General features: G+C 73.1%; 99 protein-coding genes, 2 tRNA genes, 1 pseudogene and 1 riboswitch (1 of these 103 only partly in view). Of the genes and pseudogenes, 43 read left to right on the forward strand and 59 right to left on the reverse strand.

Translation table 11 applies throughout. The annotated features are described in order from the left end of the window. The first annotated feature begins 93 nt into the window (after positions 1-93). From ACZ7HQ_RS31425 to ACZ7HQ_RS31435, 3 genes are all read left to right on the forward strand, one after another. The gene (locus ACZ7HQ_RS31425; RefSeq protein WP_470997155.1) at positions 94-390 is read left to right on the forward strand and encodes a hypothetical protein; all 297 of its coding nucleotides are present in this window, start codon (positions 94-96) and stop codon (positions 388-390) included. A gap of 90 nt (positions 391-480) precedes the next feature. Then, positions 481-1,488: a radical SAM protein gene (locus tag ACZ7HQ_RS31430; RefSeq protein WP_470997158.1), complete on the forward strand. Its 1,008-nt coding sequence runs from the start codon at positions 481-483 to the stop codon at positions 1,486-1,488. Between the two features lie 4 nt (positions 1,489-1,492). Then, complete coding sequence (locus tag ACZ7HQ_RS31435; protein ID WP_470997161.1) at positions 1,493-1,702, forward strand: radical SAM-modified peptide, FtsH ternary system-associated; 210 nt, start codon at positions 1,493-1,495, stop codon at positions 1,700-1,702. Positions 1,703-1,722: 20 nt separating this feature from the next. Here the strand turns inward: ACZ7HQ_RS31435 and ACZ7HQ_RS31440 are convergent, their stop codons facing one another. From ACZ7HQ_RS31440 to ACZ7HQ_RS31500, 13 genes are all read right to left on the reverse strand, one after another. Further along, positions 1,723-4,890 (reverse strand): hypothetical protein, encoded by a 3,168-nt coding sequence (locus ACZ7HQ_RS31440; protein ID WP_470997164.1) that lies wholly within the window; start codon positions 4,888-4,890, stop codon positions 1,723-1,725. Further along, positions 4,887-6,506 (reverse strand): hypothetical protein, encoded by a 1,620-nt coding sequence (locus ACZ7HQ_RS31445; protein ID WP_470997167.1) that lies wholly within the window; start codon positions 6,504-6,506, stop codon positions 4,887-4,889. The genes ACZ7HQ_RS31440 and ACZ7HQ_RS31445 overlap by 4 nt, the downstream gene beginning before the upstream one ends. Positions 6,507-6,543: 37 nt before the next feature. Next, on the reverse strand, positions 6,544-7,218 hold the full coding sequence (locus ACZ7HQ_RS31450) for a hypothetical protein (protein WP_470997169.1): 675 nt from the start codon (positions 7,216-7,218) through the stop codon (positions 6,544-6,546). Beyond that, complete coding sequence (locus tag ACZ7HQ_RS31455) at positions 7,215-7,487, reverse strand: hypothetical protein (RefSeq protein ID WP_470997172.1); 273 nt, start codon at positions 7,485-7,487, stop codon at positions 7,215-7,217. Before ACZ7HQ_RS31455 ends, ACZ7HQ_RS31450 begins: the two co-directional genes overlap by 4 nt. Before the next feature lie 3 nt (positions 7,488-7,490). Then, complete coding sequence (locus ACZ7HQ_RS31460; RefSeq protein ID WP_470997175.1) at positions 7,491-8,285, reverse strand: hypothetical protein; 795 nt, start codon at positions 8,283-8,285, stop codon at positions 7,491-7,493. Between the two features lie 30 nt (positions 8,286-8,315). Further along, entirely contained in the window at positions 8,316-9,521 is a 1,206-nt protein-coding gene (locus ACZ7HQ_RS31465; protein ID WP_470997178.1) for an AAA family ATPase, read from the reverse strand. 39 nt (positions 9,522-9,560) lie between these two features. Continuing rightward, positions 9,561-11,483, reverse strand: a complete 1,923-nt coding sequence (locus tag ACZ7HQ_RS31470) for an ATP-binding protein (protein WP_470997181.1) — start codon at positions 11,481-11,483, stop codon at positions 9,561-9,563. A gap of 97 nt (positions 11,484-11,580) precedes the next feature. Beyond that, positions 11,581-12,453 carry a hypothetical protein gene (locus ACZ7HQ_RS31475; protein ID WP_470997184.1) on the reverse strand — a complete coding sequence of 291 codons (873 nt, stop codon included), beginning with the start codon at positions 12,451-12,453 and terminating at the stop codon, positions 11,581-11,583. Continuing rightward, positions 12,401-13,492 (reverse strand): JAB N-terminal domain-containing protein, encoded by a 1,092-nt coding sequence (locus ACZ7HQ_RS31480; protein ID WP_470997187.1) that lies wholly within the window; start codon positions 13,490-13,492, stop codon positions 12,401-12,403. The genes ACZ7HQ_RS31475 and ACZ7HQ_RS31480 overlap by 53 nt, the downstream gene beginning before the upstream one ends. Then, the gene (locus ACZ7HQ_RS31485; protein WP_470997190.1) at positions 13,485-14,984 is read right to left on the reverse strand and encodes an effector-associated domain EAD1-containing protein; all 1,500 of its coding nucleotides are present in this window, start codon (positions 14,982-14,984) and stop codon (positions 13,485-13,487) included. The genes ACZ7HQ_RS31480 and ACZ7HQ_RS31485 overlap by 8 nt, the downstream gene beginning before the upstream one ends. After that, positions 14,981-15,994 carry a HesA/MoeB/ThiF family protein gene (locus ACZ7HQ_RS31490; protein ID WP_470997193.1) on the reverse strand — a complete coding sequence of 338 codons (1,014 nt, stop codon included), beginning with the start codon at positions 15,992-15,994 and terminating at the stop codon, positions 14,981-14,983. The genes ACZ7HQ_RS31485 and ACZ7HQ_RS31490 overlap by 4 nt, the downstream gene beginning before the upstream one ends. 1 nt (position 15,995) lies before the next feature. After that, positions 15,996-16,634 carry a hypothetical protein gene (locus ACZ7HQ_RS31495; RefSeq protein WP_470997196.1) on the reverse strand — a complete coding sequence of 213 codons (639 nt, stop codon included), beginning with the start codon at positions 16,632-16,634 and terminating at the stop codon, positions 15,996-15,998. Continuing rightward, the gene (locus tag ACZ7HQ_RS31500) at positions 16,631-17,482 is read right to left on the reverse strand and encodes a CHAT domain-containing protein (protein WP_470997199.1); all 852 of its coding nucleotides are present in this window, start codon (positions 17,480-17,482) and stop codon (positions 16,631-16,633) included. Before ACZ7HQ_RS31500 ends, ACZ7HQ_RS31495 begins: the two co-directional genes overlap by 4 nt. A gap of 117 nt (positions 17,483-17,599) precedes the next feature. Here ACZ7HQ_RS31500 and ACZ7HQ_RS31505 point away from each other — a divergent pair, with 117 nt between their 5' ends. From ACZ7HQ_RS31505 to ACZ7HQ_RS31525, 5 genes are all read left to right on the forward strand, one after another. Continuing rightward, on the forward strand, positions 17,600-18,676 hold the full coding sequence (locus tag ACZ7HQ_RS31505; RefSeq protein WP_470997201.1) for a protein kinase domain-containing protein: 1,077 nt from the start codon (positions 17,600-17,602) through the stop codon (positions 18,674-18,676). A gap of 13 nt (positions 18,677-18,689) precedes the next feature. Next, positions 18,690-19,766, forward strand: coding sequence for a hypothetical protein (locus ACZ7HQ_RS31510; RefSeq protein WP_470997204.1), 1,077 nt, complete (start codon positions 18,690-18,692; stop codon positions 19,764-19,766). Further along, entirely contained in the window at positions 19,763-21,841 is a 2,079-nt protein-coding gene (locus ACZ7HQ_RS31515; protein ID WP_470997206.1) for a hypothetical protein, read from the forward strand. Before ACZ7HQ_RS31510 ends, ACZ7HQ_RS31515 begins: the two co-directional genes overlap by 4 nt. Before the next feature lie 73 nt (positions 21,842-21,914). Then, complete coding sequence (locus ACZ7HQ_RS31520) at positions 21,915-23,087, forward strand: hypothetical protein (RefSeq protein WP_470997208.1); 1,173 nt, start codon at positions 21,915-21,917, stop codon at positions 23,085-23,087. Then, a complete protein-coding gene (locus tag ACZ7HQ_RS31525; protein ID WP_470997210.1) occupies positions 23,084-23,617 on the forward strand; it encodes a hypothetical protein in 534 nt (177 codons plus the stop codon). The genes ACZ7HQ_RS31520 and ACZ7HQ_RS31525 overlap by 4 nt, the downstream gene beginning before the upstream one ends. A gap of 9 nt (positions 23,618-23,626) precedes the next feature. Here the strand turns inward: ACZ7HQ_RS31525 and ACZ7HQ_RS31530 are convergent, their stop codons facing one another. From ACZ7HQ_RS31530 to ACZ7HQ_RS31605, 16 genes are all read right to left on the reverse strand, one after another. Continuing rightward, positions 23,627-24,805 carry a sensor histidine kinase gene (locus tag ACZ7HQ_RS31530; protein ID WP_470997563.1) on the reverse strand — a complete coding sequence of 393 codons (1,179 nt, stop codon included), beginning with the start codon at positions 24,803-24,805 and terminating at the stop codon, positions 23,627-23,629. A gap of 64 nt (positions 24,806-24,869) precedes the next feature. Next, complete coding sequence (locus tag ACZ7HQ_RS31535; RefSeq protein WP_470997212.1) at positions 24,870-26,606, reverse strand: sodium/solute symporter; 1,737 nt, start codon at positions 26,604-26,606, stop codon at positions 24,870-24,872. A gap of 31 nt (positions 26,607-26,637) precedes the next feature. Then, positions 26,638-26,886: a hypothetical protein gene (locus ACZ7HQ_RS31540; RefSeq protein ID WP_470997215.1), complete on the reverse strand. Its 249-nt coding sequence runs from the start codon at positions 26,884-26,886 to the stop codon at positions 26,638-26,640. 251 nt (positions 26,887-27,137) lie between these two features. After that, entirely contained in the window at positions 27,138-27,950 is an 813-nt protein-coding gene (locus tag ACZ7HQ_RS31545) for a LytR/AlgR family response regulator transcription factor (RefSeq protein WP_470997217.1), read from the reverse strand. Positions 27,951-28,002: 52 nt separating this feature from the next. Continuing rightward, positions 28,003-28,872: a carbohydrate ABC transporter permease gene (locus ACZ7HQ_RS31550; protein ID WP_470997220.1), complete on the reverse strand. Its 870-nt coding sequence runs from the start codon at positions 28,870-28,872 to the stop codon at positions 28,003-28,005. A 32-nt stretch (positions 28,873-28,904) separates the two neighbouring features. Beyond that, positions 28,905-29,864 carry a carbohydrate ABC transporter permease gene (locus ACZ7HQ_RS31555; protein ID WP_470997223.1) on the reverse strand — a complete coding sequence of 320 codons (960 nt, stop codon included), beginning with the start codon at positions 29,862-29,864 and terminating at the stop codon, positions 28,905-28,907. Then, the gene (locus ACZ7HQ_RS31560) at positions 29,858-31,198 is read right to left on the reverse strand and encodes an ABC transporter substrate-binding protein (RefSeq protein WP_470997226.1); all 1,341 of its coding nucleotides are present in this window, start codon (positions 31,196-31,198) and stop codon (positions 29,858-29,860) included. Before ACZ7HQ_RS31560 ends, ACZ7HQ_RS31555 begins: the two co-directional genes overlap by 7 nt. Then, positions 31,195-32,184 (reverse strand): GNAT family N-acetyltransferase, encoded by a 990-nt coding sequence (locus tag ACZ7HQ_RS31565; RefSeq protein WP_470997228.1) that lies wholly within the window; start codon positions 32,182-32,184, stop codon positions 31,195-31,197. The genes ACZ7HQ_RS31560 and ACZ7HQ_RS31565 overlap by 4 nt, the downstream gene beginning before the upstream one ends. Before the next feature lie 33 nt (positions 32,185-32,217). Next, positions 32,218-33,414 carry an exo-beta-N-acetylmuramidase NamZ family protein gene (locus ACZ7HQ_RS31570; RefSeq protein ID WP_470997230.1) on the reverse strand — a complete coding sequence of 399 codons (1,197 nt, stop codon included), beginning with the start codon at positions 33,412-33,414 and terminating at the stop codon, positions 32,218-32,220. A 101-nt stretch (positions 33,415-33,515) separates the two neighbouring features. Next, positions 33,516-35,885 (reverse strand): glycoside hydrolase family 65 protein, encoded by a 2,370-nt coding sequence (locus tag ACZ7HQ_RS31575; RefSeq protein ID WP_470997232.1) that lies wholly within the window; start codon positions 35,883-35,885, stop codon positions 33,516-33,518. A gap of 2 nt (positions 35,886-35,887) precedes the next feature. Continuing rightward, positions 35,888-38,128, reverse strand: coding sequence for a xanthine dehydrogenase family protein molybdopterin-binding subunit (locus ACZ7HQ_RS31580; protein WP_470997234.1), 2,241 nt, complete (start codon positions 38,126-38,128; stop codon positions 35,888-35,890). A 37-nt stretch (positions 38,129-38,165) separates the two neighbouring features. After that, on the reverse strand, positions 38,166-39,161 hold the full coding sequence (locus ACZ7HQ_RS31585) for an FAD binding domain-containing protein (protein ID WP_470997237.1): 996 nt from the start codon (positions 39,159-39,161) through the stop codon (positions 38,166-38,168). Then, the gene (locus ACZ7HQ_RS31590) at positions 39,158-39,697 is read right to left on the reverse strand and encodes a (2Fe-2S)-binding protein (protein ID WP_470997240.1); all 540 of its coding nucleotides are present in this window, start codon (positions 39,695-39,697) and stop codon (positions 39,158-39,160) included. The genes ACZ7HQ_RS31585 and ACZ7HQ_RS31590 overlap by 4 nt, the downstream gene beginning before the upstream one ends. A 91-nt stretch (positions 39,698-39,788) precedes the next feature. Further along, positions 39,789-41,975, reverse strand: coding sequence for an RICIN domain-containing protein (locus tag ACZ7HQ_RS31595; protein WP_470997243.1), 2,187 nt, complete (start codon positions 41,973-41,975; stop codon positions 39,789-39,791). Positions 41,976-42,001: 26 nt separating this feature from the next. Next, positions 42,002-43,357, reverse strand: coding sequence for a lectin (locus ACZ7HQ_RS31600; RefSeq protein ID WP_470997246.1), 1,356 nt, complete (start codon positions 43,355-43,357; stop codon positions 42,002-42,004). Positions 43,358-43,569: 212 nt separating this feature from the next. Next, on the reverse strand, positions 43,570-45,435 hold the full coding sequence (locus ACZ7HQ_RS31605) for an ABC transporter ATP-binding protein (RefSeq protein WP_470997566.1): 1,866 nt from the start codon (positions 45,433-45,435) through the stop codon (positions 43,570-43,572). A gap of 153 nt (positions 45,436-45,588) precedes the next feature. Here ACZ7HQ_RS31605 and ACZ7HQ_RS31610 point away from each other — a divergent pair, with 153 nt between their 5' ends. From ACZ7HQ_RS31610 to ACZ7HQ_RS31620, 3 genes are all read left to right on the forward strand, one after another. Next, entirely contained in the window at positions 45,589-46,506 is a 918-nt protein-coding gene (locus ACZ7HQ_RS31610; RefSeq protein ID WP_470997249.1) for a lysylphosphatidylglycerol synthase transmembrane domain-containing protein, read from the forward strand. Positions 46,507-46,546: 40 nt separating this feature from the next. Further along, positions 46,547-47,311 carry a crotonase/enoyl-CoA hydratase family protein gene (locus tag ACZ7HQ_RS31615; protein WP_470997251.1) on the forward strand — a complete coding sequence of 255 codons (765 nt, stop codon included), beginning with the start codon at positions 46,547-46,549 and terminating at the stop codon, positions 47,309-47,311. 173 nt (positions 47,312-47,484) lie between these two features. Then, a complete protein-coding gene (locus tag ACZ7HQ_RS31620) occupies positions 47,485-49,188 on the forward strand; it encodes an alpha-keto acid decarboxylase family protein (protein WP_470997254.1) in 1,704 nt (567 codons plus the stop codon). A gap of 72 nt (positions 49,189-49,260) precedes the next feature. Here ACZ7HQ_RS31620 and ACZ7HQ_RS31625 read toward each other — a convergent pair whose 3' ends face one another. The 3 genes from ACZ7HQ_RS31625 to ACZ7HQ_RS31635 are packed head-to-tail and all read right to left on the reverse strand — an operon-like array spanning position 49,261 to position 53,474. Beyond that, on the reverse strand, positions 49,261-50,562 hold the full coding sequence (locus tag ACZ7HQ_RS31625; RefSeq protein ID WP_470997257.1) for an FAD-dependent oxidoreductase: 1,302 nt from the start codon (positions 50,560-50,562) through the stop codon (positions 49,261-49,263). Beyond that, entirely contained in the window at positions 50,559-52,037 is a 1,479-nt protein-coding gene (locus ACZ7HQ_RS31630; protein ID WP_470997260.1) for an FAD-dependent oxidoreductase, read from the reverse strand. The genes ACZ7HQ_RS31625 and ACZ7HQ_RS31630 overlap by 4 nt, the downstream gene beginning before the upstream one ends. Positions 52,038-52,043: 6 nt before the next feature. Further along, positions 52,044-53,474 (reverse strand): FGGY family carbohydrate kinase, encoded by a 1,431-nt coding sequence (locus ACZ7HQ_RS31635; protein WP_470997263.1) that lies wholly within the window; start codon positions 53,472-53,474, stop codon positions 52,044-52,046. Between the two features lie 226 nt (positions 53,475-53,700). On the opposite strand from ACZ7HQ_RS31635, the gene ACZ7HQ_RS31640 reads away from it, so the two are divergent. The 4 genes from ACZ7HQ_RS31640 (at position 53,701) to ACZ7HQ_RS31655 (ending at position 57,976) form a co-directional block, all read left to right on the forward strand. Further along, positions 53,701-54,687, forward strand: coding sequence for a hypothetical protein (locus ACZ7HQ_RS31640; protein WP_470997266.1), 987 nt, complete (start codon positions 53,701-53,703; stop codon positions 54,685-54,687). Between the two features lie 52 nt (positions 54,688-54,739). Beyond that, the gene (locus ACZ7HQ_RS31645; protein ID WP_470997269.1) at positions 54,740-56,272 is read left to right on the forward strand and encodes an amino acid permease; all 1,533 of its coding nucleotides are present in this window, start codon (positions 54,740-54,742) and stop codon (positions 56,270-56,272) included. A gap of 182 nt (positions 56,273-56,454) precedes the next feature. After that, complete coding sequence (locus tag ACZ7HQ_RS31650) at positions 56,455-57,540, forward strand: mechanosensitive ion channel family protein (RefSeq protein ID WP_470997272.1); 1,086 nt, start codon at positions 56,455-56,457, stop codon at positions 57,538-57,540. 31 nt (positions 57,541-57,571) lie between these two features. Then, on the forward strand, positions 57,572-57,976 hold the full coding sequence (locus tag ACZ7HQ_RS31655; RefSeq protein ID WP_470997275.1) for a DUF4186 domain-containing protein: 405 nt from the start codon (positions 57,572-57,574) through the stop codon (positions 57,974-57,976). Position 57,977: 1 nt separating this feature from the next. On the opposite strand, the pseudogene ACZ7HQ_RS31660 reads toward ACZ7HQ_RS31655, so the two are convergent. Beyond that, a pseudogene (locus tag ACZ7HQ_RS31660) lies at positions 57,978-58,158 on the reverse strand (M1 family peptidase); the annotation flags it as partial. Between the two features lie 205 nt (positions 58,159-58,363). Here ACZ7HQ_RS31660 and ACZ7HQ_RS31665 point away from each other — a divergent pair. The 3 genes from ACZ7HQ_RS31665 (at position 58,364) to ACZ7HQ_RS31675 (ending at position 62,805) form a co-directional block, all read left to right on the forward strand. Further along, positions 58,364-60,583: an NADP-dependent isocitrate dehydrogenase gene (locus tag ACZ7HQ_RS31665; RefSeq protein ID WP_470997278.1), complete on the forward strand. Its 2,220-nt coding sequence runs from the start codon at positions 58,364-58,366 to the stop codon at positions 60,581-60,583. A gap of 124 nt (positions 60,584-60,707) precedes the next feature. Continuing rightward, positions 60,708-61,499 (forward strand): N-formylglutamate amidohydrolase, encoded by a 792-nt coding sequence (locus tag ACZ7HQ_RS31670; RefSeq protein WP_470997282.1) that lies wholly within the window; start codon positions 60,708-60,710, stop codon positions 61,497-61,499. A 73-nt stretch (positions 61,500-61,572) separates the two neighbouring features. Continuing rightward, positions 61,573-62,805, forward strand: coding sequence for a cytochrome P450 (locus ACZ7HQ_RS31675; RefSeq protein WP_470997286.1), 1,233 nt, complete (start codon positions 61,573-61,575; stop codon positions 62,803-62,805). A gap of 5 nt (positions 62,806-62,810) precedes the next feature. Here the strand turns inward: ACZ7HQ_RS31675 and ACZ7HQ_RS31680 are convergent, their stop codons facing one another. The 3 genes from ACZ7HQ_RS31680 to ACZ7HQ_RS31690 form a co-directional block, all read right to left on the reverse strand. Further along, on the reverse strand, positions 62,811-63,242 hold the full coding sequence (locus ACZ7HQ_RS31680) for a hypothetical protein (protein WP_470997569.1): 432 nt from the start codon (positions 63,240-63,242) through the stop codon (positions 62,811-62,813). A 74-nt stretch (positions 63,243-63,316) separates the two neighbouring features. Then, positions 63,317-63,955 carry an RNA polymerase sigma factor gene (locus ACZ7HQ_RS31685; RefSeq protein ID WP_470997289.1) on the reverse strand — a complete coding sequence of 213 codons (639 nt, stop codon included), beginning with the start codon at positions 63,953-63,955 and terminating at the stop codon, positions 63,317-63,319. Next, complete coding sequence (locus tag ACZ7HQ_RS31690) at positions 63,952-65,376, reverse strand: S8/S53 family peptidase (RefSeq protein WP_470997292.1); 1,425 nt, start codon at positions 65,374-65,376, stop codon at positions 63,952-63,954. Before ACZ7HQ_RS31690 ends, ACZ7HQ_RS31685 begins: the two co-directional genes overlap by 4 nt. Positions 65,377-65,452: 76 nt before the next feature. On the opposite strand from ACZ7HQ_RS31690, the gene ACZ7HQ_RS31695 reads away from it, so the two are divergent. After that, a complete protein-coding gene (locus ACZ7HQ_RS31695) occupies positions 65,453-68,068 on the forward strand; it encodes a CHAT domain-containing protein (protein ID WP_470997294.1) in 2,616 nt (871 codons plus the stop codon). Positions 68,069-68,113: 45 nt separating this feature from the next. On the opposite strand, the gene ACZ7HQ_RS31700 is transcribed toward ACZ7HQ_RS31695, so the two are convergent. After that, entirely contained in the window at positions 68,114-69,823 is a 1,710-nt protein-coding gene (locus tag ACZ7HQ_RS31700) for a LuxR family transcriptional regulator AbsR2 (RefSeq protein ID WP_470997297.1), read from the reverse strand. Between the two features lie 94 nt (positions 69,824-69,917). Here ACZ7HQ_RS31700 and absR1 point away from each other — a divergent pair, with 94 nt between their 5' ends. Next, positions 69,918-71,000, forward strand: a complete 1,083-nt coding sequence (gene absR1, locus ACZ7HQ_RS31705; protein ID WP_470997302.1) for a beta-glucuronidase AbsR1 — start codon at positions 69,918-69,920, stop codon at positions 70,998-71,000. A gap of 200 nt (positions 71,001-71,200) precedes the next feature. Here the strand turns inward: absR1 and ACZ7HQ_RS31710 are convergent, their stop codons facing one another. From ACZ7HQ_RS31710 to ACZ7HQ_RS31735, 6 genes are all read right to left on the reverse strand, one after another. Beyond that, on the reverse strand, positions 71,201-72,580 hold the full coding sequence (locus tag ACZ7HQ_RS31710) for an NtaA/DmoA family FMN-dependent monooxygenase (protein WP_470997306.1): 1,380 nt from the start codon (positions 72,578-72,580) through the stop codon (positions 71,201-71,203). Between the two features lie 24 nt (positions 72,581-72,604). After that, positions 72,605-73,807 (reverse strand): LLM class flavin-dependent oxidoreductase, encoded by a 1,203-nt coding sequence (locus ACZ7HQ_RS31715; protein WP_470997309.1) that lies wholly within the window; start codon positions 73,805-73,807, stop codon positions 72,605-72,607. A gap of 108 nt (positions 73,808-73,915) precedes the next feature. Further along, positions 73,916-74,317, reverse strand: coding sequence for a putative leader peptide (locus tag ACZ7HQ_RS31720; protein ID WP_470997312.1), 402 nt, complete (start codon positions 74,315-74,317; stop codon positions 73,916-73,918). A 166-nt stretch (positions 74,318-74,483) separates the two neighbouring features. Beyond that, positions 74,484-74,633 carry a hypothetical protein gene (locus tag ACZ7HQ_RS31725; protein WP_470997315.1) on the reverse strand — a complete coding sequence of 50 codons (150 nt, stop codon included), beginning with the start codon at positions 74,631-74,633 and terminating at the stop codon, positions 74,484-74,486. Between the two features lie 33 nt (positions 74,634-74,666). Then, a riboswitch (SAM riboswitch) is annotated at positions 74,667-74,778 on the reverse strand. A 77-nt stretch (positions 74,779-74,855) separates the two neighbouring features. After that, complete coding sequence (locus ACZ7HQ_RS31730; RefSeq protein WP_470997318.1) at positions 74,856-75,743, reverse strand: glutathione S-transferase C-terminal domain-containing protein; 888 nt, start codon at positions 75,741-75,743, stop codon at positions 74,856-74,858. A 76-nt stretch (positions 75,744-75,819) separates the two neighbouring features. Continuing rightward, positions 75,820-75,942, reverse strand: coding sequence for a putative leader peptide (locus tag ACZ7HQ_RS31735; RefSeq protein ID WP_470997322.1), 123 nt, complete (start codon positions 75,940-75,942; stop codon positions 75,820-75,822). A 153-nt stretch (positions 75,943-76,095) separates the two neighbouring features. Between ACZ7HQ_RS31735 and ACZ7HQ_RS31740 the strand changes: the two genes are divergently transcribed. The 7 genes from ACZ7HQ_RS31740 (at position 76,096) to ACZ7HQ_RS31770 (ending at position 83,285) form a co-directional block, all read left to right on the forward strand. Next, the gene (locus tag ACZ7HQ_RS31740; RefSeq protein ID WP_470997324.1) at positions 76,096-77,265 is read left to right on the forward strand and encodes an NAD(P)/FAD-dependent oxidoreductase; all 1,170 of its coding nucleotides are present in this window, start codon (positions 76,096-76,098) and stop codon (positions 77,263-77,265) included. Further along, positions 77,262-77,564: a (2Fe-2S)-binding protein gene (locus ACZ7HQ_RS31745; RefSeq protein WP_470997326.1), complete on the forward strand. Its 303-nt coding sequence runs from the start codon at positions 77,262-77,264 to the stop codon at positions 77,562-77,564. The genes ACZ7HQ_RS31740 and ACZ7HQ_RS31745 overlap by 4 nt, the downstream gene beginning before the upstream one ends. Next, positions 77,557-78,945, forward strand: coding sequence for an FAD/NAD(P)-dependent oxidoreductase (locus ACZ7HQ_RS31750; RefSeq protein ID WP_470997329.1), 1,389 nt, complete (start codon positions 77,557-77,559; stop codon positions 78,943-78,945). Before ACZ7HQ_RS31745 ends, ACZ7HQ_RS31750 begins: the two co-directional genes overlap by 8 nt. A gap of 93 nt (positions 78,946-79,038) precedes the next feature. Then, complete coding sequence (locus ACZ7HQ_RS31755) at positions 79,039-79,944, forward strand: dihydrodipicolinate synthase family protein (RefSeq protein WP_470997332.1); 906 nt, start codon at positions 79,039-79,041, stop codon at positions 79,942-79,944. A gap of 2 nt (positions 79,945-79,946) precedes the next feature. Continuing rightward, positions 79,947-80,948 carry a proline racemase family protein gene (locus ACZ7HQ_RS31760; protein ID WP_470997334.1) on the forward strand — a complete coding sequence of 334 codons (1,002 nt, stop codon included), beginning with the start codon at positions 79,947-79,949 and terminating at the stop codon, positions 80,946-80,948. 25 nt (positions 80,949-80,973) lie between these two features. Continuing rightward, positions 80,974-81,672, forward strand: a complete 699-nt coding sequence (locus ACZ7HQ_RS31765; protein WP_470997337.1) for a GntR family transcriptional regulator — start codon at positions 80,974-80,976, stop codon at positions 81,670-81,672. A gap of 182 nt (positions 81,673-81,854) precedes the next feature. Beyond that, positions 81,855-83,285 (forward strand): amino acid permease, encoded by a 1,431-nt coding sequence (locus ACZ7HQ_RS31770; protein WP_470997340.1) that lies wholly within the window; start codon positions 81,855-81,857, stop codon positions 83,283-83,285. 63 nt (positions 83,286-83,348) lie between these two features. Here ACZ7HQ_RS31770 and ACZ7HQ_RS31775 read toward each other — a convergent pair whose 3' ends face one another. Continuing rightward, entirely contained in the window at positions 83,349-84,263 is a 915-nt protein-coding gene (locus tag ACZ7HQ_RS31775; protein ID WP_470997344.1) for a hypothetical protein, read from the reverse strand. Positions 84,264-84,516: 253 nt separating this feature from the next. On the opposite strand from ACZ7HQ_RS31775, the gene ACZ7HQ_RS31780 reads away from it, so the two are divergent. The 3 genes from ACZ7HQ_RS31780 to ACZ7HQ_RS31790 all read left to right on the forward strand — a co-directional run bounded on the left by ACZ7HQ_RS31780 (position 84,517) and on the right by ACZ7HQ_RS31790 (position 86,591). Further along, positions 84,517-85,158, forward strand: coding sequence for a papain-like cysteine protease family protein (locus tag ACZ7HQ_RS31780; RefSeq protein ID WP_470997347.1), 642 nt, complete (start codon positions 84,517-84,519; stop codon positions 85,156-85,158). 4 nt (positions 85,159-85,162) lie between these two features. Next, positions 85,163-86,038, forward strand: a complete 876-nt coding sequence (locus ACZ7HQ_RS31785) for a hypothetical protein (RefSeq protein WP_470997350.1) — start codon at positions 85,163-85,165, stop codon at positions 86,036-86,038. A gap of 319 nt (positions 86,039-86,357) precedes the next feature. Beyond that, complete coding sequence (locus tag ACZ7HQ_RS31790) at positions 86,358-86,591, forward strand: hypothetical protein (protein WP_470997353.1); 234 nt, start codon at positions 86,358-86,360, stop codon at positions 86,589-86,591. Here the strand turns inward: ACZ7HQ_RS31790 and ACZ7HQ_RS31795 are convergent. Further along, on the reverse strand, positions 86,576-87,043 hold the full coding sequence (locus ACZ7HQ_RS31795) for a YbhB/YbcL family Raf kinase inhibitor-like protein (RefSeq protein ID WP_470997355.1): 468 nt from the start codon (positions 87,041-87,043) through the stop codon (positions 86,576-86,578). The two genes, ACZ7HQ_RS31790 and ACZ7HQ_RS31795, sit on opposite strands and share 16 nt — an antisense overlap. A gap of 111 nt (positions 87,044-87,154) precedes the next feature. Here ACZ7HQ_RS31795 and ACZ7HQ_RS31800 point away from each other — a divergent pair, with 111 nt between their 5' ends. After that, the gene (locus tag ACZ7HQ_RS31800) at positions 87,155-87,715 is read left to right on the forward strand and encodes a nucleoside-triphosphatase (protein ID WP_470997358.1); all 561 of its coding nucleotides are present in this window, start codon (positions 87,155-87,157) and stop codon (positions 87,713-87,715) included. A 31-nt stretch (positions 87,716-87,746) separates the two neighbouring features. Here the strand turns inward: ACZ7HQ_RS31800 and ACZ7HQ_RS31805 are convergent. Beyond that, positions 87,747-87,820: transfer RNA gene (locus ACZ7HQ_RS31805), tRNA-Pro, on the reverse strand. Between the two features lie 45 nt (positions 87,821-87,865). Further along, the gene (locus ACZ7HQ_RS31810) at positions 87,866-89,293 is read right to left on the reverse strand and encodes an MFS transporter (protein ID WP_470997361.1); all 1,428 of its coding nucleotides are present in this window, start codon (positions 89,291-89,293) and stop codon (positions 87,866-87,868) included. Positions 89,294-89,485: 192 nt separating this feature from the next. Between ACZ7HQ_RS31810 and ACZ7HQ_RS31815 the strand changes: the two genes are divergently transcribed. Then, positions 89,486-90,064, forward strand: a complete 579-nt coding sequence (locus ACZ7HQ_RS31815) for a TetR/AcrR family transcriptional regulator (RefSeq protein WP_470997364.1) — start codon at positions 89,486-89,488, stop codon at positions 90,062-90,064. Positions 90,065-90,086: 22 nt separating this feature from the next. Here the strand turns inward: ACZ7HQ_RS31815 and ACZ7HQ_RS31820 are convergent, their stop codons facing one another. Next, positions 90,087-90,602 (reverse strand): hypothetical protein, encoded by a 516-nt coding sequence (locus tag ACZ7HQ_RS31820; RefSeq protein WP_470997366.1) that lies wholly within the window; start codon positions 90,600-90,602, stop codon positions 90,087-90,089. A gap of 130 nt (positions 90,603-90,732) precedes the next feature. Between ACZ7HQ_RS31820 and ACZ7HQ_RS31825 the strand changes: the two genes are divergently transcribed. After that, positions 90,733-91,077 carry a cupin domain-containing protein gene (locus ACZ7HQ_RS31825; RefSeq protein ID WP_470997369.1) on the forward strand — a complete coding sequence of 115 codons (345 nt, stop codon included), beginning with the start codon at positions 90,733-90,735 and terminating at the stop codon, positions 91,075-91,077. On the opposite strand, the gene ACZ7HQ_RS31830 is transcribed toward ACZ7HQ_RS31825, so the two are convergent. Then, on the reverse strand, positions 91,067-92,074 hold the full coding sequence (locus tag ACZ7HQ_RS31830; protein ID WP_470997371.1) for a LacI family DNA-binding transcriptional regulator: 1,008 nt from the start codon (positions 92,072-92,074) through the stop codon (positions 91,067-91,069). The two genes, ACZ7HQ_RS31825 and ACZ7HQ_RS31830, sit on opposite strands and share 11 nt — an antisense overlap. Before the next feature lie 131 nt (positions 92,075-92,205). Between ACZ7HQ_RS31830 and ACZ7HQ_RS31835 the strand changes: the two genes are divergently transcribed. Then, positions 92,206-93,366, forward strand: a complete 1,161-nt coding sequence (locus ACZ7HQ_RS31835) for a Gfo/Idh/MocA family protein (protein ID WP_470997374.1) — start codon at positions 92,206-92,208, stop codon at positions 93,364-93,366. A 65-nt stretch (positions 93,367-93,431) separates the two neighbouring features. On the opposite strand, the gene ACZ7HQ_RS31840 is transcribed toward ACZ7HQ_RS31835, so the two are convergent. Both ACZ7HQ_RS31840 and ACZ7HQ_RS31845 read right to left on the reverse strand, forming a co-directional pair. After that, entirely contained in the window at positions 93,432-94,022 is a 591-nt protein-coding gene (locus ACZ7HQ_RS31840; RefSeq protein WP_470997377.1) for a poly-gamma-glutamate hydrolase family protein, read from the reverse strand. A 9-nt stretch (positions 94,023-94,031) separates the two neighbouring features. Beyond that, positions 94,032-95,063, reverse strand: coding sequence for a LacI family DNA-binding transcriptional regulator (locus tag ACZ7HQ_RS31845; RefSeq protein ID WP_470997380.1), 1,032 nt, complete (start codon positions 95,061-95,063; stop codon positions 94,032-94,034). A 142-nt stretch (positions 95,064-95,205) separates the two neighbouring features. Between ACZ7HQ_RS31845 and ACZ7HQ_RS31850 the strand changes: the two genes are divergently transcribed. Next, complete coding sequence (locus tag ACZ7HQ_RS31850; RefSeq protein ID WP_470997382.1) at positions 95,206-96,210, forward strand: Gfo/Idh/MocA family protein; 1,005 nt, start codon at positions 95,206-95,208, stop codon at positions 96,208-96,210. A 48-nt stretch (positions 96,211-96,258) separates the two neighbouring features. Here the strand turns inward: ACZ7HQ_RS31850 and ACZ7HQ_RS31855 are convergent, their stop codons facing one another. The 5 genes from ACZ7HQ_RS31855 to ACZ7HQ_RS31875 form a co-directional block, all read right to left on the reverse strand. Further along, positions 96,259-96,453, reverse strand: a complete 195-nt coding sequence (locus ACZ7HQ_RS31855; protein ID WP_470997385.1) for a hypothetical protein — start codon at positions 96,451-96,453, stop codon at positions 96,259-96,261. A gap of 92 nt (positions 96,454-96,545) precedes the next feature. Continuing rightward, positions 96,546-97,454 (reverse strand): sugar phosphate isomerase/epimerase family protein, encoded by a 909-nt coding sequence (locus ACZ7HQ_RS31860; protein WP_470997388.1) that lies wholly within the window; start codon positions 97,452-97,454, stop codon positions 96,546-96,548. Between the two features lie 2 nt (positions 97,455-97,456). After that, positions 97,457-98,362, reverse strand: a complete 906-nt coding sequence (locus tag ACZ7HQ_RS31865; RefSeq protein ID WP_470997391.1) for an ATP-binding cassette domain-containing protein — start codon at positions 98,360-98,362, stop codon at positions 97,457-97,459. 6 nt (positions 98,363-98,368) lie between these two features. Continuing rightward, positions 98,369-99,445 carry an ABC transporter permease gene (locus ACZ7HQ_RS31870; RefSeq protein WP_470997394.1) on the reverse strand — a complete coding sequence of 359 codons (1,077 nt, stop codon included), beginning with the start codon at positions 99,443-99,445 and terminating at the stop codon, positions 98,369-98,371. After that, entirely contained in the window at positions 99,445-100,464 is a 1,020-nt protein-coding gene (locus ACZ7HQ_RS31875) for a substrate-binding domain-containing protein (protein WP_470997397.1), read from the reverse strand. Before ACZ7HQ_RS31875 ends, ACZ7HQ_RS31870 begins: the two co-directional genes overlap by 1 nt. A 179-nt stretch (positions 100,465-100,643) precedes the next feature. Here ACZ7HQ_RS31875 and ACZ7HQ_RS31880 point away from each other — a divergent pair, with 179 nt between their 5' ends. The 6 genes from ACZ7HQ_RS31880 to ACZ7HQ_RS31905 all read left to right on the forward strand — a co-directional run bounded on the left by ACZ7HQ_RS31880 (position 100,644) and on the right by ACZ7HQ_RS31905 (position 107,553). Continuing rightward, positions 100,644-101,378: a GntR family transcriptional regulator gene (locus tag ACZ7HQ_RS31880; RefSeq protein WP_470997400.1), complete on the forward strand. Its 735-nt coding sequence runs from the start codon at positions 100,644-100,646 to the stop codon at positions 101,376-101,378. 224 nt (positions 101,379-101,602) lie between these two features. Next, entirely contained in the window at positions 101,603-102,916 is a 1,314-nt protein-coding gene (locus ACZ7HQ_RS31885) for an ABC transporter substrate-binding protein (RefSeq protein ID WP_470997403.1), read from the forward strand. 8 nt (positions 102,917-102,924) lie between these two features. Beyond that, the gene (locus tag ACZ7HQ_RS31890) at positions 102,925-103,905 is read left to right on the forward strand and encodes a carbohydrate ABC transporter permease (protein WP_470997406.1); all 981 of its coding nucleotides are present in this window, start codon (positions 102,925-102,927) and stop codon (positions 103,903-103,905) included. Continuing rightward, positions 103,902-104,789, forward strand: coding sequence for a carbohydrate ABC transporter permease (locus tag ACZ7HQ_RS31895; protein ID WP_470997409.1), 888 nt, complete (start codon positions 103,902-103,904; stop codon positions 104,787-104,789). The genes ACZ7HQ_RS31890 and ACZ7HQ_RS31895 overlap by 4 nt, the downstream gene beginning before the upstream one ends. Before the next feature lie 258 nt (positions 104,790-105,047). Next, positions 105,048-106,379 (forward strand): PP2C family protein-serine/threonine phosphatase, encoded by a 1,332-nt coding sequence (locus tag ACZ7HQ_RS31900; RefSeq protein WP_470997411.1) that lies wholly within the window; start codon positions 105,048-105,050, stop codon positions 106,377-106,379. An 88-nt stretch (positions 106,380-106,467) separates the two neighbouring features. Continuing rightward, complete coding sequence (locus ACZ7HQ_RS31905; RefSeq protein ID WP_470997414.1) at positions 106,468-107,553, forward strand: MASE1 domain-containing protein; 1,086 nt, start codon at positions 106,468-106,470, stop codon at positions 107,551-107,553. 77 nt (positions 107,554-107,630) lie between these two features. On the opposite strand, the gene lysA is transcribed toward ACZ7HQ_RS31905, so the two are convergent. Both lysA and ACZ7HQ_RS31915 read right to left on the reverse strand, forming a co-directional pair. Then, on the reverse strand, positions 107,631-108,965 hold the full coding sequence (gene lysA / locus ACZ7HQ_RS31910; RefSeq protein ID WP_470997416.1) for a diaminopimelate decarboxylase: 1,335 nt from the start codon (positions 108,963-108,965) through the stop codon (positions 107,631-107,633). A gap of 13 nt (positions 108,966-108,978) precedes the next feature. Further along, the gene (locus ACZ7HQ_RS31915) at positions 108,979-109,326 is read right to left on the reverse strand and encodes an SAV_915 family protein (protein WP_470997419.1); all 348 of its coding nucleotides are present in this window, start codon (positions 109,324-109,326) and stop codon (positions 108,979-108,981) included. A 152-nt stretch (positions 109,327-109,478) separates the two neighbouring features. Between ACZ7HQ_RS31915 and ACZ7HQ_RS31920 the strand changes: the two genes are divergently transcribed. Together ACZ7HQ_RS31920 and ACZ7HQ_RS31925 are read left to right on the forward strand one after the other, a co-directional pair. Further along, the gene (locus ACZ7HQ_RS31920) at positions 109,479-109,904 is read left to right on the forward strand and encodes a hypothetical protein (protein ID WP_470997422.1); all 426 of its coding nucleotides are present in this window, start codon (positions 109,479-109,481) and stop codon (positions 109,902-109,904) included. Positions 109,905-109,976: 72 nt separating this feature from the next. Continuing rightward, positions 109,977-111,551 (forward strand): Na+/H+ antiporter, encoded by a 1,575-nt coding sequence (locus ACZ7HQ_RS31925; protein ID WP_470997424.1) that lies wholly within the window; start codon positions 109,977-109,979, stop codon positions 111,549-111,551. 142 nt (positions 111,552-111,693) lie between these two features. Here the strand turns inward: ACZ7HQ_RS31925 and ACZ7HQ_RS31930 are convergent. Then, a tRNA-Pro gene (locus ACZ7HQ_RS31930) sits at positions 111,694-111,711 on the reverse strand; it runs 56 nt beyond the window's last position.

Below are 111,711 nucleotides of genomic sequence, written 5' to 3' on the forward strand. Positions count from 1 at the left end.
CCCCCCCCCCCACCATCCCCCCCCCCCCCCCCCCCCCCCCCCCCCCCCCCCCCCCCCCCCCCCCCTCCCCCCCCCCCCCCCCCCCCCGGTGACGTGTCCGAGGGAGCGCGGCGGCTGCTGGCGGGCGGCCCGTCCCGGTGCGCCTCGGCGGCCGGGGTGCTGGCCGCGGCCGCCCTCGCCTTCCGCTGCGATCCGTCCGCGTACGACCGGCAGGCCGTCGGTGAGCGGGCCCTGACCGAGGTGCTGCGCCTGCGGTCCGCCGGCACGCGGGCCGGATGGTCCGCGGACTCCTCGGCCGGGGACGGCCGTGCCGCGCACACGGAGGCCGGGCGCACGGTGCTGGCCGCGCTCGACGCCACGCCCGATCCGGGCCGAGCGGTCTTCGGGTGAGCACCAAGTCACCCGGTTTCCGGATGAGTTGAGCGGGCCGGGGCTACGCTGGCCCCAGCGCACCGACCGGACGGGGGACGGTACATGGGCATGCAGTGGACGCCGGCGGTCCTCCACCGGCCGCGGCGCGGCCTGGTGCAGTGCGTGCTGTGCCCCTTCCGCTGTGCGCTGGAGGACGGCGAGACGGGTCTGTGCGGGGTGCGCCGCCGGTCCGGGGACCGGCTGGAGACCGCGACCTTCGCGTCGTCGGTACGGCACTGGGACACCGTCGAGCGCAAGCCGCTGTACCACTACCGGCCCGGCACCCCCTGTCTGACCCTCGCCGCGCCCGGCTGCACCTTCGCCTGTGACTACTGCATCAACCACCGCATGTCCCAGTACGGCCGGGTGGAGTCCGTACGCTGGGACGCCGAGCCGGTGGATCCGGCGGAGGTGGCCGGACAGGCCGCGGGACGCTCGGGCTGCGTCGCGATCTCCTACACCGAGCCCTCGCTGGCGATCGAACTCACCGCCGCGCTGGCCGAGTCGGGCCGTCCGCTCGGTGTGGACGTGGTCTGGAAGAGCAACGGCTTCCTCACCACCGAGGCCGTCGACCTCGCGGCACGCCATGTCGCCGCCGTCAACGTCGACGTGAAGACCCTCGACGAACGCGACCACCGCGAACTCACCGGCGCCCGGCCCGGGCCGGTGCTCGACGCGCTCTCCGGGCTGCGGGAACGCGGTGTCTGGGTGGAGGTGTCGACCCCGCTGATCCCCGGACTGACCGCCGGCCCCGGCACCCTGCGCCCGATCGCCCGGGCGCTGTCCGCGCTGGACCCCGCGATCCCCTGGCACCTGGTCCGGGCCACGCCCGCCCACCGCCGCACCGGCCACGCGCCCACGCCGGTGGCCGACCTCGAGGCCGGGGTGCGGATCGGGCACGAGGAGGGGCTGCGGCATGTGTACGTCGAGCGGGCCCTGGGTGACGAGGGGCGGGCCACCCGGTGCCCCGGGTGCCGTACCACCGTGGTGGCACGGGACATCTGGGCCCTCGGCGGGAACGCTCTCGAAGACGGCAGGTGCCCGCGGTGCGGCACCGCGGTGGAAGGACGATGGTGACCTCATGGCCGACTACCGGATGGTCGAGCACGTTCCCGACCTGATCCAGCCCGAGGAGTACGAGCAGCATCCCGAGGGGCGCCTCGTACGGATCAGCATCCGCGTCGACGGCGGGGGCGTCCAGGTGCTCGGCGACGCCTTCCGGCCCGAGGTGCTGGAGCGGCTGCTGGAGACGCTGGGACCGGACGCGATCGAGCAGATGCTCTGCGGCTGACCGCGCGGCGACCCGGTGTCTCACTCGTCCGTCAGCAGCGCCGTCAGGGCCGCCCGCAGTTCCTCGGGTGACGGCTCCGGCGGCAGTACCTGGCGGTGCCGGGCCGGTTCCCGCCAGGGGATGTGCGGGTAGTGCACGCGCAGTTCACGCAGTCCCGGCCGGGGTACGGGCCGTAGGTAGGGGTGCGACAGCAGCACCATCCGGGGCGGCCCGGACATGTCGGCGGTGAGCCGGGCGGCCACCACCTCGGCCTCCCGGAACGCCGTGGCCACGTCACCCGCCGTCAGCGGGCCGGCGGCCCACACGTGGACCAGGTCCTCCGGGCCCTGCAGGGTCCGCGACCGCCACGGCTCGCCGAGCGGCACCAGGGCGCAGGGGCGCCCCAGTGCGATCACGGTGGCGGCCATCAGATGGGCCGCGAGCCGCAGCACGGAACCCACCTTGCCGTGCGTGGCGGGCGTGTCGTCCAGCAGCAGCACCAGGCCGTGCGGATCGCGCGGCAGCCGGCCGCTGCTCGTGCGGTACAGCAGCTCGTCCCGCGCGTGCCGGGCCCTGAGCAGGTCGGTGGGCAGGGCGAGTTGGGTGGGCAGCAGCCGGTCGGCGGGGCCGTGCCGGGCCAGCCCGGAGCGGCCGGTGCCGCCCGCGCCGCCCATGGCGAGGCCGGTGTCGCCGTCCAGCAGTCTGAGGCCCAGCAGGGCGCGCTGCGCGGGTCCGGGCGGGGTGAGGGACAGCGGAAGCCGGCGCATCCGGGCCGGCAGCGTGGGGTCGGCGGCCACCGCCTCGGGGCCGAGGATGCGCAGCAGCGCGACCAGCCGGTCGTCCACCGTGCCCAGCGCCGCGGTCAGTTCGGTGAGCAGGGGTGCGGACCTGCGGGCGGGGATGGAGGAGCCGGTCAGCGCCCGGCCCAGGGCCTGGGCGAGATCGGCCGGGGTGACCTCGGGCGGGGCCAGGTACGCCGGGTCCGCGGGCAGGTCCGCGACCAGCAGCAGTGCCAGACCCGCCAAGGCCGGCCCGGGCCAGCCCAGTTCACGCAGCGCGTGCAGTCCGCGGTGGTCGGCCAGGGCCCGCAGCCGGGCCGGGGTGGTGCCGTGCAGCAGCGCCAGCACGTCCGCCAGCAGGTCCAGCGGCACCCCGAACCCGTGGACGGCCGCGAGCACGGCGAGCCGTACCAGTTCCTCCTGGCCGCTCGGCGGGACCGGCGCGGCGGCGGTGCGCGGACCGCCGGTGAACAGCTCCCACAGGACCGCGGCGCCGGAGTTGTAGGTGGCCGCGAGCTGGTCACCGACCGGTGACCAGCGCAGCGTCCACAGATGCCCGCCGACTCCGTCCGGCGGCACGAGCACCCGGATCCGGCGCGCCTCCTGGGCGTCCCAGACCTCCGCCACGGAGTCCTGGTCGGCGGACGCGAACGCCAGCAGCCGGGAGTCGGCGCACCACGACAGCGCGGGCGCCCAGTCCCGGCCGCCGGCCTCGCCGAACGTCTGGCGTCGCTGCCAGGTGGCGGTGTCCCAGACCACGACCGGGCCGCCGGCGCTGCCCGGCGTGGCGGCCAGCCGGCTGCCGTCCGGGGACCAGGCCAGATGGCACACCATGGCCTGCGGGTCGGGCCAGTCCAGCACCCGCACCCGCCGGCACCGGCCGGCGGGTCCGGTGTTCCAGACGATCACCCGGCCGCGGGTGCCGGCCGCGAGCAGCCGGCCGTCCGGGGACCAGGCGGGCCGGCGCACCCCGTCCTCCACGGGCAGCCGCTGCGGACCGCCGGCGTCCTGGGCGAGGTCGTGCACCAGCAACTGCCGGGGGGCGGCGCCGGGCTCGGGCGCCGCCCAGCGCAGCGGGCGCACCGGGTCGGCGGTGACCGCCTGGCCCGCCGCGCGTTCGGCGAGCACCGCACCGTCGACGGGGTCCACGAGCCGGTTGACGCCCTGTTCGTAGTGGGCCGCCAGCACCAGGACCGGGCGGTCGCCGGCCAGGCAGGCGGCGTCGTACCAGCCGTGCGGAAAGCTGCGCACCGGTGCCTCGCCGCGCGGGCGGGTCGCGTCGGCGGCGTACTCGAGGACGCGGCCCGGCCCGGACTCGCACCAGTGCCGTGCGCCGTCGGGTGACCAGACGAAGGCCGGGGCGACACAGCCCAGTCCGGCCTCCGGCAGGCGCAGCGCGCGCAGCACCCCCGGGGGCCGTTCCCCGGTGCGGGTGTGGACCTTTCCGACGGTGACGCCCATCGCATTGGCCCAGCGGCGCTGCGCGGCCGGGTCCCGGCGCCGGTGCGGGCGCGGCACCGCGCCGGACGGCTCCCACACGGCGAGGGTGTCCGTGTCGAGCCGGGCGGCGAACAGCCCGCTCGCCGACAGGCTCAGGTCGCCGGGTCCGGTGATGTGGCCGGGCAGCTGCCCGAGGGCGTCGAGGCGCGGTCCGAGGACACGCAGCCCCTCCAGCTCGGAACCGGCGATCAGCAGGGAGCCGTCGTGGCTGAACGTCAGCGCATTCATGCGGTACGGCACGAACTCGCGGCGCAGTTCCCGGCCGGAGCCCGGGTCCAGGAGCCGCAGCCCCGCGTAGTCCTCGACGGCGATCGCCCGGCCCTCCGGGGAGCAGGCCACGCGGCGCAGGCCCTCGAAGAGCCCGCCGAGCGTGCCCGTCATGGTGCCGCCGTGCGGTTCCCACAGTTGCGCGGACGTCGCCGTGGCCACGCACAGGGTGTCCTGCCGGCCGGGTATCCAGCACACGTCGACCACCGGGTCGACCCCCCGCAACCGGATCACCGTGCCTTCGGCGCGGTACAGCAGCAGGACGTCGCCGGTCCGCAGCCCCGCCGCCAGCAGCCGGGCGTCGGGCGACAGGGCCAGGGCGGTGATCTCGCCCTCGGTGTGGAGCTGGTCGGGCAGTTCCACGGGCTCCCCGGTGTCGGCGTCGAGGAGGACCAGATGGCCCGCGCCGAGCAGGAACAGCCGGTCGCCGTCGGGGGTCCACACCGCCGCGTCGGTGCCGGGGCGCGGGTGCGCACCGGGCGGGGGGCCGGGCCAGGACAGCCGCCACACGACCCGCCCCTCGTCGTCGTACCGCACGACCGCTCCGCCGTGCGCCACAACCAGTCCGGTGCCGTCCGGTGACAGGCACAGGCCGCCGGCGCCGGCCGCCGGCACGGTGAGGATGTGCTGGGCGCTCCAGGCGCCGGCCGGCGGTGTGCTCACAGGCCCTCGCCCAGCTCGGCGGCGGCCCGCTCGTACATCTGGGCGGCGCGCTGGAAGTGGCCCGCCTGCTCCAGCAGTTCCGCGGCCTTGCGGTACTCGCCGCGCAGGGAGTGTTCCATGGCGACCTGGTTCAGCCGCCGCCGTTCGGCCTCCGGGGTGCGCACCGCGGCCGGTGCGGCCGGCTCCGCTTCCGGCATCACCCCGGCCAGCCGGTCCAGCAGCTCCCGCGCGGGCTCGGACAGTCCGGCGGCGAAGGCGGGCGGCGCGGGCACCCACAGCTGCCAGGCGGGCCGTACGTCGGCCAGGCGCAGCCGCCAGGCGCCGTCGCGGCACAGCACCGTGATGACGTCCGGGCCGAGCCCGAGGACCTCGTCGCGTGCGGTGTCCGGCAGCGGCGGGTTGAGCACACAGCCGCTCTCCAGGTACAGGGCGCCCGGACCGGCCTGGTGGACGGGGGTGCCGAAGGGCAGGGCCTGGCACAGTCCGGGCGGTTCGGTCACCAGGTGGCGGCCGGGTCCGAAGGCCACCACCGCGGTCTCGTGCAGTGGCCGGGTGCGCAGGAAGCGGCGCAGCGCGTCGAGTTCGCCGTCCGCGATCAGCACGGCGTCGACCCGGTGCGGGGCCCGTGCGCTGGTCACCAGGCGGACCGGCAGCGGCGGCCCGAGGGCGGGCACCGGCACCGGGATGCGGACGGGGGCGGCGGTGCCCAGCACCGGGCGTGCGTCGAGGAGTTCACCCGCGGCCGCCTCGCCGAGCGGCCGCCACTGCCAGGGCGGTCCGGACACGGCCCGTTCCACGACGAGGTGCTCCGCGGGCGGGACCTCTTCCAGCAGTACGGCGTCGTCCAGCAAAAGCCGCAGCCGCACGTCGATCAGCAGCCGGCAGTCCGGGTCGGCCGCCCGGCAGGCCACGGTTCCCGGCAGCCTGCCGCACGCCTCGACCAGTCCGGCGGGTACGGAGCCGTCCGCGGCACGCAGTCGCAGCAGCAGCCAGCCCTGGTCCGCCCGGCCGTCCGGACCGAGCCGCTCGACGGGTGTGAAGGTGGTCGCCACGCCCGTGGCCAGGCAGCGGCGCAGCAGCCAGCGGCCCAGCGCGCCGGGCGCGAGGACGGCGACCTCCCTCAGGCCGGGCGGCGGGTCGGCCACCGGGCTGTGGGCGGCGAGTTCGGCGAGGGGCACCGGCTCCCATCCGGCGACGGTGGACAGCTCGCCGATGGCCCGCGGGACGCCCGCGGCGGGCCGGTCGGGCCACAGCAGGCCGTCGGCGTCGGCCTCACAGACCACGCCGCCGTACCCGGCCGCCAGCGGCAGGCCCGGCTGGTGGCCGGGGGTGAGCAGCGCCCACACGGAGGGGTCGTAGGGCGATCTGCGCAGGCCGGGCGGGCCGAGTTCCGCCGTCGCCGCGACATGGCCGAGGGCGGCGCGCGGGGACGGGAACCGGACGACGGCCGACCAGTCGGCCGGCTCGCCGCGCTCCCCCGGGTCGGTGGCCGGGGGTTCGTCCGGGGGCGCGGGCGGCATGCTGTGGTTCTGCGGGGTCACGGGGTGCGCCTGGAAGCGTCCGGCCGGGCGGACCGGCGGGAGCGTCCGCTTCTTGCGCGGTCTCAGATAGCTCATGGATCCCCCGAGGTGTGGATGTGCCGATGCCGCTCGCCTACGCCCGTGCCGGGCCCGGCGGCGCGGGTCCGGCGGGCACGCCGGTGGTGTCGCCGAGGGTGCGGGCGGCCCACTGCTGCCAGCGGTCGGCGCAGCCGCTGACACCGGCCCGGTAGGAGGCGGCGAAGACCAGGGCGCCGAGGTCCGGGCGGCGGATGTGGTCCGCCGCGGTGACCGCCCAGGTCTCGACCTCGGCCCGCTCCCGCGCCGGGGTGAGCGAGCCGATCCGTTCCGGCACGCCCGTCAGGGTGCGCAGCAGGGCCTCGTGCGCGCCGTACGCCCGGGCCGCGGCCAGTTGCCGGCCCAGCCGGCGCCTGAGCCGCTCGCCCGCCGTCCGCGGCTGCGCGACGGCGAACAGGTGCTCGGCGGTGGCGTAGGACCGGGTGAGGGTGACCAGGGTCCAGCCGGCGCCGAGCAGGTCGCCGCCCTGCTCGAAGCACTCGGCCGCCTCCTCGAACCGGCGCGCGGACATCAGGCACGCGGCGGCCCGGCTCGGCCGGCGGGCACGCAGCCAGCGGTCGGCGGCGCGCACCGGGTCGCCCGCCTGTTCCCACAGCTCGGCCGCCTTCAGCGGATGGCCGGCCTCGTCGTGGCAGCGGGCGGCCTGGGCGTAGTCGCCCGTCTGCTCGTAGCAGTGGGCGGCGCGCACCAGGAGGTCGGGCGGTCTCGTCATTCGTGGGCGCGCCTCGGTTCGTGGTGCTGTTCCCCGTCGGCCGGGTCGGTCTGCGCGGGCAGCTGCCCGAGGTGCGGTTCGCGTTCCCGGCCGGGTACCGCCTCCGCCACGCCGGGCCTGCGGTCCAGCACCCGGCCGATCGCGTACGCGATCTCGTCGTGGGTGGCGTCGTGGTCCTCGACCCGGGTGGTGCGGCCGATGTCGTCCACCTGGAACAGCTCGACCTCGCCGGTCTCGGCGTTGTACCGGAACTCGACCCTGACCCGCATCGCTCAGGCCTCCATCTCGAACTGGATGTTGAGCGTGCCGTCCGTCTCGTCGACCTGGATGTCCTGCACGCCGTGCTCGCGCGCGTACGCCACGATGGCGTCGCGGTAGGCCACGGCCAGCACCTCGTGCACCGGGCGCAGGAAGCCGGTCCGCGTGTCGCGCAGCTGGGCCTCGGCGTCCCGCTCCAGTTCCTCGCGGCGCCGCTCCGCCTCGGCGGCGGCCCGGCGTTCGGCCTCGGTACGGGCCTCGGCGTCGATCTCGTCGCGCTGTCCGGCCAGTCTGCGCTGTCCGGCGAGCCGCTCCCGCTCCTCCTGCCGGGCGGCCTGCTCCGCGGCCTCACGGTCGGCGCGCTCCTGGGCCTGCGCGCGGGCGGTGCGCTCGGCCACCGACCTGCTCAGGCCCGCCCAGCTGTCGTCGTAGTACTTCGCGGTGTGCTCGGCGGTGGTGTTCACCTCCACCGTGCCCTGCAGGGTGCGGGTCACCTCGGCCTCGGCGGTCACGACGTCGCTGAGCCGGGCGGTCATCTCGATCTCACCGGTGTCGAGGTGGTAGACGACCGTGCCGCCGTCCGTCTCGAGGCGGTAGGCGCCGTCCTGCCAGGTCCACCGGGTGTCGGCGCCGAGCGCGTCCTCGAACGCCCGGCGCGCCGGGGCGCCGAGCAGGGTCCCGAACTCCTCCCGCAGTGTGGCCTCGCCGGCCACCTCGGCGCTGGCCCGGCCGGTGCGGCGCAGCTCCTCCTGCCACATGCGGGTGAGCCGGCTGGAGGCCCGGACACGGACCCGTCGGGGATTGCACATGCTGGGGTACCCCCTCGTGTGTTCCCGCCCTCACTCGAACTGGTCGAGCAGGGCGTTCACTTCGGCAATGATACGAGACAGCTCTGCCTCGGTCTGGGTGTTCACGGGTGGATGCTCCCTCAACTCCCGTGACAGATCGGCGAGTTTGTGGAGTCCCTCGACGACGCTCCATTCGCTGGGCCGCCGGCCGGCGGTCAGCGGTGCGCCGATCTCCCGGGCGTCGAGCAGGATCTCGTGGTCGGGGCGGCGCCGTCCGGCCGGTTCCCCGCCGTGCTTCTCCACCACGGCCTGGACGGCCTCCTCCACCGTGGTGCGGTCGGCCGGGTCGGTCCAGATGTGGGCGAGCGGCCACAGGTCGACGGGCTCGGCGGTGCGCGACTCGCGCAGCAGCGCGGCCCCGGCGACCAGTTTCAGGCTGCGCACCAGCCGGCGGTCCGAGAGCCGGACCCCCTGGATCAGCAACTGCCGTACCAGTTCCCGGTGTTCGCCGAGCACCGGATCCAGTTCGACGTCCCTGAGCCGCAGGGTGAGCCGGCCGAGCCGTTCGACGGTCACCGTGCCCGAGGTGCGGTGTGCGCCGGTCCGGGCGGAGGTGTCCGTGCCCCGCGCCTGTTCGGCGGCCTGGACGGCGGCGGTGAACCGGCGGGCCTCGTGCTCCCAGCCCACCTGGAGCAGCCGCTCGAGATCGGTGCCGCCCACCGGCTCCACCTGCAGCCGGATCAGGAAGCGGTCCGAGAACGCGGTCAGGCCGGGGTCGTCGGGAATCTCGTTGGTGGCGCCCAGCAGACTGATCAGCGGGGCGTTCTCTGCTCGTGCGCCGTTGTGGTAGCGACGTTCGTTGAGCAGGGTCAGCAAGGTGTTGAGGATGGCGCTGCTGCCCTGGAACACCTCGTCCAGGAAGACGAGTTCGGCGGTCGGCAGCATGCCCTCGGTGCGTACCTGGTAGGTGCCCTGCCGGAACTGCTCGAAGTCCAGCGCGCCGAAGATCTCCGACGGCTCGGTGAACCGGGTGAGCAGATAGCTGAAGTGGCGGGCCTCGATGTGCCGGGCGAGCGCCGAGATGAGCTCGCTCTTGGCGGTGCCGGTGGGTCCGAGCAGCAGCGCGTGTTCCCGGCAGACCACGGCGAGCTGCAGCAGCCGTACGGCGCGGTCCCGGCCGACGAACTCGTCGCCGAGCCGCCGTCGTACGTACTCCAGGTCCCTGATGGTGTCGACGGTGTCCTGGCCCCAGCTCACCGTGCCTCCTTCCTCGTGCCGCTCGTGGCCGCCACGGTGTCAGCGCCTGCCCGAGCGGCGCTGCTCGCGCCGTTTCCGCTGCAACTGGCCCACGATCTGGCCCAGTTGCTCGGGTGTGGGCGGAACCGGCGGGTCCTGGAAGTGGGCGGCGACGAAGGCGTCCCGGAAGACCGAGTGGATGTCGTCGCCGTTGCGTCCGCGCAGCGCCGACGCGATGAGTTCGTCCACGCCGCCGCCGACGTCGATGCCGAACTTCGCCGCGTGCAGGTTGATCATCTTCAGCCGGGCCTCGTCGTTGGGCAGGTCGATGGCGATGGACTCGAAGCGGCTGGGCCGCAGCAGGGCCTCGTCGATCAGGTTGAGCCGGTTGGTCGTGCCGATCACCAGGGTCGGCACCTCCGGCCGGAAGCCGTCCATCTCGGTGAGGATCTGGGCGACCACGGCGTTGCCGGCGCGGGTGCCGCCGTCGGAGTGCTCCGAGCGGCGCGAGGCGATGGAGTCGAACTCGTCGAAGACCACCACCGAGGGGGCGTTGCGGCGTGCCTCGGCGAAGATCTCCCGGACGTTGCGCTCGCTCTCACCGACGTAGGTGCCCATGACCTCCGGGCCGGAGACCACCAGGATGGTGGCGTTCATCCGGTTGGCGATCGCCTTCGCGAACAGGGTCTTACCGGTGCCGGGCGGGCCGTGGAAGATGAAGCCGCGCGGGATCAGCTTGGTGCGCAGGTGGTCGTACTGCGCTGGCAGCCGGTGGTGGCCCATCACGATGTCGATGGCCCGCTGGATGTGGGCCTTGACCTCGTCGTATCCGGCGATGTCGGGGAAACCGACGTCCGGCACCTCGAAGTTGCTGGACATCTGGGCCTTGAACGCCCGGATCGTGGAGTACAGGTCGCGGGCGGCCGGCGCCGGGTGGTCCTTGTGGACGCTCACGGCGTACCGCATGGCCTGGCGCAGCAGTACGGGGTTCATGCCGGCGACGTGCTTGTAGAACTCGATGGGGTCGTACCGGTCGAACCGTTCGGCCTCGTCCACCGTCACCAGGGCCCGGCCCAGCGGCTGTTCCTCCTGATCGTCGCGGAACCAGACGGTGCGGGGGACGCCGGTGATCGTGACGCGGGTGCTGAACCGCTCGGCCAGTACCTCGGGCACCGAGAGCGAGGGCGCGGCGAACGCGAGCATCACCCGCTCGGGCGCCCCGTGCAGCAGCTCGGTCACCTCCCTGGCCTCCGGCGAGAGCTGTCCGTCGGCGCCGCCCGCGAGCAGGTCGAGGTGCTGTACGACGAGTACGGTGTCGTCGTTGAGGGCGCGCACCAGCTCGCGCAGCCGGGCCAGCAGGCGCTGGCGCGGGTTCTGCTGCACCGGGATGAGCTGTTCGCCGGGCGGCAGCTGCTCCTGCGGGTCGCCGTCCTCGCCCTCGGGGGGCTCCTCCAGCACCTCGGCCCGCAGTCCGGCCCGCGAGGCCATCTCCCGCCACAGGTGCGGCACCACCGGCTTCTCCGCCACCACCAGCACGGACAGCCGGGCCCTCAGCAGCGAGGCGACCTGGGCGATGTCCCGGCCGTAGGCGAGGACGGTGGCCTGGTCCTCGTGGAGTTCCTTCGGCTGCGGGTGCCGGTACACCGGTTCCTCGGGCGCGGCCTGTTCGCGGGGCGGCTCGGCGGTGCCGGCCGGGCCGGGAGGCTTGGTCAGGTCGGGCGGGGTGGCCGTGGCGGGTGCGGCCGGCGCGTACGACGGCGGATAGAGCGGGGTGCCGTGCGGCAGCTCCGACTGGAGCAGCAGCTCGGGCGAGACGGTCTCCCAGCGCAGCACGTCCCAGCCCGGCGGGAGCGGCAGCAGCAGCATGTACGGCCCCGAGGCCAGGGCCTGTTCGACGGTGATGTGCGGCGGCTGCCGGCGCAGCGCCGCCAGGGACGCCTCGTCCCGGGCGACGACGGAGATACGGCGCACGGACGTGGTCATGCGGGACTCCCCCCACTCGCTTCCAGCAGTTCCCTCTGCCGATACGCAGGCACTCCCGAGGGGCGGCCCCGCACCCGCCGCCGGCGCACCGTCACCGTCATGTGAGACTCCCCCCACCCGCATCCAGCCGCTCCACCTGCCCGAACAGGCGCACGCCCGCCAGGTACGCGGTGCCGATGCCCGAGCGGGCCCGTAACAGGCGCCGGTGTGAGCGCTCGAGCCGGGCGAGGGCGGCCCACCACTGGGCGACGGGGCGGGCGGCGGTCAGGTCGGGTGGCACGGCCAGGGCGGCGCGGGCCCGGCGTATCAGCGACAGGTGTGCCTCCGTGTGGCGCAGCAGGGCCGCCTCGTACACGTCGATCACCAGCTCCCGTTCGCTCATCCGGAGCTGGTCGAGCAGCCGGCCCCGCCACAGGGCCTGGGCCGGGGAGGCGGGGGCCTCGCAGTAGACGGTGGTGATCAGGCGGCGGCCCTGCGGATGGGTCAGCAGTACGTCCTCCAGGAGGAGTTCGGCGTCGGTCTCGCCGACCGGGTCGGGGCGGTCGAGCAGGGCGGTGAGCGGTGAGGCGGCCCGCAGCCGGCCGGCCAGCGCCGGGTCGGCGATGTGCGGGAGCGCGGGCGCGACCACCGCGTGATGGGCGAGCACGTCCCACAGCGAGCGGGCGGGCGGCACGGCGCGGACCGCCCCGGCCGCCAGGTGGGCCTGGGCCCGTGCGCCGACGGCGGCGGCCAGCAGCAGGGCGCCGGCCCCGACCGGCCGCCGCTCGCGGGCCGCGAGGGCCTCCAGCCGCAGCCGGGCCGCCGACTGCGCCGCCAGCCGGATGACGGCGGCGGTGACGTCGGGCGGCGGCGCGGCCAGCTCCTGCGGAGCCGTCAGCTCGCCCTCGGGTGGTGCCGGACGCGGGGCCGCGCCGCCGTCAGCGGTCGTCGCCCACAGCAGCACGCGCAAGGCGGTATCGACCGCGGTCATCTTTCACCCACTGTTCGCATTCGCGCACCGAGTCGCCGGAGCGTGCGTAGAAACGCAGGAGCCGCTCCTCGCCGGTGAGATTGATCAGTCCGGCCACCTGCCAGGGCTGGCGGAACGTGCCGAGGTGCAGATCGACGTCGATGCTCGACAGACCCGACTCGTTCCCCGAGAACAGGTGCGTGTGGTACCAGCCCATCAGCTGCCGGTCCTGTCCGGAGGTGGTGATGCGCTGGTTCACGTCGCGGAAGGAGTCCCCGGTGAAGGTGAAGTGCAGCGCTCCGGCGCCCGAGTGCTCGGCCGGTGTGACCTCGTTGATCTCCACCAGATAGCGGTCGGCCGGCGCCTCGCCGTCGTCGCTCGCCCGTTCCGCGCGCTCCGGGCCGAGGACGCGCAGGACCCTGCCGAGCAGGAAGCCGCCCTCCTCCAGCCGGCGGGAGAGTTTCATCTGGTGCAGATGGCCGTGGATGTCGCCGGACAGCAGGACGGTCACCTGGCCGAGCCCGGCCGCGTCGATGCCCAGGTCCGCCGGGTCCACGCCGGGCACGGGCGGCTCGGCCACCTTGCGCACGGTGAAACTGCGCCTGCTCTCCCGCAGGTTGAGGTCCATGGTGCCCTCGACCTCGGGGGTCGAGCGGCCGAGTGCCAGACCGCTCAGGGAGGGATGGTCGATGCAGAAGCCCCACACCTGTTCGTCGGGGTCGAGCTGCTGCACCACGTGCTGCAGGACCGGGCCGAGCAGTTCCCGCACCGGGTACTCGCGGTCGATGACGGTCTCACCGCCCTGCGAGACGATCACCCCGAGGCGGCCGATCTGGCTGCGCAGGTTGTGGATCGTGCGCGGGCCGTCCACCAGCCGGGGGTCCGGCCTGCGCACGTACCGCAGATGCATGATGAGCGGCTCGTCGGGCTCGCCGTCGGGCAGGTCCCGGCGCAGTCCCTCGACCATCAGCGAGGACAGGGTCATCTTGCCGACCAGGTCGAAGGACGTGCCCTTGTAGAGCAGCACCATGGCCGCGCCGGCGCGGTTCTCCTCACTCATCCGCGCTCGCCTTCCCGCGCCGGACCGCCAGGAACCGGGAGCGGTCGGCCCGCTCGGTCAGACCCGCCCGGGCCAGCCAGGTGGTGCCGCCGATCTCCTTGATGCGCTCCTGGCCCTCCCAGGAGAACGCCCAGGCGGCGGCGTCCCCGTCGAGGTATCCGCCGCGTTCGATGATGTCCTGCACGAGGCTGTCGAAGTCCATGGCCATCCGGTAGTCGTGGGGCAGGATCTCGTAGTTGCGGTAGCGGGCCATGTCGATGAGCATCAGGCACAGCTTGTACATGCTCAGGTCCGGTGTGTAGTCGGTCATCAGCGGGCCGAGGCACACCGCTCCCCTGCGGTCCTCGTCGCGGGCGATGTTCGGGTGGAACACGTCGGACCGCCAGCGCACGCGCGGGGCCTGGATGGGGAACTCCGAGGGCATCCAGATGATCAGCTCGTGCTGGTCGATGCGGCGGGGTTCGAGCGGCCAGGACTCCAGGTCGTCGGGCGGAGCGAAGCCGGGGACGTGCAGCTCCACCTTGTACTCCATGGGCAGCCGGTCGTCGTCCATGAAGACCAGCGTGAACTCGTCGTGCTCGGCGGCGAAGTCGACGAGATCGTCACGGGCCCGGGTCAGCGCCTCCTGGCGCAGCCAGGGATCCACGCCGGCCGTCGACTCGGCCGACATCTGCAACTGGCCGCCGTCGCGGACGCCCTGGTTGTAGAGGGGCTGCTCCGGGTCGAGGCGGCGGGCCTCGCCGCTCTCGTCGCGGAAGTCGACGACGGCGCGCAGCAGATGCCCGTTGGCGTCCTGGGCGACCTCCGGTCGGTACTGCGCCCAGACGGCCGGGACGAGTTCGCTCGGCAGGGTCGTGTTGGGCACGTACGGGATCTCGAACTGCTGGCCGTCGGGGCCCATGACCTCCAGGCGGGTGTACAGGGTCGGGCGGAAGTCGTACTCGCCGTAGAGCACTTCGACGTCGGGTGCGATGCGCGCGGCCCGCTCACGCAGCTGGTCCAGGCGGTCCGGGAGCATCGCGGCGACCCGGAAGGCGGCCTGCCGGTGGCCGGCGTACAGCTGGACGGCATCGGCGTCGACCAGCTCGCGTACCAGCCTGAGCAGTTCGGGGTAGGCCTCGCTGCCCACGAACTCCACCGTGCGGTACAGCGTGTCGGCGTTCAGGGCGGTGCCGCCGTGCTCCCGGTCCTCCTCGTCGAGGAAGGCGCGGATCTTCTGCAGGACGTGGTTGCCCGGCCAGCGGCGCAGCACCGTGTCCAGCAACTGGCGTACGCCGTCCCGCTGTACGGCGCCCAGCTCCAGCGCACGCACCACCTGCCGCCAGTAGGCGACGACCTCCTGGCCCGCGTCCCAGCGCGGCCGGGCCTGCGGCGGGAAGTCCATGTCCTCGAGGACTTCCTCGGCCTGGTTCTGGGTGCGGTACAGATCGGCCAGCAGGTCGACCAGCTCACGTTTGATCTCGGGGGGCAGCTTGCCCGCTTCATAGGTCATCGGGGTGTTCCCTTCCCGTCGGCCTCGGCCAGTTCCAGGTAGCGGATTGCGCGGGTTCGGCCGGTGCTGAGGACCGGCAGGATCTCGCGCGGCGCCACGCCGAGGTCGGCGAGCCGCGAACCCGGGGGCGCGTCGGCGAGCCGGGTGGACTCGCGCGTGGGCGGGGAGCCGGGCAGCGGCGCCCAGGTCATCACGGTCTCCTCGGGGGCCAGATGGTCGGTCAGATCGGCCGGGGTGGACCGCACCGTGTCCGGGACGGGAGCCACCAGGTCGGCGGGGATCCTGCGATGCAGGGGGCAGTCGGGGTCACGGGGCACGGTGACCGGGGTCGCCGTACCGCCGGCGGCGTCCACGCGGATCACGCCGGGGCTGGTGGGGGCACCGCACAGCAGCCGTACCGCGGTCACCGCCAGCCACGATCCGATCAGCGCGGAGACGGGTGCCGAGGCGCCGGCCTCGGGTGCGACGGCGTCGGCGCAGGCCCACGGGTCGTCCTGGGCGGCGCGGTCGCGGGGGGTGAGGCCGCAGCCGAAGCAGGGCCCGGACGGCTCGTACAGCCGGATCTCACCGCCCCAGGCGCTGGTGCCCGCGTCCAGCAGGGCCGTGCCCACCAGTTGGCAGCGGCCGGCGAGCTGGAGCCGGGCCGCCAGGCTGTCCAGGCAGCTGACGACCAGTGAGGCGTCCCGCAGTTCCGCCAGCCCCACCCCGCTGACCAGGGGCGCGGTGCGGGCCTCGGCCCGGGTCACCGGGGACAGTTCGGTGAGCCGGCGGGCCGCGGTGGGGGCCTTGGGCCGGCCGATGTCGTCGGCGCGGAACAGCGGGGCGCGGCTGAGGTTCGACTCCGAGACGGCGTCGGGGTCGCACAGCACCAGGCGGCCGACGCCGGCCAGGGCGAGCGCCTGCGCGCACTGGCTGCCCAGGGCGCCCACCCCGCAGACGACGACGGTGGCCCGGGCGAGCCGTTGCTGGTCCCAGCCGGTGATGAGGGCGTGCCGGTCGAAGCGTCCCATGTCAGGTCCGCCTCAGCGTGCGGAAGTTCATCGGGCACTGCTGGACGGTCAGTTCGCTGCGCCACTGCTCGAAGCAGCCGAGGCCGCGCGCCGGGTCCTGGTGCACGGCCTTGCGGCAGCCGGGTTCCTCGGGCGAGCAGGGGCAGACGACCACCGTCTCGAACAGCCGGAAGGTGTGGGTGCACACGAAGCAGGCGTTGCGCTGCCGCGGGTGCCCGAGCACCGGGTCGCCGGGCATCAGCCGTACGGTGTGCAGGGTGTCCGGCCGGGGGTCGGTGGTGTCGACGCCGTGGAAGAAGGCGGCCTGCGCCCCCGGGTCGGGCGGGTCGGCGGGTGGGGCCTCCCCGCTGCAGGGCAGGTTGCGCAGGTGGTGGGTGACGTCGGTGAGTCTGCCGTCGTCGGTGTGGCGCAGATAGACGGTGTCGTCCAGCCGGAAGGTGTGGCCGCACACCCGGCAGGGGGCGCGGCGCGGGGAGCCGGGCCGGCGCCAGGTGCCGAGCCAGCGGGAGTCCAGGGTGGTGGAGGCCGGGCCGTCGGCACCGGCCACCTGCGGATTGTCGCCGCGCTGCAGCCCACGCTCGAAGGCGCTGGCGACACCTGCGGGTGCGGAGGTGGCGGCGGGTGTGTCGGGCGTCGTCATGCCGCGCGGCCCCTTCCCGAGCAGCGGTGCATCTCGTCCGGTCCGTGGCCGCTCAGTACGAGGGCGGCGCGGGCGGCCTCGCAGGCCCGGTCGACGGTGCCCGAGTGGGCCAGGGACTCGTAGAAGCCCCTGGCGAAGGCGAGGGCGGCGGCGTCGGGGAGTTCGCCGCTGGTGCCCACGACGGTGCCGGCGCAGTCGAGCAGGCCGTCCGCGTACGCCGCCGACCAGCAGGAGTTGAGGACGACGCAGTCGAGCGGCGCGTGCAGTGCGAGGGCCGCGGCGAGGGATCCGACCGGGAGCGGGGCGGAGGTGCCGCTCTCGTCCTCGAAGAGCAGCCGGCCGTCGTCCGTGCCGTGTCCTGCGAAGTGCACGATGTGCGGTCGGACCGTCTGGAGCTGGGGCAGGATGTCGGACACCCGGGCCGCCGGGTGGGCCTCCACCGTCAGCCGGCCGGCGGAGCGGGCCGCGGCCTCGCGGATGAGGCGCTGCTCGGCGCCGAGGCGCAGCCGGGCCTCGTCGAGCGGCGCGGACATCAGGCACAGCACCCGCAGTGGTGTCGCGGTGCCCCGGCCGGCCAGCGCGGCGAGGCCCTCGTGCCCGGGGTACAGGGCTGCCGCCGCGGTGACGAGGTCGCCGAGCGTGACGTCCTCGAAGCGGCCCTGGCCAACGGTCCGGCAGACCGTGCGCCACCAGGAGGCGGCGGGCAGCTGGGCGAACGGCGGCAGCAGGGCGGGGCTGATTCCGAGGTCCTCCAGAAAGGCGTGACCGCTGGCCGCGTCCGGAAATAATTCGCCCAGTGTTTCGAATGCGCCGGCATCGCGCAGGTGTGTCCATGTCGGATTGGCCATCTGTTCGTCCCCCGAGCCAACTGCCGTCCCATGTCGGGCCGTTGGTGAGAAGGGTACGCGCAGTGACGCTTCGCGGGTGTAGTTTCGGATTCCGCAGCACACTTATCGGGGGCGGGCTTGATCGAGCGTCTGGAAATGATCACCTGTGGTGGCCGCGATGCGGGAAAATCGATCTTCGAGATCGATTTCGATCGCCAGGGAGAGAGGTCCCGGGACGGATTCCGGGAGCGTCCGGGTCTGCTGGTGCACAGCGGCGGCGAGCGCGTCGTACAGCGCATCGCCCACACCGACGCGGCGCGCCGGGAGCTGGAACGGACCGTGCGGACGGCCGACGTACTGGTGCGCCGGCTCGGCGTCACGCGGTACCCGCCCGAACTCAGCCGTGTCATCGGCTATCGCCCGGACGGCCGGGCACCCTTCCTGGTCGCCACCCGCCGCGGCCGCCCCCTGTCCGAGGCGGTCGACCAGTTACCCCTGGAGGCGGGCCAGTTGTGGGCCGTCGTGGACGGCGTCCTCACGGTGCTGCGGCAACTGAACGACCTGCGTCTGGTGCACCGGGACATCCGGCCCGAGACCCTGTGGTGGGACGGGACCTCCGTGCAGCTGGCCGACTTCGGTCTCAGCCTCGACGAGGGCGAACCACGCGGCGCGGCGGCCGGCACCGACCCGTGGCGGTCCCCGGAACAGGCCAAGGGCCAGGGCCGGGCCGACTGCCGGGACGACGTCTACTCCGCCGGCGCCGTCATCTTCCACCTCGCCACCGGCGAGGAGGCCACCACGGCCGCGGACATGCGCGACCGGGTGCGCTGGCTCGACTCCAGCCAGCGCAACCTGCTGGAGGGGGTCTTCACCAACGAGGCACGCCAGCGCGTCAGCGGATACACGCTCCGGCTGCGGCGTGACACCCAGGCGGGCCGCAGCACCGGCCCCGGCCCGGGCACGGGCCCCGGCACGTCCGGGCCGCCCCGGCTCGCCGAGCTCGAACAGCAGGCCCGCCAGCACTTCCACGAGCTGCGTGCCCGGCAGTACGCCTTCAACCAGCGGCAGCACGGACCGGCGTACCCCCAGCCGCCCGCCGCTCCCCCGGGCACGCGCCCCGGCATGCTCGTGCTGCGCCGGCGGGCCGTCGTCCTGTCCGCCGCGCTGGCCGTCACGCTCCTCGGCGTGCTGATCGCCGTCCTGGCGCTGGTCTGAGGGGAGCAGTGACATGTCAGCAAAGGTGAGGTGCCCCATCTGCCTCAGCATGGTCGACTGGGCGACGGCCGAGACCGTCACCCTCACGGCCGACGGCCGGCCCGAACCGCTCGCCGCTCTCGAGGGCGAGGACGACGTGCTCGGGAACCACCGCCGCCTCGACGCCTACCGGCTGTGCACGGGCGGCGGTGAGCCGCACGTCCTGCCCGGACGCTACGGCGACTTCGGCGAGCCCCTGGTCATCGGCGTGGTGGGTGAGTCCGCGGCCGGCAAGAGCCATCTGCTCGCGGCCATGCTCGGCATGCTCTCCGACGTCGACCGGATGGCCCGCCTCGGTCTGGTCGTCGGCGGGCTCGACCTCAAGCTGCACCAGCGCTACCTGAAGGACGTCGTGCGGCCCTTCCTGGACCAGGGGCAGGGCCTGGCCGGAACCCCGGCCCAGCCACCCGAGTTCACCGACGCCCTGTGGATCCACAACAGCAGAACCGGACGCAACGTCGCCGTCGCCTTCTTCGACGTCTCCGGCGAGTGGCTCGCCGACCACGACGCCGAGGTGCCGTTCCTGGGCGCGGTCAGCGCGCTGGTCTTCGTGGTCGACCCGACCCGTATCCGCGGGCTGACCGCCGCCGGCGGCAGCGTCACCGGCGACCCGTCCTTCGGTGTCGTCCTCGACAAGATCGGGCGGCTGCACGGGGTGGACGGCTCCCAGTTCCTGCCGCTGCCGGCCGCCGTCGTGGTCGGCAAGTGCGATCTGCTGCGGCACCACGAGCCGCTCGTCGACCGCTGGTTCCAGAACGCCTCCCCGGACGAGGAGCTGCAGCTCGCCACCGTCGAGCAGGAGAGCGAGGACGCCTACGCCTTCCTCAGCTCCCGCGGCGCCGCCGGCTGGCTCGCCCCCTTCGTGCGCTGCGCCCGCTCCACGCTGCACTTCACCACCGCGACCGGCCACAAGGCGGTCGAGGCGGACGGCGTCCAGCGCTCCCCGCACGGGAGTTTCGCGCCGCGCCGGACCCTCAAACCCATGCTCGCCCTCTTCGCCATGTGCGGGGTCCTCGACCCCGACGACCTCGGCCCGGGAGCTGTCCGATGACGACGGTCGACCAGATCCTCTTCGGCTGGGCCGAACGGGACCACGAAGGCAACGCCGGAGTCCGCCCCGTCGCGCACTCCGGGCTGCGCACCCTCGACCGCTGGGCCAAGCGGCTCCAGTACGTCTGGGCCACCCAGGACGGCCAGGGCGACCAGCCGGAACTGACGGCCAGCCTCGTCCACCTGGTGTTCGAGGACGAGGCGGCCGTCCTGCGCAAGCTGCCCTCACGCAACCCGCACGGCCGGGGCGGCGCCACCCTGACCCACGTCCTGGTCGGCGACCCGCGCACGATCGACGCACAGCTCGCCCTGGGACTGCACGACTGGCCGGGCTGGCTGGACCGCGAACCGGACGGCACCGGCGCGGACCTCGCCGCACTCGGCCTCGACGACCTCAGGGAGGCGGCGCGGCCCGGGCTGGCCGCGCTGCGCGACCGAGTCGCCGAGGTCCCGGCCGAGCAGCTCACCGCGCTCGTCGCCCGGGTACTCGCCGAGCCCGCCGAGGACTTCAGCGTCATCACCCGTCCGCACCTCGCCCTGCCGACGATGACGGCCCTGCTGGACATCGCCGGACCGGTGTCCGGCCGGCCGTGGACCTTCGCGAGCCGGGAGTCCACCGACAAGGGCGCCCATCAGCCCCGGGTGGTGTTCCTCGCCGCCCGCCCGCCCCAGTCGATGTACATCAACCAGCGCCGGCGCGTCGACGTGACCGAGCCCCCGCCCGACACGGACACCGGCCGGTTCGCCACCCAGCTGGTGGAGCTGTACCGGGAGGCCGGACACGCGGCACTGGAGCGGATCCGCCCGCGGCACCCGCTGCACGGCGCGGACGACGTGGACGCCTGGCGGCGGACGGTTCGCGTGGTGGACGGGCGGATCTCCGATCCGCGGGTACGGCTGGACGTGTTCCTCGACGACGCCCTGCTGGAGCGTGCCGTCGCCCGCGGCGCGCTCGCCCATGAACGAGCGCACATGACCGGCGAGTTGAGGAAGCAGCCCGCGGAGTGGCTCATCGAGGCGCTGCGCCGCTGGCACCGCCTGGAGAAGCGGGCCGCACGCCATCCCGAGCTGCGGGACCTGCTGACGAGCGAGGCCGTGGAGGCCTGCCTCGCCGGACAGGGGACCGACGCACTGGTGGAGGCGACGCGGGACGCGGAACCGAAGCCGTCGTCGGTGACCGACGTCTTCCACCGGCAGGTGCCGCACGAGGGCCTGGACCTGAGCAGGAGCGGACACCGGCGGCTGGTGATCGCGGCCCTGGACCTCGCGATGCCCGCCGACGCACTGGACCACACCGGTCTCTTCGCCGCCAGCCCGGCGGACGAACTGCTGGACCTCGTCGTGCGCTACACCCGCTACTTCCCGGACGCCATGCACCTGGTGCTGCACCACCTCGCCGGCGCCGGTCACAGCCCGGCCGCCGCACAGGTGTGGTACGAGCAGGACCTGCTGCTCGAAGCGGTGGACCGCATCGCGCGCGGCGACCGCGCGAAGGAGGTCGACTGCTTCCGCCAGCTGCTCCTCGCCGCGCACGGCCCACGCCTGGACGGCGCGGCGGCCGCCACCCTGGTGGAACGCGCCGGGGTGCAGGCGCCGTTGGGTCTGTACGCCGCCGCGCTGGAACTGGCCGCGGACGACGGGGCCGAGCAGCGGATCCGGTACGAGATCTCGGAGCAGTTCCTCCGCGACAACGGCTACCTCGCCCGCGGGGGGCGCCCCGCCCACGGGCCGCGTCCGGGCGGGGCGGTGCCGGGCAGGACGACCGCGCCGGCCGGGGCCGGTACCCAGCCCTGGTACGGCTCCACCGGGCCGGCCCCGTCCCAGCCCTACGGTGCCGCCGCGAGCCCGGGGGCGGAGCACCGCGCCCGGTGGGACCCCCTGACCCCGCCGCAGGAGCCGGGCCGGCGTCCGGCCGACCCGCCCGCCGGTGGCGGTCCGCAGGCGCCGGCGGACGACCGCAGGCGCGGGCTCGGAGGCCTCGGCCAGCTCGACGGCCTGGCCGTGGTCTTCGTGTCGGCGCTCCTGTTCGTGCTGCTCTGCACGCTCGGCTACATCCTGCTGACCTCGATGCCCTGACCTCGATGCCCTGACCTCGGCCCACCCGCCGCGCCTGCCCACACCGACCGCCGGACGACACGATTGACGCCGCATGACATCGACTGAAGAGGCAACACCGCCGAACCCCGGGTCGGTGCCCGCGCAACGCACCGGCACCGACGGGGAACTCGACCGCATCGCCGGGCGGATCCGCGCCCTGGCGAACCGTGCCCGCACCGACGGCTCCGACACCCGGGTGCTCGACCATGTCGTCGCCGACCTCGAACGGGGCGGTGCCACGCTCGCCGGCACCGATCTGGTCGCCGCCTACCCCCCGGAGGTGCTGCTCCCGGACGCGCCCTCGAAGGACCGCGGCGCCCTGGAGGGCTGGCTCGGAGTCGCCCGCGACGTGCTGGTGTTCGCGCCCATCGCACTCACCTGGTGGCGGCTGCGCGGCGCCCTGGACGCCTATGACGCGACCCGCAGCCAGGACCCCTTCCTGCTCGGCTGGGCCCGTGGATTCCCGCAGGGCAGCCCGCCCGAGGCGACCACCGTGACCCTGGGCACGTCCGCGCTCCACGTCACGCTGCTCATCCTGGTCGTCGTCGCGCTGACCCTGGTGCTGCACGCCCTGCAGCGCAGCCGGGAGCGGCGGCTGTCGCGGGAGGAGGAGCGCGGGCAGCTCGCCACCGAGCTGGCCCTGGCGACGTTCCTGCTCGCCACGCCCGCGCGGCCGGCCGGCAAGCCGCTGGACAGCCGGAGCGCGGAGAAGCTCGCCTCCCAGCTCAACGCCGGTACGGAGGCACTGCAACTGGCGTTGCACCGGACCGCCCAGGAGATCACGGCCGCGCTGGAGACCGGGCCCGGCAGCAGGATCCAGAGCGCCCTGGACGGCTGGACGAAGACGGTCGACGAACTGACCCGGCTGATCCGGGGACTCACCCCGCCCAGCCAACTCGCGCAGGACCTGATCCGGATCCGGGAGCAGAGCGCCGAGGACGAGGCGAGGCTGCGCGCCGCCATCGAGACGCTCGCCGGCGATCTGCGGCGCGCCCAGGAGACGACCGGGCAGGAGATCCACCGGCACGACCTCGCGGTCGCCTCGGTGCGTGAACTGGCCCGCAGCCTCGGGGAGACGCTGCTGGTCTTCACCGAGCGGGCGGAGAACCTGGTGGACTCAACCCGGAGCATCTGGCAGCTCGTCGACCGCCTCGACAGCCGCGCCGGGCATCTTCCGTCCGGCGGCCTGGACAACGCCGACCCGCCGTACCGGGGCCGGCCGTGAGCGGCCGGCCGCCGCAGCGGGCAGCCGCCGGGCGCACCGTGCTGCTCGCCGGGTGGCTCTTCGCCGACCTGCTTCTGCTGCTGCTGGTGATCGCACTGGGCTCGCTGCCGCGCGAGCAGCGCACGGGCGCGACGCCGAAGCCCAGCACGCCGTCCAGCCCGCCACCGAGCACCCAGCCGGCGGAGCGCGGGCTGGTCCTCAAACCGTGCAGCTTCACCGTGCGGACGGGCAGCGCCGGGTCCGTACGCAAGCAGTTCGGCGCGCAGCTGCGCGGGGCCGGGGTGGCGGACCGTACGGCGGGTTTCGTGCTCTCCTTCGGTACGGCGCCGGACCCCGGGCCCGGCCAGGAGGCCGCCGACAAGGTCAACTCGATGATCACCGGCGGGTTCTCCCGCTTCAGGAACGCGCCCAAGCGCGGCTACTGGAAGGGCGGGCCGTCCGGCAAGGTCAGGATCGACGTCTTCTTCCTCGCCACGGCCGACGGCGACACCTCGTTCCCGAAAGGGTGCCATTCCTCGGACGACGGCTGACCGGCCGGGTCACGGCGGCGGGGCCTGGATGCCCGGGCGGAACTTCGGGAGACGCAGGGTGATCTTCGTGCCCGCGCCCACGCCGGTCTCGATGACGAGGCCGTGGTCGTCACCGTAGACCTGGCGCAGCCGGCGGTCGACGTTGCTCAGACCGACGCCGGTGGCCGGTCCGGCGGTGCCGCGCAGGATCGCGCGCAGGCGTTCCGGTTCCATGCCGACGCCGTTGTCCTCGATGACGACCCGGGCCCAGGTTCCCTCGTCCTCGGCGGTGATCGTGACGCTGCTGCGCTCCACCGCCTCCTCCAGGCCGTGTTTGAGGGCGTTCTCGACGAGCGGCTGCAGACAGAGGAAGGGCAGTGTCACGGGCAGGACCTCGGGGGCGATGCGCAGGGTGACCCGGAGGCGGCGGCCGAAGCGGGCGCGGGCGAGTTCCAGGTACTGCTCGATGCAGCGCAGTTCCTCGGCGAGGGTGGTGAAGTCGCCGTCCCGGCGGAAGGAGTAGCGGGTGAAGTCGGCGAACTCCTGCAGGAGTTCACGGGCGCGCTCCGGATCGGTGCGGACGAAGGAGGCGATGCTCGCCAGGGAGTTGTAGATGAAGTGCGGGGAGATCTGGGCGCGCAGAGCGCGGACCTCGGCCTCGTGGGCGCTGGTGCGGGCCCGGTCGAGGCCGGAGAGTTCGAGTTCCAGGGAGAGCCGGCGCGCCGCTTCCCCGCAGGCCCGGAGCAGGGCGGTGGATTCGGCGGCGGCCAGCACGGCGAGGGCACCGGGGACCGTGCCGTCGGCCGTGAGGGGCACCAGGGCGCCCCAGCGGACGGGACAGCCGGCCTCGTCGCAGGACAGCGGGAAGGCCCGGGCGCGGGGCGGCCGGGCGAGTTGGGCCGCGAGCTGTGCGCGGTGGTGTTCGGCGGCGCCGTCCCAGGCGAGCACGGAGGTGTCGTCGGTGAGGGCGAGGGCCGGGGTGCCGAGCAGGGGGCGCAGTCTGCGGGCCGCCTTGCGGGCGGTGTCCGGGGTCAGTCCGGTACGCAGGGGTGCCGCGGCCAGCGCGGCGGTGTGCAGCGCCTGGGTGAGGGCACGTGCCCCGTCGCTGTCGGCCGAGTGCTCCTGCTGCCGCCGAGCCGCGCCGTGCCCGAGGGCGACACCGAGCACGAACAACGCGAGACCGGCCAGGGCGAGGGCGGCGGTGCTCAGGACGGTCACGGGTGACGCGGGTCCGGGCCGGCGGGGCGGGCGGTGGTGGGCACGTGGGTCTCCGTCAGGTCGTGGCCGGTCCTGGGCGGCGGGCGGTCGGGGGTTCGGGGAGGTGCAGGCGGGCCATGGTGGCGGCGGTACCGGGCGGGACGCGGTCGCGGGTGGCCAGGGAGAAGAGGACCATCGCCGCGAAGCCCACGGGCACGGACCAGACCGCGGGCCAGGCCAGCAGCGTGTGCAGCCAGCCCGAACGGGCACCGCCGGCGATGGTGGCCGTCACCGCGGTGAACGCCGAACCGCCGCCGAGGAGCAGCCCGGCGGTCGCGCCGTGCGGGGTCAGCCCCCGCCACCAGATGCCGAGGACGAGCAGGGGGCAGAAGGACGAGGCCGAGACGGCGAAGGCCAGGCCGACCGCGTCGGCCACGGGTAGGTCGCTGACCACCGCGGCGGCGGCGGTCGGCACCGCGATCGCGGGCAGGGTGGCGAGCCGGAAGTGGCGGATGCCGAGCCGGGGCAGGACGTCCTGGGCGAGGACGCCCGCGACGGACATGGTGAGTCCGGAGGCCGTGGAGAGGAAGGCGGCGCAGGCGCCGCCGGCGACGAGGGCGCCGAGCAGGTCCCCGGCGAGGCCGCCGATCAGCCGCTGCGGCAGCACGAGGACCGCGGCGTCGGTGTCACCGGTCAGGAGCAGGTCGGGTGCGTACAGGCGGCCGAGCATGCCGTACAGGGGGATGAGGAGATAGAACGCGCCGAGCAGGGCGAGCACGCTGACGGTGGTGCGGCGGGCGGCTCGGCCGTCGGGGTTGGTGTAGAAGCGGACCACGACGTGCGGCAGGCCCATGGTGCCGAGGAAGGTGGCCAGGATCAGTCCGTAGGTGGCGTACAGGCCGTGCTGCTCACGGTCCGAGGACAGCGGCTTGGCCCAGCTGGAGGGTGCGGTGCGGTCGGGCGCCCGGTCGGGCAGGGGGACGCGGGCGCCGGCCGGGAAGCGCAGGGCGGTGGGCGCGCCGATCCGGTGGCGGCCCTCGCCGAGCCGCAGCGAAGTCCCTTGCACCGTACGGCCGTCGACGGTTCCGGAGGCGGTCACGCGGACCGGTTCGTGCACGGTGAGGGTGAGCGGGGCCTCAATACGCACCTGCGTGGAGCGGTGGAAGACGGGCCGGTCGTCCCAGGCCGGGGCGGGGGCGTGGTCGGCGCGCCAGGCGAACAGCAGGAACACCACGGGCACCAGCAGGGCGGTGAGTTTCAGCCAGTACTGGAAGGCCTGGACGAAGGTGATGCTGCGCATCCCGCCGGCGGCGACGGCAGCGGTCACCACGGCGGCGACGACCAGCCCGCCGAGCCAGCCGGGGGCGCCGGTGAGCAGCCGGAGGGTGAGGCCGGCACCGCGCAGCTGGGGCAGCAGATACAGCCAGCCGATCCCGACGACCAGCACCCCGGCGATCCGCCGCACCGCCCGGGACTCCAGCCGGGCCTCGGCAAAGTCGGGCAGGGTGTAGGCGCCGGAGCGGCGCAGCGGGGCGGCGACGAAGGCCAGCAGCACCAGGAAGCCCGCGGTGTAGCCGATGGGGAACCACAGCATGTCGACGCCCTGGGCGAGGACGAGTCCGGCGACACCGAGGAAGGAGGCGGCGGACAGGTACTCGCCGCTGACCGCGAAGGCGTTGAGCCGCGGCACGACCGTACGGGATGCGACGTAGAAGTCGGAGGTGGTGCGGGAGACGCGCAGGCCGAGCGCGCCGACGAGGACCGTGGCGATGATCACGGCGGTCACGCCCACGACGCCGTACGTCTGGTTCACCGGCCGGCCCCGGCGGATGGTCGGCGCATGTTCAGAGGCGTTCCGCGGGGGCGTCGCCGGCAGTCGTGCCGGTCTCGTTGCGCTCGGCGCGGCGGACGTACCAGAGGCCGATGGCGAGCAGGGCGGGGTACGGCGCCACGCCGAGGAGGAGCCAGACGGCCGGCGGGACGCGGGGGGCTGCGTCGGCGAGCGGCCGGGCCCGCAGGAGTACGGGCAGCAGGCCGAGCGGGACGACGAGGAGGGCCGTGGCGATGAGTGCCGCCCGCAGCTGACGTCGCATCAACTGACGTACGGGCTCCGGGAATAAAGGCGGTGGCGGAGGCGCCGGGCGCGGCGTGGCCGTACCGCCCGAGGAGCTCGGCCGTCCGGTGACCACCTCCCTGCGAGGGACGGATTCCGCACCCATGCCGCACTCCCCGACGCCGCGGTGATCACCTTGTGCTGCGGCGAGTGTATGCAGCGGACCACCGTGGCGACAGCCGGCCGGCGAGAATCGCCACAGGTCCGCCACCCGGGGGATCGCTCCGGCGCTCAACGGCCCGGGCCGGCCGCGTGCCGGGCCAGGAGGTCGCGCAGTTCCCGGGCGTTGCGCCGGCTCACGGCGAGGACGCGCTCGCCGATCCGTACGGTCACATTGCCGCCGTCCAGGCGGAGTTCCTCGATACGGCCGAGTGCGACGAGCCGGCTGCGGTGGATGCGCACGAAGCCGCGGGCCCGCCACTGCTCCTCCAGGGTGGACAGCGCCACACGCACCAGGTGGCTGCCGTGCGGGGTGTGCAGCCGGGCGTAGTCGCCCTGTGCCTCGACATGGGTGATGTCGGCGATGGGCACGAACCGGGTCACCCCGCCCAGTTCCACGGGGACCTGGTCGCCGAAGGCGGGCGCCGGCTCGGGTACGGCCCCGGCGGGCGCGGCCGGCCGGGGCCCCTGACCGGCCCGGACCAGTTCGGCGACCCGCCGTACGGCCTCGGCGAAGCGCTCCTTGCGCAGCGGCTTGAGCAGGTAGTCGACGGCCTTGAGGTCGAAGGCGCGGACCGCGAAGTCGTCGTGGGCGGTGACGAAGACGATCAGCGGTGGTGCGGCGAACCGGCCGAGCAGCCGGGCCAGTTCGAGTCCGTCGAGTCCCGGCATGTTGATGTCGAGGAAGACGACGTCGACGGCCTGCGTGCCGTCGGGCCCGTCCTCCGCGGCCCGGCCGAGCCGGCGCAGGGCCTCGGCGGGGCCGGCCGCGGGGATCACGTCGCCGACCCGTGGATCCCGCCCCAGGAGGTACAGCAGCTCCTCGAGCGCGGGCTCCTCGTCGTCCACCGCCAGCACCCGCAGGGCCACGTCGCTCGCGCTCATCTCCGCAGGTTCCTTCCCCTCTTCGCCTGCCTACCCCGCTCGCGGGCCCGCCTCACTTGAGGCCGCTGAGCATGACGCCTCGGATGTAGTACTTCTGCAGCAGCAGGAAGAGGACCAGGACCGGCAGGATGCTCAGGACGAGTCCGGCCATGACGATGGGCATGGTGCGGGTCGGGTCGACGTAGTCCTGCAGGAGCTGGATACCGACGGGCAGGGTCATCACGCCCGGGTTCGCGGTCGAGACGAGCAGCGCCCAGATGTACTCGTTCCAGGCGTCGACGAAGGTCAGCAGCCCGAGCGTGACCAGGACCGGTGTGGTCTGCGGCAGCACGATCCGCCACCACACGGTGAACTCCCCGGCCCCGTCGATGCGCGCGGCTTCCAGGACCTCGTCCGGGATCCCGAGCATGAACTGGCGGGTGAGGAAGATCCCGAAGCCGTTGACGAGGAACGGCACGGCGAGCGCCACGATGCTGACGGTCAGGCCCGCGCCACCGCTCCCGAACAGGTCGTTGCCGCCCGCCAGCGGCCAGTGCACGAGGATCAGGAAGTGCGGGACGAAGAAGAGGAACGGCGGGAACATCATCGTCGACAGGACCAGGCGGAAGACGAAGTCCCGGCCGGGGAAGCGGAGTTTGGCGAGCGCGTAGCCGGCGAGTGACGACGTGAGCAGCACCGATCCGGTGATCAGTGTGGTGGCGACGACGCTGTTGCGGAAGAGCACGGGCAGGTCGAGCTGGTTGATCGCCGCCCGGTAGTTGGACAGGTCGAACGCCTCGGGCAGGAACCGGTACGTCAGCGTGCCGGCCTCGCCGGGTCCCTTGAAGGACGTCATCACCATGTCGAGGAACGGCACCACCGTGAGCACGGCGCCGGTCGCGACCACCAGGTACGACAGCCACGGGAAGCGGCGCCGGTTCATGCGTCCTGCCCCTTTCACGCGTCCTGGCCCCTTCACGCGTCCTCCCCCGTGCGCCGGAAGATCCACAGCTGCACCAGGGTGACCATGAGGACCACCAGGAACAGCACGAAGGCGGCGGCACTCGCGGTGCCCCAGTCGCCGTAGGAGAAGGCCTGCCGGTACATCTCCAGCGCGGCCACGCCGGTCGCGTCGCCCGGGCCGCCCTTGGTCATCACGATGATCAGCGCGAACGACTGCAGGCCGGTGAGGAACTGGGTGATGCACACGAACAGCAGGGACGGCCGCAGCAGCGGCAGGGTGATCCTCCAGAACACGGTGACGGCCCCGGCGCCGTCGAGCGCGGCGGCCTCGTAGTACGACTCGGGAACGGACTTCAGCCCGGCGGTCAGGACGAGGATCGCCGAGCCGACCGAGGCCCAGGCCTGGACGACCACGACCGAGGGCAGCGCGGTGTCCGGGTCCTGCAGGAACGCCACCGAGCCGAGCCCGAGGGCGTTGAGGACGCCGTTGACCAGGCCGCCCGGCTCGTACATGTACTTCCACACGTTGCCGACGGCGACGACGGTCGTGACGATCGGCAGGAAGTACAGGGTGCGCCACAGCCCCTGGAACCGCAGCCTGTCGATGCAGGTGGCGACGAGCACGGAGCCGGCGAGCGCGAGGGCCACGGTGCCCAGGGCGAACAGCAGGGTGTTGGTGAGGATCGGCGTCAGGAACGTCGAGCCGTCCGCGAAGAGGCCGGTGAAGTTGTCCAGGCCGACCGGTTCGATGTCGCCGAGGTCGAACCCGGCCCAGCGGGACATCGACAGCAGCAGCGCGAAGCCGAGCGGAAGGACGAGGAAGACGGCGAAGAACAGCAGCGTCGGCGCCAGGAAGAGGTACGCGACGACGGTCTGGCGGCGCCGGTGGCGCATCCGGCCGTCGACGGCGGGCCCGGCGGCTCGCGCGCCGTGGGCCTGTTCGGCCGTGTCCGGCGCCAGGGCGTTCACCATGCGCGGGACACCTCCTGGTCGACCTGACGGCGGATGGTGTGCAGGGCCTCGTCGACGGACTGCTGACCCGTCCACAGCGCCTCGATGTTCTCGCGCAGCAGCGACTTGGCCCGCTGTGCGCCCGGGCCGTTCGGTTCCGGCACCGCGTAGGCCAGCGCGTCCAGGAACGGGCGCAGGTTCGGATCGCCGCCCGCGCCGAGGAGCGTCCGCATGTCGTCGGCTCGGCCGGTCAGGGAGCCGACCGACACCTGCAGAGCGCTCATCCGGGTGGCCGCCGCGCCCTTCTTGACGCGCACCTTCTCGGAGTTGAGCCAGCGCAGGAAATCCCATGCCTCGCGCGGGTGCCTGCTGGCCGTGTTGACGCCCAGCATGAAGCCGGTGGAGAGCGTGCCGCGCCGGTCGTCCGCCTCGGGGACGGGCACGGGCGCGACGCCGACCTCGCGGTAGTCCCTGCCCATCAGGGGCTTCAGGCTCCCGGTCCACCAGCCGGCGCTGATCACCATGGCGACCTGCGCGGACGGGAACGCCTTGTAGACGTTGACGCCGGGATCGCTCGCCCCCTCGGCGACGAGGCGGTGCTCCAGTGCGAACACGGCCCGGCCGGCCGGTGAGTCGATGGCGGTGCGTCTGCCGTCCGGGGCGACGAACCTGCCGCCGGCGGCGTTGAGCAGGGCGAGCGTCTGGCCGACGGTGGTGGAGTCGTCGTAGGTCGACAGCCCGAAGCCCTGGACCAGCGTGTTGCCGTACCGGTCCCGCCGGGCGGTGCGGTGGGCCGTCTCCTCCAGTTCCCGCCAGGTGCGTGGGGGGCCGTCGACGCCGGCCTCGCGCAGCAGCCGCTTGTGGTAGTAGAGGGCGTACGTCTGCACCTCGGTGGGGTAGCCGTAGACCCTGCCTGCCACCGACGACGATGCGACCGCGGCCTCGCTGTAACCGCGTCTGATCTCCTCGGCGTGCTCGGGCGGAGCGGGCCCGAGGACGCCGGCCTGGACGAGCTGGCCGTTCCACAGGCAGCAGGGGTGGAGGATGTCGGCGCCCTGGCCCGCGGCCTGCCGGACCATGATCGTGGTCAGCAGGTCCGTGAACTCGACGGCCTTCGTCTGCACCTTGACCCGGTCGTGCGTGGTGTTCCACTCGTCGACCGGGCCTTGGAGTGCCTGCTTCAGCTCCCCGCTCGTGTAGTGGGAGAGCAGGGTGAGAACGATCGGGTCCCCGGGCCGCCCGGTGCCCGGGCGCGGCGCGGCGCAGCCCGCGGTGAGCAGCGCCGAGGGAAGCGCGAGCGCGAAGTGACGGCGGCTCAGTCCGCTGCCTGTCCTGGTACGGCCCGACCGCGTCACCGGGCGGCCTCCCGTCGCATCACGCGGAACACCCGGGTCGTGGTGAAGCCCGCCTTGCGGTACAGATGGCCCGCCGCCGACCGCTCACCGGTCCACAGGAACCACGCGCAGTGCGCACCGCGCGCCCGCATCCGCTCCAGGACCAGGTGGAGCAGGACCTTGCCGAGCCCGGTGCCGCGCGTCTCCGCCAGCACACCGAACGGGCCGAACCGCTCGTCCACCGACTCGTACGCGCCGTGCATCGCCCAGCCGACCAGACGGCCCGCGGGGTCCCGGGCGACGACGATCCGGTCGAGCGGCGTCCCCGCGGCCAGGCAGTCCCGGATCGCGCGCGCCCAGTCCGGGTTGAAGTGGTTCCCGGCGAGCGCGACCAGGTCCACCAGGTCGTCGTCGGACGGGGTGGCGAACCGGTAGCCGCACGCCGTGAGTTCGCCCAAGCGGCATGCGACGTCGTCCGGGAGGCGATGGCCGACCAGGCCCCGGTCCATCGCCACCGCCTCGTACAGGGTGCGAAAGCCCAGGGACGCAAGGAGCCCGGCCGCTTCCGGGTACGCCTCGGCGTCCAGGCCGGGGAGGATGTAGTTCGGGGTGTACGAGGCGAAGTCCACCCGGGTGCGGCCGTGCCCGTGCAGCCAGTCGAGGGCGTCGGTCAGCAGCCGGCGGCCGAGTCCCCGCCCACGGGCTGCCGGGTCGACGAAGAAGAACGGGATCCAGCCCTGCTCCGGCTCCAGGTCGGTACCGGTCATCGGCGTCAGCCGGCGCACCGCGTAGGCGGCGCCGACGACATGGTCCCCGTCGACGGCGACGCGCAGCCCCTCCGGGTCGAAGTTGGCGTCGAGCAGCACCAGCGAGCGGAAGCGGTCCGGGGTGAGGGGATCGGCCGGCGCGCTCCGCCGCCATGCCTCCACCAGCTTCGGCCCGTCGCCCGCGCGAAAGCCACGCGTCGCGGCCCGGGACGTCGTGGCGGGGGTCGTGCGATCGGTCATCGACGGGGTGTCCTTTGCGGGCGTCAGCGGGTTTCAGGCGTAGAGCAGCGCATCGTCTCCGGCCCAGCGGCCGGGCGGCCCGGGCGGGTCGCACAGGGGCAGCGGGTCGTCGCCCGCGTCGAGGGTGCGCCGCAGCCGGTCGGAGCCCCACAGCAGGTCGATGAAGTGACGGTGGCCGGTCCCCTCCGCGCCGCCGTCCGTGGTGCGCCAGGCGAAGTCGTCCGGGTAGAGCCGCCGCAGCGTGGCGAGCATCGCGACGGCGGTGCGCACGGGAGCGAACACCTCGCGGTCGGTGATGTGCAGCTGGACCCCGCGCAGCGGCCGTCCGGCGTGTTTGTGGAAGGTCGGTACGTAGCGCAGGTCACGGAAGTGCACTGCGGGCAGGGCGAGTTCGGCGAGCGCGGGGGCGAACCGCGCGTCGATGTAGGGGGCTCCGACGATCTCGAAGGGCTGTGTGGTGCCCCGGCCCTCCGAGATGTTCGTCCCCTCGAACAGACAGGTGCCGGGGTAGACGGCCGCGGTGGCGGACGTCGGGATGTTCGGCGAGGGCGCGACCCACGGCAGGCCGGTGGCCTCCGCGTCCATGGCGCGCCGCCAGCCCAGGGCCTCGATCACCGTCAAGTCGGCTGCGCGGCCCGCGACGTGGGGCACGAGTGCGGCGTTGAGGTACCGGGCGAGTTCACCACAGGTGAGGCCGTGCCGGACGGGCGTCGGGGCGCGCCCGACGAAGCTGGCCCAGGCCTCCTCCAGCAGCGGTCCCTCGCTGACGAGTCCGCCGAGGGGGTTCGGCCGGTCGGCGACCACGAACCGCACGCCCGTACGGGCCGCCGAGACCATCAGGTCGAACATGGTCCACACGTAGGTGTAGTACCTGGCCCCGATGTCCTGCAGGTCGTACACCAGCGCGTCGACGCCGCTGTCGAGCAGCAGTGTGTCGAGGCGTTCGCCGCCGCACCCGTAGGTGTCGTGCACGGGCAGGCCGGTGGCGGGGTCGGTCCGTGCGCTCTCACTCTCACCGGCCTGGCCGGTGCCGTGCAGCCCGTGCTCGGGGCCGAACAGGGCGACCAGCCGCGCGCCGGCCTCCAGCAGCGCGGGTGCGGCCGGGCGCAGGTCGGGCAGGACGCCGGTGTGGTTGGTCACCAGCCCGAGCCGGCCGGGCCCGGCGAGCGAGGGCGACGCGTGCAGTCGTGCGATGCCGGTCGTCACCGCGACGCGGTCGTCCGTGCTCATCCTGGGCCCCGTCTGCCGGTGACATCTCGATGCGGTTGTCGGGAATTTACTGGCATGTCCGGGCATTTGGCAATGAACCACTCACAGTGGGTGGCGGGGGCTCACTCGGGTACGACCAGTCGTGCCGCCTCCCCCGGCCCGACCGGTACGACACGGTCGCGCAGGCAGATGTCGATGAGCCCGCGGTCGGAGGACGGTACGGCGATCTCCAGCAGGCCGCTGCGCAGGCGCAGATGGACGCCCCAGTGGCCGTGGTAGCGGATGGAGAAGCCGTAGGAGGACAGTTCGGGCAGCGGGACGGGGTCCAGGAACAGGGCGCCGCCGCGGGTCTCCAGGCCGGTCAGTCCGCGCTGGACGAGGTCGAGGGTGCCGGCCATGGCGCCGAGGTGGATCCCCTCGCCGGTGGTGCCGCCCTGCAGGTCGGCGATGTCGCCGCGCAGCGCCTCCTGGACGAAGGCCCAGGCGTCGGCGCGGCGGTCGCGGGTCAGCACCCAGCCGTGGACCAGGCCGCTGAGGGTGGAGCCGTGGCTGGTGCGGTGCAGGTAGTGGTCGACGGTCTCGGTCCAGGTGTGCTCGTCGAGGCGGTGGCCCAGCCGGCCGAAGAGCGCGCGCAGTTCGGCCGCCGAGAAGAGGTAGCCGAGCATCAGGACGTCGGCCTGCTTGGACGCCTTGTACCGGTTGACGGTGTCACCCTCCGCCTCCAGGATCCGGTCCAGGCGCCGGATGTCGTCGTACCGCCTGCGGTAGCCGTGCCAGTCCAGCTCGGCCAGGTCGCCGTAGCCCTCGAACTGGCTGATCACCCCGTCGTGGAAGGGCACGTGGAGGGTGCGGGAGATCTCCTCCCAGCGGGCGGGCTCGTCGTCCTCCAGCCCGGCGCTCTCGGCGAGTTCCCGGCGGCGCGGCTCGGGCAGGAGGTCCAGCAGTTCGAGGGTGCGGGCGAGCACCCAGGTGGCGGTGACGTTGGTGTACGCGTTGTCGTCCAGGCCGGGTGCGGCGGCGCCGGGGTAGGCGTCGTGGTACTCGTCGGGGCCGACCACGCCCCGGATGCGGTACCGGCCGAGGTGGTCGTCGTAGCAGGCCGAGTCCGCCCAGAAGCGGGCGATGTGCAGCAGCATCTCGGCACCCTCGCCGTGCAGGAAGTCGATGTCGCCGGTCGCCTCGCAGTACTGCCAGATGTTGTAGGCCACCGCCGAACCGACGTGGTGCTGGAGCCGGGAGTGGTCCGGCAGCCAGCGGCCGGAGCGGGGGTTGAGGTGGAGTTGCTGGGTCTCCTCACGCCCGTCGCTGCCGCTCTGCCACGGGTAGAGCGCGCCGCGCCGGCCGAGTTCCCGGGCCGCGTGGCAGGCGGCGTCGAGGCGCCGGTGCCGGTAGTGGAGCAGCGCGCGGGAGACCTCGGGCAGGTGCAGGTTGAGGTAGGGCAGGACGAAGAGTTCGTCCCAGAACACGTGCCCGCGGTAGGCCTCGCCGTGCAGTCCGCGCGCGGGGACGCCGACGTCGAGGTCGGCCGTGTGCGGCGACAGTGTCTGCAGCACGTGGAACAGGTGCAGGCGCAGGATGCTGCCCGCCTCGCCCGGCACCTCGAGCGCGGTGCGCCGCCACAGCTGTTCCCAGGCCGCGGTGTGCGACTGGCGCAGGGCGTCGAAGCCGGGGGCGTCGCCCACCCGGTCGACGGCCGCGTCCAGCGGGTCACCGATGGCGGGGTCGTGCGAGGTGTGCAGCGCGACCGTCTTGTCGACGGTGACGGTACGGCCGGGCGCCAGCCGCAGCCGCACGTGCTGGACGGCGCGCTCGGGTTCGGGCACCACCATCACCGGCGCGTCGGCGGTCAGCCGGGCCGCGAGGCCGAACTCGGTGCGGGAGGTACGGGTGTGGCAGCGCAGCCACACGGTGTCGTGCGCGGCGATGCCGGTCCGCACATGGACGAGGTGCCGGCCGTCCAGGTCCCGGTAGCGGGCCACACCGGAGTTGGTGACGCGTCCGTCGAGCGCGGCCTCGACCTCCAAGTCGAGATCGGCGCCCTCGGCGGTGAACTCGGTGCGCAGGGCGGCGAGATGGGGGTCGGACTGGTGGACGAGGCGCAGCTGGCGCACCTGGAGCGTGGCTCCGCCGTCGAGGCCGTAGCCGGTGCGGCGTTCCAGCAGGCCGGGGTCGAGGTGGAGGGTCTGGTGGTGCTCGGTGACGGGGGCGGTGTCCGGGGTGAGCCAGGCGCCGCCCGCCGGACGGAAGCGCAGCGGCAGCCAGTTGGGGAGGTTGACCATGTCCTCGTTCTCGACCCGTCGTCCGGCGACCTCGGAGGTGAGCCGGTCGTAGCAGCCGGCGGCGTAGGTGCCCGGGTAGTGGACGTCGTCGGCGGTGCACTCGGGCAGTGCCCCGCGGGTGGCGACATAGCCGTTGCCCAGGGTGCACAGGGTCTCCCGCAGGCGTTCCTCCTCGGGGCGGTAACCGTCGTACTCCCAGGTCGGTCCCGGCACCGTCACCCCCCGGCGTGCAGGCCGGTGAGGATCCGGTCGGGGGTGAGGGGCAGGTGGCGGAAGCGGATCCCGGTGGCGTGGTGGACGGCGTTGCCGACGGCCGCGGCGGTGCCGACGATGCCGATCTCGCCGATGCCCTTGCTGCCCATGGGGTTGAGGTGCGGGTCCTCCTCGTCGATCCAGTCGGCCTCGATGTCGGGGACGTCGGCGTGCGCGGGCACATGGTAGGAGGCGAGGTCGGCCTCGGTGAAGTCGCCGAACGCGGGGTCCAGGGTGCTGCTCTCGGTGAGGGCCATGCCCAGGCCCATGGTCATGCCCCCGGTGAACTGGGAGCGCGCGGTGCGGGCGTTGAGGATCCGCCCGGCGGCGAAGATGCCGAGCAGCCGGCGTACCCGGGTCTCGCCTGTGACGGTGTCGACGGCGACCTCGGCGAAGTGCGCGCCGAAGGCGTGCCGGGCGTAGGGGCTGTCGGCGTCGGCCTGCCCGGCGGTGTCGGCGCGGGTCTCGATGCCGTCGGCGGGCAGCGGTCCGCCGTGCGCGGCCAGCGCGGACGCCAGCCGGGCGCACGCCTCGTGCACGGCCCAGCCCCAGGAGGCGGTGCCCATGGAACCGCCGGCGAGCCATGCGGACGGCAGGTCGCTGCGCCCGATCTCGGTGCGGACCCGGTCGACGGGTACGCCGAGGACGTCGGCGGCGATCTGGGCGAGGACGGTACGGGCCCCGGTGCCGATGTCGGTCGCGTTGATCCGGACGGCGAAGGTGCCGTCGGGCAGCGCCCGGGCGGTCGCGGTGGCGGGGACGGCGGCGGCCGGGTAGGTGGCCGCGGCCACGCCGGTGCCGATGAGCAGCGGGCCCTCGGTGCGGGAGCGGGTACGGGGGTCGCGCTCGGCCCAGCCGAAGCGGCGGGCGCCCTCGCGCAGGCACTGGACGAGATGCCGGCTGCTGAACGGTTTGCCGCTGCCGGGCTCGCGCTCGGGTTCGTTGCGTACGCGCAGCTCCACCGGGTCCATGCCGAGAGCGTCGGCGAGTTCGTCCATGGCGGACTCCAGGGCGTACATGCCGGGGGCCTCGCCGGGTGCGCGCATCCAGGACGGGCTCGGCACGTCCAGCGGGACCACGCGGTGGGTGCTGAGCAGGGCCGGAGCGGCGTACATGACCCGGGCGGGCACCGCGGCCTGTTCCACGAACTCCGTCACGCGTGAGGTGTGGGTGGTCACCTCGTGCAGCACGGCGGTGAGCCGGCCGTCCGTCCGCGCGCCGAGCCGCAGCCGCTGCACGGTGGGGGCGCGGTGGCCGACGGTCGTGGGCAGGTACCGGCGGGGGTAGGCGAGGGTGACGGGCCTGCCGGTGTGCCGGGCGGCCATCGCGGCGAGGACGACGTCGGGGCGCGGGGTGCCCTTGCAGCCGAAGCCACCGCCGACGTGTTCGCAGACGACGGTGACCTGGTCCTCGGGCAGTCCGAACAGCTGGGCGAGCACCTCCCGCACGGTCGTACCGCCCTGGCTGGAGGTGTACACGGTGAGCCGGTCCCCGTCCCAGTGAGCGGTGCTGGTGTGCGGCTCCATGGGGTGGTTGTGCAGCGGCGGCACCTGGTAAACGGTGTCGACGCGGACCTCGGCGGCGCCGAAGGCCGCCTTCGGGTCGCCGTGCTCGACGCGGCCGGGGTAGCCGGCGTTGGCCTCCTCGGGTTCATAGGCGTCCGGGTGACCGGGGTCCAGGACGAGGTCGTGGGGCTGCTCCGCATAACTGACACGCACGGCACGGGCGGCGGCGCGGGCCGCCTCGAGGGTCTCGGCGACGGCCAGGGCCACGCACCAGCCCCGGTGCGGCACGGCCGGGCCCTGCAGGAGGGCGAGCGTGGCGTCCTCGGGCTCGGCGAGCCGCGGTGCGTCGTCCGGGGTGAGGACGGCGAGGGCGCCGGGCAGGGCGAGGGCGGCCGAGGTGTCCACGGCGGTCACCCGGCCGCGAGCGATCGCGGCGGGCACGGGCCAGGCGTGGGCGCGACCGGGCACGGGGTGCTCACCGGCGTAACGGGCGGCACCGCTGACCTTCTGCCGCCCTTCCCGCCGCTCAACGGGGGCACCAAGGGCTCCGCCGGGACGCGGATGCCCTTCCAGCAGACGCGCCCCGGAGGCCTCGGTGACGCTACCGGCACCCGACCCCCGCGCCACCCCGCGCGCGCCGGAGGCGTCGGTGACGGTACCGGCGCCGGGGTGCCGTTTGCCCGGGGAGTTGCCGGTCATGAGTTCCTCCTGCTCTCCTCGCTGCTCCCGCGTCGGCTCAGGCCGGCGCCGGTGCCGGGGCGAGACGGTTCAGGACGTCCAGGGCGAGGTTGTGCGCGAGGGGCACCTTGTAGGCGTTGCCCCGCAGCGGCTCGGCGTGCGCGAGTTCCAGGTCCACGGCGCCTTCGAAGGCGGCGGGCGTGGCGGAGGCGCCGAGCAGGGCCAGCTCGGCGTGCCGGGCCCGCCAGGGCCGGTGGGCGAGCCCCCCGAAGGCGATGCCCACCTGGTCGACGACACCGCCGGCGACCCGCAGCACGACGGCCACGGAGGCGAGGGCGAAGGCGTACGACGCCCGGTCGCGGGCCTTGCGGTAGGCGGACGGGACACCGGCGGTCGCGGCCGGGAGCAGCACACCGGTGATCAGTTCACCGGGGCGGATCCAGGTGTCCCGCTCGGGGTGCTCGCCCGGCAGCCGGTGGAACTCGGCCGCCGGCAGCCGCCGCGTGCCGTCCGTGCCGTAGAGCTCCACCTGGGCGTCGAGGGCGGCGAGGGCGACGGCCATGTCGGACGGGTGGGTGGCGATGCAGTGCTCGGAGTGGCCGAGGACCGCGTGGTCGCGGTGGACGCCGTCCCGGGCGCCGCAGCCGCTGCCCGGCTCGCGTTTGTTGCAGGGTTTGTCCAGGTCCTGGAAGTAGGGGCAGCGGGTGCGCTGGAGCAGGTTGCCGCCGGTGGTGGCGGCGTTGCGCAGCTGCCCGGAGGCGCCCGCGAGGAGGGCCTGGGACAGCGCCGGCCAGCGGTCACGGACGCGCGGGTCGGCGGCCAGGTCGCTGTTGCGGACGGTGGCGCCGACGCGCAGCGAACCGTCGGGCAGCTCCTCGACCGTGTCCAGGGGCAGCCGGCCGACGTCGATGAGGACGGCAGGGCGCTCCACACCGAGCTTCATGAGGTCGACCAGGTTGGTGCCGCCGGCCAGATAGCGGGCGCCGGGGTGGGCGGCCCAGGCCTCCACGGCCTCCTGGACGCCGGCGGGCCTGAGGTATCCGAAGCCGTTCACCGGATCACGTCCTCCACCGCCTCGACGATGCGCGGGTAGGCGCCGCACCGGCACAGGTTGCCGCTCAGGCGCTCGCGGATCTCGGACCGGTCCAGCGGTACGGGCCGGCCGGAAGGGGCCGCGGGGTCGGTGACGTGGGAGGGATGACCGGCCGCGGCCTCGGCGATCATGCCCACGGCGGAGCAGATCTGACCCGGCGTGCAGTAGCCGCACTGGAAGGCGTCGCGGTCGAGGAAGGCCCGCTGCAGCGGGTGCGGCTCCTCGCCGTCCCCGCCGAGGCCCTCCACCGTGGTGATCTCGCTGCCGTCGAGGGCGACCGCGAGCATCAGGCAGCTGTTGACGCGGCGGCCGTCGACCAGCACGGTGCAGGCGCCGCACTGGCCGTGGTCGCAGCCCTTCTTCGAGCCGGTGAGGCCGAGATCCTCCCGGAGCAGGTCCAGCAGGGTCCGGCGGTGGTCGATGTGCAGGGTATGGGGTTTCCCGTTGACCCGGAGGGTGATCTCCGAGTCCCGGGCAGGTTCGTTTTTGCTGGTCATGGCAGGGTGGCCTTCCGGACGGGCCCTGGTGCCGTTCACACCGCGTATCCACGCGACGGCACCTCACACGTCCCGAGGGCCACCCCTTCGCTCACGGGTAGCGGGCCAGGTCCGCCACGTTGCCCGAGGAGTCCGACGGTCCTCCGGTGGTGTTGATGACGTGGCTGATGGTGCCGGTGCCGCCGAGGGAGACGGTGACCATGCTGGTGAGGCGGACGTTCGGGCTGTCCGGCACCTCGATGGCACGGTCGGCGGTCACGCTCGGGTCGGCGTTGAAGTAGCAGTAGCTGCCGAGGCCGTACGCCTGGTGGCTGGTGACGGAGTCGGCGACCTTGTAGGCGGCGTAGCCGCGGGTGGCGCCGTTCATCCAGGCGGACTGGTTCGGCGGGTCGTACGGCATCTCGTTCTGGAAGAAGTAGGTGCGGCCGCCGTTGCCGTTCCAGATCACCTGGTACTTCTGGAAGTGCTCCACGAACAGCCCGTACATGGTCACGTCGTCGCCGCCCACGACGAGCCCGGTGTCGGCGGTGTTGCTGGTCCAGCCGACGCCGCTGCCGTGGTCGGCGCGCCAGATCCACATGTGGTCGCCGATGACGTTCCCGCTGTTGACGACGAGGCCGGTGGCCGCCTTGCCGACGGCCGCGCCGCCGATGCGGAAGTAGACGTCGTGCAGGGAGGTCGGGTCGGCCGCGTGGGAGGCGGTGGAGCCGGCCGGCCCGACCTCGACCAGGGTCTTCGAGCTGGTGGTGCCGGCGTCGAAGAGCAGGCCCGCGATCTTGACGCCGTCGACGTCGGCGACGGTCATCGCGGTGATGCCGTTGTCCGGGACGAAGGTGGCGAGCCCGAGGCCGAGGACGACCGTGTCGGGACGGGTCACCTTCAGGGTCTGGTCGAGGTGGTAGACGCCGGGTGTGACGAGCAGGTTCTGCCCTGCCGCGAGGGCCGCGTTGATCTGCGCCGCGGTGGCGCCGGGCTTGACGACGTAGAACCGGCTCAGCGGCAGCGAGGTACCGGCCGGGCTGCCGTCGGCCCAGCTGGTGGCCGTCGAGCCGGTGCGCACGGACGGCACGAACACCTGGTAGTTCCCGCCGCCGTCGACGTACAGGAAGGGCTTCTCGCGGATGACCGGGCTCTGGGCGACGGTGGTGTACGGCGGCTTCGGGAAGCTGGTGGCGGGGACGCCCTGGCTGCCGACGAACACCATGTTCCAGTTGGCCCCGGTCCAGCTGCCGAGCTGGGAGTTACGGGTGATCCACTGTTGCTGGGTACCGGAGTTGACCTGCCCGTCGACCTTGCTGTCGGCGAGGTAGCCGCCGGAGGACCAGCCGCCGTCGTCGAGGGCGAGGTTGCCGCGCAGATGCATCCGCCGGTACGGCGCCGCCTGCGAGACCGCCCAACGGTCGCCGCCGCCCGCCGGATTGACGGAGAGGTTCTCGGCGCCGCGCCAGAAGTTCTGCGTGGCGTTGCCCTGGAACCAGTCGGCCTCGGCGTGCACCGCGCCGTTGACCGAGACCGCGTCCGGGGTCAGGCCGAGGCCCAGCACCTGGGTGTAGAAGCCGACGTTGACGTCCGCGCGGTAGGCGCCGGGCTTGAACAGGACGGCGTGGCGCTGGGAGCCGAACTGGTTGGTCTCCTGCTCCTTGAAGACGGAGTCCAGTGTGCTCTGGATGGTGGAGGACGACATCGACGGGTCGAACACGACGACGTTCGGGCCGAGGTCGGGGTTGCTCGACGACTGGGTCACGGGGACCACCTGGAAGCGCTGGGCGGCGGTGCCGTTGCAGGTGTACTGCACGAACTGCACGCTGTCGGCGGTCGAGGCGCCGGGATCGTCGAGGCACTTGCCGCTGTTGCGGTTGACGAAGTGGTAGGCGCCGCCGCCGGCGTCGACCGGCAGCCACTGCTGGTTGGCGCCACCGCCGTACGCCCACAGCTGCACGGCCGCGTTGTCCGCGGTGGAGACGCCGGTGACGTCCAGGACCTCGTTGGTGCTGTGGGCGTTGGCGACACGGACGTAGCCGTCACTCGTCGTCGTGAGGTTCCACTGCTGGGCGGTGGTGCTGTTGCAGCCGTACTGCTGGACGACGGTGCCGTCGGCGGTGGCGGCCGCCTTGGCGTCCACGCACCTGCCGCTCGCCGCGTTCAGGAGGGTGACGTCACCGGTGGGCGGCGCGGTGGCGGCCGCGTGCGCGTGGGGGGCCGCGGTCAGCAGGGACACGGCGACGACGGCCAGTGCCGCGGCGGCTGTCGGTCTGCGGCGCCGGGAAAAGGGAAGCACAAGGTCTCCTGGTCCGGGAGTGGGGGTCAGCCGGTGTATCCGGCGAGGACGCGGGTGTAGTCCCAGTCGGACTGGCTCACTCCGGAGCAGCTGTCGGCGGGGCCGCCGGTGCACGGGCGGTCGCGGTTGGCGGACCAGAAGGTGAGCCGGGCGAGGTGGTGCGACTGCGCGTAGGCCAGGATGGTCCGGAAGTCGTTCACGGTGACGGTCTCGCTGTTGTCGGTGATCCCGTTCATGGACGAGATGCCCATGTCCCGGTAGGCCTGGTCGTCGCTGTAGTGGTAGGCGTTCTTCAGCGCGTTCTTCAGGCCCTCCGCGGCCTGCGTGGTGAGGTTGCCCATGTTCTGACCGGCGCCGCCGAAGTCGAACGGCATGATCGCCCAGGCGTCCACGGCCAGCCCGGAGGAGGCGGCCCGGTTGATCAGGCTCGTGTCGGGGCCGGACTGGCCGGTGCCCTGGGTGATGTACACCTTCAGGCCGGGGTTGTTCGCCTTCACGGTCTTCAGCGCGTCCACGGTCCGCTGCTGCACGGTGCCGTTGCTGTAGGCGTCGGCCTCGATGTCGATGTCGATCGCCTTCAGGCCGTAGGCGTTGACGACCTTCTGGTAGGCAGCGGCGAGTTCACCGGCGCTGGAGCAGGAGCTCTCCAGCTTGTTGCCGCTGTAGCCGCCGAAGGAAGGGATCACGTCACCGCCGTTCGCCCGCACGGTGGTGACGGTCCGCTGGTCGGCCCCGCCGGTCAGCGGACGGCTGCCGTCCCACTGCGGGTTGCAGTAGCCGTTGCTGAGCACGAAGGCGAGGGTGAACCACTTCACGCCGGTGGCCTGGGTGATCGTGGCCGGATCGGGCGGGCTGCCCCAGCCGTTGTACAGGTACGGCGCGACGGCCATCGGCGTGGACGGGGTGTTCCCGCCACCGGAGGGGGCCGTCCACTTCTGGTTCGCGCCGCCGCTGCAGCTCCAGATCTGGATCCGGGTGCCGTTGGCGGAGTTGTCGTCGGTGACGTCCAGGCACTTGTCGGCCTGTGGGTTGACGATGTCGTGGGCGGCCGTGACGGTCCACTTCTGGTTGGCGCCGCCGGTACAGCTCCACAGCTGCACCTTGGCGCCGTCGGTGGTCGCGTTGCCGGTCACGTCCAGGCACTTGCCGAGGGCGCGGAGGGTGCCGTCGCTGCCGACCGTCCACTGCTGGGCGTTCGTGCCGTTGCAGTCGTAGAGCTGGACGGGCGTCCCGTCGGCGGAGTCGGCCCCGGCGACGTCCAGGCACTTGCCGGCGAGCCCGGTGACGGACCCGGTGGCGGCCTGGGCGGGGGAAGCGGTGAGCAGTCCGGCGGAGAGCGTGATCACGGCGAGGGAGACTGCGGCGGGGAGAGGTTTGGCCATGTGGGGGGCGGCCTTTCGCATGAGGGGTGCCCCAACGCCGTTGACACACGAGGGCGTTGAGGCATCCACAGGCTTTGTTTAAGGCGTGAAAATAAAGGTCCGGACCAACGGAGTCAAGGGGTGCGGCCTCAACTCACCCGGACCCGCGGCCGGGCCCGGGCCCGCACCCCACGGCGAAACCCCGGCCCCCTACGGCGAAGCCCCAGCCCCGCTCACACCGACGGCACCTCGGCGAACTGCGTCCGGTACAACTCCGCGTACCGCCCCCCGGCCGCCAGCAGCGCCTCGTGCGTGCCGCTTTCCACGATCCGGCCGGCCTCCACGACCAGGATCTGGTCGGCGGCCCGCACCGTGGACAGCCGGTGGGCGATCACCACGGCCGTCCGGCCCTCCAGGGCCTCGGTGAGGGCCTCCTGGACGGCCGCCTCGGAGGTGTTGTCCAGGTGGGCGGTGGCCTCGTCCAGGATGACCACGCGCTGACGGGCCAGCAGCAGCCGGGCGATGGTCATCCGCTGGCGTTCGCCGCCGGAGAGCCGGTAGCCGCGCTCGCCGACCACCGTGTCCAGCCCGTCGGGCAGGGCCCGTACGACGTCGGCGAGGCGGGCGCGGCCGAGCGCGTCCCAGAGGTCGTCGTCGGTGGCGTCCGGGCGGGCCAGCAGCAGGTTGGCCCGCACGGTGTCATGGAAGAGGTGGCCGTCCTGGGTGACCATGCCGAGCGTGCCGCGCAGGGAGGCGGCCGTCAGGTCACGGACGTCCACCCCGCCGATGCGGACGGCGCCCGCGTCGACGTCGTACAGGCGCGGCAGCAGCTGGGCGATGGTGGACTTGCCCGCGCCGGAGGAGCCCACGAGGGCGACGGTCTGGCCGGGTTCGGCGCGGAAGGAGACGCCGTGCAGGACCTCGGAGCCGCCGCGGGTGTCGAGGGCGGCGACCTCCTCCAGCGAGGCGAGCGAGACCTGGTCGGCGGCCGGGTAGGAGAAGCGGACGTCGTCGAACTCGACGGCGACCGGCCCCTCGGGGACCGCGCGGGCGTCCGGCTTCTCCTCGATGAGCGGCTTCAGGTCCAGCACCTCGAAGACCCGCTCGAAGCTGACGAGCGCGCTCATCACCTCGACCCGGGCTCCGGCGAGCGCGGTGAGCGGCGCGTAGAGGCGGGTCAGCAGCAGGGCGAGGGAGACGACCGCGCCCGCCTGCAGGGTGCCGTGCAGCGCGAACCAGCCGCCGAGGCCGTACACGAGGGCCAGCGCGAGGGCGGAGACCAGGGTGAGGGAGGTGATGAACACCGACTGGGCCGTGGCCGTACGCACCCCGATGTCCCGCACCCGCGCGGCGCGGGCCGCGAACTCGGCGGACTCCTCCTCGGGGCGGCCGAACAGCTTGACCAGGGTGGCGCCGGGGGCCGAGAAGCGCTCGGTCATCCGGGTGCCCATGGCCGCGTTCAGGGCCGCCGCCTCGCGCTGCATGCGGGCCATCCGGGTGCCCATGCGGCGGGCCGGCAGCACGAACACCGGCAGCAGCACCAGCGCGAGCAGCGTGATCTGCCAGGACAGCGTGAGCATCACCGCGAGGGTGAGCAGCAGGGTGACCAGGTTGCTCACCACGCCCGACAGGGTGTTGGCGAACGCCCGCTGGGCACCGATCACGTCGTTGTTGAGACGGCTGACCAGCGCTCCCGTACGAGTCCGTGTGAAGAACGCGACGGGCATGCGCTGCACATGATCGAACACAGCCGTTCTGAGGTCGAGGATGAGTCCCTCCCCGAGCGTCGCCGACAGGCGGCGCCCGAGGATGCCGAGCCCCGCCTCCGCGAGGGCGGCGGCCGCGATGAGCAGGGAGAGGCGGACCACCGTGCCGGAGGCGTGCCCCGCCACGATCGCGTCGACGACGCGGCCGGCGAGCACGGGCGTGGCCACGGCGAGCAGTGCCGTCACCACCCCGAGCAGCACGAACCGGACGATGCCCGCGCGGTGCGGGCGGGCGAAGGCGGCGATACGGCGCAGCGTGGCGCGGGCGAACGGACGGCGCTCTGCCTGCGCGTTCATCACGCTGTGCAGCTGCGTCCAGGCGGTGGTCTCCATACTCATGGAAGAGAACGTAGAACCTCAAGCTTCATTGAGGTCAATGTTCCTGCCCATTCACCCACCGTTCCGGTGGCGCGGAGACCCTCTGCGGATGTGACTGCCGTCCCGCTTCCCCCACTGCCCCGGGGACGACTCCCCCGTCGCGTCCCCGTGCGCCAGGTGCTCTGCCTGGTGCCGCTGGTGCTCGTCGCCGTGATCGCCCTGCGCAACCGTTCCCTGCTCGCCGAGGGCTTCGGCCAGCTGCGCACCGCCTCCTGGCCGTGGCTGCTCGCAGCGGCCGGCGCCACCTGCCTGACCTGGGTGGCCGCCGCGTTCACCCGGCAGGGCGCGGTGGTGCAGCCGCTGCCGAAGGGGCGGCTGCTGGCCACCCAGTTCGCGGCGGCCTCGGCCAACCACCTGCTGCCCACCGGGCTGGGCGCGGGCGCGGTCAACCTGCGCTTCATGACCGTGTGCGGGGTGCCGCTCGCCCGCTCCTCCGCCGCGCTCGCCCTGTATCTGCTGGCCGAGTCCGTCGGCCGGCTCGGTCTGCTGTGCGTACTGCTCCTCGCCTTCCCCGACGCGCTGCGGCTCGGCCCCCTGCTGCCGGACGGTTCGGCCCTGCCGCTGCTGCTGGGCGCGGCCGGCCTGCTGGCGTCGGCGGCGGCCGTCACGGCGCTGGTACGACCGCTGCGCACGCGCGTGTACGCGTTCGTGCGGGACGCCCTCGGTGAGGCGCGGTCGGTGCACACCCGGCCGGCCCGGGCGCTGGCCCTGTGGGGTGGGTCGCTGGCCTTTCCCGCGCTGCAGGCGGCCGGCCTCGCCGCGGTCGGCCAGGCGCTCCGGCTGCCGGTGCCGGTGGCGCACATGGCGCTCGCCTACCTCGCGGCGACCGTCGCGGTGGCGCTGGTGCCGACGCCGGGGGGCCTGGGTTCGGTCGAGGCGGCCCTGATCGTGGCGCTGGTCGCGGTGGGCGGCCCGGCCGCGGTGGCCACGGCGGTGGTGCTGGCCTACCGCATCATCACCGTGTGGGTACCGCTGCTGCCGGGGGCGTTGACGCTGGGGGCGCTGGTACGGCTGAAGGTGATCTGAGGGAGAGTGGCCTTCCGAGTCGTCCGGAGGAGGGTCTCCCATGCCGGTCCGCGTGGAGCGCACCGAACACGTCACCACGGTCGTCCTGTCCCGGCCGGAGGCCCGCAACGCGGTGGACGGTCCCACGGCCGCCGAACTCGCCGCCGCGTTCCGGGAGTTCGAGGCCGATGACGGGGCCCGGGTGGCGGTGCTGTGGGGCGAGGGCGGCACGTTCTGCGCGGGCGCGGACCTGAAGGCGATCGGAACCGGGCGCGGCAACCGGGTGGCGGAGGACGGCGACGGTCCGATGGGACCGACCCGGATGCGGCTGTCGAAGCCGGTGATCGCCGCCGTCGCCGGTCACGCGGTCGCGGGCGGCCTCGAACTCGCCCTGTGGTGCGATCTGCGGGTCGCGGAGGAGGACGCCGTGTTCGGGGTGTACTGCCGCCGCTGGGGCGTGCCGCTGATCGACGGCGGCACGGTACGGCTGCCCCGGCTGATCGGAGCCGGCCGGGCCATGGACATGATCCTCACCGGCCGCCCGGTACCGGCCCGTGAGGCCTACGACATCGGCCTCGCGAACCGCCTGGTCCCGGCCGGCCGCGCCCGCGCGGAGGCGGAGGCGCTGGCCGCGGACATCGCCCGCTTCCCCCAGGCCTGCCTGCGCAGCGACCGCGCGTCGGTCCTGGACCAGCACGGGCTGGACGAGGACACGGCGATGCGCGGTGAACTCCGCCACGGCATCGGCGTACTGGCACAGAGCACGCAGGGCGCCGCACGCTTCGCCTCCGGCGCCGGACGGCACGGGTCGTTCACGGACGTGTGAACGCGACGCACCTGGTGGGGTGCGCGGTGTGCCGGCGACCGCTGCGGAGGGCGGCTGCTCCGGGCCCGCCCGTAGCGCTCCACCCGGTTGGAGTCCTTCCTGAAGCGGCGCGCCGGCCAGGCCCATAGCGTGAAGCTCCCGCATCACCTGACTTCCCACATGAGGGCTTCGCGATGTCCACAGTTCAGAGCCAACGGATGACGATCGGCGACTTCCTGCTCCGCCGCCTGGCGGAGGCCGGTATCGGTCACCTGTTTGGCGTCCCGGGCGACTACAACCTCGAGCTGCTCCAGCAGATGCAGGACAGCGGCACGATGGAGTGGGTCGGCAACTGCAGTGAGCTGAGCGCCTCCTACGCGGCAGACGGCTACGCACGTCTGAAGGGCATGGGCGCGTTCCTGGTGACCAACGCCGTGGGCGCCATGAGCGCGATCAACGGGGTCGCCGGCTGCTACGCCGAGCACGTCCCGGTCATCGCCATCTGCGGCTCCATCCCACTGCGGTCCATCGACCGCGGCCTCGGGATGCACCACACGATGGCCGATGGCACCTGGGACCGCTTCCTCGCAGCCTATGCGCAGGTGACCGCCGCGCAGGTCCGGCTGACCCCGCGCAACGCGGCCATGGAGATCGACCGGTTGATCCTCACGGCCTGGCGGGAGAAACTCCCGGTCTACATCGAGTTGCCCTCCGACATCGCCTACCTCGACATCGAGGTTCCGGCCGACCCGCTCGTGCTCGACCAGCCGCCCAGCGATCCGGAACGGCTGCGCTCGTGCGTCTCCGCGATCGTGAGCCACCTGTCCCACGCGCGTTCGGCGGCGATTCTGGTGGACCTGGACGTGGATCGATTCGACGTCGCGGCAGAGGTGATGGAGCTGGCCGAGAAGATGAGGCTGCCGGTGGCGGCGTGCAGCACCGCCAAGGCGGTGATCACCGAGACGTCCCCGAACTTCGTGGGCATCTACAACGGCAAGGCCAGCGCGCCGGAAACGATCGAAGCGGTCGAGAACAGCGAGTGCCTGCTCGCCATCGGATACAGGCCGATCGAGGTGACCACCGGCGACTTCTCCGCGAAGCTGCCGGCCGGCACCATCCACCTGCGCGGTCACTCGGCCGACGTCGGGGTGGAGAACTTCCAGGCCGTGACGCTCAAGGAAGTGCTCCGCGGTGTGGTCGAGGCCGCGCCGCAGGCCGACGAGCGTGCCATTCGCCGGCCCCCGCCCCCGTCTCTGCCGCAGACCGACGACACGGCCGAGCTGACGCAGACCGGCTACTGGAAGGCCATCCAGGAGTACGTGCGTCCCGGCGACGTGCTGCTGGTCGACAACGGCACTTCCTATGCCCTGTTCGGGGTGCAACTGCCGGACGGCTGCACCTTCGTCGGATCCGTCAACTGGGGCTCGATCGGCTTCTCGGTCGCGGCGCTGCTCGGCACGCTGACCGCCGCTCCGGAGCGTCGCCACCTGCTGTTCGTGGGCGACGGCTCGTTCCAGGAGACCGCGCAGGAGCTCTCGACCATCCTGCACCACGACCACAAGCCGGTGATCCTGCTGATCAACAACGGTGGGTACACCATCGAACGCGGCTACCTCGGCCGGGACGAGCGCTACAACGACATCGCGAACTGGGCGTACGCAGATCTGCCGAAGGTCCTGTGCCCGGCCACCACGGCGAAGTCGTTCGTCGCCAGGACCCCCGCGGACCTGCGGAACGCCCTGGCGCAGCCCAACGACACCATGATCTTCATCGAGTCGGTCATGGACCCCCACGACATCCCCGCGCCCGTGGCCGCCAGCAGCAACCACGGGGCCGAGGTCGACTACGGACCGCGCGGTCCGCATCACCGCAAGGGCGCGCAGCTTCAGTCCGCCTGACGGCCGCGAACAGCGGTGCCCTTGGATGCCGGTCCGCGGTGGTCGGTGAGGGCTGACGTCCCCGCAGTCCGTTCAGCCGACGCTCAGCCGGGCCTCGCCGCCCTTCGGGTCGACGCGGTCGTGCCAGCGGGCGGTGAGGGTCAGGGTGCGGTTCGGGAGCGCGGTCCCGAGTGCCGGTCGCTCGCGGTGCAGGAGCCGGCCGTCCTGGTGGATCCGCAGGACCGGGCGGGTCAGCGGGGCGCCGGTGCGCAGGACGTAGCGGGCGGGCGGTGCGGCCGGGTCGATGCGGTTGGGGGCGACCCAGCGCAGCGGTGCCTCGGCGGTGAGCGGGACCCCGGGATCCGGCCAGGGGGCGCCCGCGAGGAAGTCCAGGACGGCAGCGGCCACCCGGGTGCCCTCGCCGGCCGCGGTACCGGCGCGCTCGACGGCGTGCAGGAGGTTCCCGGCGGCGAAGACTCCGGGCCGGGTGGTGTGCAGGGCACCGTCGACGGTGGGGCCGCGGGTGCCGGGGTCCAGGGCGAGGGCGCCGCGCCGGGCGAGTTCGTCGTCGGGGACGAAGTCGCCGGTGAACACGACGGTGTCGCAGGCCAGGAGGGCCGTACGGCCGTCGTGACGCCGGACCCGGACGCCGGACAGCCGGCCGTGGCCGAGGAGTTCGGCGACCGTGGTGTCCGTCAGCAGCGGGATGCCGTGGCCCAGCCGGGCCGTCTGGACGCGGGCCCGGCCGGTCTGCGCCCGGGGGTGCTCCGTGACCAGGGCGACGACCTCGGCGCCGGCCGCACGCACGGTGGCCGCCGCCGCGTACGAGACGTCCTCGGCGCCGACGACGACCGCGCGCGTGCCGATGCTCTGCCCGAACAGGTGGACGGCCTGCTGGAGTTCGCCGGTGGTGTAGACGCCGGCCGGCCGCGTGCCGGGCACCAGCCGAGCGGTGCGCGGGCGTTCCCGTGCACCGGTGGCGAGGACGACGGCCCCCGCCCCGATGGTCTCGGGCCCGCCGGGGCCGACGGCGTGGAGCGCCAGGCCCTCACCGGGCGCGGGGGACGCCACCGGGGACCCCTCAGCCGCACGCCCGTTCCCGGGTGCCGGTCGGCCGGTCTCCGCCCAGTCCAGGACCGTCACCCCGGTCCGGAGCACCGCGCCCGCGCGGTCGGCGGCCTCCGTCAGTCGGCGGGCGTACGCGGGGCCGGTCAGCGGACGCGTCCATGTGCCGAAGCCGCCGTGCGCGCAGTACCGCGGTACTCCGCCCGCCTCGGCCTCCCGCTCCAGTACCTCGACGCGCCCGGCACCGGCGGCGGCCAGCCGGGCGGCGGCCGCGAGGCCGGCGGGGCCGGCACCGACGACGAGGACGTCGACACGGCGCGGGCTCGTCATGCCCGGCCCTTTCCGGACGCCCTTCGCCGCACCGGCTCCCCCGCCTGCGGATCCCAGGTCGCTGAAGTGCTCCCGGCAAGGCCCCGTTCGAGCAGGTCCCGTACTGCCGCGCCGCAGTAGAACCCCTGGCAGCGGCCCGCGCGGGCGCGGGTGCGGCGGCGCAGGCCGTCCAGGGTGCGGGGCGGGATCGGAGCGGTGAGGGCGTCGCGGATCTCTCCTCGGGAGACGCGCTCGCAGTGGCAGACGAGGGTGCCGTACTCGGGGTCGGCGGCGATGAGCTCGGGCCGCTGGTAGGGGCGCGGGAACGCCTCGCCGAGGTTGGGCATGGCCGGCGGATCCGGCTCGCGGACCGGCCCGAGGTCGAGACCGGTGCCGGCCAGCAGGCCGGCCAGGTGGGCGGCGATGGCCATCGACGCGGTCAGGCCGGTGGAGCGGATGCCGCCGACGGTGACGTAACCCTGCTCGGGGTGGGCGGCGATGCGGTAGTCCTCCTGGCCGGTGGCCGCGCGCAGGCCGGCGTAGACGGCGGTGACCTCCTCGTCGAGCAGGGCGGGCAGGATCCGGCGGCCCCTCTCCCGCAGTCCGGCCAGGCCGTCGGCGGTGGAACCCGTGGCCCGCTTGTCGTCGAGGTCCTCGGCCGTGGGACCGAGCAGGACGTTGCCGTAGACGGTCGGCGCGACCAGGACGCCCTTGCCGAGCGCGGTCGGCACGGGCAGCAGGATGTGCCGGACGAGCGGGCGGGCGAGCTTGTCGTGGACCAGGAGCTGGCCGCGGCGCGGGGTGACGGTGAAGTCCTCGTGGCCGAGCAGCCGGTCGACGGTGTCGGCGTGCAGTCCGGCCGCGTTGACGAGCCGGTGGGCGCGGAGCGCGCCCCGGGACGTCGTCAGGTGGTGGTGGCCCTCCTGCCACGTCACCTTCCGCACCGCGGTGTTCAGGTGCAGCTCCACTCCGGCGCGGACCGCCTGGGTGGTGTACGCCAGGGTCGTCGTCCAGGGGCAGATGATGCTCTCGCCGGGCACGTGGAGGGCGCCGAGCGCCCCGGGGCCGAGGTGCGGTTCGCGGGCGTACAGTTCCTCCGGGCCCAGCAGGCGTGTGGCGTGGCAGCCGTTGCGCTGGGCCTTCCCGGCCAGCCGGGGCAGGGCGGTCAGCTGCTCCTCGTCCCAGGCGACCAGCAGCGCGCCCACGCGTTCGACGGGGATGCCGGTCTCGGCGGCGTAGGCGCCCAGCAGCTCGTAACCCTCGCGGACCAGCCGGGCCTCCAGCGTCCCGGGGGCCGCGTCGAAACCGGTGTGCAGGATCGCCGTGTTCGCTTTGGACGTGCCCTGGCCGACGTCGTCCTGGGCCTCGACCAGGGCGACGTCCAGGCGGGGCCGGCGGGCGAGTTCACGGGCGAGGGCGCAGCCGACGACTCCGGCGCCGACGATCACGACGTCGTACGTCCGGCTCGGCAGCGGGCCCTCCCAGGTGACGGTCATGGGAGGTCACGAGCCGAGCAGGGCGGCCACGGCCGTGCGGAAGCGGGCGCGGCGTTCGGCGGCCTGGTCGGCGGTGACGCGGGGTTCGTACACGGCGGCGGGCTTCCAGTCGGGCAGGGCCTGTTCGACGGCCAGGGTACGGTCCGCGCCGAGACGGGCCAGGGTGGCCGCGCCGAGGGCGGTCGCGTCGGGCAGCGCGGACACCTCGACGGGGCGCTGCAGCAGGTCGGCCTGGGTCTGCATGAGCAGCGCCGAGCGGGTCAGGCCGCCGTCGACGCGGAGCGTGTCCAGCGGGGTGCCGAGGTCGGTGGCGGCCGCGTCGGCGAGTTCGGCGACCTGGGCGGCGATGCCCTCGCACAGGGCCCGCACCAGATGGCCCGGCCCGGTGTCGAGGCCGAGTCCGGTGAGCGAGCCGCGCAGGTCGCCGCGCCACCAGGGAGCGGCGAGCCCGGCGAGCGCGGGGACGAAGGTGACGCCGCCGCTGTCGGGGACGGCCCCGCCGACGGGGTCGAGGTCGGCGGCGGAGGAGATGACACCGAGGCCGGTGAGCCAGCGGACGGCGGAGGCGGCCGTGTAGACCTGGCCGTCCAGGCAGTAGCCGGTGGTGCCGGCGAGCCGCCAGGCCACGCAGCTGACCAGGCCGGAGTCGCCGCGCCGGGGGCGGTCGCCGGTGTGCGCGAGGAGGAACGCTCCGGTGCCGTAGGTGCACTTGGCGGCGCCGGGGGCGGTGACCCGCTGGGCGAGCAGGGCGGCCTGCTGGTCGACGGCCAGACCGGTGAGCGGGATCTCCTGGCCGAACTCCGTTGTCGTGCCGATGTGCTGGGCGCTGTCGGTCACCTGGGGAAGCCGTTCGTCCGACAGGCCGTACACCTCCAGCGCCCTCGGCGACCACCGCGTCCCGTCCAGGTCGAGGAGCTGGGTGCGGCCGGCGGTGGCGGCGTCGGTGGCGAAGGCGCCGGTGAGGCGGTGCACCAGCCAGGCGTCGGAGGTGGTGACGACGCCCTCGCGGGTGAGGTGGCGGCGGATCCAGGCCATCTTGGGCGCGGCGAAGTACGGGTCGAGGGGCAGGCCGGTCAGGCGGCGCAACTCCTCGGCGTGTGCCGCCAGTTCGGTGCACAGGGACTCGGCGCGCCGGTCCTGCCACACCAGGGCGTCGGTGAGCGGGCGGCCGTCGGCCGGGTCCCAGGCGAGGACGGTCTCCCCCTGGTTGGCGAGCCCCAGGGCCACGACGTCCTCGCCGGCCTCGGCGAGCGCCTGCCGGCCGGCGTGCACCACGGAGTCGTACAGCTCGGCGGGGTCCACCTCGACCCGTCCACCGGGCAGGTACCGGGGGCGGACCCCGGCGAACCCGGTGCCCAGGACGCCTCGTTCCGGACAGACAACGAGGGCCTTGGTGCCGGACGTGCCCTGGTCGACGGCGAGCACCGGCCCGGTCATCACGCCTTCTCCCTCTCGGCCCCGAAGATCACACCGTGTCAGCCTGCCGTCGCGCCGCGTCCGCGTCAAGCTCATCCCGGCCCCCAACATGCCTGGCCAGATGGTTGAGTTGGCAACAATGGCAAGGCGGAACCCACGCCTCTATAGTGACGGCCGACCGGCGCACCACCTCTCGATCCCCGCCCAGAGGAGGGCAGTTGCTACGCGACCCCGGGGCCGACGCCTGATGGCCAGAGAAGGCCCCCGTCCCTCCTACGACCCCGCCGGCCCCGACAACGACCTGCGCGCCGCGCTCCAGGACCTGCGCACCGGCCGCTGGATGGCGATGCGCGCGCTGCTCGCGGACACCGCGCGGGGGTGGCAGTGGACCCAGCGCACCCAGGTCCTCGCGGCGGCCGCCGCCGGCACCGACGTGGTGCGCGCCTGGCTCACGGAGGAGCCGGACAGTGTCCACGCCGCGGTGATGCACGCGCGCGTCGGCGTGGAGCGGGCCCTGCGGGCCCAGCGGGAGAGGCACCGCCGTACCCACGAGCTGTGGATCGAGGCCTGGGACGCCGCCCAGTCCGCCACCCGGACCGCCCCGCAGGACCCGGTGCCCTGGGTGTGTCTGCTGGCGCTGGCCCAGCTGGATCCGGATCAGCGGTGGGAGGAGCACCGGGTGGCCGCGCCCGAGCCGGTGCTCCCGCCGGGACCCTGGGGGCTGCTGGCCGAGGCCGCCAAGCGCGACCCGTACAACCGCGAGGCCCACCACCGGATGCTGCAGTTCCTGTACGCGCGGAGCGGCTCGGGCCGGCTCGCGGAGGCCTCCGCGTACGCGCAGTGGGCCGCCGCGCGGGCCCCGGCCGGTTCCGCGCTGCACGTGCTGCCGCTGTACGTCCGCGTCGAGCGTTACCGGCGCGACAGCGGGCACGACGCGGCGCTCGACCTGCACTGGGTGGCGGAGGACGCGGCCCGGGAGGCGGGGCGCGCCCTGCGGTCCTGGTTCGAGCACACGCACCGCGACGAGCGCTCACTGCTGGACCTCAACCACCTGGCCCACGCCCTGTGGGGATCGCTGCGGTTCCCCGACGCGGCCCGGGTGTTCGAGGCCGTCGGCCCGTACTTCACACCCCCGCCGTGGATGTACCGCACGCCCGACCGCTCCCGTGCCGTGGAGGTCTTCACCCAGGCCCGCGAGCGCTGCCGGGCCGCCGCGGACGGCTCCCGCCCGTGACGGTCCGCTGAACGCACCCTGTCCCCCCGCTCGTCGACCCGGAGGTCCCCGCATGTCCCCCACCCCCGATCCCGCGCCCTCCCCGGGCCTGCACCAGCAGGACGAGGAGCAGCGGCTGCGCGAACTCGGCTACCGGCCGGTGCTGGCCCGTCGCATGGGCGGCTTCGGCAACTTCGCGATCAGCTTCTCGGTGATCTCGGTCCTGTCCGGCTGCATGACGCTGTACGGCTTCGGCCTGAACACCGGCGGTCCCGCCGTGATGCTGTGGGGCTGGGCGGGCGTCGGCCTGTTCGTCCTGTGCGTCGGTCTCGCGCTCGCCGAGGTCACCAGCGCCTACCCGACCTCCGGTGCGCTGTACTACATGGCGGACCGGCTCGGCGGCCGCCGCTGGGGCTGGTACACCGGCTGGCTGAATCTGCTCGGTCTGCTCGGCGCGATCGCCGGTATCGACTACGGCGCCGCGCTGTTCACCGGCGCCTTCGCGAACCTCCAGTGGGGCTTCGAGCCCACGCCCGGCAGGACCATGCTGATCTTCTGCGCCATTCTGCTGCTGCACGCGGTGCTGAACCTGTTCGGCGTCCGTCTGGTCAGCCTGCTCAACTCGGTCAGCGTGTGGTGGCATCTGGCGGGCGTCGCCCTCATCGTCGGCGCGCTGGCGATCGTCCCCGACCACCACCGGTCGGCGTCCTTCGTGTTCACGAAGTTCGTCAACGAGACCGGCTGGCACAACCCGCTCTACGTGGCGGCCATCGGCCTGCTGCTCGCCCAGTACACCTTCTCCGGGTACGACGCCTCCGCCCATCTGTCGGAGGAGACCTCGCAGGCCTCGGTGTCCGCGGCGCGCGGCATCGTGCGGTCCATCTGGGCGTCCTGGATCGCCGGCTTCGTTCTGCTCGCCGGTCTGACCTTCGCCATCCAGGACTACGACGCCACGCGCACCACCGCGACCGGCGTGCCGCCCGCGCAGATCCTGCTGGACGGCCTCGGCACCGGCGGCGCGAGCGCGCTGCTGCTGGTCGTGATCATCGCCCAGCTGTTCTGCGGGAACGCCGAGGTCGCGGCGGCCAGCCGGATGGTGTTCGCGTTCAGCCGGGACGGCGCGCTGCCCGGCTCGCACCTGTGGCGCAAGGTGAGCGCACGCACCCAGACGCCGGTCGCGGCGGTGTGGCTGTCGGTGATCGTCGCCGGTGTCCTCGCCCTGCCGTCGCTGTACTCGGCGACGGCGTACAACGCGGTGACCGCCATCAACGTCATCGGCATCACCCCCGCCTACGCCATCCCGGTCCTGCTGCGGCTGCGCGCGGGCGACCGTTTCCGGCCGGGGCCGTGGCACCTGGGCCGCTGGAGCAGGCCGGTCGGCTGGATCGCGGTGATCTGGGTGGCCTGTGTGACCGTGCTGTTCTGCCTGCCGCAGGCCTCGCCGGTCACCGTCGACACGATGAACTACGCCTCGGTGGCGCTCGCCGTGGTGCTGGTCCTGGCGAGCGTCTGGTGGTACGTCGCCCGCCGGTCCTACGGCACTCCCACCTCCGCCGCGTACGGCAGCGACCGCGACCAGGCCGAACTCGCGGAGGGCATCGTCTGAGCCACCTGCCCGAAGAGCGCCGGTCCAGGTACGAACTGGTGTGCCGGATACGGCAGGATGAGCGATCGCGCCGGTCACCGGGGTTCTGGGACCGGCGCGCTCGCACATCCCGCACATCGAGCAGGTGACAACGTGACGCAATCTCACATCCGTCGAGGTACGCACCCCTTCGGCGGTGACCGGTGAACCGCTCGCTGACCCTGGACGACCTGGTACTCGCCGGGATCGCCGTGGCGGCGGGCCTGCTGCTCGCCTTCCTGTCGCGCACGCTGCTGCGCTGGCTGGCGGGGCACGCCAAGCGGACCCGCTGGAGCGGTGACGACGTCATCGTGGACGCGCTGCGCTCGGTGGTTCCCTGGGCGGCGATCGCGGGCGGGCTGGCGGCGGCGGGGATCGTCCTGCCTCTGACCCCGCCCGTCCGGCACCACACCGACCAGATCCTCGAGGTGTGGCTGATCCTGGTGGTGACGCTGTCCGCGGCCCGGGTGATCGCCGGTCTGGTCCGTACGGTCACCCAGTCCCGCTCGGGCGTGGCGGGCTCGGCGACCATCTTCGTCAACATCACCCGGGTGCTGGTCCTCGCGATCGGTTTCCTGGTCGTCCTGCAGACCCTCGGCATCTCCATAGCGCCCCTGCTGACCGCCCTGGGCGTCGGCGGTCTCGCCGTGGCGCTCGCCCTGCAGGACACCCTCGCCAACCTCTTCGCCGGCGTCCACATCCTGGCCTCCAAGACCGTCCAGCCCGGCGACTACATCCGGCTGAGCAGCGGCGAGGAGGGCTACGTCGTGGACATCAACTGGCGCCAGACGACGGTCCGCCAGCTGTCCAACAACCTGGTGGTCATCCCCAACGGCCAGCTCGCCAAGGCCAACATGACCAACTTCACGCACCCCGAGCAGCGGTTGACGGTGCTGGTGCAGGTCGGGGTGGGCTACGACGCCGACCTGGAGCACGTGGAGCGCGTGACGGCCCAGGTCGTCGCGGAGGTCATGCGGGAGGTCGAGGGCGCCGTCCCGGAGCACGAGCCCGCCATCCGCTTCCACACCTTCGGCGACTCCCGGATCGGCTTCACGGTGATCCTCGGCGTCGGCGAGTTCAGCGACCAGTACCGCATCAAGCACGAGTTCATCAAGCGCCTCCACCGCCGCTACCGCGCGGAGGGCATCAGCATCCCGGCCCCCACCCGCACGGTGGCACTGCAGCAGGGCGCGGTGCTGATCCCGCACCAGCGCAGCGGGGAGGACGTCGTCCCGGGGGCCGTCGAGTAGCTCGTGGCACTGCTCGTATGCTCGAAGGAGCATGAGCACCCCGCCCGACCCCCGTTCCCTGGACCAGCGGCTGGACGCGATCGCGCGCCAGCCGTTCCGGGCGAGGTTCCACCTGCGCGGGCGGGAGCGGGCCACCGCCGAGCTGAAGGGGCCGGCGACCCTGCGGTGGCACGCGTACGACCTGACCGCGAAGCGGCTGGCACCGGCCGCGCCGTACAAGGACGGCAAGCAGACGCCGTACCGCGGTCACCCGGTCTTCGTCGCGCAGCACGCGACCGCCACCTGCTGCCGTGGCTGCCTGGAACGCTGGCACGGGATCCCGAAGGGGCGCGAGCTGACCCGGGCCGAGCACGTGTACGTGGTGGACGTGATCTGCCGGTGGATCGAGCGGGAGACAGCGGGCGGGGGCGGAGAGGGTCCCGGCCGCGGGGGCTGACTCAGAGCGTGGCGGAGTTCTCGTCGTGGCCGTGCCACTGGCCGGCGCGCCTGCGGTGCGGGGCCGTGAGGGACGAGCCGGCGGGGTCACCGTCCAGAGTGCGGGTGGCCCGGCATGCGCGGGGTCTTCGTGCCGTACAGCCAGTCGCGCAGGAAGCCGGACAGGTCCTGGCCGTAGACCTCCTCGGGGCGGCCGGAGGGTCAGGGCCGGCCGCCGGTCGGTGAGCGATCGCGCATGGCCGGCGCGCGCTCGCTTGTCATGACCACGAGAGCGCCCGGGTGGTTCCACCGGCGGAGACGATTTCCGGTCAGGACCCCTGTCGAGCCGGACTCCATCACGAGATATCTTGATGTCGAGCAATGTTGCAGACGTGGAGCGGAGCACCCGGTGACTGACTCGACCATCATCTACACCTACACAGACGAGGCCCCGGCCCTGGCGACGCATTCGTTCCTGCCGGTGATCCAGGCGTACGCCTCGCAGGCCGGTGTGCCCGTGACCACCCGGGACATCTCGCTGGCCGGGCGCATCATCGCCGTCTTCCCGGAGTACCTGAACGAGGACCAGCGCATCCCGGACGCGCTGAGCGAGCTGGGCGAGCTGGCCAAGACCCCCGCGGCCAACATCATCAAGCTGCCGAACATCTCGGCGTCCATCCCGCAGCTCAAGGCCGCCGTCGCCGAGCTCCAGGGCAAGGGCTACGCGCTGCCGGACTACCCGGACGACCCGAAGACCGACGAGGAGCGCGAGATCCGCGCCCGCTACGACAAGATCAAGGGCTCCGCCGTCAACCCGGTGCTGCGTGAGGGCAACTCCGACCGCCGTGCCCCGGCCTCGGTGAAGAACTACGCCAAGACCCACCCGCACCGCATGGGCGCCTGGACCTCCGAGTCCAGGACCAACGTGGCCACGATGGGCGAGAACGACTTCCGCTCCACCGAGAAGTCCGTCACCATCGCCGAGGACGGCGCGCTGCGGATCGAGCTGGTCGCCGAGGACGGCACCACCACCGTCCTGAAGGAGTCCGTACCGGTCCTCAAGGACGAGGTCGTCGACGCCTCCGTCATGCACGTCGCCGAGCTGGAGCAGTTCCTCGCCGCGCAGGTCGCCCGCGCCAAGCAGGAGGGCGTCCTGTTCTCCGTGCACCTGAAGGCCACGATGATGAAGGTCTCCGACCCGATCATCTTCGGTCACGTGGTGCGCGCCTTCTTCCCGAAGACGTTCGCGAAGTACGGCGAGACCCTCAAGGCGGCCGGCCTCACCCCGAACGACGGCCTCGGCGGCATCCTCAAGGGCCTGGAGAACCTGCCCGAGGGCGCCGAGATCAAGGCCTCCTTCGACGCCGAGATCGCCGAGGGCCCGGCCCTCGCCATGGTCGACTCCGACAAGGGCATCACCAACCTGCACGTCCCCTCGGACGTCATCGTGGACGCCTCCATGCCGGCGATGATCCGCACCTCCGGCCACATGTGGGGCCCGGACGGCCAGGAGGCCGACACCCTCGCCGTCCTCCCGGACTCCTCCTACGCCGGTGTCTACCAGGCCGTCATCGAGGACTGCCGGGCCAACGGCGCCTACGACCCGTCCACCATGGGCTCGGTCCCGAACGTCGGCCTGATGGCTCAGAAGGCCGAGGAGTACGGCTCCCACGACAAGACCTTCGAGGTCCCGGCCGCCGGCACGGTCCGCCTGGTCGACCGGGCCGGCAACGTCCTGATCGAGCAGCCGGTCGCCCAGGGCGACATCTTCCGCGCCTGCCAGACCAAGGACGACCCGATCCGCGACTGGGTCAAGCTGGCCGTCACCCGCGCCCGCGCCACCGGCGACCCGGCGGTGTTCTGGCTGGACGAGACCCGCGCCCACGACGCGCAGCTCATCGCCAAGGTCAGGCAGTACCTGCCGGAGCACGACACCGAGGGCCTGGACATCAGGATCCTGTCGCCTGTCGAGGCCACCAAGCTGTCGGTGGAGCGCATCCGCCGCGGCGAGAACACCATCTCGGTCACGGGCAACGTCCTGCGCGACTACCTGACCGACCTGTTCCCGATCCTGGAGCTGGGCACCAGCGCCAAGATGCTGTCGGTCGTCCCGCTGATGGCGGGCGGCGGCCTGTTCGAGACGGGCGCCGGCGGCAGCGCGCCGAAGCACGTCCAGCAGCTGGTCAAGGAGAACTACCTGCGCTGGGACTCCCTCGGTGAGTTCTTCGCGCTCGTGCCCTCCTTCGAGCAGTACGCGGCGGCCACCGGCAACACCCGCGCCAAGGTGCTCGCCGACACCCTCGACCGCGCCACGGCGACCTTCCTCAACGAGGACAAGTCCCCGACCCGTCGCGTCGGCGGCATCGACAACCGCGGCAGCCACTTCTACCTGTCCCTGTACTGGGCGCAGGAGCTGGCCCGGCAGACCGACGACGCCGACCTCGCCAAGGCGTTCGCGCCGCTCGCCGAGGCCCTCGCCGCGAACGAGCAGACGATCGTGGACGAACTGGTCGCGGTCCAGGGCTCCCCGGCCGACATCGGCGGCTACTACCAGGTCGACAAGGCCAAGGCGGACGCGGTCATGCGCCCGTCGGCCACCTGGAACGAGGCGCTGGCGTCCCTGAACTGACGCCCGCCGCGCCCGCGCCCGGGTCGGTGCCCGCGGCGCGCAGGCCGCGCACCTGAGTGATCCTCCGCCCCGGTCGGCGACCCCGGCCGGGGCGGAGGCGTGTCCACCGAGAACGGAGCTGCCCGTGACCGAGCCTGTGCCGTCGTACGAACTCCTCCCCGGTGCCCCCGACTCGCCCGTGCTGTTGCACGTCCCGCACTCCGCGCGGGCCGTCCCCGCGGACGTGCGGGCCGGGATCGTGCTGGGGGACGCCGCGCTGGAGCGGGAACTGGACCACATCACGGACGCGCACACCGCCGAGCTCGCCGAGCGGGCCGCCGCACGCGCCGGCGTCACGCCCTGGCGGTTCGTGAACCGGCTGTCCCGGCTGGTCGTGGACCCGGAACGGTTCCCGGACGAGCGCGAGGAGATGACGGCCGTCGGCATGGGCGCCGTGTACACCCGGACCACGCACCGCGCCGCGCTGCGTCCCGCGGACACCGATCCGCAGCCGCTGCTGGCACGGTACTTCCGGCCGTACGCACGGGCCATGGCCGAGGCGGTCGCCGAGCGGCTGGCGGCGACCGGGCGGGCGGTGGTGATCGACGTGCACTCCTATCCGAGCGAGCCGCTCCCCTACGAGCTGCACGCCCGCGGCCCGCGTCCGCCGGTCTGCCTGGGCACGGACGCCTTCCACACCCCGCCGGAGCTGGCCGAGGCGGCCCGCGAGGCGTTCGCGGCCTGCGGGGAGACGGGCCTGGACAGCCCGTTCGCCGGGACGTACGTACCGCTGGACTTCCACGGCCGCGACGCCCGGGTCTCGGCCCTGATGGTGGAGATCCGCCGGGACACCTACATGTCCGAGCCGGGCGGCCCGGCCGGGCCCGGCCTGGAACGGCTGGCGGACGCGCTGGCCGCACTCGTGGACGCCGTCTGAAGCGCCCCTGAGGGGCCTCCGCCTGGACCACTCCAGCAGGACAGCCCACACCGTCCGTACCAGGGTGGACGTCATGACGACCGTGGAGACCAGCGCGTCCACCGGCCGGGAGCCCCGGCCGCCCGTCCGGGACTGGCCCGCGTCCGACCTGGACGGCACGGAGTTCGACCCGGTGCTCGCCGGCCTCATGCGCGAGGGTCCGCTGTCCCGGATCCGGCTGCCGTTCGGCGAGGGCTGGGCATGGCTGGCGACCCGCTACGAGGACGTGAAGCTGATCACCAGCGATCCGCGGTTCAGCCGCCGCGAGGTGACCCGGCGTCAGATCACCCGGCTGGCACCGGACTTCGCGCCCCGCCCCGGCTCGCTCGCCTGGGCCGACCAGCCCGACCACAACCGGCTGCGCAAGCCGATCGCCGACGCCTTCACGGTGCGGGCGATGAAGCGGCTGCGGCCCCGCGCGCAGGCGGTCCTGGACGAGCTGGTCGAGGGCGTCGTACGGGACGGGCCGCCGGCCGATCTGGTCGAACGGGTGCTGGAGCCGTTCCCGCTCACCGTCGTCAGCGAGGTGATGGGCGTACCCGCCGCCGACCGGGCGCGGGTGCACGCCTGGACCCGGGAGATCATCTCCACCCACGGCGCCGAGGCCGCCTCCCAGGCCAAGAACGGCCTGTACGGCTGGATCACCTCCGTCGTCCGGGCCCGCGCGGGCAGCACCGACGGGGACGTCTACTCGATGCTCGGCCGCGCCGTGGCGGGCGGGGAGATCAGCGAGGAGGAGGCCGTCGGGCTGGCCGGTCCGCTGCAGATCGGCGGCGAGGCCGTCACGCACAACTGCGGGCAGATGCTGTACCTGCTGCTGACCCGGCCGGAGCTGATGGCGCGGATGCGGGCTCGTCCCGAGGCGCGCGGTCCGGTGCTGGACGAACTGCTGCGCCACATCCCGCACCGCAGCACGGTCGGGCTCGCCCGCATCGCGCGGGAGGACGTGGAGATCGCCGGCCACCGGATCGCCGCGGGCGAGCCGGTCTACGTCTCCTACCTCGCCGCGAACCGCGACCCCGACGTCTTCCCGGACCCGGACCGCATCGACCCCGACCGCACTCCGAACCCGCATGTGGCGTTCGGCAACGGCCCGCACTTCTGCACCGGCGCGGTGCTGGCCCGGCTGCAGACCGAACTGCTGGTGGACACACTCCTGGACCGGCTGCCGGGGCTCCGGCTCGCCGTGCCGGCCGACCAGGTGCGGTGGCGGCACAGGACGATGATCCGCGGCCCGCGAACGCTGCCCGTGACCTGGTCCCCCTGACCGGTTCAGGCCCGCAGCCACTCCGTGACGATCACCTCCGCGCCGGCCCGCAGCCTGAGGGCGAACGGGCCGGCCGGCGCGGTGTCGCTGCTGAAGCGGCCGAGGGTGTCGACGGTGACCGGGCGGGCGGTCTGCGGGCCGCCGAGCACCTCGATGCGCGCCGACTGCGGCGGCAGCACCTGGCCGATCAGCCCGTCGTCGGTGACCTCGACGTCGACGGTGACCTCACCGGCGCGGAACGTCAGCATCCGCGGGGCGTCCGTGACACCGCGGACCGGCAGCGCGTCCACGAGCGAGTCGAAGGTCAGCTCGGCGAGCCGCGCGTCCAGGTCGTGCAGGGCGTAGGCGTCCAGGGCGAGTTGGCGCAGGACGTCCGGTACGGGGTCCAGGACGGCGGCGGCCTGGCGCAGCTCCTCCTCCAGCAGGGCGTCCGCCAGTTCCTCCGCCCCGTCCGCCCCGTCCGGTCGGGGCGAGCCCGCGTCCTGTCCCGGGAACCGGTTCTCGTCGTCGTTCACGCCGCACCCCGTGCGTCCATCCGGGCCCGCAGCCGGCGCAGACAGCGCTGGCGCAGCGGGCCGATGCTGCCGACCGCGATACCGAGCGCGGCCGAGACCTCCCCGTAGCTGGGCGGCGGGGAGGCCATGAGCACGCGCAGCAGCTGCCGGCAGCGCTCCCCCAGCCCCTCCAGCTCCTGCCACAGGCGGCGGACCCGCTCGGCCCGGTCCGCCGCCTCCTCCGAATCGATCAGCGACTCCTCCGGGGTCCGGTCGTCGCTGGCCCGGTCCAGCACCCGCGGATCGTCCGTCAGGGTCAGCCGGGTCAGGGCCTTGAGCACCTTCAGACACTCGTGGCGGGTGGTGCTCGCCAGCCAGGAACCCGCCTTGTCGGGCTCGCGGATCCGGCCCAGGTGCTGGGCGAAGCGGAACCACACGGTCTGGTAGACCTCGTGCCCGTCGGCGTCGGAGAGCCGGTGGGCGCGCACCACCGACCACACGAGCGGACTCATCCCTTCCACCAGTGCTTTCCAGGCCGCGGCGTCCCCGTCGACGGCGGACTGGACCAACGCGCCGACCTCTGTTCGGTCCACGGCTCCACCCCTTGTGTACGGCACGTCATGGTACGCCGTGGAGCGGAGGGTTCCGGCCCTCATGCGGGCACGGCCGGGACGACGACCGGGACGGGGCGCCAGGTGGGCGGCCGGAGCGCCGGGACGTGCGCCCCGCGCACCTCGGCGGTGTCCGTGGTGGCCGCGAGCAGGCGCGTGCGCGCCGCGCGCGGGTCGCGCTCCTGGTGCGCCGTCATATGGGCGGCGACCAGGGCCGCCGCGACCGGGGTGGCGAAGGAGGTGCCGCTCCACTGCGCGAGCCCGTCGAACATCACCTGGTCCGGCTTGGCCCCGGTGCTCTCACGGCCCTCGCTCAGCACACCGGTGTGCCGCGGGAACTGGCAGGTGCAGGGGTAGTCGAAGCCGAACCGGCAGGCGTCGTAGGTGGAGTGCTGGTACACGTACGGCACGGGCGTGCCGAAACCGGTCAGCGCGCTGGTGAGGCGCTCGCCGGGGGCGTAGACCCGCACCCAGGGACCGTGGTTGCTGAAGCAGGCCTCGCCGTCGCCGTCCGCGCGCAGCGCGCCGACCGACAGCACGCTGTCCGCGTACTCGGGAAGGGCGGCGTAGGCGGCGGGCCAGAACGGCGTGTCACTGGAGTTGTTGCCGGCGGCGGCGACCAGCAGGGTGCGCTGCTCGCGCAGTTCGCGCATGAACGCGTCCAGGCCGATCAGGCCGTCGCCGTCCTCGGTGGGGGTGCCCGCGGAGAGGCTGATGATGTCGGGCCAGCCGCCCTGGTCGACCGCCTCGAAGAGCCGGGCGCCGAACTCGGACTCCAGGATCGCCCCGGCGTCGTTCAGGGTGCCCCGGACGGTCACGTCGGTGTTGGGCGCGACAGCCCCGAGGATCCCCGCGATGAACGTCCCGTGGCCGACGTACTGGCGCAGCACCCCCTCGGCGTCCGTCTCGGCCGCCTGGGCGTCGCCGGTGGTGTGGGCGAGCAGCGGGTAGGAGCGGTGGTCGTGCACGAGGCCGGTGTCGATCACGAGAACGCCGACGGCGCTCGCCGCGTCGTACCGTACGTCGGTGGCGGCCGGGTTGGCCGGGCGGGTGCGCGCGACGGGCACCGGCTCGTCGCCGGGGCAGGCGTTGACCGCGATGTGCACCACGTGGTTGCGGCCCACAAGCCGGCGGCCCTGGCGGTCCTCGGCCTCCCGCAGGGCGCGCAGCGCGTGCGGGACGGTGTCCTCGCCGGAACTCGGGTCACCGACCCGGATGCGGGTGACACCGGTGCGGCCCCCGTCGGGGCCGTCCCGGCGGACGTGGTCGGGGACCAGGCCCTCGGTCGCGGTGAAGTGGGCGCGCACGGTGTCCTCGACGACGCGGGCCTCCTCGCCGTCCCGGGCCAGGACGACCTCCTTCTCGTAGAGGAAGTGGCCGTCCTCCTGCGGGCCCATGGCCAGCGCGACGCCGGGCATGGAGCGTTGGATGTGCGCGAACTGCTCGTGGAATCGCTGTGGTGCCATGACGTGTCCTCCCCCTGCAGACGGTGTTCGACAGTGAGAGTCGGGGGGACACCGTCTGATACAGCAGGCCACTACCATGCGAGACGTGACAGCGGGAAGCGAGTCGGTCCTCGAACTGCTGCCCCTGGTGTTCGCCGACCCGGGCGAGGCCCGGGCACGCGCGGAACAGGTGCTGCACGCGGCTCCGCCGCCGCTGCACGCCAGCGTCGCCCACCAGGTGCTCGGCATCTGGCAGCGGGACTTCGGCGATCTGCGGATCGCGCTCGGGCATCTGCGCCGGGCCCGCGACCTGGCCGCGCGCGCCGAGTCGGCCGACCGCGAGGCGGATGTGCTCGCGACGCTCGGGGTCGCACTGGTGCACGCGGGGCGCACGCGGCAGGGGCTCACCTCCTTCGAGCGCGGGGTCGCCCGGGGCAGCGGGCACACCCGGGCCCGGGTGCTGTACCGGCGGGCGTACGTGTGGTGGGTGCTGGGGCACCACCGGGAGGCCCTGGAGGACGTACGGCGGGCGCTGCCGGTGCTGCGGCAGGCCGGCGACGACATCTGGACCGCACGGGCGCTGACCCTGCGGGCCACCGTGCATCTGGCGCTCGGCGCGGTGGACCGGGCGGTCGCGGACTTCTCGGCGGCGGAACGGCTGTGGGACACCACAGGCCAGGAGCACGACAAGGCCGACGCGGTGGAGAGCCGCGGGCTCGCCGCGTTCCGGTCCGGGGACATCCCGGCGGCGCTGCGGCTGCTCGACGAGGCCGAGGAGCGGTACGCGAAACTCGGCACGCCCACCTACATGCTGTCCATCCGGCGCTGCGAGGTGCTGATGGCGGCCGGTCTCGCCCCGGAGGCGCTGGCCGAGGCGGACGCGACGATCGCGCTGCTGGACCGGATCGGCGGGCAGTCCACCCGCAAGGCCGAGCTGCTGCTGGCCGCCGCGCGGGCCGCCCGCTCGGCCGGGGACCCGCACACCGCCGTGGCCCGCGCCGCCGTCGCCGTGCGGCTGTTCGCGGCGCAGCGGCGGATGTGGTGGGAGACCCACGCCCGTCTGGTGCTGATCGAGGCGCGGGTGACGGCCGGGCGGCGCTCGGGCCGGCTGGTCGCGGACGCGGCGGCGGTCGCCGGGAAGCTGGCCTCCTTCGGTTCGCCCGCCGCGCCGGAGGCGTCGTTGCTCGCGGGCCGGATCGCCCTGGCGCTGGGCTGGACGGCCGACGCGGAGCGGCACCTCGCGGTGGCCGCGCGCAGCCGGCACGCCGGTCCGCCGCCGGCCCGGGTGACGGGCTGGGCGGCCCAGGCGCTGCGGGCACGCGCGGCCGGTTCCCGGCGGGGTGTGCTGGAGGCCTGCCGGCGCGGCCTGGACGTGCTCGACGACCACCGAATGACGCTGGGCGCCTCGGAGCTGCGGGCCCACGTCACCGCGCAGGGCGCCGAACTGGCCGCACTGGCCCAGGAGGTGAGCCTCGCCCACGGCTCCCCGCGCCGGCTGCTCCAGTGGAGCGAGCGCTGGCGGGCGACGGTGCTGTCCGCGCCGCCCACCCGGCCGCCGGCCGATCCGGCGCTGCTCAGCGGCCTGACCGCGTACCGGGAGATCGCGGCGCGCGCGGAGGAGTCCCGGATGGAGGGCCGCCCGGTTCCCGCGCTGGAGCGCGAACAGCGGCGCCTGGAACGGGAGATCCGCTCCCGCACCCACCACATACGCGGCGCCGCCCCGCACGAGGGCGACCGCTTCGACGGGGCCCGGCTGCTGGACCGGCTCGGCGAGGCACGCCTGGTCGAACTCGCCGTGGTCGACGGCCGGGTGCACGTCCTGCTGTGCGGCCAGGGCCGGGTACGGCGGTTCGCCGGCGGCCCGCTGGCCGAGGCGGTCGCCGAGGCCGAGCACGTCCAGGCAGGCCTGCGGCGGCTCGCCCACCCCGGCGCCGAGGCGCGCCTGCCCCTGGTGGAGGCCGCCGGACTGCGCCTGCAGGAGCTGCTCCTGGCCGGCGCGGCGGCACACCTCGGCACGGGACCGGTGGTGATCGTGCCGCCGGGGGCCCTGCACCGGGTGCCGTGGGCCCTGCTGCCCGCGCTGCGCGAGAGGGTGCTCAGCGTGTCGCCGTCGGCGGGCAGCTGGCTGCGCGCCCGCGAGACCGAGCCACCGCCGGGCGGCCGGCACGTCCTGGTGCGCGGGCCCGGCCTGGCGACCGGCGGCGCGGAAGTACCGGAACTGGCCGACCGCTACGGCACGTCGGCGACGGTCCTCGAAGGCGACAGGGCCCAGGTCCCCCATGTCCTGGAGCACCTGGACGGCGCGGCCCTCGCGCACATGGCGGCCCACGGCACGTTCCGCGCCGACAGTCCCCTGTTCTCGGCCCTGCGCATGGCCGACGGCCCGCTGATCGTGCACGACTTCGAGCGGCTCGCCCGCAGCCCGTACCGGATCATCCTCTCCAGCTGCGACACCGCCCGCCTCGCCTCCGTCGGTGCCGACGAACTCCTCGGCCTGGTCACGGCGTTGCTGCCGCTGGGCACGGCCGGGGTGGTGGCGAGCAGCGCCCCGGTCAACGACGCGGCGGTGGTGCCCCTGATGCTGGCCCTGCACAAGAGCCTGGACGCGGGCCTGTCCCTGGCGGAGGCCCTGCGGGACGCCCGGACGGCCCTTCCCGAGGACCCGCTCCACCAGGCGACGGGCTGGGCGTTCGCGGCCTTCGGGGCGGCGTAGGGCGCGATTCCCGGCCAAGGACACACCACCGGCACCCGGCGGACACTAGGCCGACTCGCACAGCCACGGCAGCGCTCCCCGGTCACCGGTACCGAGCCGGCTGTACGCGCTGTACAGATGGTTCCCCACCGTCCGCACGGACAACGTCAGCCGCTCGGCGATCTCCCGATTGCTCAGCCCGGCCGCCGCGAGCGTCACGATCTGCCGCTGCCGGGCCGTGAGTTCACCGAGGACCAGCCCCGCCAGCGCCGGCGTGCGCGCGCCCTGACACCGCCGCGCGAGCGCGACCGCCCGGGTCCGGGACACCCGAGCCGCACGCGGATCCCGGTGCCCCCGCACCGCCTGCGACCGCGCCTCCGCCGCGAAGAGCAGGAACCCACGGTCCTCGAGCTCCTCGGCGGCACGGTCCAGCGCGGCCCCGTCCCCGCGTGCCAGCGCCTCCGCGTGCCGTGCGAACACACTGTCCGCCGGCAGCCGCCCGGCGGCCTCCTCGGCCGCACCTAGGCGTACGGCGTCGTACCGGGCGTAGGCGTCGTCACCGCGGCTCGCCGCCGACTCGCCGTCGGCCAGCCGGAGTTCCTCCCCGCACGCCGTGTCCCCGGGTGCCCCCCGCAGCCCCTCCCGGGCCCAGGCGGCGGCGTCCCGCACCTCGCCCCGCAGCCGCGCGAAGCGGGCACGCACGGCGGCATACCCCGCCGGCACCGGGGTGCCCTCCGCCACCAGCCACTCCCCCACCGGCGTAGGCACCGGCCGGACGTCCAGTTGCCCGATCCGCCGCAGCAGCATCCGCCGTTCGGCCTCCAGGGCCGGCTCGTACGCGAAGGGCATCGCACCGGCCAGCCGACGCGCGCGCACCCGGCCGGCCATGGCGCGCAGCGCGGGTCCGTGCAGGGGGTGGCCGAGGGTGACGGCGCCCCGGTCGTCGAGATGGATCAGACCGTCCGCCTCCAGACCCTCCAGGACATCCGGGTCGAGCTCGTCCAGGGGCAGCGGCAACGGCTCGGCGAACGCCAGGCGTTCGAGCACGTCCCGTTCGCCGCGCGCGGAACGCTCCAGCACCGGGCCGAGCCTCTCCCGCAGGGCCGGCGTGAGCGGCAGCGGGCCCCGCCAGGCCCGCTCACCGGTGTCCGGGACGCCGACGAGCCCTCCGGCCGGGCCGAGCGCGGCGACCAGGTCGCGCAGCAGCCGTAGATCCCCCCGGCACATCCGGTGCAGACGGCGCACGGTGAGCGGTTCCAGTTCGGCCACGGCCGGCAGGCGGGCGGTGTCCTCACAGGGCAGCGGTGCGAGGGGCAGCCGGGGCAGCAGCTCCCCGGTCCACAGCCGGGCCACCGCGCCGGGCACGGGCACGCCGTCCACCGCGGTGACGACGAGCCGTGTGCGGCCCTGCACGGCGAGCTGGTGGACGAGCGCGGCGGAGGCCTCGTCGAGCAGATGGGCGTCGTCCACGACGAGGAGCCGCAGGCCGGACAGGATCCGCACCGCGCGGTGCGGTGCGACAGTGTCGGGCAGCAGGTGGGCGAAGGCCGCGAAGGGCAGGTCCTGGGCCTCGGGCGTGCCGGTCACCCGGGCGTGCTCCGTGCCCCGGACCGCCTCCGTGATCAGCCGGGTCTTGCCGTGGCCGGCCGGTCCCGTGACCACGATGCCGGGCCGGCCGGCGGCCGACGAGGAGCGCACCAGCTCCAGTTCGTCCTCCCGGCCGGTGAACGGCCAGGGCAGCTCCCGCATGTTCGCGTCCTGTTCGTAAGTCCTCACATCGTTCAGAGCGCGCGTACTCAGGTTTGATACAGGGAGACTTGAGTAGCCCCCGACTCAGGCGCCCGGCGCCGATGGGCGGCACGCTGGCCGCATGACCCGACGCCTCTGCTCGCTGCCGCGGCAGCCGGCCCCGTCCCACGGACCGGGGCTGACCGCCGAGCGCCTGGGTGCGCTCGCGGCCGGACGGCGGATGTGGGTCAACGGCACGGTGCTGCACTACGCGTTCTTCGACGGCCCGGACGCCTCGGTGATCCCGGTGCCGGGGACCGGGGAGCTGCGCCGGGTGCCGTGGGCCGGCGGCGAGGAACAGCGGGACGTGGTCCGTGACTGCTTCCGCGAGTGGCAGGGACTCGGTCTCGGGGTCACGTTCGCCGAGGTCGGGGACCGGGGCGAGGCGGAGCTGCGGATCGGGTTCCAGAGCGGCGGGGGTTCCTGGTCGGCGGTGGGGCGCGAGGCGCTGTCGGTCGGCCGGAGCGAGCGCACCATGAACCTGGGCTGGGACGTGACCGGGGCCGGGGAGCGCGGCACGGTGCTGCACCAGATCGGGCACGCGCTCGGCATGGTGCACGAGCACCAGAGCCCCTACGCCGGGCTGCACTGGGACGACGAGGCCGTGTACGCGGAGCTGGCCGGTCCGCCGAACTTCTGGAGCCGGGAGACGACGTACACGAACGTGCTGCGCGCCCTGGACGCCGGCGAGGCGAGCGCCTCGGTGTGGGACCCGCAGTCGGTGATGACGTTCGCGTTCGGGCCGGGGCTGGTGCTGGAGCCGGAGCAGTACCGCGGGGGGCTGGCTCCGTCCGGGGGCCCGTCCCCGGCCGACAAGGAGTTCGTGCTGCGCTGGTACCCGCCCACAGGCCCGGTGGGGCCGGCCGCGCTGGTGCCGTTCCGGTCGGTGCCGCTCGGTCTCGGGCCGGGCGAGCAGGCCGACTTCACCGTCGAGCCGCCCGAGACCCGCGACTACACCGTGGGCACCTTCGGCGACGCCGACAGCGTGCTGGTGCTCTTCGAGGAACGCGACGGGGAGCCGCGCTTCCTCGCGGGGCACGACGACGGCGGCACGCCGGACAACGCCGCCGTCAGGGTCCGGCTCGTCAAGGGCCGGCGCTATGTCGTCCGGGTCCGCCTGTACTCCACGTGGGGTGGAGGGGAGACAGCGGTCATGTGCTGGTGACGGCGCACGGTCGGCAATGACCACAGTCCGGCACCGGGGGAAGGGTCGCGGGCGTCACCCACGGGGGAGGTGACGCCCGCGGCCACGCCCGCCGCGGGATCAGCGGCCCACCGGGCGTCCGGCCGACGATCACGGCGGTCGCGGGCACGGCGGGCGGCGTCCGTCCGGCCGGTGCACGGTCGGGGCGGTCGCGAGGAACGTCACGACGCGGCCCGCTCCGGCGCGGCGGCGCCCGCGTCGGGGTGGGTGAGACCCAGGTGGTCGCGCAGCGTCGTGCCCTCGTACTCGGTGCGGAACACACCGCGCTCCTGGAGCAGGGGGACGACCTTGTCGGCGAAGGTGTCGAGCCCGCCGGGGGTGATGTGCGGGACGAGGATGAAGCCGTCGGAGGCGTCGGCCTGCACGAAGTCGTCGATGGTCTGCGCGACCGTGGCCGGGGAACCGACGAAGGTCTGCCGGTTGCCGGTGTTGATGACCAGGTCCCGGATCGACCACTTGTTGGCCTCGGCGAGCTGCCGCCATTCGCGGGCGATGGCGATCGGGTCCCGGTACATGCGCACCTGGGCGCGGCCGCGGGAGATGTGGTCCTCGCTCACCACCGGGTCGACGTCGGGCAGCGGGCCCTCCGGGTCGTACGCCGACAGGTCGCGGTTCCAGACGAACTCCAGGTGCTTGATGGCGGTCGCGCCGCTGACCTGCTGCCGGCGCACCTCGCGGGCGAGCTCGGCGGCCTCCTGGTCGGTGTCGCCGAGGACGAAGGTCGCTGCGGGCAGGATGAGCAACTGGTCGGGGCGGCGGCCGTACGTGGCGAGGCGGGACTTGACGTCCGTGTAGAAGGCCTGGCCCTCCTTCAGCGTGGAGTAGCGGCTGAAGATCGCGTCGGCGCCGGCCGCCGCGAACTCACGGCCCTCTTCGGAGTCGCCGGCCTGGAAGATCACCGGGCGGCCCTGCGGGGAGCGCGGGACGTTGAACCGTCCGTGGATGTCGAAGTGCTGCCCCTGGTGCACGAAGGCGCCGGCCCGGGCGTCCTTCAGGAAGGTGCCGGTGGTCTGGTCGGCGAGGATCTCGTCGCCGCGCCAGGAGTCGAAGAGTTCGTTCGCCGTGGCGAGGAACTCCTTGGCGCGGGAGTAGCGCTCGTCCTGCGGCAGGAAGCCGCCGCGGCGGAAGTTCTCGCCGGTGAAGGCGTCCCAGGAGGTGACGACGTTCCACGCGGAGCGGCCGTCGGAGAGGTGGTCGAGGCTCGCGAACTGGCGGGCCACCTCGTACGGCTCGTTGAACGTGGAGTTGATGGTGCCGGTCAGGCCCAGCCGGTCGGTGACGGCGGCCAGCGCGGCCAGTACGGTGAAGGTGTCGGGGCGGCCGACGACGTCCAGGTCGTAGATCCTGCCGCCCTGTTCGCGCAGCCTGAGGCCCTCGGCGAGGAACAGGAAGTCGAACTTGGCGCGCTCGGCGGTCTGCGCGAAGTGCACGAAGGAGCTGAACTCGATGTGGCTGCCGGCCTTCGGGTCGCTCCACACGGTGGTGTTGTTGACACCGGGGAAGTGCGCGGCCAGATGGATCTGCTTCAGCGGCTTGCTCATGTCGGTGCGGTCGTCCTCTCCGGTTCAGGCTGCTGCGTAGCGGTTGGCGGGGCGCGCGAGGCCCAGCAGGCCGCGCAGGGTGGAGGCCTCGTAGGCGTCCCGGAAGCGGCCCCGGCGCTGGAGTTCGGGCACCAGGTCGCGGCTGATGCGGGGCAGGTCGTGACCCGCGACGGCGGGCCGCAGCCGGAATCCGGTCAGTCCACCGGCCGCCAACTCCTCGAGCAGGTCGGCGAGTTCAGTGGAGGTGCCGGCGAAGATCCGGGCGTCGCTGGTGTACTGCTCCCCCGCGGCCTCGTCCAGCCGGGCCCGGCGGGCCTGCGCCTCGGCCCGGCTGTCGTCGAGGAGGACGACGAGGTCACCGAAGACGTGCAGGGTCTCACCGGCTCGGCCCGCCGCCTCCTGTTCGGCGCGGATCTCGGCGACGATCGCCCGGGCCTGCTCCACGTCGTGCGGGGTGACATGGCCGATGTCGGCCTGGCGGGCGACGAGACGGTACGGGACGGTCTGGTGGGCGAGGGCGGTGACCAGCGGCTGGCCCTGCGGCGGGCGGGGCGTGATCGAGGGGCCCTTGACGCTGAAGTGGCGGCCCTCGAAGTCGATGTAGTGCAGCTTGTCCCGGTCGATGAAGCGGCCCGTCGCCGCGTCCCGGATCTCGGCGTCGTCCTCCCAGCTGTCCCACAGCCGGCGCACCGCTTCGACGTAGTCGGCGGCCTCGTCGAACAGGTCGGTGATCACGTCCTGTGCGGCGGGGCTGTCGTAGGCCTCGATCCGGCCGATGGTACGGCGGCCGAAGTGGGCGGCCTCGTTCGGCCGGGCGCTGATCTGTACGCGCAGGCCCGCACGGCCGGAGCTGACGTAGTCGAGGGTGGCGATCGCCTTGGAGATGTGGAACGGCTCGGTGTGCGTGGACACCACGGTCGGCACCAGGCCTATGTGCCGGGTGAGCGGGGCGACGCGGGAGGCGACGAGGACCGCGTCGAGCCTGCCGCGTACCTGGTCGGTGCGCTCGTCGGGGTCGAGGAAGTGCGAGGACTGCGGGCCGAGGCCGTCCTCGATGGTGACGAAGTCGAGCAGGCCGCGTTCGGCCTCGGCGACGAGGTCGGCCCAGTAGGCGGCGGTGAACAGGTCACGGGGGCGGGCGACCGGCTCGCGCCAGGAGGCGGGGTGCCAGCCGGTGCCGTCCAGGGCGACGGCAAGGTGCAGGTGGGAAGCGGAAGTTGAGGACACGTCGGTGCCTTCCTTGATGTCCGTCGGGGAACACCGGCCCGCGAGGGCAGGCGTCGGCGCGTGCGAGCACGGCAGGAGGAGAGGGTGGCCTTGTGGCCGGGGAGAAGGTCAGTGGCGACAGAGCGCGGCGGACACGCGCTGGAGGTCTATGTGCGGCCGGGAGTGCAGCAGGACGGAGCGGTACGGACGCGGGACGGGCGGCGGGAGCACACGGGTCACGGCCGTCACCTCCGTCCGTCGGCTGCGGCGGGCCGTCTCGGCCGCCTGGCGGTTCTCGTCATGAGTCACAACGCGCGGCCGGCCGCGGTTGTTCCCGCTCTGCCGGTCGTTGTCGGGCTGTGTACCTGAGCGATGCGGCTGCGGCGGCGCGGGGTGAAACCGACGGACACGGAGGCGGAGTCCCTTGCTGTTCAGGGTGCCGTTCCTGCGGACGGCGGGCGGGAGTTCGGCGCTGATCGGCTTGACCTCCGAGACATTGAGCCCGGTTTGTTCGGCCGCGCCGTTGGACATCTTGCCCACGGTCACCATGCCGCGGCGCACGGACGAGGACGGGTACGGCGACCGGCGACGACTGCGGCACGAGTCACCGCACGGCAGCGCGCGGGAGCCGGGGGGCGGGCAACGGCACACCGCTCGGGCGGCGGGTCTCGGGAACGCGAGGGGCTGGAAGGAGTCGTCAGCCCCGGCAGCGGGCGCGGCCCGGTGCGGTACACAGTGCGCTGTTGACGCGGAGCAGGTCGACGGCGCGGTCGGCGACGAGGAGCCCGGCGTACGACCGTACGCGGCCCTGGGGGCGGCTCGCGGCCGTCCTGGGAACTGCGTGCATGGCGTCACCTGTCACTGTTCCGGCCCCGCGGGGCCCTCGCGCTTACCGAAAACGTCATTCCGGTCCGGTCGTCACCTGGGGCACCCCACCGCGATGCGAGGGTTGCCGGTCAGCGAGCCAGGGCTTGGTGCTGACACTCATGACCGTGCTGAGCCGCAAGTAAGGCAGCCGACCGTCCGAATGTCAACGGCCGTCCGCCTACTGGACGTCACCCGACTGCTCTCACCTGCGGGAAACATCCCCGGCATCCGCCGCGTGGCCCGCCCAGTCCAGGATCTGGACGGCGGCTCCGGCGGCCTCCAGGCCCTGGCAACGGCCGTGGTGGCGGCGGGAGATGCCGTCGAGGTCGAGGTGGCGGCCGAAGGCCGGGTGAGCGGCCAGCCGACGGGCGTAGGCCCACAGGGCACGGTGGCCGGCGATGCGGTGCACGGCGGAGGCGTCGAGGTGACAGCGGTGGACGGTGTCCAACTGCACCAGCGCCACCCACAGTTCGATGTCGGCGGCGGTGAGCCGGTCGTCGGCCAGGTACTCCTCGCCGGTCAGCCGGTTCTCCAGCCGGCCCAGGGTGTCGAGGAGCACCTCGAGGGCGGCGGCCCGTTCGGCGGGGTCGGCACCGGCCCGTCCGGCGCGCTGGGCGGCCTCCTCGATCCCTTCGGCACACATCCGCTCGACGGCATCGATCACCGACTCCAGGCCGCACGGGTACAGGCAGACCCGTTCCTCGTGCGGGAAACGGTCGAGGTCGCGCAGGATGTCGCGGGCGTGGGTGCTGACGATGCGACCGGACCAGTCGTCGCTGAGCACGGGCCCGAGGGCCGGTCCGGTGTAGTGGTGGGCGCTCGCCTCGTACAGCGGGCGCAGCGCGGAGTGGCCGCCGCCGGGACAGTCCGGGACGGCGGGCAGGAAGGTCACCGGACAGCCGTCGTCGAGGCCCAGGAGGCTGTGCCCTACGGCGAGGAGCAGTCCCGCGGGGCCGGCGGTCGACAGATGGAGCCGGTAGCGGTGCGGCACGGCGTAGTGGCCGCTGCGGGCGTCCCGGCCGAGCCGGCCCCGGAAGACGGGGGCGGCGCGGTGGACGGACGGGACGGCGGCGAGCGGAGTGATGGACATACGTCTCCCCGGGTGGTGGACATGCGGATGGGCGCGCCGGCGTGCGGCGCCGGCCGGTGGGCCAAAGGGCCCCGGCTCAGCGGTGGCGGCCGATCGCGCTGCAGACGCGCAGCAGGTCGATGTGACGGCGGGAGGTGAGCAGGGGTGCGCGCAACGGTGTCCGGCCCGCGTGGCCGGTGACCGTTTCGAGGCGCGTCATGATTCCCTACCTGTTCACTAGGATTCCCTGACTGGAGTGTCGATCCGGCTCCAGGCGACGTCAAGGGGGCGTGCACGCCCCCGGCGGCCGCAGCGGCGCGAAAGGGGCTCCCGGGCCCTCCTCAGAATCAGCAACATGTGACATAGTACTGACGTGCCGAAACGACTGACCTGCGACGTCGTGGTCGTAGGAGCCGGAATGGTGGGTGCGGCCTGCGCGCTGTACGCCGCGCGGGCGGGCCTGGACGTACGGGTGGTGGACCGGGGGCCGGTGGCCGGCGGCACCACCGGCGCGGGCGAGGGCAACCTGCTCGTCTCCGACAAGGAACCGGGCCCCGAACTCGACCTCGCCCTGCTGTCGGCCCGGTTGTGGGAACGGCTCGGCGACGAGCTGGGTACGGCGGTCGAGTACGAGCCCAAGGGCGGCCTGGTCGTCGCCTCCACGCCCGAGGCCCTCACCGCACTGCACGCGTTCGCCGACCGCCAGCGGGCCGCCGGTGTCGTGGCCGACCCGGTCCCCGCGGACCGACTCCCGTCCCTGGAACCGCACTTGGCCGGCGGCATGGCGGGCGGGGTGCACTATCCGCAGGACGCCCAGGTCATGCCCGCCCTCGCCGCCGCCCATCTGCTCCGCGCCTCCGGCGCCCGCCTGCACACGGGCTGGACCGTCACCGGGGTGCTCCGCACGGCCGACGGCGCGGTGGCCGGCGTGCGCACCGACCGGGGCGACCTGCACGCGCCGGCGGTGGTGAACGCGGCCGGCGCCTGGGCCGGCGGCCTCGCGGCGCTCGCCGGCGTCCGGCTGCCGGTGCTCCCGCGGCGCGGCTTCGTCCTGGTCACCGAGCCGCTGCCGCGCATGGTCCGGCACAAGGTGTACGCCGCGGACTACGTGGCCGACGTGGCGAGCGACTCGGCCGCGCTGCGCACCTCGCCGGTGGTGGAGGGCACGGCCGCGGGCCCGGTGCTGATCGGTGCGAGCAGGGAGCGGGTCGGATTCGACCGCTCTCTCTCGCTCGCCGCGGTACGGGCGCTCGCGGCCGGGGCGATCGGACTGTTCCCGTTCCTGCGGCGGGTGCGCGCGCTGCGGACGTACGCGGGCTTCCGGCCGTATCTGCCCGACCACCTCCCGGCGATCGGCCCCGACCCCCGGGCACCCGGCCTGTTCCACGCGTGCGGGCACGAGGGCGCCGGCATCGGACTGGCCACCGGTACCGGGCAGTTGATCGCACGGACCCTCACCGGGAAGGCACCGGAAGGGGATCTCACGCCGTTCCGTCCGGAACGGTTCGAGCGAGACGACACCGACGGAGGCGACACCCCGTGAACCCCCTGGAGCTGACCCGGGCCCGGCCGGGCGAGGCCTTCACCGTGACCTTCGACGGCCGCCCCGTCACCGCACTGCCCGGGCAGACGGTCGCGGCGGCGCTGTGGGCGGCGGGCGTGACGGCCTGGCGCAGCACCCGCGACGCCGGCCGGCCCCGCGGGGTCTTCTGCGGGATCGGGGTGTGCTTCGACTGCCTGGTGACCGTCAACGGCCGGGCGAACCAACGGGCTTGCCTGGTGCCGGTGCGTCCGGGCGACGTGATCCGCACCCAGGAGGGGACGGGACGGGAGCATGACTGAGCGGGCGCATCTCACCGTCGTGGGGGCGGGCCCGGCGGGGCTGGCCGGGGCGCTGGCGGCGGCAGCCAGGGGCGTGCGGGTCACCCTCGTCGACGCGGCCGAGCAGGCGGGCGGCCAGTTCTACCGGCAGCCCGCCCGGGCCCTCGGCGCCCGCCGCCCCGAGGCACTGCACCATCAGTGGCGCACCTGGGAACGGCTGCGGGACGGCATCGGCCGGCACATCGCGGCCGGCGCCATCACCCATCTGACGGATCATCATGTCTGGTGCATCCAAAGGGAGTCGGACTCCGTCTGGGTGCACGCCCTGCGCGGCCCCGGGCAGGAGGAGGGGGTCACCGTCCGCGCCGACGCCGTGCTCCTCGCCACCGGCGGCTACGAACGCGTCCTCCCCTTCCCCGGCTGGACGCTTCCGGGTGTCGTCACGGCGGGCGGCGCGCAGGCCATGCTCAAGGGCGGACTGGTGCTGCCCGGCCGCACGGTCGTGGTCGCCGGCACCGGACCGCTGTTGCTGCCGGTGGCGACGGGGCTCGCCGCGGCGGGGGCGCGCGTGGCCGCACTGGTCGAGTCCGCTGACCCGAGGACCGTGCTGCGCGGCAGTGCCGCCCTCGCAGCGGAGCCCGGCAAACTCGCCGAAGGCGCCTGGTACGCCGGGCGGTTGCTGCGGCACCGGGTGCGCCCGCTGCCCCGGCACACCGTGGTGGAGGCGCACGGCACCGACCGGCTGGAGGCGGTCACCGTCGCCGGACTGGAGCGGGACGGGCGGATCCGGCCCGGCAGTGAACGCCGCATCCCCTGTGACACCCTCGCCGTCGGTCACGGCATGCTGCCGCACACGGATCTGGCCGAGACCCTCGGCTGCACCCTGACCGGCACGGCCGTACGGGTCGACGACGAGCAGCGCACCGACGTGCCCCGGGTCTGGGCCGCCGGGGAGACCACCGGCATCGGCGGGGCGGCCCTCGCGCTCGCCGAGGGCCACATCGCCGGCCGCTCGATCGCCGCCCGCCTGTACGGCACCGTCCCCGAGCCGCGCTCCTGGGCGGCGGCCGCCCGGGCCAGGGCGCGGCAGCGGGCCTTCTTCGCGGCCCTCGAGACGGTGTACGCGCCGCCCGCCGGCTGGGCGGACCGCATCACGGACGACACGGTGGTGTGCCGGTGCGAGGAGGTCACCGCCGGCGAGGTCCGTACGGCCGCCGGCCCGCTCGGCGCGGGTGATCTGCGCACTGTAAAGCTGCTCACGCGAGCCGGGATGGGCTGGTGCCAGGGCCGGGTGTGCGCACCCGCCGTGGCCGGCCTGACCGGATGCCCGCTCACGCCCGGGCGCCGGCCCTTCGCCCGCCCCGTACCGCTCGGCGTCCTGGCCGACCTGCCGGACGCCTGATCACCCGCCCTCTCTCGACCCCCTGGACAGCGACCTGTTCAGGAGCCGCACCGCTCAGTAATATGTCACACGTCATTGGATTGGGGATCCCGCATGACCCACGCACCGAACCGCCCCTGGCGCGGCGTCCTCGTCGCCACCGCCCTCCCCCTGCGCGACGACCTCTCGATCGACCACGACCGCTATGCCGAGCACTGCGCCTGGCTGGTCGCGAACGGCTGCGACGGCGTCGTACCCAACGGCTCGCTCGGCGAGTACCAGGCACTCACCCCCGAGGAGCGCGCCCGCGTGGTGGAGACGGCCGTCGCGGCGATCGGCGGCCAGCGGGTGATGCCGGGCGTCGCCGCGTACGGCTCGGCCGAGGCCCGGCGCTGGGCCGAGCAGGCGGGCGAGGCCGGTTGCGCGTCGGTGATGCTGCTGCCGCCCAACGCCTACCGTGCCGACGAGCGCTCCGTCCTCGCCCACTACGCCGAGGTCGCCCGCGCGGGCCTGCCCGTGGCGGCGTACAACAACCCGGTCGACACCAAGGTCGACCTGGTGCCCGAACTCCTCGCCCGGCTGCACGGCGAGGGCCACATCCACGCCGTCAAGGAGTTCTCCGGCGACGTCCGGCGCGCCTACCGGATCACCGAACTCGCCCCGGAGCTGGACCTGTTGGCCGGTGCCGACGACGTGCTGCTGGAGCTGGCCGCGGCGGGCGCCAAGGGCTGGGTGGCCGGCTACCCGAACGCGCTCCCGCGCGCCTCGGTGGAGCTGTACCGCGCCGCGGCGGCCGGGGACCTCACGGCCGCGCTGCCCCTGTACCGGCAACTGCACCCGCTGCTGCGCTGGGACTCGCAGGTCGAGTTCGTCCAGGCGATCAAACTGTCCATGGACGTCGTCGGAAGGTACGGCGGTCCGGTGCGCCCGCCGCGCGTGCCGCTGCTGCCCGAACAGGAGGCAGCCGTCCGCGCGGCCACCGAGAAGGCCGTCGCCGCGGGCCTCGCCCAAGGAGCCTGACCATGCGCAGCAAGCTCGTCCTGCACGCCGTCGACTCGCACACCGAGGGCATGCCGACCCGCGTGATCACCGGCGGGATCGGCACCGTACCGGGTGCGACGATGAACGAACGGCGACTGTACTTCCGGGACCACCGCGACCACGTCAAGCGGTTGCTGATGAACGAGCCGCGCGGCCACTCCGCGATGAGCGGCGCGATCCTGCAGCCGCCGACCCGGCCCGACTGCGACTGGGGCGTCATCTACATCGAGGTCTCCGGCTGCCTCCCGATGTGCGGCCACGGCACCATCGGGGTCGCCACCGTGCTGGTCGAGACCGGCATGGTGGAGGTCGTGGAACCGGTGACCACCATCCGGCTCGACACCCCGGCGGGGCCGGTGGTCGCCGAGGTGGCGGTGGAGAACGGCGCGGCGCGGAACGTGACCCTGCAGAACGTGCCGTCGTTCGCCGTCGCACTGGACCACAAGATCACCCTGCCCGACGGCCGCACGGTCACCTACGACCTCGCCTACGGCGGCAACTTCTACGCGATCCTTCCGCTCGACGCCTTCGGGCTGCCCTTCGACCGCGCCCGCAAGGACGACATCCTCACGGCTGGTCTGACGCTGATGGAGGCGATCAACGCCCAGGCGGAACCGGTGCACCCCGAGGACCCCTCCATCCGCGGCTGCCACCACGTCCACCTGTACGCGCCCGGTGCCACGGCACGGCACTCACGCCATGCCATGGTCATCCACCCGGGCTGGTTCGACCGCTCCCCGTGCGGCACGGGCACGAGCGCGCGCATGGCGCAACTGCACGCGCGAGGCGAACTGCCGCTGCACACCGAGTTCGTGAACGAGTCGTTCATCGGCACCCACTTCACCGGACGCCTGCTGGACACGACGGAGGTCGCCGGCACCCCGGCGGTCCTGCCCAGCTTCACCGGCCGTGCGTGGATCACCGGAACGGCCCAGTACCTCCTCGATCCCACCGACCCCTTCCCGGAGGGCTTCGTCCTCTAGACCATCCTCTACACTCACCCCGGTGATGCGTGACATGGCACAGAACGCGCGAGGCACGGAGATGCCCGAACTCCCCAGGCTGGGCGGCCGGCGCAGCAGCTACCGCGAGCGGGTCGCCGACGCGCTGCGCGCCGCGCTGATCGCGGGCGAGCTGCGGCCGGGCGAGGTCTACTCCGCGCCCTCGCTCGCCGCCCGCTTCGGCGTCTCGGCGACCCCCGTACGGGAGGCGATGCTGGACCTGGCCAAGGAGGGCCTGGTCGACACGGTGCCGAACAAGGGCTTCCGGGTCACCGCGGTCTCCGACCGGCAACTGGACGAGTACACGCACATCCGCGCCCTCATCGAGATCCCGACCGTGGTCGAGCTGGCCCGCACCGCCGACCGCGTCTCGCTGGAGGCACTGCGCCCGGCGGCCCGCGAGATCGTCACCGCGGCGGTGGCGGGCGACCTGATCGCCTACGTGGAGGCCGACACCCGCTTCCACCTCGGCCTGCTGGCCCTCGCGGGCAACGCCCACCTGGTCGAGGTGGTGGCCGACCTGCGCGGCCGTTCCCGCCTCTACGGCCTGACGGCCCTGGTGGAGGCCGGCCGGCTGCTCGCCTCGGCCGAGGAACACCTGGAACTCCTCGACGCCCTGCTGGAGCGGGACGACAAGGCCGTACACGCGATCATGACCCGGCATCTCGGACATGTGCGCAGCCTGTGGGCGGCGGCCGGGGACTGACGGCGACCGTCCGGACAGTGCCGCACATCTCGCGGTGCCCTGGCCGCCTGACCTCACTTTTTGCATGATCAGGCAGGCGTCACAGGACAAGGAACGGCGATTTTGCGCCAGACCGGGGCGTCCCCGACCATGGCAGGCGTCCCGGCGATCCTGGGACATCTGTTCGATGAGAGGTCCACCCCATGCACGTCACCGGAACCGCCCCGCCGTCGGCTCCGGCCCCCTCGGAGGCTCACCAGGGTCCCCCCGCGGGCACCCCCGGCACCACCAGCAGGCACGCCCGCCGCTTCGGACTCCCGGTCGCGACCGCGCTGGTCATGGGCAACATCATCGGCGGCGGCATCTTCCTGCTCCCCGCCTCCATCGCCCCCTACGGCACCGTCAGCCTGGTCGCCTTCGCCGTCCTGACCGTGGGCGCGATCGCGCTGGCCCTGGTCTTCGGCCGGCTCGCCGCCCGCGACCCCCGTACCGGCGGCCCGTACGTCTACGCCCGCGAGGCCTTCGGTGACTTCGCCGGCTTCCTCGCCGCCTGGTCGTACTGGATCACCACCTGGGTGTCGAACGCGGCACTCGCCGTCGCCGCCGTCGGCTATCTGAACGTGCTGCTCCCGGTGGGCGGCCACCGCTGGAGCGCCTGCCTGGCCGCCCTGGCCCTGCAGTGGCTCCCCGCCCTCGCCAACTTCGCCGGCACCCGGTACGTGGGTGCCGTCCAGCTCGTGTCGACGGTGCTGAAGTTCGTGCCACTGCTGCTCGTCGCGGTCGGCGGCCTGTTCTTCTTCGACCCGTCCCGGCTCGGGCCGTTCAACACCAGCGGTCACGGCGCCATCGGTGCCGTCTCCGCCTCCGCCGCCCTGCTGCTCTTCTCCTACCTGGGGGTGGAGTCCGCCGCGGTGAGCGCCGGTGAGGTCCACAACGCCCGCCGCAACGTGGGGCGCGCCACCGTCATCGGCACCGCGGGCGCCGCACTGGTCTACCTGCTGGGCACACTCTCCGTCTTCGGCACGGTCGCGCACAACCGGCTGGTCACCTCCACGGCCCCCTTCTCCGACGCCGTCAACGCGATGTTCGGCGGCAGCTGGGGCGGTACGGCGGTGGCGCTGGCGGCACTGGTGTCGATGACCGGCTGTCTGAACGGCTGGACGCTGCTGAGCGCCCAGACCCCGTACGCCGCGGCGAAGGACGGCCTGTTCCCGGCCGCCTTCGGCCGCCGCCGCCGGGGCGTGCCCACGGCCGGCGTCGCCGTCACGGTCGTCCTCTCCTCGCTGCTGACCGCGTACAACTACCTGTCGGGCTCGGCGAAGGTCTTCGACGTCCTGGTCCTCGTCACCACGTTCACCGCGACCGTGCCGTACCTGCTGGCGACGGCGGCGCAGATCTTCCACCTGGTCTCCGGCAGGTCGGTGGACCGCACGCGTCTGGTGCGGGACTCGGTCATCACCGCGATCGCGGCCGCCTTCTCCCTCTGGCTGATGGCCGGCGCCGGCTACGCGGCGGTGTACCAGGGCGCGCTGTTCCTGTTCGCCGGTGTCATCGTCTACGCGGTGATGGCCGCCCGCCGGCAGCACAGGCCCACGGAGACGACCGATTCCCTGTCCCCGCCCCTCGCGCCGTAGAGCTGCGCCCGGCCGGGGAGCCGCCGGCTCGTGGAGCCCGGGCGCGGCCTTGTGCCGCACGCTTCAGTCCCACTCCCATGTGATGCCGAGGACGCCCGGCCGCAGCTGCTGCTCCACGAGGTGGACCGAGCCGTGGGCGTTCAGCGTCAGATCGGCGACCGCCTCGCGGGGCGCGGTCGCCGAGGGGCGGGCGAAGCGGCGGCAGTGGACGGGCAGGGCGGCGCGGTCGAAGCCGATCTGCAGGACGTACTGACCGCCGCCGTAGGTGAAGCCGCGCACGTACTCATGGCTGGGCGCCCCGGTTCCGTCCTCGAAGCGGTACCCCAGGACGGTGGTCTCCCCGGCACTCAACCGCCCGTCGAAGAGCAGCTCGACGACGATCACCCCCGAAGGTCCGTGGCGCCGGATCCGCCCGACCCGGCAGTTGCCGAGACCGCGTACCCGTACCCGTTCCGTGTCGCAGCCCGGGTCGCCGTGATGGATGGCGAGATAGCGGTCGACGCCGTCGCGGTGGGCCCGTACGACGTGGTGCGAGTCGCGCGCGGCGAGCTCCCGGTGGGCACCGATGTGCACGTGCTCGTAGTGGATCACGGTGTGCAGCCCGCCGTCCGCCGGTGCCGACAGACTCGCCAGCAGCGATTCGAGCGCGGCGGCGGGTTCGAGGAGGGTGCGATACGGGCGCGCGGGGGGCTGGTCGCCGGTGGCCCGGGGGCCTATCAGGCGGGTGAGGGCGTGCGGTGGAAGCTCCAGGACCTCCTCCAGTGCGGTGACGGCACGAAGCGACTCGGGCCGCTCGGGTCGCCGCACCCCGCGCTGCCAGTAGCTGAGGCTGGTCACACCGACACGTATGCCGCGCTGGGCGAGCCGGTGCTGTACGCGGTGCAGAGCCAGCCCGCGTGCGGCGAGCGCGGCCCGGAGCGCGGCGGAGAACGGGCCGGCGCGTAGGGCTTCGGCGAGTTCGGCGCTGTTTGCTGCCATGGGGCCCCCTCCCCTCCCCCCACCCCCACTGATTGTTTACTTGTGGACATTCACAATCCCGCCCTGGAACCGGACGCTGCTCCCGCCGCCACCTGCTGGTACCCGCGGTGGTGTTCACAACCGTACGGGTGGGATTCACTTCGCCGCCAGCCCTGTGGATAACTTCATTGACCGAGGCCCGACAAGAGATCGATGCTGCTGTCACAGCGTCCGGACGCGCTCCTCCACCCCCACCCTGACTGGGAGGAACGCCATGTCCACCACCACCGGGGGGCGTAGACGCCCGGCGTCAGCGAGCCTCGCGGCCGTCGCCGTCCTCACGGCCGCGCTCGTGCCGACGGCCACCGCTCACGCCGCTCTGGCCTCCGCTCCGTACGGCACTCCTCGGGCCGCCACCGCTCACTTCGCCGTTCCCGCCGCCAAGCGCCTCGACATCACCATGCAGGCGCAGCAGAACAGCAACTGGTGCTGGGCGGCGAGCGGCAACACCATCGCGTCGTGGTTCGGCCGCACCTACACCCAGAACCAGTTCTGCGAGGCCGCTTTCAACCGGCCGCAGGGCAGCACCTGCGGCAACTGGCAGGCGACGTTGGGCGACGTGCAGAACGCCCTCGACTGGATGGGCATCAACCCCGGTACGTACGTGCGGGGTTATCTGCGCTACAGCACCGTGCAGACGGAGATCAGCGCCGACCGCCCCGTCGAGACGCGCATCGAGTGGAGCTCCGGGGGCGGGCACATGCATGTGCTCTACGGCTACGACGCCTCCGGCACGCAGGTCTACTGGGGTGACCCATGGCCCTCCAACTACCGCTACAACTGGGGGGATTACGACTACTACGTGAGCAACAACTCGTTCACGTGGACCCATTCGCTCTACGGGATCGGAGCGTGACCCCATGACCCCGGTCCGCACGTCACCGAAGCACCGGTCGACGCACCGGTGCGCGTCCGTCGGTCGCAGGTCCATCCGGAAGCGCGCGGCGGCCGGGGTGCTCACCGCGACCGCTGCCCTCGGCGTACTCGTCCCCGGCACCGCGCACGCGGCGCCGGCCGGCGACTTCCCCGCGCCTTTCCCGGCGCCCTTCACCGCCGCCGACACCGCTCAGGCGCGCGGGGCGGCGTCAGCCCCGGCCACCCTCCGCACGCTCTCGCGCTTCTTCGCCCGAAACGGCGCGATCGCGCGGGGCGTGGCCCGGCCGCACCTGGTCGGGCCGTCGGTGACCGTCTACTTCCTCGACCCGGGATTCGTCGCCGGACGTCCGGGCGCCCCGGTCGCCGACCCGCAGTTCGTCGCGAGCAAGGCGGTCTCGGTGGACGGCCAGGTCGCCTCGGTGTGGACCGTGCGGACGGCGAAGGGGTGGAAGGTCGTCAACATCGCGACGGGCGGTGACGAGACCGACTACGTCGGCCAGACGCACGGCCTCGGAACCGTCTTCCAGGAACCGCAGATCGACGCCTGGTACGTGGTGCGCGACGGCCGTGTGCTGCCGCTCGACCCCGACGCACGGCGCGCTGTGGGGAAGGGTGGGGTGACCCTGACCTCCTACCAGCGCCTGGTGCGAGCGAGGTACGGCGACAAGCTCCCGGGGTCCGCATACGACCGGGCGGGCGAGGGCGGCGGTTACGGCGGTGCGGCCGCGCCCCTCGCGGTCGCCGCGCCTACGGCGACCGCGAGGGGCGCCACCGCAACCGCCGTCGCCACGGCCGTCGCCGCCTTGTTCGGCGCCTGCTTCGCCGTCCGCCGCGCGCGGCGCTCGCGGCGCGTCGGCTGAGAGCCGCTTCCCTCCCCCACGCCCCGTGCCCCAGGCCTGTCCGGTCTGGGGCACGGGGGTTGTGCAGCCGCCCCGGGTGGGGAATGTCCGCAGCCGGCGACGAACCCGCGTGTCACGTGAACGAATCGGCTCACGCCGGCGTCGGTCTACTGTGAAGACATACATGCTTGATCGTCGCCCTGTGTCAGTGGTCATCGCGGCCCTGGCCGTCCTGACGGGATGTTCCGTATCCCCTGCAGCCGGGGCGAAAACCGTCACGAGGACCGAGGCGATCACTCAACCGGTCGCGGTGAGCGGCGACGACCGCACGCTCACGGTCATGACGCAGTCGGGTGGGTGCGACGACTCTCCTCGTCTGCGGGTATCCGAGACCCTCACGGGGGTCCTCCTCACCGTGCAGGTGACCACACGGACGGGCGCGGACGTCGTCTGCCCGGCTGACGCCCGGATGGGCCCGGCCCGCGCGACCCTGCACACGGTCCTCGGGTCGAGGACCGTGACCGACGCGACGACCGGCCACCGGTTGGCGGTGCGGAGTCATACCTCGGGCTGAGGGCGCTGGTAGGTCCCGACCAGAGTGCCGGAGGCCAGTTCCCTGCCCTTCAGGGCCCGGTGCACGTCCTCGACGCCCGGGCGGTCGTGCAGTGGCAGTGGCTCGGACAGGGCGTACAGGCGGAAGAAGTACCGGTGCGGGCCGTGCCCCGGCGGCGGCATCGGCCCTCCCCAGCCCACGTGCCCGAAGCCGTTGGGCCAGGGCAGGCCGCCCCGGGGCTCCTGGCCCTCCGGCACTCCGGTCGTCCCCGGATCGACGCCGGTGACCAGCCAGTGCAGGAAGCTCGTTCCCGGTGCGTCCGGGTCCTCGCACAGGAGCACCAGCTCGGTGGCCTCGTGCGGCACCCCTGACCAGGTCAGGGGCGGTGAGATGTTCTCCCCCTCCCCGCTGTAGCGGCGGGGGATCACCGTGGTGTCGGCGAACGCGGTGCTGCTGAGTTCAATTCCGCTCATGCGCGCCGCCCTACCCGGACAACGGCGGCGCGCACACCGGTCCTTGTACCAAAGCGCCCGTTCGGCCGAGAGCACCCGGCCGCCCCCGCGGGGAGCGATGAAGATGAGGGCATGCCGACGAGGATCCTGCTCGAGGGCCGCCCCGGTGCGGGCAAGACGACCGCCCTGCGCCGGCTGGCCGCGCTGCTGCCCGCCCGCGCGGCCACCGGATTCACCACGGAGGAGGTCCGGCAGGGCGGCAGCCGGGTCGGTTTCGCCCTGGAGACCCTGTCGGGCCGGCGGGAGATGCTCGCCCATGTCGGCTTCCCTGGTCCGCCGCGGGTAGGGAGATACGGCGTCGACCTGGGCGTCATGGAACGGCTGGCGGTGCCGTCGTTACGGCCGGCCATGGCCGAGGAGGCGGCAGGGCGGCTGGTGCTCATCGACGAGTTGGGCCGGATGGAACTGGCCTGCACGGCTTTCCGGGACGCGGTCATCACGCTGTTCGCCGCGGACGTCGACGTCGTCGCCACGGTCCACGCGCACCGCGATCCGTTCACCGACGCCCTCAAACGACGCGCCGACATCGAGGTCGTCCGCCTCACCGCGGCCAACCGAGACGGCCTGCCGGGGGAGCTGGCGGCCCGGCTGCGAGGGCTCCGGACGCACGGAAGGCCGCCCTCTCGTTCCTGAGAGGACGACCTCCGACCTGCGGAAAGCAGAGTCGGGACGACAGGATTTGAACCTGCGACCCCTTGACCCCCAGTCAAGTGCGCTACCAAGCTGCGCCACGTCCCGTTGCGATCTCACCCGGGGTGCCCCGCGTGATCACGCAGGTCAACCCTACCGCACCTGGGCGGGTGCCCGTGTCGCCTCCGGGGTGGCGGGGGGCGTCAGGCGGCCGGGGTGGCGGGTCGGGACGAGGAGGGCGGCGCCGGCCGCGCCCAGGCAGAGGACGGTGAGCAGGGCCCAGCCGTGGGTGTAGCCGGAGGCGTAGGGCAGGCCGGACGGCTGGAGGCGGCCGGTGACCAGGACGCTGGTGAGCGCGGCGCCGATGGAGCCGCCGATGGTGCGGATGTTGGCGTTCATGCCGGTCGCGGCACCGGTCTGTTCGGGCGGGACGCTGCCGACGACGAGGTTGGCCATGGAGGCGAAGGCGAGGCCGATGCCCAGGCCGAACAGTCCGGCGACAACGGCTATCTGCCACTGGGCGTCGTGCCAGAGGGTGAGGAATCCGCAGGCCAGCGCGCCGAGTGCGGCACCCGTGGTGAGGAGCGCCTTGGCGCCGACGCGGGGTTCGAGGCGGCCCGAGAGGATGCCGGAGAGGAACATCGCCAGCAGCATCGGCAGCATGAGCAGGCCGGAGGCGGTGACGCCGGCGCCGAAGCCGTAGCCTGCCGCGGACGGCGTCTGGACGAAGCCCGGCAGGAAGGACCAGATCGCGTACATGCCGGCGCCGAAGAGCAGCGCGGCCGCGTTGGTGGTCCACACCGCGGGCAGCCGCATGACGCGCAGGTCGATCAGGGGGGTGCGGGAGCGGGCCTCGGTCGTGAGCCACAGGGCGAACAGGACGACGGCGGCGGCGAACAGGCCGAGCACCTTCGGCGAGCCCCAGCCCCACTGTCCGGCCTGGCTCAGCGGCAGCAGCAGGGCCACGAGCCAGGCGGAGAGCAGTCCGGCGCCGTACCAACTGACCTTTCCCTGGGCCCGTTTGGGTGATTCGGGGACGTAGGCCAGGGCGATCAGGACCGTCGCGGCGACGATCGCCACGGGGATCCAGAAGAGCCAGCGGTAGTCGAGTGCGGAGACGATCGGCCCGGCGGCCACCATGCCGACTCCGCCGCCGGCGGCGATGACGGCGGAGAGGTTGCTGATGCTGGCGCTCACCTCGGCGGGTGCGAACTCGTCGCGGATGATGCCGAAGGACAGCGGGAACAGGGCGCCGCCGACGCCCTGGACGACGCGGGCGACGATGAGGACGCCGATGTTGGGGGCGAGCGCGGCGATCAGGCAGCCGGCGAGGACGGCCGTCAGGACCGCGACGAGCGTGCGTTTTTTGCCGGCGAGGTCGCCGACGCGGCCGAGGATCGGGGTGAAGACCGAGGCGGACAGCAGGTACGCCGTCATCACCCAGGTCGCGGTGGACTGGGAGGTGTGCAGGGCGTGCTGGACGGTCGGCAGGGCCGGCGCGATCAGCGACTGCAGCATGGAGAACACGCCCGTGCCGGTCGCGAGGACCGCGAAGGTGAGGCGCGTGGACTTGCGGGGCATGAGAGAGCCTCTCCGAGGGGGAGCGCTGGGGTTGGGCGAGGGGGGCCTTGCTGCGGGGCACGTCTGCCCAGGGCGGAGCCGCCCCCGCACTGCTAAAGTGGAGGTGCGCCTCCACTCTAGCGGAGGCACCCCTCCGGTTCAACCGAAGCGGATGCGTTCCTCCGGTTCATCGATTCCCTCTGGGAGGCAGCAGTGACGGCCACGTCGTTCCCCGTCGGCGAGATCGTGGCGGCCCGCCGGCCGCACCGCAAGGACGCCGCCCGCAACTTCGACGCCCTGCTCGCCGCCGCCCGCGAGGCGTTCGCGGAGCACGGATCGGACGCCTCCCTGGAGGACGTCGCCCGCCGCGCGGGCGTCGGCATCGGCACCCTGTACCGGAACTTCCCCACCCGCCGGGACCTGTTCGAGAGCGTCTACGCCGACGAGGTCGACGCCCTGTGCCGGGCCGCCGAGGAGGTCAGCGAGCTCGAGCCGTGGGAGGCGCTGACGGCCTGGCTGGACCGGTTCGCCGGGTACATGGTCACCAAGCGCGCGGTGCGCGAGGCGCTGAACGACGAGTCGGAGATCTTCCAGACCTGCCGTGACTCGATGTACGCCGCCGGGGGCCCGCTGCTGGAGCGCGCCCAGCGGGCGGGCGTGGCCCGGGCGGACATGGACTTCACCGACCTGCTGCGGATGGTCGCCGGGATCACGGCCACGGCGTTCGACGACGACGCCCAGCGCGACCGGGTCCTCGCGATCGCGCTGGACGGCGTCCGCACCGGCCGCTGACTCCGCCGTCGGCAGGGGCCGTCTACTTGATCAGCGCGTTCGCCACCACCACGAACACCCCGAGCAGCGCGTCCCCCGCCCCGATGAGCACGGCCATCGGCCACCGCCGCGCCGACCAGCGGGCGGTGAGGACTCCCAGCACGAACAGGATCACGATGTTCAGGACGAAGGCCGCGTACTCGACGCCCTTCGCGGGAAACCAGCCGAGCCGCGCCCCCGCGAGCAGGAGGACCGTGGGCAGCACGGCCATGACCAGCGGCCACTCGTCCCGCATCGCACGCAGCACGTCCCACCGGCGGTGCGGGGCGCGTTCGGCGATGTAGTGGGCGTAGCCGTGGGCCAGGGCGGAGGCGAGCGCGGTCACCAGCAGCCAGGCGGCGTCGTAGCCACGGACCTTGGCGGACGTGTGCCCGTACTGGGTGAGGGCCGCCACCATCGAGCTGGCGAGGACGGAGCCGTACACGCCCCCGAACAGGACGGCCTCGCGGGTGCCGTGGTGCCGGGGCGGTACCGTGCCGACCGCCGTGGAGTCAGCCATGTCCCCCACGATCACCCGTGCCGCGCCCGGCCGCCAGTCCACGCGGACCGACGAAGTGTCCCTTGACCAGCCCCGTTGTCCCACACACTGTCGGCCGCGCGGCGCGCGGGGCACTGGTTAGGGTCGCCGCATGACACACAGCTTCGCGCTTCACATCCCCGACGCCGACCTCGAACCCGAGCCCCTCGCCCCGGAACAGATCGTCTCCGGGAACCCGGAGGTCACCGGGAAGGTGGTCTGGGAGTCGCCGGACGGCCGGCAGATTCGCGGCGTCTGGCAGATCACGCCGGGCGTGGTCACCGACACGGAGGCGGACGAGCTGTTCGTGGTGATCAGCGGTTCGGCGACGATCGAGGTCGCGGACGGGCCGACGCTGCGGGTGGGGCCGGGCGACATGGCGGTGCTGCGCGCGGGCGACCGTACGACGTGGACGGTGCACGAGACGCTGCGCAAGGCGTACGCGATCAACCTGTGAGGTCGTCGCCGGGGGGCGCCGTCGTCCCCCGGATCTCCAGCGTCGGCACGGCGAGGTGGACGCGCCCCTCGCCGTCCGGCCGCTCGAACCGGTCGAGCAGACAGCGTGCGGCGCGCCGGCCGATCTCGTAGGGGGCGGTGTCGACCGTGGTCAGCCAGACGTGCCGGAGCCGGGAGATGCTGGTGTTGTCGTAGCCGGCCACGGAGAGGTCGCGCGGCACCCTCAGGCCCAGCTCCTCGGCCGCCGAGAGGGCGCCCACCGAGGCCATGTCGTTGACGGCGAACAGCGCCGTCGGCCGCTCGGTGCGGCTGAGCAGGCGTACGGTCCCCCGGTAGCCGCCCTCCTCGGTCAGGTCGCCCGGCTCGACGACCGGGTGGGCGCCGTGGGCGCGCATCGCCGTCTCGTAGCCCCGCCGGCGCAGTGCGCCGACGGCGCCGTGCCCCGCGAGGTGGGCGATCCGCCGGTGACCGAGTCCGAGCAGGTGCTCGGTGGCGAGCCGGGCCCCGTGCTCGTCGTCCCCGGCGACGACGTCCACGCCCTGGGGCCGGGGCTCGCGGGCGCCCGCCACGACCACGGGCATGCGCCGGGCGAGCGCGCCGAGACCGCCCGTCTCGGGGACCGTGCCGACGATCACCAGTCCGTCGACGCCGAGGTCCAGGAACGGTTCCGCGAGGTCGTGTCCCATCCGCCGGTTCAGCCGGGCGTCGGCGAGCAGCATGTGCAGACCGGCGGCGTGCAGAGGTGAGTTGAGGCCGTCGAGGAGGTCGACGAACCAGGGGTTGCGCAGGTCGTCCAGGAGGACGCCGATCGTGCGGGTGCGCTGTTCGCTCAGGCTGCGGGCGGCCGCGTTGGGCCGGTAGCCCAGCTCGCGGACGGCGCGCAGCACGGTCTCCCGCTTCTCGGGGCTGACCGGTCCCGAGCCGCGCAGCACCAGCGAGACCAGCGACTTGGACACTCCGGCCCGTTCGGCCACGTCGCGGATCGTCGGCGGTCTCATGGTGTGGACCGTTCCATGTGGCGTGCCGCTCTGTCAAAGGGTTGACACCCTGGCCATGTCCGCACAAAGGTGTCCTGGACAGGGCATGGACCGGTCCAAACGGCTGTGGTGAAGGGCGTGAAGGGGCTGTCATGGTGGAGGAACTGGGTGTCGCCGTCGTCGGGTTCGGCTGGATGGGCCGGGTGCACACCCAGGCGTACGCCCGTCTCCCGCACCACTATCCGCAGCTTCCCCTGCGCCCTCGGCTGATCGCGGTCGCCGAGGAGGTGCCGGGGCGGGCCGAGGAGGCCGCGGAGCAGTTCGGCTTCGCCGCCGCGACCCGCGACTGGCGTCAGGTGGCCGCCGACCCACGGGTGCGGGCCGTCAGCATCACCGCCCCGAACTTCCTGCACCGGGAGATCGGCGTGGCGATGGCCGACGCGGGCAAGCACATCTGGATCGAGAAGCCGGTCGGGCTCACCGCCGAGGACGCCCGCGCGGTCGCCGACGCGGTCGCCGCGGCCGGTGTGCAGGGCGCGGTCGGCTTCAACTACCGCAACGCGCCCGCCGTCGAGGCCGCCCGCGACCTGATCACCTCCGGTGGGATCGGGACGGTGACCCACGTCCGCATCCGGCTGTTCAGCGACTACGCGGCCCATCCGGACGGCGCCCTGACCTGGCGGTACGAGCGGGCGCGAGGCGGCAGCGGGGTGCTCGGCGACCTGGCCTCGCACGGCGCCGACCTGGCCCGCTTCCTGCTCGGCGACATCACCTCGCTCACCGCCGACACCGCGATCTTCCTCCCGCAGCGCGCCCGCCCGTCCGGCGCCACCGCGGGCCACGCCCTCGCCTCCGGCGGCGAGCCCGGCCCGGTCGAGAACGAGGACTACGTGAGCTGCCTGCTGCGGTTCGCCTCCGGCGCGCGCGGGGTCCTGGAGGCGTGCCGGGTCTCGGTCGGCGAGCAGAACAACTACGGCTTCGAGGTGCACGGCACGAGGGGTGCCGTCTTCTGGGACTTCCGGCGGATGAACGAGCTGGCGGTGAGCCGGGGCACGGCCTACCAGGACCAGCCGGTGAGCACGGTGTACGTGGGGCCGGGTGCCGGTGAGTTCGCCGCGTTTCAGCCGGGGGCGGCCAACGCGATGGGGTACGACGACCTGAAGGTGATCGAGGCGTACCGGTTCCTACGGTCCGTCGCCGACGGCACGCCGTACGGCGCCACCGTGGCCGATGCGGTGCGGAGCGCTGCCGCGCTGGACGCGATGACGCGATCCGCCCGGGAGGGCTCCTGGGTGGACGTCGAGGCCGGCTGAGCGCGCTGCCGGAAGCGACGCGGCGCCTGCGCGCGGTTCCCCGCGTCCCGCCGGAGCACTCCGGTTCAGGGCGTCGCCTTGCGCAGCTCTTCCACCCCGGCCGTCAGGGCGTCGGTCACCGGGGGCGGCGGGATGTCGGCGCCGGCGCTGGTGCGGGCCAGGAGGGGCAGCTCCACCTGGACTCCCCCCAGGCGGGTCAGGTTGACCGGGTTCCTCGGGTGCACGCCGCGCAGTGCGGACGGGATCTCCGCCAGGTCGACGGCGGCGGGGAACTGCGGGGCCCCGGTGGCGAACGCCTCGGCGAGGACGCGGGCCGCGGTCCGGTTGCCGCCGCCGAGGAAGACCGTGCGCGGGGCCTCGGGGCGCATATGGCCGTGCAGGGAGACCGTGAGGGCGACACGGGTCAGGAACTCCCGCAGCAACGCGCAGTGCTCGGCCGCCATGCGGGGCGAGGGGACGTGCACGGGCCGCCGTGCCCCCGGCTGGGTGAAGACGAGGCTGGTGGCGCCGCAGCGGCGGCCCACCGTCTCGGCGAGCTGGGCCGTGCCCCCTTCGTTGCTTCCGTGCAGGGCGAGCAGCCCGATGCCGCCGCGGCCCGGTACCAGGGTCGCGACCATGGGGACGCCCTCGATCTCCACCGCTTCGGTGCGTGTCATCGCTCCCTTTCAGCCGTCCGTCGGCGCGGGCATGTTGTACGGCGTGACGACCTGGACGGCCGACGGCAGCAGCGGGCCGGCGGGCGGCAGGGCGCCGTGGAAGCGCATGACCTCATGGCAGGCCTCGCGCAGATCGTGCCGCAGGTCGTGGTGGAGCACCGCGGACAGCCGGTGCTCGCGCAGCAGCCGGGTGTTGTCCTGGTCGAGGTCGTGGGCGATGAACACCGCGCACTCCCGGCCGAGGTCGGCGAAGGCGCGCAGGGTGGCGTCGTTGCCGCCGCCGATGGAGTACACGGCACGGATCTCCGGGTCCCGTTCCAGGGCGGCGCGGACCAGGTCGTACTGGGTGGCGTCCAGGCCCTGGCCCTCGGCGATCTCGACCAGGGTGCGCTGCGGGTGCCGGGCCCGCATGACGCTCCTGAAGCCCATCTCGCGTTCCTCCTCGTTGCGGAAGAAGCCGCTGCTGAGGCTGGTGAGGACGTTGCCGGGCCGGTCGCCGAGCCACTGGCCCGTCAGATAGGCGGCGGTGGCACCGGCGGCCCGGTTGTCACTGCCGACGTAGCCGAGCCGGCCGCTGGCGGGCAGGTCGGTGACCAGGGTGACGACCGGGATGCCGGCCGCGGCCAGGCGGCCCACGGCGGCGGTGACCTCGGGGACGTCCGGTGCCTTGAGGAGCACGCCCTGGGAGCCGCGCCGGGCGATCCGGTCCAGCGTGGCGACCTGCTCGGCGGCCGGGCCGGTCTCGCGGAAGTGGAAGCGGGAGCGGACCACGGCCGGATGCAGGGACGGCAGTTCGGCCTCCAGGGCGGCGCGCACGGCGGTGGTGAACCGCTCGGGGGCCTGCACCACGATGTCGACCATGAACGTACGGCCGACCAGCCGCACCTGGGTGCGCTGCCGGTCGAGGTCGGCGATGGCCCGGCGCACCTCCTGGGCGGTGCTCTCGCGCACCCCTCCCCTGCCGTTCAGCACACGGTCCACGGTGGCCTCGCTCAGGCCCGCCTGACGTGCGATCTCCCGGATGGGGAACGGGTGGCCCATGGCCCGGCTCCTTGAGGGGTTTTTGATGGCTTGCTGCTGATTGTTCGAGGGGTTTGTACTGACAACAATGGCAGAGCTGTCTCGCTCTCGTGACCAAAAGAAGCGACGGACAAGCAACCACACACAAGGAGCAGCGGAGCACATGCGTATCGGAATCCTCGGCCTCGGCCGCATCGGCGCCTTCCACGCCGAGACCCTCTCCGGACTGGACGCCGTGGAGTCGCTCGTCGTCGCCGACCCGTTCGCGGACGCCGCCAAGTCCGCCGCCGAGCGGTTCGGCGCCGAGGTCGCCGACTCCCCGGAGGCGCTGCTGGCGGCCGGGGTGGACGGCCTGGTCGTCGCGGCGGCCACCGACGCCCACCCGGCGCTGATCCGGGCCGGTGTCGAGGCCGGTGTCCCCGTCTTCTGCGAGAAGCCCGTGGCCCGCACCATGGCCGAGGGGGTGGAGGTCCTGAAGGCCGTACGGCACAGCGACGTGCCGATCCAGATCGGCTACAACCGGCGCTTCGACGCCGGCTTCGCCGCGGCGCGAGCCGCCGTACGGGCGGGTGAGCTGGGCAGGTTGCACACGGTCCGCTGCACGACCCTGGACCCTGCGCCGCCGCCGGCCGCGTACGTCGCCGCGTCCGGGGGCATCTTCCGGGACTGTTCCGTGCACGACTTCGACGTCATCCGCTGGGTGACGGGCCATGAGGTCACCGAGGTGTACGCGGTCGGCGGCAACCGGGGCGCCGACTTCATCAAGGCGGCGGGCGACGCCGACACCACCGGCGCGATCCTCACCCTGGACGACGGCACCATCGCGGTGGTCTCCAACTCCCGCCACAACGCCCGGGGTTACGACGTGCGCATGGAACTCCACGGCTTCACGGACTCGATCGCGGTCGGCCTGGACGACAAGCTCCCGCTGCGCTCGGTCGAACCCGGCGTGACCTTCCCGGCCGACACCCCGCACGACTTCTTCATGGACCGCTTCACCGACGCCTACCGCGCCGAACTCACCGCGTTCACCGAGGTCGTGGCCGGCACCCGGCCGTCTCCCTGCACCATCGAGGACGCCCTGGAGGCGGGCTGGATCGCCGAGGCCTGCACCCTGTCCCTCCGGGCGCACCGGCCGGTGACGGTCGCGGAGGTACGGGAGCCCTGAGACATGCGGGCGGCGCCGGGCGGAGGTGCCCGGCGCCGTACCCGTGTCTCAGCCGCAGTAGCGGATCAGCCACTCGTCGGGGTTGTACGTGTCCCGCGCCGGGTCGGGCAGGGTGGCCGGCTTGGTCTCGACCGTGTCCTCGGGGCGTATCCGCTCCGGGAGCGCGCCGAAGCGGTCACGGCGCACGAGCGCCGGGTCGGTCGCGTCCTGGGCCGGTTTCCGGGGTTCCGTGCGGTGTGTCATCTCGTCCTCCCGTCTGCGCGGGCATCCCCCGTCGTCGTACACAACGCCCGCGTGCCCGGGTTGGTTCCCGGCCCCGTCGCGGTCGAATCCTGTCAGGCCCCGCAGGAGCGCAGGAACCGCCGGGTCCGCACCGCGATCGGCAGGGGCCGGTCGGGCTCGCACGGGTACATGTCCTGCTCGACGATCGCGAACAGCTCGACGCCCAGTTTCTGCGCGGCCTCCAGGACGGGCCCCAACTCGGGCACGCCGGAGGGCGGTTCGCACATCACGCCGCGCTGCACCGCCGGCCCGAACGGCACCTCGTGCGCGACCACCTCGGCGAGGACGTCCGGGTCGACCTGTTTGAGGTGCAGGTAGCCGATGCGCTCGCCGTAGGTCTCGATGAGCTTGACGCTGTCCCCGCCGCAGTAGGCGTAGTGCCCGGTGTCCAGGCAGAGGTTGACCAGCTCTGCGTCGGTCGAGTCCAGGAAGCGTTCGACGTGGGCCTCGGTGTCGATGTGGGTGTCGGCGTGCGGGTGGACCACGATGTCGAGGCCGTAGCTCTCCTTGACCTCGTGGCCGAGCCGCTCCATGCCCTTGGCCAGGTGCGCCCACTGCTCGGCGGTCAGCTCCGGCGGCTCCAGGATCTCGGCGGTCCTGTCGTCCCGCCAGAAGGACGGGATGACCACCAGGTGCCGCGCGCCCATGGCCTGGGTGAGCGCGGCGATCTGGCTGACGTGGGCCCAGGTGTCCACCCAGACGGACGGGCCGCGGTGCATGCCGGTGAAGACCGTGCCGGCGGAGACCTTCAGGTTCCGCCGGGCCACCTCGTCCCTGAGCCGGGCCGGGTCGGTGGGGAGGTAGCCGTAGGGGCCGAGTTCGATCCAGTCGTAGCCGGCCTCGGCGACCTCGTCGAGGAAGCGTTCCCAGGGCACCTGCCGCGGGTCGTCGGGGAACCAGACGCCCCAGGAGTCGGGGGCCGAGCCGACCCGGATCCGGTCCAGCGGGGTGGGGGTGGCCATCGTCAGGGGGTTCCTTCCGGGGAGGGCGCGACGGGTGCGGTCAGGTCGCTCTCTTCGGGGAGTTCGTCGGTGTCGACGCCGCGTACCTGGGCGAATTCGTGTTTGAGGGCGGCGAGTTCGGCCCCGCCGGCCATGTGGTTGGTCAGCTCCTCCAGGCTGACCTCGCTGCGGTCGGCGGACAGTTCCAGGGTGCCCAGGCGCAGCACGCTGAAGTGGTCGCCGACCATGTAGGCGTGGTGGGGGTTGTGGGTGATGAAGATGACGCCCAGGCCGCGGTCGCGGGCGGCGGCGATGTACTTGAGCACCACACCGGACTGTTTGACGCCGAGGGCGGCGGTGGGCTCGTCCAGGATGAGGACGCGGGCGCCGAAGTAGACGGCGCGGGCGATGGCCACGCACTGGCGCTGGCCGCCGGAGAGGGTGCCGATGGGCTGTTCCATGTCGTCCAGGACGATGCCCATGTTGCGCAGTTCCGCGTCGGCGGTCTTCTTCATGCGGGCGATGTCCAGCCGGCGCAGCGGCCAGGGGCCCTTGGTCATCTCCGAGCCGAGGAAGAAGTTGCGCCACACCGGCATCAGGGGGACGGTGGCCAGGTCCTGGTAGACGGTGGCGATACCGCGGTCGAGGGCCTCGCGCGGGGTGGAGAAACGCACCGTCCGTCCGTCGACGAGGAAGGTGCCCTCGGTGTGCTGGTGCAGCCCGGAGACGATCTTGATGAGGGTGGACTTGCCGGCGCCGTTGTCCCCGAGGACGCAGGTCACCCTCCCGGCGTGCACCGTCAGGTCGACACCGTGCAGGGCCCGGATGTTGCCGTAGGACTTGCCCGCGCCGCGCAGCTCGACCAGGGGCCCGTCGCCGGCGGTCGGCGTGTCGGCGAGGACGGCACCGTGGGTGGTCTTGTCGGTCATCGCAATTTACCTCCGGGTCGCCGTGCGCTGGACCCACAGATTGATCAGGACGGCGCCGAGCAGCATCACGCCGAGGAAGGCCTTGAACCAGTCGGGGTTCCAGCCGGCGTAGACGATGCCCTGGTTGACCATGCCGAACATGAACGCCCCGAAGACCGGGCCGATCGCCGAACCGTAGCCGCCGGTCAGCAGACAGCCGCCGATCACGGCCGCCGCGATGTAGATCAGCTCCTGGCCGACGCCCTCGCCGGACTGCACGGTGTTGAAGGAGAACAGGTTGTGCATGCCGACGAACCAGGCGCCGAAGCCGACCAGCATGAACAGCGAGATCTTGGTGAACGTCACCGGGACACCGACGGCCCGCGCGGACTCCTTGTTGCCGCCGACCGCGAAGATCCAGTTGCCGTATCTGGTGCGCAGCAGCACCCAGGTGGCCAGCGCGGCGAAGACCAGCCACCACACCACGGTGATCTTCACCTGTACGCCGCCCACGTCGAAGGAGGACGCGAAGATCCTCTGCGCCTGGCCGAAGCCGTCCATGTCGCTGATGTCGTCGGTGGCGACGTTGCCGGTGACCAGCTTGGTCACCGCCAGGTTCACACCCTGCAGGATCAGGAACGTGCCCAGCGTGATCAGGAAGCTGGGCAGGCCCGTCCTGACCACCATCCAGCCGTTGAAGAACCCGATCGCCAGCGACACGGCCAGGGCGACGATCACACCCGTCCACACGTTCAGGGTCAGCTGGTAGCTGAGCATGCTCGCGGTCAGCGCCGAGGAGATCACCGCGACACCGGAGGACAGGTCGAACTCGCCGCCGATCATCAGCAGGGCCACCGGCAGCGCCATGATCCCGATCGTCGAGGACTGGTAGAGGATGGTGGCCATCGAGCTGCCCTGGCGGACCGTGGGCGCGGCGATCAGGAAGAAGACCAGGACGGCGGCCGCGCCGAGGAAGACACCCACCTCGGGGCGGGCCAGCAGCCGCAGCGCCGGCGAGCGGCGGACGGTACGGCCGTCGGTCTGCTTGCCACCGGATCCCGACGGCGTGGTCACCGTCGGCTCAGCACGCTGGGCCATGCTCATCACCGGGTCCCCTTCGCGGCGAACTCGGCGACCTTGTCGACGTTGGACCTGTCGACGAAGGCCGGACCGGTCAGCACCGGCTGGACCCCGCCGCCGCTGTAGTTGCCGTTGTTCTTGTAGAGCCACAACGCGTCGACCGCGAGGTAGCCCTGCAGGTAGGGCTGCTGGTCGACGGCGAACTCGATCGTGCCGCCCTGGACGGCCTTCACCAGGTCCTTGTTCAGGTCGAAGGTGGCCACCTTGGCCTTGCTGCCCGCGTCGCCCACCGACTGCACGGCGGTCAGCGCGAACGGGGCGCCGAGGGTGACGACCGTGTCGATGGCGGAGTCCTGCTTCAGCTTGGCCGTGATGGTCGACCGCACGGACGGCATGTCCGTGCCGTTCACGTACAGCGTCTCAGTGGTGCCCTTGAACGTCTTCTGCACACCGTCGCAGCGCTGGGTCAGGCCCACGTTGCCCTGCTCCTGGATCACGCAGACGACCTTCTTGGCGCCGGTGGTGTTCAGCTTGTCGCCGAACGCCTCGCCCGCCACGCTCTCGTCCTGCCCGAAGAACTCCAGCAGGCCGAGCTTCTTCCAGTCGGCCAGGCCCGAGTTCAGGCCCACGACCGGGATGCCGGCCTGCTCCGCCTTGCCGATGACGGTCTTCATCGCGTCGGGCTTGGCCAGGGTGACCGCGATGCCGTCGACCTTCTGGTCGACGGCGTTCTGCACCAGGTTCGCCTGGCTGCCGGCGTTGGGGTCGGCGGAGTAGACCAGCTTGATGTTGTCCTTGGCCGCCGCGGCCTCCGCGCCCTTGCGGACGGTGTCCCAGAAGGTGTCTCCGGGTGCCTGGTGGGTGACCAGCGCGACCGTCATGCGGGGGGTGTTGGCCTTGCCGGCCGAGGCGTTCTGCGCCGCCTCCTCGGCCTTCTTGCCGCCGTGGGCGCTCGCGCAGCCCGTGAGGGTGAGGGCCGTGGCGGCGGCCACGGCCACCAGCGGCACCAGTCTGCGGGAGCGTGAGCGAGAAGAGCGGTCCATCTTTCCTGCACCTCACTGTGCGACGGGGAGGGGAAGGGACGCTGTTGCGTTGGGACGGGATACAAGCTTCTGCCGGGGCCCGCTGTCAATACTTTGTTAAGACATCATTTCACAAGGTGGTCCGAATGTAAGTACAAACCGTTGACACCCTCCCCTCCCGGGACCTACACCTGAGCGGCATGAGCCCAGTACACCGCACCCCCCAGCGAACGGCACCGGGCGATCGCGCGCTCGACTCCATCGGCTTCACCCTGGACCGCACCAGCCCGGTACCGCTGTACCACCAGCTCGCCCAGCAACTGGAGGCGGCCATCGAACACGGCGCGCCGGCACCGGGCGACCTCCTGGGCAACGAGGTCGACCTGGCCGTACGGCTCGGCCTGTCCCGGCCCACCGTGCGCCAGGCGATCCAGTCCCTGGTCGACAAGGGCCTGCTGGTGCGCCGCCGCGGAGTGGGCACCCAGGTGGTGCACAGCAAGGTCAGACGGCCACTGGAACTCAGCAGCCTCTACGACGACCTGGAGTCGGCCGGACAGGGCCCGACCACCCGGGTGCTGCGCAACGAGGTCACCGTACTGGAGCGGCTGCGCCGCACCCATGGCCATCCGGTGGCGTTCCTGTGCAACTACCTCCCGGCCTCGCTCCTCGAACTGCCCACGGAACGACTGGAGTCGACGGGTCTGTACCACATGATGCGGTCCGCCGGGATCGTCCTGCACAGCGCCCGCCAGTCCGTCGGCGCGCGCAGCGCGACGGCCGAGGAGGGCGCCCTGCTGGACGAGAAGGAGGGCGCGGCCCTGCTCACCATGCGGCGCACCGCGTACGACGTCACGGGCCGGCCGGTGGAGTACGGCAGCCACGCGTACCGGGCGTCACGCTACGCCTTCGACTTCCAACTGCTGGTCAGGACCTGAAACGGAACCACCTGCCCCGTCTTCAACAAAGTTGCAGGTGAACGTGACGATTACGTTTCGGGCAAGAGACACCCCAGCGCGACCCGGCCTATTGACTCATGAGCGGACATGGGGCTGTTATTACGCCCACGATGTTCGGTCGAGTTGATTTCTGAGCGGTTTCGACGACCTTTCGATGATCAACTCATCCCCTTGACCGAGCCCTGTATTCCTCAGGAGCCGCCATGCGCCTCTCCCCCTCCGGTCTTTCCGTCCCGGGTCCCAGCCGTCGTTCGGTGCTGCGCACCGCGGGCGGTGCCGCCCTCCTCGCCGGGGTCGGCACACCCCTGCTGTCCGCCTGCGGAGGCAGCGGTTCCTCCTCCGACCCGAAGACCGTCACGCTCGGCTCGAACGCCTCGGACGCCGTGCCGAAGAAGGCCTTCACGAACGTGTACGCGGAGTTCAAGAAGCAGTCCGGCGTCACGGTCGACGTGAACACGAAGGACCACAACACCTTCCAGGAGCAGATCAACTCGTATCTGCAGGGCACGCCGGACGACGTGTTCAACTGGTTCGCCGGCTACCGCATGCAGTTCTTCGCGGCGAAGGGGCTGGCCTCTCCGGTCGACGACGTGTGGCAGAAGATCGGGGACAACTTCCCGGAGGCGATGAAGAAGCTCAGCAAGGGCGAGGACGGCAAGTACTACTTCGTGCCGCTGACGACGTACCCCTGGGCGGTCTTCTACCGCAGAAGCGTCTTCCGGCAGCACGGCTACAAGGTCCCCGGCACCTGGGACGACTTCGTCGGCCTGTGCAAGCAGATGAAGAAGGACGGCCTGGTCCCGCTCGCCTTCGGCGACAAGGACGCGTGGCCGGCGATGGGCACCTTCGACCAGATCAACTTCCGGCTCAACGGCTACGACTTCCACGTCCAGTTGATGGCGGGCAAGGCGTCCTGGACCGACGCCAAGGTGAAGGCCGTCTTCGACCACTGGGCCGAGATACTCCCCTACCACCAGGACGGCTTCATGGGCCGGACCTGGCAGGACGCCGCGCAGACGCTGGTCGCCAAGAAGGCCGGCATGTACCTCCTCGGCTCCTTCGTGGCCCAGCAGTTCACCAACCAGGCCGACCTGGACGACCTCGACTTCTTCCCCTTCCCGGAGATCAACCCCGCGTACGGCCAGGACACGGTGGAGGCGCCGACCGACGGCTTCATGGTCAGCAAGGCCCCGAAGAACCACGCCGGCGTCGTCAGGCTGCTGGAGTACCTGGGCACCCCGGCGGCCGAGGAGCTGTACCTGAAGACCGACCCGAGTGTGGTCGCGGCCTCCAGCAAGGCCTCCACCTCCGCCTACTCGGCGCTGCAGAAGAAGGCGTTCGACATGATCAGCGGCGCCAAGAGCCTCACCCAGTTCATGGACCGCGACTCCCGGCCCGACTTCACCTCCACGGTGATGCAGCCGGGCCTGCAGAAGTTCCTGCAGAACCCCAAGGGCGTGGACAGCCTGCTGTCGTCCATCGAGCGCCAGAAGAAGACGATCTTCGCGTCCCAGTGAGCGGCCCGATGACGACCGATACGACGACGAAGACCCCGGAGGCGGCCGCGGTGCCGCCTCCGGGGCCCGCGCTCGAGAAGAAGCGGGTCACGCGGGGCCACCGGCGCCTGCTGACCCGCCGTGACCGGTTCACGCTCGCCCTGATGGCGGGCGTGCCGACGATCCTGCACGTGCTCCTGGTGTGGGTCACCGCCATCGCCTCGATCTTCCTCGCCTTCACCACCTGGGACGGCATCGGGTTCGGCTCGATCAAGTGGGTGGGCCTGGACAACTTCCGCCAACTCTTCAGCGACAACCCGCAGTTCTGGCCAGCCGTCCAGCACAACGCGATCTGGTTCGTCGTACTGATCCTGATCCCGACGCCGTTCGGCCTGTTCCTGGCCGTGCAGCTGGACAAGCGGATCCGTTTCAGCCGGGTCTACCAGACCGCGTTCTTCCTGCCGGTGGTCATCTCGATGGCGTGCATCGGCTTCGTCTGGCAGCTGGTCTACAACCCGGACACCGGCCTGATCAACAGCATCATCGGGGCCAACAAGCCCGGTCACTACATCGACTGGATCGGCGATCCGCACCTGAACCTGTGGGCGGTCCTCATCGCCGCGTCCTGGCGGCACACCGGCTACATGATGATCCTCTACCTGGCCGGTCTGAAGAGCGTCGACCCGTCGCTCAGGGAGGCATCCGCGCTGGACGGCGCGAACGAGTGGCAGACGTTCAGGAGCGTCATCTTCCCCACCCTGCGCCCGACCAACACGGTCGTGCTGGTCGTCACCATCATCGAGGCGCTGCGCGCCTTCGACCTGGTCTTCGTCTTCAACAAGGGTGCCCAGGGCACGGAGTTGCTGTCGATCCTGGTCACCAACAACATCATCGGCGAGTCCAGCCGCATCGGTTACGGCTCCGCGATCGCCGTGGTCCTGCTGGTGATCTCCCTGGCGGTGATCATCCCCTACCTGATCGCCACCTTCCGGAAGGAGCGGCGCGCATGACCAGCACCACCCTGCCGCTGAAGCGGCGCGCCCCGATCCGGCCGGCCCGCGTCCTGCTGCACGTCTTCCTCGCCGGTACGGCGCTGGCCTGGCTGGCGCCGCTGCTGTGGGCGGTCTTCTCGGCCATGCGGCCGTACAGCGAGACCAGCACCAAGGGCTATGTCTCCTGGCCGGACAAGCTGACGTACGAGAACTTCACGAACGCGTATCAGCAGTCGGACATGCTGCACTACTTCGGCAACACGCTGGTCATCGCGGTACCGGCCGTCCTGCTGACGCTGTTCCTGTCCTCCTGTGTGGCGTTCTACGTCGCCCGCTTCGACTTCCGGCTCAATCTGGCGCTCCTGCTGGTGTTCACGGCCGGCAACCTGCTCCCGCAGCAGGTCATCATCACCCCGCTGTACCGGCTGTACCTGCTGACGAACCTGCCGGGCATCACCCAGAGCGGCAAGCTGTACGACTCCGCGCTCGGCCTGGTCCTCATCCACGTGGCGTTCCAGTCCGGGTTCTGCGCGTTCGTGCTGAGCAACTACATGCGCTCGCTCCCGCACGAGCTGACCGAGGCCGCGCTGGTCGACGGCGCGTCGGTGTGGCGGCTGTACTGGCAGATCACCCTGCCGCTGTGCAAGCCGGCGATGGCGGCCCTGGCGACCCTGCTGTCGATCTGGATCTACAACGACTTCTTCTGGGCGCTGGTGCTCATCTCGACCGGCCAGAACATGCCGATCACCTCGGCCCTGAACAACCTCTCCGGCCAGTACTTCACCGACCCCAACCTGGTCGCGGCGGGCTCCCTGCTGACCGCGATCCCGACCCTGGTTGTCTACTTCGCCCTCCAGCGCCAGTTCGTCAGCGGCCTCACGCTGGGCTCCAGCAAGGGCTGAGGCGCCGGCGCCCCCGGCGTGGTTCGTCCACCGGCGTGGTTCGTCCACCGGCGTGGTTCGTCCACGGCCACCCGGAGGCACTGCCGGTCGGCCGTCCTCTCCTGTCCAGGGCAGGACGGTCATGGAGTCGCGGCCAGACGTCCGGGCCGGGAGCGGGATGCCACAATCGGGTCAGGAGGTCGGAATGTACCGCTCGAGTCAGGGGCCGGACATATCGGCTCGGACGTACGAGGCGCATCGAGCCACCGGGCGCCAGTGATGGCGGCGCAGAAGGGAGGGCGGCAACCGCGCCGGCAGCTGCCCGATCTGCACCTGCGGCTGCGGTCCGAGCTGGGCCGGATCGACGAGCAGCTGCGCGGCCTGATGTCCTCCATGGACCGGCTGCAGGGCCTGCTGGACGCGGTGGTGGCCATCAGCCGCGAGGTGGAGCTGCCCGCGGTGCTGCACCGTATCGTGACCACCGCGATGGACCTGGTCGGCGCCCGCTACGGAGCGCTGGGCGTGCTCAACGAGTCCGGGGAGAGCCTGGGGCAGTTCATCTCGGTCGGCCTGTCCGAGCAGGAACGCGAAGCTCTGGCCACGGCGGGCCTGCCACGTGGTCTGGGCGTCCTCGGTCACCTGATCCGCTACCCCGAGCCCCTGCGGGTCGACGACATCCGGGCCCATCCCTCGTCCGCCGGGTTCCCGGCCGGCCACCCGTGCCTGCGGACCCTGCTCGGCGTGGCCATCAGCGTGCGCGGCAGGATCTACGGCGACCTGTACCTCTCCGAGCGGCGTGACGGAAAGCCCTTCGACGTCCATGACGAGAACGTCGTCGTCGCCCTGGCCGGCGCCGCCGGCATCGCGGTCGAGAACGTTCGTCTCTTCGAAAGGGTGCGCAGCGGCGCCGAACAGTTCCAGCGGCTTCTGCTGCCGACACTGCCCGATGTACGGCCCTTCACGGCCGCCGCGATCTACCGTCCCGCCGCCGAGCCCAGCCAGCTCGGCGGGGACTGGTACGACGCCATCCCCCTGCCCAACGGCGTGGTGGCCGTCGTCATCGGTGACGTGGTCGGCCACGATCTGCAGGCCGCGGCCGCCATGGCCGCCACCCGCAACATGCTGCGCGCCCTGGTCTTCGATCACGGCAACCCGCCCGGCGCGGTCCTCGCCCGGCTCGACCGGGCCCTGGAAGCCATCACGAACAACCCCGTCACGACCACCACTCTGGCCCGCATCGAACCGGAGGGAGGGGGGTGGCGCATCCGCTGGAGCACCGCGGGCCACGTCCCGCCCCTGCTGCTCACCCGTGAGCGGCACGCGGCCTACCTGCTGGCCGAGCCCGGGCTGCCGCTCGGCGTCGACTCCGGGCAGCCCCGTCCGGACCACTCCCGCGCCCTTCCAGCCGGCGCCACCGTCGTCTTCTTCACCGATGGTCTGATCGAACATCCCGACCAGCCCATCGACGAGAGTCTGAACGAGCTCGCCGACCTGGCCGTGACGCACGCCGCGCTGCCCCTGCCGGAGTTCGTCCAGGCTCTGGCCGATCACCACCCCAGTGACGGTCACGACGACATGGCCATCCTCGCCCTGCGCGCCCCGGCCGCCTGAGCGCGGGGCCCCGGCGACGCTGCCGTGGAGGATCCGGCCCAACCGGCGGATGATGGCCTCGGGGCGATGTCGACACGAAGGTCCTCCGATGTCCGACACGCGGCGTGCACGGCTGGGAAGCGGTGGCCTGGCCGCCGTGGAGATCTGTGCCACCGCCGCGCTGTACCTCGGTTCGGCCAAACTGGGACTGCTGCAGCAGATGGTGCGCGGCCAGGTCACCCCGCTGTGGCCGCCGAGCGGCATCGCGGTGGCGAGCCTGCTCCTGCGCGGCCCGCGGCTGTGGCCCGGAATCGCCCTGGGCGCGTTCCTGGTCAACGTCTCACTGGGGCCGTCCCTCCCGGCCGTGCTGGCGATCGCGGCCGGGAACACCCTCGCGCCCCTCTGCTCCTGCGCGCTGCTGCGCCGTGCGGGGTTCCGCAACGAGCTGGACCGGCTGCGGGACACGCTCACGCTGATCTTCCTCGGGGCGTTCACCGGGATGCTGGTCAGCGCGACGACGGGCACCGGCACCCTGGTCCTCGCCGGTGCGCTCGGACCCGGGGACTTCTGGCCGACGTGGTCGGTCTGGTGGACCGGCGACGCGATGGGCGTCCTGCTGGTCACACCGGTCCTGCTCGTGCTTCGCTCGGCACGCCTGCCGAAGGACGCGCCGCCGTCCCGGTGGGTGGAGGGGCTGCTGCTCCTGGCCGCCACCGTAGGCGTCGGTTTCCTGGAGGCCAACCGCACGCCGCTGCTGTTCCTCGGCTTCCCGCTGCTGATCTGGGCGGCCTTCCGCTTCCAGCTGGCGGGGGCCGCCCCCTGCGCGCTGGTCGTGTCGACCTTCGCCATCATCGCCGCGGCCGAGAGATCGGGCCCGTTCACCGGGCACGACCTGCTCACCGAAATGATCACACTGCAGGCGTTCAACGGGTCCACCGCGCTGACCGCCCTGCTGCTCTCGGCGGTCATCAGCGAGCGGAACCAGACCCAGCACGAGATCGCGCGCGCCTGCAGGCAGCTCGCCGCGATGGCGGCAAAGATCGCCACCGGCGACTACAGACCGGTGCGCCCCGACGGGGGCGGGCAGAAGGACGACCGGCAGGAGGACCCACGGACGACGGCGGAGGCCGCCTCCTCCCCCATGAGAAGACGGCCTCCGACCGGCGGCGAAGCCGGCCGCGACGACGGGATGTGAACCCGGTACGGCCCGGGCGGGCCGGCCGGCGAGGGAGGGAAGACCGGCCCGCCCGGGAGATCAGGGGTGCGGGCGGGTCACAGGCCCACGTCCCGGCTGCGGATGTCCTCCAGGGATTCCCGGCGGATCAGGAGGCGGGCCGTGCCCTCCCGTACGGCGGCCACCGGCGGGCGGCCGACCAGGTTGTAGCCGGAGGCCATCGACAGGTGGTAGGCACCGGCCACAGGAACGGCAAGCAGGTCGCCGGGGCGTACGTCGGCGGGCAGCTCGGCACCGGGGGCCAGGACGTCGCCCGCCTCGCAGTGCCGGCCCACCACGGTGACCCGGGCGCCCGGCGCCCCGCTGTGCCGTCCGATCAGGCGTGGGGCGTACCGGACGCCGTACAGAGCCGGGCGCGGGTTGTCACTCATACCGCCGTCCACGGCCACGAACACCGTCTCGCCGGTGTGCTTGACAGAAAGCACCCGGTACAGCGCGACGCCCGCGGGGCCCGCGATCGCCCGGCCCGGTTCGATGATCAGGCGCGGCACCGGGAGCCCGGCCGTCGCGCACGCGTCGGCCAGCTCCGCGCGGACCTTGCGGGCCAGCGCCGTCAGGTCCAGGGCCTCCTCGCCGGGGCGGTAGGCGATGCCGTGGCCGCCGCCCAGGTCGAGCTCGGGCAGGACCAGCCGGTGCTGCTCGTACAGCCGGGCCATCAGCCCGACCATGCGCCGGACGGCCACCAGGTACGGCTTGACGCTGGTGATCTGCGAGCCGAGGTGGCAGTGCAGACCGGTGAGTTCGAGCTGCGGCTGGTCGAGGATGCGGGTGATGGCGTGCTGGGCGTAGCCGTCGCAGATGCCGAGGCCGAACTTCTGGTCGTCCGTGCCGGTGCGGATCTTCTCGTGGCCGCCGGCGCTGATCCCCGGGACGACCCGGACCATGACCTTCTGGCTGCCGTCCGGGCCGACGGCCGCCGCCAGCCGCGCGATCTCCGAGGGGCTGTCGATGACGATCCGTCCGACCCCGAGGCGCAGGGCGGTGTCCAGGTCGCGCGGTGACTTGGCGTTGCCGTGCAGCACGATCCGCTCGGGCGGGAAGCCGGTGGTGACGGCGAGTTCGAGTTCACCGGCGGAGCAGACGTCGAGGCCGAGACCCTCCTCGTCCACCCAGCGGGCCATGGCCCGGCACAGGAACGCCTTGGCGGCGTACAGCACTTCGGCGTCGGGGAAGGCGTTCCGATAGGTACGGCAGCGGTCGCGGACCTCGGCCTCGTCCAGGACGTAGACGGGGGTGCCGAAGCGGTCGGCGATCTCGGTGAGCGGTACGCCGCCCACGGCGAGGTCGCCGTGGCGAGGCTCGGTGGTGGAGGCCGGCCACACCGACACGTCGGCCGACGTGGTGAGGGCGGTGGGTTCGTGAACGGTGGTCATCGTGTGCTCCCTCTCAGCCGATCCGTGCTGCCAGGGCCGGTGTCGGCTCGGGCGTCCTCGTCCCCAGCGGCCCGGGAGCCGGCGCGGTGAACTGCGGGTCCACCGTGACGGTGGCAATGCCGAGCGGGGCGGTCAGCGCACGCAGAGCGGGCTCGGCGAGGCGGATCCACGCCTGGTCGCGGCCGAGCGTCCTGCTCAGCCTGTGCGCGGAGGTGAAGCCGACGGCGGTGCGGCCACCGAGCGGGGTGCGGAAGAGCCGTGCCGCGCACCCGGAGGGCCCCGGCCGGACCGGGACGTACAGGGGGCCGGCCGGGAAGCGATCGGAGGGCTCGGGGTCGTCGTCGTGGAGAAGTTCTGCCATGGGGTGCCTCCCGAAAGGCAGGGAGCGAGTGATCTGGGGCCCCGGACGCGGGGAGGCGGACCGGGGCTCGCCGTCGACGTTATGCCCGGTGCCCCCGGGTCCCGGACCTGCCCTGACGGGACGCTGACGGCTGTCCCGGCGACCTTGACGGGATGCTGACGCGCCTGGTGAAGGGCATGGCGCACGGTCTTGAAGGCGAACACGAGCAGGGGCGGCGCGATCACGATCAGCCAGGCGCCGTCGGTGAACTTGCTCGCGGTGACGACGACGGTCGCACCCCCGGTGAGCAGCGCACCGAAGCCGTTGAGCAGCGCCTTCTGCTGCCGGCCCCGCCCGCGCTCCCGGAGCCGGTGCCGGACCGTGCCCACCTGGGCGATCGTGAGGCCGACGAACACCCCGATCGCGAACAGCGCTCATCGCCGCCGACGCGCTCCGCTCACTCGATCAACTGCCCTGCAGGGGAGGGACTCCCCGAGGAAACCCTTCGGCGAGCCGGCCGGGGCGAGCGTTGGCGGTTCCCTGGCGCCGATCACGAGCACCTTGACACTGCCTTGACGCGACCGGGGCCGATAGGGTGAAAGCGGTGTGCCGGGAAGTCTGGTCGGCCGGAGAGCCAGAGCGGCTCCCCGTGGTAGCCCCAGGGGGACGGCATGCGCAGCGTCGGCACGGTACTCGCGTTGGTCGTTCTGGCCACCGTGGTGGCGACCTTCGCGCGCCGCTGGCGGATTCCGGCGCCGTCGTTGCTGGTGCTCGCCGGTCTCGGCGTGGCGCTGCTGCCGGGCACCCCGCAGATCCGGATCAGCCCCCAGATCATCGCCCTCGTCGTGCTGCCCCCGCTGCTGTACGCCAGCGCCGAGGACATGCCCTGGCGGGAGCTGCGGGCGGTGTGGAAACCGGTCGGCGTCCTCGCCATCGGCCTGGTCCTCGCCTCGGCAGCGGCCGTCGCAGCGGTCGCGGTCGTCGTCACCCCGCTTACCTGGCCGATGGCGTTCGTGCTGGGCGCGGTGCTGGCCAGCACCGACCCGGTCGCGGTGACCGCGCTGGGCCGCAGACTCGCCCTGCCCCCGCGGGCGCAGGTGCTGGTCCAGGCGGAGAGCCTGTTCAACGACGCCACCTCACTGGTGCTGGTCCGGGTGGCGGCCGGCATCGCGATCGCGTCGGCCGCGGCGAGTTGGGGCGCGGCCAGTGGCCAGTTCCTGCTGCTGGCCGGCGGTGGCACGTTGATCGGAGCCGCCGTCGCCGGAGTGATCATGCTGATCCGGCGCCGTACCGAGGACCCGGTGCTGGAGACGGTGATCGCCCTGGTCACCCCGTTCGCGTCCTATCTGCTGGCCGAGGTCGCGCACACCTCCGGGGTGACGTCGTGCGTGGTCGCCGGGGTGGTCCTGGGCGGCCGGGGCGACCGGCTCACCGACGCCCGCATAAGACTCCAGCTGCACGCCGTGTACGGCACGGTGGTCTTCCTGCTGGAGAGCGTGGTCTTCTCCCTGATAGGGCTGGCGCTGCCCGCGCAGGTGCGGGCGCTGGCCGACGGCGACCGGGCCTGGCCGCTGTACGCCCTCGCCGTCGCCGCGACCCTCGTCGCCGTACGGCTGCTGTGGATCGCGCCGCTGTCGACGGTGGTCCAGCGCAAGGGCGGGGCCAGCCGGCTGAACTGGCGGATCCCGGTGGTGCTGACCTGGGCGGGCACGCGCGGGGTGATGCCACTGGCCGCCGCCCTGTCCATCCCCGAGGTCGCGAAGAACGGCAGCGCACTGGCGGACCGCCCCCTGGTCCTCGTCCTGACGACGTCCGTGGTGGTCGTGACGCTCGTGGTCCAGGGCTTCACCCTCGCCCCGGTCGTCCGCGCCTCCGGCATCGCCCTGGAGCCCGCCCACACCGAACGTGAGGAGATCGAGGCCCGCTCCCGCCTCGCCCACGCCGGGCTCGCCCGGCTGGAGGAACTCGCCGAGCTGGAGGCCGTACCGGACGTCGTCCTGGACAGGCTGCGCCGCGGCCTGAACGCCCGGCTGGCGGACGCCCGCGACCGCCTCGCCGAGCGCAACGGCACGGCGGCGGCCACCGAGTCCGCCGACCGGGTCTACCGCCAGCTGCGCCGGGACCTGATCGCCGTGGAGTCGGCGGAACTGCAACGGCTGTACGACGCCCACCGCATCAGTGACACGACCCGGCGGCGCCTCCAGCGGTCCCTGGACCTGGAGGAGGCCCGGCTGGCGGACGTCTGACGGAACTCGGCCGGCGCCCGGCTCGCGGTGAGCTGCGCGCCGGCGTTCCACGCCATGGCCCTGCTCCTGCCGGCACGGCCCGGATCGGCAAGAGGCCGTGTCGGATCACTCCGACACGGCCTCCGACCTGCGTCTTCACAAGTCGGGACGACAGGATTTG

Source organism: Streptomyces sp. NPDC037290 (assembly GCF_055603245.1).

Excerpts from the sequence above, each read along its gene's own strand:
- ACZ7HQ_RS31430 (WP_470997158.1), top strand. The coding sequence starts at position 481 with ATGCAGTGGACGCCGGCGGTCCTCCACCGGCCGCGGCGCGGCCTGGTG.
- ACZ7HQ_RS31435 (WP_470997161.1), top strand. The coding sequence starts at position 1,493 with ATGGCCGACTACCGGATGGTCGAGCACGTTCCCGACCTGATCCAGCCC.
- ACZ7HQ_RS31445 (WP_470997167.1), bottom strand. The coding sequence starts at position 6,506 with ATGAGCTATCTGAGACCGCGCAAGAAGCGGACGCTCCCGCCGGTCCGC.
- ACZ7HQ_RS31450 (WP_470997169.1), bottom strand. The coding sequence starts at position 7,218 with ATGACGAGACCGCCCGACCTCCTGGTGCGCGCCGCCCACTGCTACGAG.
- ACZ7HQ_RS31455 (WP_470997172.1), bottom strand. The coding sequence starts at position 7,487 with ATGCGGGTCAGGGTCGAGTTCCGGTACAACGCCGAGACCGGCGAGGTC.
- ACZ7HQ_RS31460 (WP_470997175.1), bottom strand. The coding sequence starts at position 8,285 with ATGTGCAATCCCCGACGGGTCCGTGTCCGGGCCTCCAGCCGGCTCACC.
- ACZ7HQ_RS31470 (WP_470997181.1), bottom strand. The coding sequence starts at position 11,483 with ATGACCACGTCCGTGCGCCGTATCTCCGTCGTCGCCCGGGACGAGGCG.
- ACZ7HQ_RS31475 (WP_470997184.1), bottom strand. The coding sequence starts at position 12,453 with ATGACCGCGGTCGATACCGCCTTGCGCGTGCTGCTGTGGGCGACGACC.
- ACZ7HQ_RS31480 (WP_470997187.1), bottom strand. The coding sequence starts at position 13,492 with ATGAGTGAGGAGAACCGCGCCGGCGCGGCCATGGTGCTGCTCTACAAG.
- ACZ7HQ_RS31485 (WP_470997190.1), bottom strand. The coding sequence starts at position 14,984 with ATGACCTATGAAGCGGGCAAGCTGCCCCCCGAGATCAAACGTGAGCTG.
- ACZ7HQ_RS31490 (WP_470997193.1), bottom strand. The coding sequence starts at position 15,994 with ATGGGACGCTTCGACCGGCACGCCCTCATCACCGGCTGGGACCAGCAA.
- ACZ7HQ_RS31495 (WP_470997196.1), bottom strand. The coding sequence starts at position 16,634 with ATGACGACGCCCGACACACCCGCCGCCACCTCCGCACCCGCAGGTGTC.
- ACZ7HQ_RS31500 (WP_470997199.1), bottom strand. The coding sequence starts at position 17,482 with ATGGCCAATCCGACATGGACACACCTGCGCGATGCCGGCGCATTCGAA.
- ACZ7HQ_RS31510 (WP_470997204.1), top strand. The coding sequence starts at position 18,690 with ATGTCAGCAAAGGTGAGGTGCCCCATCTGCCTCAGCATGGTCGACTGG.
- ACZ7HQ_RS31515 (WP_470997206.1), top strand. The coding sequence starts at position 19,763 with ATGACGACGGTCGACCAGATCCTCTTCGGCTGGGCCGAACGGGACCAC.
- ACZ7HQ_RS31520 (WP_470997208.1), top strand. The coding sequence starts at position 21,915 with ATGACATCGACTGAAGAGGCAACACCGCCGAACCCCGGGTCGGTGCCC.
- ACZ7HQ_RS31540 (WP_470997215.1), bottom strand. The coding sequence starts at position 26,886 with ATGCGACGTCAGCTGCGGGCGGCACTCATCGCCACGGCCCTCCTCGTC.
- ACZ7HQ_RS31545 (WP_470997217.1), bottom strand. The coding sequence starts at position 27,950 with ATGAGCGCGAGCGACGTGGCCCTGCGGGTGCTGGCGGTGGACGACGAG.
- ACZ7HQ_RS31550 (WP_470997220.1), bottom strand. The coding sequence starts at position 28,872 with ATGAACCGGCGCCGCTTCCCGTGGCTGTCGTACCTGGTGGTCGCGACC.
- ACZ7HQ_RS31555 (WP_470997223.1), bottom strand. The coding sequence starts at position 29,864 with ATGGTGAACGCCCTGGCGCCGGACACGGCCGAACAGGCCCACGGCGCG.
- ACZ7HQ_RS31565 (WP_470997228.1), bottom strand. The coding sequence starts at position 32,184 with ATGACCGATCGCACGACCCCCGCCACGACGTCCCGGGCCGCGACGCGT.
- ACZ7HQ_RS31570 (WP_470997230.1), bottom strand. The coding sequence starts at position 33,414 with ATGAGCACGGACGACCGCGTCGCGGTGACGACCGGCATCGCACGACTG.
- ACZ7HQ_RS31580 (WP_470997234.1), bottom strand. The coding sequence starts at position 38,128 with ATGACCGGCAACTCCCCGGGCAAACGGCACCCCGGCGCCGGTACCGTC.
- ACZ7HQ_RS31590 (WP_470997240.1), bottom strand. The coding sequence starts at position 39,697 with ATGACCAGCAAAAACGAACCTGCCCGGGACTCGGAGATCACCCTCCGG.
- ACZ7HQ_RS31600 (WP_470997246.1), bottom strand. The coding sequence starts at position 43,357 with ATGGCCAAACCTCTCCCCGCCGCAGTCTCCCTCGCCGTGATCACGCTC.
- ACZ7HQ_RS31605 (WP_470997566.1), bottom strand. The coding sequence starts at position 45,435 with ATGGAGACCACCGCCTGGACGCAGCTGCACAGCGTGATGAACGCGCAG.
- ACZ7HQ_RS31615 (WP_470997251.1), top strand. The coding sequence starts at position 46,547 with ATGCCGGTCCGCGTGGAGCGCACCGAACACGTCACCACGGTCGTCCTG.
- ACZ7HQ_RS31620 (WP_470997254.1), top strand. The coding sequence starts at position 47,485 with ATGTCCACAGTTCAGAGCCAACGGATGACGATCGGCGACTTCCTGCTC.
- ACZ7HQ_RS31625 (WP_470997257.1), bottom strand. The coding sequence starts at position 50,562 with ATGACGAGCCCGCGCCGTGTCGACGTCCTCGTCGTCGGTGCCGGCCCC.
- ACZ7HQ_RS31630 (WP_470997260.1), bottom strand. The coding sequence starts at position 52,037 with ATGACCGTCACCTGGGAGGGCCCGCTGCCGAGCCGGACGTACGACGTC.
- ACZ7HQ_RS31635 (WP_470997263.1), bottom strand. The coding sequence starts at position 53,474 with ATGACCGGGCCGGTGCTCGCCGTCGACCAGGGCACGTCCGGCACCAAG.
- ACZ7HQ_RS31640 (WP_470997266.1), top strand. The coding sequence starts at position 53,701 with ATGGCCAGAGAAGGCCCCCGTCCCTCCTACGACCCCGCCGGCCCCGAC.
- ACZ7HQ_RS31645 (WP_470997269.1), top strand. The coding sequence starts at position 54,740 with ATGTCCCCCACCCCCGATCCCGCGCCCTCCCCGGGCCTGCACCAGCAG.
- ACZ7HQ_RS31655 (WP_470997275.1), top strand. The coding sequence starts at position 57,572 with ATGAGCACCCCGCCCGACCCCCGTTCCCTGGACCAGCGGCTGGACGCG.
- ACZ7HQ_RS31675 (WP_470997286.1), top strand. The coding sequence starts at position 61,573 with ATGACGACCGTGGAGACCAGCGCGTCCACCGGCCGGGAGCCCCGGCCG.
- ACZ7HQ_RS31685 (WP_470997289.1), bottom strand. The coding sequence starts at position 63,955 with ATGAGGGCCGGAACCCTCCGCTCCACGGCGTACCATGACGTGCCGTAC.
- ACZ7HQ_RS31690 (WP_470997292.1), bottom strand. The coding sequence starts at position 65,376 with ATGGCACCACAGCGATTCCACGAGCAGTTCGCGCACATCCAACGCTCC.
- ACZ7HQ_RS31695 (WP_470997294.1), top strand. The coding sequence starts at position 65,453 with ATGCGAGACGTGACAGCGGGAAGCGAGTCGGTCCTCGAACTGCTGCCC.
- absR1 (WP_470997302.1), top strand. The coding sequence starts at position 69,918 with ATGACCCGACGCCTCTGCTCGCTGCCGCGGCAGCCGGCCCCGTCCCAC.
- ACZ7HQ_RS31710 (WP_470997306.1), bottom strand. The coding sequence starts at position 72,580 with ATGAGCAAGCCGCTGAAGCAGATCCATCTGGCCGCGCACTTCCCCGGT.
- ACZ7HQ_RS31720 (WP_470997312.1), bottom strand. The coding sequence starts at position 74,317 with ATGTCCAACGGCGCGGCCGAACAAACCGGGCTCAATGTCTCGGAGGTC.
- ACZ7HQ_RS31725 (WP_470997315.1), bottom strand. The coding sequence starts at position 74,633 with ATGCACGCAGTTCCCAGGACGGCCGCGAGCCGCCCCCAGGGCCGCGTA.
- ACZ7HQ_RS31730 (WP_470997318.1), bottom strand. The coding sequence starts at position 75,743 with ATGTCCATCACTCCGCTCGCCGCCGTCCCGTCCGTCCACCGCGCCGCC.
- ACZ7HQ_RS31735 (WP_470997322.1), bottom strand. The coding sequence starts at position 75,942 with ATGACGCGCCTCGAAACGGTCACCGGCCACGCGGGCCGGACACCGTTG.
- ACZ7HQ_RS31750 (WP_470997329.1), top strand. The coding sequence starts at position 77,557 with ATGACTGAGCGGGCGCATCTCACCGTCGTGGGGGCGGGCCCGGCGGGG.
- ACZ7HQ_RS31755 (WP_470997332.1), top strand. The coding sequence starts at position 79,039 with ATGACCCACGCACCGAACCGCCCCTGGCGCGGCGTCCTCGTCGCCACC.
- ACZ7HQ_RS31760 (WP_470997334.1), top strand. The coding sequence starts at position 79,947 with ATGCGCAGCAAGCTCGTCCTGCACGCCGTCGACTCGCACACCGAGGGC.
- ACZ7HQ_RS31765 (WP_470997337.1), top strand. The coding sequence starts at position 80,974 with ATGCGTGACATGGCACAGAACGCGCGAGGCACGGAGATGCCCGAACTC.
- ACZ7HQ_RS31770 (WP_470997340.1), top strand. The coding sequence starts at position 81,855 with ATGCACGTCACCGGAACCGCCCCGCCGTCGGCTCCGGCCCCCTCGGAG.
- ACZ7HQ_RS31775 (WP_470997344.1), bottom strand. The coding sequence starts at position 84,263 with ATGGCAGCAAACAGCGCCGAACTCGCCGAAGCCCTACGCGCCGGCCCG.
- ACZ7HQ_RS31780 (WP_470997347.1), top strand. The coding sequence starts at position 84,517 with ATGTCCACCACCACCGGGGGGCGTAGACGCCCGGCGTCAGCGAGCCTC.
- ACZ7HQ_RS31785 (WP_470997350.1), top strand. The coding sequence starts at position 85,163 with ATGACCCCGGTCCGCACGTCACCGAAGCACCGGTCGACGCACCGGTGC.
- ACZ7HQ_RS31790 (WP_470997353.1), top strand. The coding sequence starts at position 86,358 with ATGACGCAGTCGGGTGGGTGCGACGACTCTCCTCGTCTGCGGGTATCC.
- ACZ7HQ_RS31795 (WP_470997355.1), bottom strand. The coding sequence starts at position 87,043 with ATGAGCGGAATTGAACTCAGCAGCACCGCGTTCGCCGACACCACGGTG.
- ACZ7HQ_RS31800 (WP_470997358.1), top strand. The coding sequence starts at position 87,155 with ATGCCGACGAGGATCCTGCTCGAGGGCCGCCCCGGTGCGGGCAAGACG.
- ACZ7HQ_RS31810 (WP_470997361.1), bottom strand. The coding sequence starts at position 89,293 with ATGCCCCGCAAGTCCACGCGCCTCACCTTCGCGGTCCTCGCGACCGGC.
- ACZ7HQ_RS31820 (WP_470997366.1), bottom strand. The coding sequence starts at position 90,602 with ATGGCTGACTCCACGGCGGTCGGCACGGTACCGCCCCGGCACCACGGC.
- ACZ7HQ_RS31825 (WP_470997369.1), top strand. The coding sequence starts at position 90,733 with ATGACACACAGCTTCGCGCTTCACATCCCCGACGCCGACCTCGAACCC.
- ACZ7HQ_RS31830 (WP_470997371.1), bottom strand. The coding sequence starts at position 92,074 with ATGAGACCGCCGACGATCCGCGACGTGGCCGAACGGGCCGGAGTGTCC.
- ACZ7HQ_RS31835 (WP_470997374.1), top strand. The coding sequence starts at position 92,206 with ATGGTGGAGGAACTGGGTGTCGCCGTCGTCGGGTTCGGCTGGATGGGC.
- ACZ7HQ_RS31840 (WP_470997377.1), bottom strand. The coding sequence starts at position 94,022 with ATGACACGCACCGAAGCGGTGGAGATCGAGGGCGTCCCCATGGTCGCG.
- ACZ7HQ_RS31845 (WP_470997380.1), bottom strand. The coding sequence starts at position 95,063 with ATGGGCCACCCGTTCCCCATCCGGGAGATCGCACGTCAGGCGGGCCTG.
- ACZ7HQ_RS31850 (WP_470997382.1), top strand. The coding sequence starts at position 95,206 with ATGCGTATCGGAATCCTCGGCCTCGGCCGCATCGGCGCCTTCCACGCC.
- ACZ7HQ_RS31855 (WP_470997385.1), bottom strand. The coding sequence starts at position 96,453 with ATGACACACCGCACGGAACCCCGGAAACCGGCCCAGGACGCGACCGAC.
- ACZ7HQ_RS31860 (WP_470997388.1), bottom strand. The coding sequence starts at position 97,454 with ATGGCCACCCCCACCCCGCTGGACCGGATCCGGGTCGGCTCGGCCCCC.
- ACZ7HQ_RS31865 (WP_470997391.1), bottom strand. The coding sequence starts at position 98,362 with ATGACCGACAAGACCACCCACGGTGCCGTCCTCGCCGACACGCCGACC.
- ACZ7HQ_RS31870 (WP_470997394.1), bottom strand. The coding sequence starts at position 99,445 with ATGAGCATGGCCCAGCGTGCTGAGCCGACGGTGACCACGCCGTCGGGA.
- ACZ7HQ_RS31875 (WP_470997397.1), bottom strand. The coding sequence starts at position 100,464 with ATGGACCGCTCTTCTCGCTCACGCTCCCGCAGACTGGTGCCGCTGGTG.
- ACZ7HQ_RS31880 (WP_470997400.1), top strand. The coding sequence starts at position 100,644 with ATGAGCCCAGTACACCGCACCCCCCAGCGAACGGCACCGGGCGATCGC.
- ACZ7HQ_RS31885 (WP_470997403.1), top strand. The coding sequence starts at position 101,603 with ATGCGCCTCTCCCCCTCCGGTCTTTCCGTCCCGGGTCCCAGCCGTCGT.
- ACZ7HQ_RS31890 (WP_470997406.1), top strand. The coding sequence starts at position 102,925 with ATGACGACCGATACGACGACGAAGACCCCGGAGGCGGCCGCGGTGCCG.
- ACZ7HQ_RS31895 (WP_470997409.1), top strand. The coding sequence starts at position 103,902 with ATGACCAGCACCACCCTGCCGCTGAAGCGGCGCGCCCCGATCCGGCCG.
- ACZ7HQ_RS31900 (WP_470997411.1), top strand. The coding sequence starts at position 105,048 with ATGGCGGCGCAGAAGGGAGGGCGGCAACCGCGCCGGCAGCTGCCCGAT.
- ACZ7HQ_RS31905 (WP_470997414.1), top strand. The coding sequence starts at position 106,468 with ATGTCCGACACGCGGCGTGCACGGCTGGGAAGCGGTGGCCTGGCCGCC.
- lysA (WP_470997416.1), bottom strand. The coding sequence starts at position 108,965 with ATGACCACCGTTCACGAACCCACCGCCCTCACCACGTCGGCCGACGTG.
- ACZ7HQ_RS31915 (WP_470997419.1), bottom strand. The coding sequence starts at position 109,326 with ATGGCAGAACTTCTCCACGACGACGACCCCGAGCCCTCCGATCGCTTC.
- ACZ7HQ_RS31920 (WP_470997422.1), top strand. The coding sequence starts at position 109,479 with ATGCTGACGCGCCTGGTGAAGGGCATGGCGCACGGTCTTGAAGGCGAA.
- ACZ7HQ_RS31925 (WP_470997424.1), top strand. The coding sequence starts at position 109,977 with ATGCGCAGCGTCGGCACGGTACTCGCGTTGGTCGTTCTGGCCACCGTG.